Annotated in this window: 101 protein-coding genes, 2 tRNA genes and 2 pseudogenes; 45 read left to right on the top strand and 60 right to left on the bottom strand. The window is 41.1% G+C overall.

Annotated elements, in window-relative coordinates; genetic code table 11:
• Window positions 1–779, bottom strand: a pseudogene (locus AN395_RS19670) (signal recognition particle-docking protein FtsY); the annotation flags it as partial.
• 207 nt (window positions 780–986) lie between these two features.
• On the opposite strand from AN395_RS19670, the gene rsmD reads away from it, so the two are divergent.
• The 14 genes from rsmD (at window position 987) to AN395_RS13215 (ending at window position 17,133) form a co-directional block, all read left to right on the top strand.
• Window positions 987–1,592 (top strand): 16S rRNA (guanine(966)-N(2))-methyltransferase RsmD, encoded by a 606-nt coding sequence (rsmD, locus tag AN395_RS13280; protein WP_004588625.1) that lies wholly within the window; start codon window positions 987–989, stop codon window positions 1,590–1,592.
• A gap of 145 nt (window positions 1,593–1,737) precedes the next feature.
• Window positions 1,738–1,953 carry a 30S ribosomal protein S21 gene (gene rpsU, locus AN395_RS13275; protein ID WP_002957797.1) on the top strand — a complete coding sequence of 72 codons (216 nt, stop codon included), beginning with the start codon at window positions 1,738–1,740 and terminating at the stop codon, window positions 1,951–1,953.
• A gap of 20 nt (window positions 1,954–1,973) precedes the next feature.
• Window positions 1,974–2,420 (top strand): GatB/YqeY domain-containing protein, encoded by a 447-nt coding sequence (locus tag AN395_RS13270; RefSeq protein ID WP_004588626.1) that lies wholly within the window; start codon window positions 1,974–1,976, stop codon window positions 2,418–2,420.
• A 372-nt stretch (window positions 2,421–2,792) separates the two neighbouring features.
• Window positions 2,793–4,544 carry a DNA primase gene (dnaG, locus tag AN395_RS13265; RefSeq protein WP_054983282.1) on the top strand — a complete coding sequence of 584 codons (1,752 nt, stop codon included), beginning with the start codon at window positions 2,793–2,795 and terminating at the stop codon, window positions 4,542–4,544.
• Between the two features lie 124 nt (window positions 4,545–4,668).
• Window positions 4,669–6,516, top strand: a complete 1,848-nt coding sequence (gene rpoD / locus AN395_RS13260) for an RNA polymerase sigma factor RpoD (RefSeq protein WP_054983281.1) — start codon at window positions 4,669–4,671, stop codon at window positions 6,514–6,516.
• Window positions 6,517–6,582: 66 nt separating this feature from the next.
• Window positions 6,583–7,464, top strand: a complete 882-nt coding sequence (gene prmA / locus AN395_RS13255) for a 50S ribosomal protein L11 methyltransferase (RefSeq protein WP_004588629.1) — start codon at window positions 6,583–6,585, stop codon at window positions 7,462–7,464.
• A 282-nt stretch (window positions 7,465–7,746) separates the two neighbouring features.
• The gene (gene dusB, locus AN395_RS13250) at window positions 7,747–8,718 is read left to right on the top strand and encodes a tRNA dihydrouridine synthase DusB (RefSeq protein WP_004588630.1); all 972 of its coding nucleotides are present in this window, start codon (window positions 7,747–7,749) and stop codon (window positions 8,716–8,718) included.
• A 19-nt stretch (window positions 8,719–8,737) separates the two neighbouring features.
• Window positions 8,738–9,028 (top strand): DNA-binding transcriptional regulator Fis, encoded by a 291-nt coding sequence (fis, locus tag AN395_RS13245; protein WP_002957804.1) that lies wholly within the window; start codon window positions 8,738–8,740, stop codon window positions 9,026–9,028.
• 325 nt (window positions 9,029–9,353) lie between these two features.
• Entirely contained in the window at window positions 9,354–10,940 is a 1,587-nt protein-coding gene (purH, locus tag AN395_RS13240) for a bifunctional phosphoribosylaminoimidazolecarboxamide formyltransferase/IMP cyclohydrolase (RefSeq protein WP_004588631.1), read from the top strand.
• A 97-nt stretch (window positions 10,941–11,037) separates the two neighbouring features.
• Window positions 11,038–11,859 (top strand): class I SAM-dependent methyltransferase, encoded by an 822-nt coding sequence (locus AN395_RS13235; protein ID WP_024031417.1) that lies wholly within the window; start codon window positions 11,038–11,040, stop codon window positions 11,857–11,859.
• A 16-nt stretch (window positions 11,860–11,875) separates the two neighbouring features.
• Window positions 11,876–13,159: a phosphoribosylamine--glycine ligase gene (gene purD, locus AN395_RS13230; RefSeq protein ID WP_024031418.1), complete on the top strand. Its 1,284-nt coding sequence runs from the start codon at window positions 11,876–11,878 to the stop codon at window positions 13,157–13,159.
• A gap of 299 nt (window positions 13,160–13,458) precedes the next feature.
• Complete coding sequence (locus tag AN395_RS13225; protein ID WP_054983280.1) at window positions 13,459–15,999, top strand: EAL domain-containing protein; 2,541 nt, start codon at window positions 13,459–13,461, stop codon at window positions 15,997–15,999.
• Between the two features lie 28 nt (window positions 16,000–16,027).
• Window positions 16,028–16,837 (top strand): DUF2797 domain-containing protein, encoded by an 810-nt coding sequence (locus AN395_RS13220; protein WP_054983279.1) that lies wholly within the window; start codon window positions 16,028–16,030, stop codon window positions 16,835–16,837.
• A 2-nt stretch (window positions 16,838–16,839) separates the two neighbouring features.
• Window positions 16,840–17,133 carry a hypothetical protein gene (locus AN395_RS13215; RefSeq protein WP_004588636.1) on the top strand — a complete coding sequence of 98 codons (294 nt, stop codon included), beginning with the start codon at window positions 16,840–16,842 and terminating at the stop codon, window positions 17,131–17,133.
• A gap of 48 nt (window positions 17,134–17,181) precedes the next feature.
• Here the strand turns inward: AN395_RS13215 and AN395_RS13210 are convergent, their stop codons facing one another.
• The 6 genes from AN395_RS13210 to AN395_RS13185 form a co-directional block, all read right to left on the bottom strand.
• Window positions 17,182–18,099, bottom strand: coding sequence for a histone deacetylase family protein (locus AN395_RS13210; RefSeq protein ID WP_054983278.1), 918 nt, complete (start codon window positions 18,097–18,099; stop codon window positions 17,182–17,184).
• Window positions 18,100–18,176: 77 nt separating this feature from the next.
• Window positions 18,177–19,718, bottom strand: coding sequence for a serine hydrolase (locus tag AN395_RS13205; protein ID WP_054983277.1), 1,542 nt, complete (start codon window positions 19,716–19,718; stop codon window positions 18,177–18,179).
• A gap of 11 nt (window positions 19,719–19,729) precedes the next feature.
• A complete protein-coding gene (locus AN395_RS13200; protein WP_054983276.1) occupies window positions 19,730–20,224 on the bottom strand; it encodes a gamma-glutamylcyclotransferase family protein in 495 nt (164 codons plus the stop codon).
• Between the two features lie 15 nt (window positions 20,225–20,239).
• The gene (locus AN395_RS13195; protein ID WP_054983275.1) at window positions 20,240–20,866 is read right to left on the bottom strand and encodes a LysE family translocator; all 627 of its coding nucleotides are present in this window, start codon (window positions 20,864–20,866) and stop codon (window positions 20,240–20,242) included.
• 11 nt (window positions 20,867–20,877) lie between these two features.
• Complete coding sequence (locus tag AN395_RS13190) at window positions 20,878–21,651, bottom strand: hypothetical protein (RefSeq protein ID WP_054983274.1); 774 nt, start codon at window positions 21,649–21,651, stop codon at window positions 20,878–20,880.
• 9 nt (window positions 21,652–21,660) lie between these two features.
• Complete coding sequence (locus AN395_RS13185; RefSeq protein WP_004588642.1) at window positions 21,661–22,143, bottom strand: CreA family protein; 483 nt, start codon at window positions 22,141–22,143, stop codon at window positions 21,661–21,663.
• A 168-nt stretch (window positions 22,144–22,311) separates the two neighbouring features.
• Here AN395_RS13185 and AN395_RS13180 point away from each other — a divergent pair, with 168 nt between their 5' ends.
• Window positions 22,312–22,641, top strand: coding sequence for a 5-carboxymethyl-2-hydroxymuconate Delta-isomerase (locus AN395_RS13180; RefSeq protein WP_004588643.1), 330 nt, complete (start codon window positions 22,312–22,314; stop codon window positions 22,639–22,641).
• 109 nt (window positions 22,642–22,750) lie between these two features.
• On the opposite strand, the gene AN395_RS13175 is transcribed toward AN395_RS13180, so the two are convergent.
• Together AN395_RS13175 and AN395_RS13170 are read right to left on the bottom strand one after the other, a co-directional pair.
• Window positions 22,751–24,631, bottom strand: a complete 1,881-nt coding sequence (locus tag AN395_RS13175) for a methyl-accepting chemotaxis protein (RefSeq protein ID WP_054983273.1) — start codon at window positions 24,629–24,631, stop codon at window positions 22,751–22,753.
• A 195-nt stretch (window positions 24,632–24,826) separates the two neighbouring features.
• A complete protein-coding gene (locus tag AN395_RS13170; protein WP_054983272.1) occupies window positions 24,827–25,780 on the bottom strand; it encodes a LysR family transcriptional regulator in 954 nt (317 codons plus the stop codon).
• Window positions 25,781–25,924: 144 nt separating this feature from the next.
• On the opposite strand from AN395_RS13170, the gene AN395_RS13165 reads away from it, so the two are divergent.
• Entirely contained in the window at window positions 25,925–26,746 is an 822-nt protein-coding gene (locus tag AN395_RS13165) for a DUF4437 domain-containing protein (protein WP_054983271.1), read from the top strand.
• A gap of 286 nt (window positions 26,747–27,032) precedes the next feature.
• Here AN395_RS13165 and AN395_RS13160 read toward each other — a convergent pair whose 3' ends face one another.
• From AN395_RS13160 to AN395_RS13150, 4 genes are all read right to left on the bottom strand, one after another.
• The gene (locus AN395_RS13160; RefSeq protein ID WP_054983270.1) at window positions 27,033–27,998 is read right to left on the bottom strand and encodes an SAP domain-containing protein; all 966 of its coding nucleotides are present in this window, start codon (window positions 27,996–27,998) and stop codon (window positions 27,033–27,035) included.
• Window positions 27,999–28,263: 265 nt separating this feature from the next.
• Window positions 28,264–28,340 (bottom strand) — tRNA-Ile (locus AN395_RS13155).
• 269 nt (window positions 28,341–28,609) lie between these two features.
• A complete protein-coding gene (locus tag AN395_RS19395) occupies window positions 28,610–28,768 on the bottom strand; it encodes a YqaE/Pmp3 family membrane protein (RefSeq protein ID WP_004587604.1) in 159 nt (52 codons plus the stop codon).
• A gap of 65 nt (window positions 28,769–28,833) precedes the next feature.
• The gene (locus AN395_RS13150) at window positions 28,834–29,400 is read right to left on the bottom strand and encodes a BON domain-containing protein (protein WP_024031433.1); all 567 of its coding nucleotides are present in this window, start codon (window positions 29,398–29,400) and stop codon (window positions 28,834–28,836) included.
• 316 nt (window positions 29,401–29,716) lie between these two features.
• On the opposite strand from AN395_RS13150, the gene AN395_RS13145 reads away from it, so the two are divergent.
• Window positions 29,717–30,373: a LiaF domain-containing protein gene (locus AN395_RS13145; RefSeq protein WP_054983269.1), complete on the top strand. Its 657-nt coding sequence runs from the start codon at window positions 29,717–29,719 to the stop codon at window positions 30,371–30,373.
• Between the two features lie 70 nt (window positions 30,374–30,443).
• Here AN395_RS13145 and AN395_RS13140 read toward each other — a convergent pair whose 3' ends face one another.
• Window positions 30,444–30,860 carry a VOC family protein gene (locus AN395_RS13140; protein WP_054983268.1) on the bottom strand — a complete coding sequence of 139 codons (417 nt, stop codon included), beginning with the start codon at window positions 30,858–30,860 and terminating at the stop codon, window positions 30,444–30,446.
• A 448-nt stretch (window positions 30,861–31,308) separates the two neighbouring features.
• On the opposite strand from AN395_RS13140, the gene suhB reads away from it, so the two are divergent.
• Complete coding sequence (gene suhB / locus AN395_RS13135) at window positions 31,309–32,112, top strand: inositol-1-monophosphatase (protein ID WP_024031435.1); 804 nt, start codon at window positions 31,309–31,311, stop codon at window positions 32,110–32,112.
• 54 nt (window positions 32,113–32,166) lie between these two features.
• On the opposite strand, the gene AN395_RS13130 is transcribed toward suhB, so the two are convergent.
• The 7 genes from AN395_RS13130 to queA form a co-directional block, all read right to left on the bottom strand.
• Window positions 32,167–32,976: an ABC transporter substrate-binding protein gene (locus tag AN395_RS13130; RefSeq protein ID WP_054983267.1), complete on the bottom strand. Its 810-nt coding sequence runs from the start codon at window positions 32,974–32,976 to the stop codon at window positions 32,167–32,169.
• Window positions 32,977–32,992: 16 nt separating this feature from the next.
• Entirely contained in the window at window positions 32,993–34,783 is a 1,791-nt protein-coding gene (locus tag AN395_RS13125) for a bifunctional diguanylate cyclase/phosphodiesterase (protein ID WP_054983266.1), read from the bottom strand.
• A gap of 319 nt (window positions 34,784–35,102) precedes the next feature.
• Complete coding sequence (secF, locus tag AN395_RS13120; RefSeq protein ID WP_054983265.1) at window positions 35,103–36,050, bottom strand: protein translocase subunit SecF; 948 nt, start codon at window positions 36,048–36,050, stop codon at window positions 35,103–35,105.
• A 9-nt stretch (window positions 36,051–36,059) separates the two neighbouring features.
• Window positions 36,060–37,919 carry a protein translocase subunit SecD gene (gene secD, locus AN395_RS13115; RefSeq protein ID WP_004587612.1) on the bottom strand — a complete coding sequence of 620 codons (1,860 nt, stop codon included), beginning with the start codon at window positions 37,917–37,919 and terminating at the stop codon, window positions 36,060–36,062.
• A gap of 19 nt (window positions 37,920–37,938) precedes the next feature.
• Window positions 37,939–38,274 (bottom strand): preprotein translocase subunit YajC, encoded by a 336-nt coding sequence (gene yajC / locus AN395_RS13110; protein ID WP_004587613.1) that lies wholly within the window; start codon window positions 38,272–38,274, stop codon window positions 37,939–37,941.
• A 25-nt stretch (window positions 38,275–38,299) separates the two neighbouring features.
• Entirely contained in the window at window positions 38,300–39,424 is a 1,125-nt protein-coding gene (gene tgt, locus AN395_RS13105; RefSeq protein WP_004587614.1) for a tRNA guanosine(34) transglycosylase Tgt, read from the bottom strand.
• 175 nt (window positions 39,425–39,599) lie between these two features.
• A complete protein-coding gene (queA, locus tag AN395_RS13100) occupies window positions 39,600–40,631 on the bottom strand; it encodes a tRNA preQ1(34) S-adenosylmethionine ribosyltransferase-isomerase QueA (RefSeq protein WP_054983264.1) in 1,032 nt (343 codons plus the stop codon).
• 201 nt (window positions 40,632–40,832) lie between these two features.
• On the opposite strand from queA, the gene AN395_RS13095 reads away from it, so the two are divergent.
• Together AN395_RS13095 and AN395_RS19665 are read left to right on the top strand one after the other, a co-directional pair.
• Window positions 40,833–43,364 (top strand): EAL domain-containing protein, encoded by a 2,532-nt coding sequence (locus AN395_RS13095; RefSeq protein WP_054983263.1) that lies wholly within the window; start codon window positions 40,833–40,835, stop codon window positions 43,362–43,364.
• 187 nt (window positions 43,365–43,551) lie between these two features.
• Window positions 43,552–43,764, top strand: coding sequence for a hypothetical protein (locus tag AN395_RS19665; protein ID WP_024031438.1), 213 nt, complete (start codon window positions 43,552–43,554; stop codon window positions 43,762–43,764).
• Between the two features lie 119 nt (window positions 43,765–43,883).
• Here the strand turns inward: AN395_RS19665 and AN395_RS13085 are convergent, their stop codons facing one another.
• The 7 genes from AN395_RS13085 to AN395_RS13055 form a co-directional block, all read right to left on the bottom strand.
• Entirely contained in the window at window positions 43,884–44,804 is a 921-nt protein-coding gene (locus tag AN395_RS13085; protein WP_054983262.1) for a hydrogen peroxide-inducible genes activator, read from the bottom strand.
• 82 nt (window positions 44,805–44,886) lie between these two features.
• Entirely contained in the window at window positions 44,887–46,155 is a 1,269-nt protein-coding gene (locus tag AN395_RS13080; protein ID WP_054983261.1) for an inorganic phosphate transporter, read from the bottom strand.
• Window positions 46,156–46,195: 40 nt separating this feature from the next.
• Complete coding sequence (locus AN395_RS13075; protein ID WP_004587620.1) at window positions 46,196–46,873, bottom strand: TIGR00153 family protein; 678 nt, start codon at window positions 46,871–46,873, stop codon at window positions 46,196–46,198.
• 150 nt (window positions 46,874–47,023) lie between these two features.
• On the bottom strand, window positions 47,024–47,725 hold the full coding sequence (gene phoU / locus AN395_RS13070; protein ID WP_004587621.1) for a phosphate signaling complex protein PhoU: 702 nt from the start codon (window positions 47,723–47,725) through the stop codon (window positions 47,024–47,026).
• A 45-nt stretch (window positions 47,726–47,770) separates the two neighbouring features.
• Window positions 47,771–48,598: a phosphate ABC transporter ATP-binding protein PstB gene (gene pstB / locus AN395_RS13065; protein WP_004587622.1), complete on the bottom strand. Its 828-nt coding sequence runs from the start codon at window positions 48,596–48,598 to the stop codon at window positions 47,771–47,773.
• Window positions 48,599–48,624: 26 nt separating this feature from the next.
• Window positions 48,625–50,274, bottom strand: coding sequence for a phosphate ABC transporter permease PstA (pstA, locus tag AN395_RS13060; protein ID WP_004587623.1), 1,650 nt, complete (start codon window positions 50,272–50,274; stop codon window positions 48,625–48,627).
• A gap of 15 nt (window positions 50,275–50,289) precedes the next feature.
• Window positions 50,290–52,524: an ABC transporter permease subunit gene (locus AN395_RS13055; RefSeq protein WP_054983260.1), complete on the bottom strand. Its 2,235-nt coding sequence runs from the start codon at window positions 52,522–52,524 to the stop codon at window positions 50,290–50,292.
• A 658-nt stretch (window positions 52,525–53,182) separates the two neighbouring features.
• On the opposite strand from AN395_RS13055, the gene AN395_RS13050 reads away from it, so the two are divergent.
• From AN395_RS13050 to ppx, 3 genes are all read left to right on the top strand, one after another.
• Window positions 53,183–53,689 carry a glycine cleavage system protein R gene (locus AN395_RS13050; protein ID WP_024031441.1) on the top strand — a complete coding sequence of 169 codons (507 nt, stop codon included), beginning with the start codon at window positions 53,183–53,185 and terminating at the stop codon, window positions 53,687–53,689.
• A gap of 178 nt (window positions 53,690–53,867) precedes the next feature.
• Complete coding sequence (gene ppk1 / locus AN395_RS13045; protein WP_004587626.1) at window positions 53,868–55,955, top strand: polyphosphate kinase 1; 2,088 nt, start codon at window positions 53,868–53,870, stop codon at window positions 55,953–55,955.
• On the top strand, window positions 55,948–57,435 hold the full coding sequence (ppx, locus tag AN395_RS13040; RefSeq protein WP_054983259.1) for an exopolyphosphatase: 1,488 nt from the start codon (window positions 55,948–55,950) through the stop codon (window positions 57,433–57,435). The genes ppk1 and ppx overlap by 8 nt, the downstream gene beginning before the upstream one ends.
• A gap of 192 nt (window positions 57,436–57,627) precedes the next feature.
• Here ppx and AN395_RS13035 read toward each other — a convergent pair whose 3' ends face one another.
• The 7 genes and pseudogenes from AN395_RS13035 to AN395_RS13005 form a co-directional block, all read right to left on the bottom strand.
• The gene (locus AN395_RS13035; RefSeq protein ID WP_054983258.1) at window positions 57,628–58,083 is read right to left on the bottom strand and encodes a hypothetical protein; all 456 of its coding nucleotides are present in this window, start codon (window positions 58,081–58,083) and stop codon (window positions 57,628–57,630) included.
• Between the two features lie 293 nt (window positions 58,084–58,376).
• A complete protein-coding gene (locus AN395_RS13030; protein WP_054983257.1) occupies window positions 58,377–61,499 on the bottom strand; it encodes an efflux RND transporter permease subunit in 3,123 nt (1,040 codons plus the stop codon).
• Complete coding sequence (locus tag AN395_RS13025; RefSeq protein WP_054983256.1) at window positions 61,496–63,031, bottom strand: efflux RND transporter periplasmic adaptor subunit; 1,536 nt, start codon at window positions 63,029–63,031, stop codon at window positions 61,496–61,498. Before AN395_RS13025 ends, AN395_RS13030 begins: the two co-directional genes overlap by 4 nt.
• Window positions 63,032–63,035: 4 nt before the next feature.
• On the bottom strand, window positions 63,036–64,358 hold the full coding sequence (locus tag AN395_RS13020) for a TolC family protein (protein ID WP_054983255.1): 1,323 nt from the start codon (window positions 64,356–64,358) through the stop codon (window positions 63,036–63,038).
• Between the two features lie 261 nt (window positions 64,359–64,619).
• A complete protein-coding gene (locus AN395_RS13015) occupies window positions 64,620–64,985 on the bottom strand; it encodes a hypothetical protein (protein WP_235576578.1) in 366 nt (121 codons plus the stop codon).
• Window positions 64,986–65,048: 63 nt separating this feature from the next.
• Window positions 65,049–65,657 (bottom strand): paraquat-inducible protein A, encoded by a 609-nt coding sequence (locus AN395_RS13010; RefSeq protein ID WP_054983254.1) that lies wholly within the window; start codon window positions 65,655–65,657, stop codon window positions 65,049–65,051.
• A gap of 2 nt (window positions 65,658–65,659) precedes the next feature.
• Window positions 65,660–66,923: pseudogene (locus AN395_RS13005) on the bottom strand (EAL and HDOD domain-containing protein).
• Between the two features lie 145 nt (window positions 66,924–67,068).
• On the opposite strand from AN395_RS13005, the gene AN395_RS13000 reads away from it, so the two are divergent.
• From AN395_RS13000 to AN395_RS12990, 3 genes are all read left to right on the top strand, one after another.
• Window positions 67,069–67,827, top strand: a complete 759-nt coding sequence (locus AN395_RS13000; RefSeq protein ID WP_054983253.1) for an ABC transporter substrate-binding protein — start codon at window positions 67,069–67,071, stop codon at window positions 67,825–67,827.
• Window positions 67,828–67,896: 69 nt separating this feature from the next.
• Window positions 67,897–68,463 (top strand): alkylphosphonate utilization protein, encoded by a 567-nt coding sequence (locus AN395_RS12995; RefSeq protein ID WP_054983252.1) that lies wholly within the window; start codon window positions 67,897–67,899, stop codon window positions 68,461–68,463.
• Window positions 68,464–68,580: 117 nt separating this feature from the next.
• The gene (locus AN395_RS12990; protein ID WP_054983251.1) at window positions 68,581–69,396 is read left to right on the top strand and encodes an META domain-containing protein; all 816 of its coding nucleotides are present in this window, start codon (window positions 68,581–68,583) and stop codon (window positions 69,394–69,396) included.
• Window positions 69,397–69,439: 43 nt separating this feature from the next.
• Here AN395_RS12990 and AN395_RS12985 read toward each other — a convergent pair whose 3' ends face one another.
• Window positions 69,440–70,279, bottom strand: a complete 840-nt coding sequence (locus AN395_RS12985; RefSeq protein ID WP_029772041.1) for a 23S rRNA (adenine(2030)-N(6))-methyltransferase RlmJ — start codon at window positions 70,277–70,279, stop codon at window positions 69,440–69,442.
• 238 nt (window positions 70,280–70,517) lie between these two features.
• Between AN395_RS12985 and zapB the strand changes: the two genes are divergently transcribed.
• From zapB to AN395_RS12945, 8 genes are all read left to right on the top strand, one after another.
• Entirely contained in the window at window positions 70,518–70,748 is a 231-nt protein-coding gene (zapB, locus tag AN395_RS12980) for a cell division protein ZapB (protein ID WP_024031454.1), read from the top strand.
• Window positions 70,748–71,050, top strand: coding sequence for a cell division protein ZapA (locus AN395_RS12975; RefSeq protein ID WP_004587640.1), 303 nt, complete (start codon window positions 70,748–70,750; stop codon window positions 71,048–71,050). Before zapB ends, AN395_RS12975 begins: the two co-directional genes overlap by 1 nt.
• 62 nt (window positions 71,051–71,112) lie before the next feature.
• Window positions 71,113–72,135, top strand: a complete 1,023-nt coding sequence (locus AN395_RS12970) for an MBL fold metallo-hydrolase (protein WP_054983250.1) — start codon at window positions 71,113–71,115, stop codon at window positions 72,133–72,135.
• 36 nt (window positions 72,136–72,171) lie between these two features.
• Complete coding sequence (locus AN395_RS12965) at window positions 72,172–73,650, top strand: LysM peptidoglycan-binding domain-containing protein (protein WP_054983249.1); 1,479 nt, start codon at window positions 72,172–72,174, stop codon at window positions 73,648–73,650.
• Window positions 73,651–73,717: 67 nt separating this feature from the next.
• Window positions 73,718–74,206, top strand: a complete 489-nt coding sequence (locus AN395_RS12960) for a peptidylprolyl isomerase (RefSeq protein ID WP_024031457.1) — start codon at window positions 73,718–73,720, stop codon at window positions 74,204–74,206.
• Between the two features lie 26 nt (window positions 74,207–74,232).
• Window positions 74,233–74,961, top strand: coding sequence for an SDR family NAD(P)-dependent oxidoreductase (locus AN395_RS12955; RefSeq protein WP_054983248.1), 729 nt, complete (start codon window positions 74,233–74,235; stop codon window positions 74,959–74,961).
• 10 nt (window positions 74,962–74,971) lie between these two features.
• Window positions 74,972–75,814, top strand: a complete 843-nt coding sequence (locus tag AN395_RS12950; RefSeq protein ID WP_054983247.1) for an amidohydrolase — start codon at window positions 74,972–74,974, stop codon at window positions 75,812–75,814.
• A gap of 46 nt (window positions 75,815–75,860) precedes the next feature.
• A complete protein-coding gene (locus AN395_RS12945) occupies window positions 75,861–76,232 on the top strand; it encodes a hypothetical protein (RefSeq protein WP_029772597.1) in 372 nt (123 codons plus the stop codon).
• 139 nt (window positions 76,233–76,371) lie between these two features.
• Here AN395_RS12945 and AN395_RS12940 read toward each other — a convergent pair whose 3' ends face one another.
• The 4 genes from AN395_RS12940 to AN395_RS12925 form a co-directional block, all read right to left on the bottom strand.
• Window positions 76,372–77,547, bottom strand: coding sequence for a mandelate racemase/muconate lactonizing enzyme family protein (locus tag AN395_RS12940; RefSeq protein WP_054983246.1), 1,176 nt, complete (start codon window positions 77,545–77,547; stop codon window positions 76,372–76,374).
• A gap of 25 nt (window positions 77,548–77,572) precedes the next feature.
• Complete coding sequence (locus AN395_RS12935) at window positions 77,573–78,340, bottom strand: class II aldolase/adducin family protein (protein ID WP_024031462.1); 768 nt, start codon at window positions 78,338–78,340, stop codon at window positions 77,573–77,575.
• A 166-nt stretch (window positions 78,341–78,506) separates the two neighbouring features.
• A complete protein-coding gene (locus AN395_RS12930; RefSeq protein WP_004587649.1) occupies window positions 78,507–78,830 on the bottom strand; it encodes a c-type cytochrome in 324 nt (107 codons plus the stop codon).
• A gap of 160 nt (window positions 78,831–78,990) precedes the next feature.
• Window positions 78,991–79,530: a DUF2058 domain-containing protein gene (locus AN395_RS12925; protein ID WP_004587650.1), complete on the bottom strand. Its 540-nt coding sequence runs from the start codon at window positions 79,528–79,530 to the stop codon at window positions 78,991–78,993.
• A 199-nt stretch (window positions 79,531–79,729) separates the two neighbouring features.
• Here AN395_RS12925 and AN395_RS12920 point away from each other — a divergent pair, with 199 nt between their 5' ends.
• The gene (locus AN395_RS12920; protein ID WP_054983245.1) at window positions 79,730–80,875 is read left to right on the top strand and encodes an MFS transporter; all 1,146 of its coding nucleotides are present in this window, start codon (window positions 79,730–79,732) and stop codon (window positions 80,873–80,875) included.
• On the opposite strand, the gene AN395_RS12915 is transcribed toward AN395_RS12920, so the two are convergent.
• Together AN395_RS12915 and AN395_RS12910 are read right to left on the bottom strand one after the other, a co-directional pair.
• Entirely contained in the window at window positions 80,842–81,342 is a 501-nt protein-coding gene (locus AN395_RS12915; RefSeq protein ID WP_054983244.1) for a prolyl-tRNA synthetase associated domain-containing protein, read from the bottom strand. The two genes, AN395_RS12920 and AN395_RS12915, sit on opposite strands and share 34 nt — an antisense overlap.
• Before the next feature lies 1 nt (window position 81,343).
• A complete protein-coding gene (locus AN395_RS12910) occupies window positions 81,344–81,745 on the bottom strand; it encodes a hypothetical protein (protein WP_024031465.1) in 402 nt (133 codons plus the stop codon).
• Window positions 81,746–81,998: 253 nt separating this feature from the next.
• On the opposite strand from AN395_RS12910, the gene AN395_RS12905 reads away from it, so the two are divergent.
• The 4 genes from AN395_RS12905 (at window position 81,999) to AN395_RS12890 (ending at window position 88,992) form a co-directional block, all read left to right on the top strand.
• Window positions 81,999–82,074 (top strand) — tRNA-Ala (locus AN395_RS12905).
• A gap of 154 nt (window positions 82,075–82,228) precedes the next feature.
• Entirely contained in the window at window positions 82,229–83,491 is a 1,263-nt protein-coding gene (locus AN395_RS12900) for a PotD/PotF family extracellular solute-binding protein (RefSeq protein WP_054983243.1), read from the top strand.
• Window positions 83,491–86,709: an ATP-binding protein gene (locus tag AN395_RS12895; protein WP_054983242.1), complete on the top strand. Its 3,219-nt coding sequence runs from the start codon at window positions 83,491–83,493 to the stop codon at window positions 86,707–86,709. Before AN395_RS12900 ends, AN395_RS12895 begins: the two co-directional genes overlap by 1 nt.
• A gap of 57 nt (window positions 86,710–86,766) precedes the next feature.
• The gene (locus AN395_RS12890) at window positions 86,767–88,992 is read left to right on the top strand and encodes an EAL domain-containing protein (RefSeq protein ID WP_054983241.1); all 2,226 of its coding nucleotides are present in this window, start codon (window positions 86,767–86,769) and stop codon (window positions 88,990–88,992) included.
• A gap of 45 nt (window positions 88,993–89,037) precedes the next feature.
• On the opposite strand, the gene AN395_RS12885 is transcribed toward AN395_RS12890, so the two are convergent.
• Window positions 89,038–90,285, bottom strand: a complete 1,248-nt coding sequence (locus AN395_RS12885) for a glutamate-5-semialdehyde dehydrogenase (protein ID WP_004587657.1) — start codon at window positions 90,283–90,285, stop codon at window positions 89,038–89,040.
• Complete coding sequence (gene proB, locus AN395_RS12880) at window positions 90,282–91,388, bottom strand: glutamate 5-kinase (protein WP_054983240.1); 1,107 nt, start codon at window positions 91,386–91,388, stop codon at window positions 90,282–90,284. The genes AN395_RS12885 and proB overlap by 4 nt, the downstream gene beginning before the upstream one ends.
• Window positions 91,389–92,239: 851 nt before the next feature.
• Here proB and AN395_RS12875 point away from each other — a divergent pair.
• Complete coding sequence (locus AN395_RS12875; RefSeq protein WP_024031470.1) at window positions 92,240–94,090, top strand: sodium:proton antiporter; 1,851 nt, start codon at window positions 92,240–92,242, stop codon at window positions 94,088–94,090.
• A gap of 81 nt (window positions 94,091–94,171) precedes the next feature.
• On the opposite strand, the gene AN395_RS12870 is transcribed toward AN395_RS12875, so the two are convergent.
• The 15 genes from AN395_RS12870 to cutA form a co-directional block, all read right to left on the bottom strand.
• Window positions 94,172–94,810 (bottom strand): tetratricopeptide repeat protein, encoded by a 639-nt coding sequence (locus AN395_RS12870; protein ID WP_054983300.1) that lies wholly within the window; start codon window positions 94,808–94,810, stop codon window positions 94,172–94,174.
• A 113-nt stretch (window positions 94,811–94,923) separates the two neighbouring features.
• Window positions 94,924–96,237, bottom strand: a complete 1,314-nt coding sequence (locus tag AN395_RS12865) for an adenylosuccinate synthase (RefSeq protein ID WP_004587661.1) — start codon at window positions 96,235–96,237, stop codon at window positions 94,924–94,926.
• Window positions 96,238–96,453: 216 nt separating this feature from the next.
• Window positions 96,454–97,332 (bottom strand): protease modulator HflC, encoded by an 879-nt coding sequence (gene hflC / locus AN395_RS12860; protein ID WP_004587662.1) that lies wholly within the window; start codon window positions 97,330–97,332, stop codon window positions 96,454–96,456.
• Between the two features lie 5 nt (window positions 97,333–97,337).
• Window positions 97,338–98,510 (bottom strand): FtsH protease activity modulator HflK, encoded by a 1,173-nt coding sequence (gene hflK, locus AN395_RS12855; protein WP_004587663.1) that lies wholly within the window; start codon window positions 98,508–98,510, stop codon window positions 97,338–97,340.
• Window positions 98,511–98,610: 100 nt separating this feature from the next.
• On the bottom strand, window positions 98,611–99,900 hold the full coding sequence (gene hflX / locus AN395_RS12850) for a ribosome rescue GTPase HflX (protein WP_024031472.1): 1,290 nt from the start codon (window positions 99,898–99,900) through the stop codon (window positions 98,611–98,613).
• Window positions 99,901–99,915: 15 nt separating this feature from the next.
• Window positions 99,916–100,179: an RNA chaperone Hfq gene (gene hfq / locus AN395_RS12845; protein ID WP_004587665.1), complete on the bottom strand. Its 264-nt coding sequence runs from the start codon at window positions 100,177–100,179 to the stop codon at window positions 99,916–99,918.
• A 77-nt stretch (window positions 100,180–100,256) separates the two neighbouring features.
• Window positions 100,257–101,174, bottom strand: coding sequence for a tRNA (adenosine(37)-N6)-dimethylallyltransferase MiaA (miaA, locus tag AN395_RS12840; protein WP_095206660.1), 918 nt, complete (start codon window positions 101,172–101,174; stop codon window positions 100,257–100,259).
• A gap of 10 nt (window positions 101,175–101,184) precedes the next feature.
• On the bottom strand, window positions 101,185–103,047 hold the full coding sequence (gene mutL, locus AN395_RS12835; RefSeq protein ID WP_054983238.1) for a DNA mismatch repair endonuclease MutL: 1,863 nt from the start codon (window positions 103,045–103,047) through the stop codon (window positions 101,185–101,187).
• Window positions 103,048–103,081: 34 nt separating this feature from the next.
• Window positions 103,082–104,425, bottom strand: a complete 1,344-nt coding sequence (locus AN395_RS12830; RefSeq protein WP_031289362.1) for an N-acetylmuramoyl-L-alanine amidase — start codon at window positions 104,423–104,425, stop codon at window positions 103,082–103,084.
• A gap of 170 nt (window positions 104,426–104,595) precedes the next feature.
• Window positions 104,596–105,072: a tRNA (adenosine(37)-N6)-threonylcarbamoyltransferase complex ATPase subunit type 1 TsaE gene (gene tsaE, locus AN395_RS12825; protein ID WP_054983237.1), complete on the bottom strand. Its 477-nt coding sequence runs from the start codon at window positions 105,070–105,072 to the stop codon at window positions 104,596–104,598.
• Window positions 105,073–105,197: 125 nt separating this feature from the next.
• Window positions 105,198–106,538 (bottom strand): acetyl-CoA carboxylase biotin carboxylase subunit, encoded by a 1,341-nt coding sequence (gene accC / locus AN395_RS12820; protein WP_024031477.1) that lies wholly within the window; start codon window positions 106,536–106,538, stop codon window positions 105,198–105,200.
• A gap of 25 nt (window positions 106,539–106,563) precedes the next feature.
• Window positions 106,564–107,025, bottom strand: a complete 462-nt coding sequence (gene accB, locus AN395_RS12815) for an acetyl-CoA carboxylase biotin carboxyl carrier protein (protein WP_004587671.1) — start codon at window positions 107,023–107,025, stop codon at window positions 106,564–106,566.
• 32 nt (window positions 107,026–107,057) lie between these two features.
• A complete protein-coding gene (gene aroQ / locus AN395_RS12810) occupies window positions 107,058–107,510 on the bottom strand; it encodes a type II 3-dehydroquinate dehydratase (protein WP_024031479.1) in 453 nt (150 codons plus the stop codon).
• A 228-nt stretch (window positions 107,511–107,738) separates the two neighbouring features.
• Window positions 107,739–109,553, bottom strand: coding sequence for a protein-disulfide reductase DsbD (locus AN395_RS12805; RefSeq protein WP_054983236.1), 1,815 nt, complete (start codon window positions 109,551–109,553; stop codon window positions 107,739–107,741).
• Entirely contained in the window at window positions 109,553–109,873 is a 321-nt protein-coding gene (gene cutA / locus AN395_RS12800) for a divalent-cation tolerance protein CutA (protein ID WP_029772613.1), read from the bottom strand. The genes AN395_RS12805 and cutA overlap by 1 nt, the downstream gene beginning before the upstream one ends.
• 188 nt (window positions 109,874–110,061) lie before the next feature.
• Here cutA and AN395_RS12795 point away from each other — a divergent pair, with 188 nt between their 5' ends.
• From AN395_RS12795 to AN395_RS12775, 5 genes are all read left to right on the top strand, one after another.
• Complete coding sequence (locus AN395_RS12795) at window positions 110,062–110,538, top strand: FxsA family protein (protein WP_054983235.1); 477 nt, start codon at window positions 110,062–110,064, stop codon at window positions 110,536–110,538.
• Window positions 110,539–110,647: 109 nt separating this feature from the next.
• Complete coding sequence (locus AN395_RS12790) at window positions 110,648–110,935, top strand: co-chaperone GroES (protein ID WP_004587676.1); 288 nt, start codon at window positions 110,648–110,650, stop codon at window positions 110,933–110,935.
• Window positions 110,936–110,983: 48 nt separating this feature from the next.
• The gene (gene groL, locus AN395_RS12785; RefSeq protein WP_054983234.1) at window positions 110,984–112,633 is read left to right on the top strand and encodes a chaperonin GroEL; all 1,650 of its coding nucleotides are present in this window, start codon (window positions 110,984–110,986) and stop codon (window positions 112,631–112,633) included.
• A 137-nt stretch (window positions 112,634–112,770) separates the two neighbouring features.
• Window positions 112,771–113,037, top strand: a complete 267-nt coding sequence (locus AN395_RS12780) for a hypothetical protein (RefSeq protein WP_085065434.1) — start codon at window positions 112,771–112,773, stop codon at window positions 113,035–113,037.
• A gap of 224 nt (window positions 113,038–113,261) precedes the next feature.
• Window positions 113,262–113,654, top strand: a complete 393-nt coding sequence (locus tag AN395_RS12775) for a VOC family protein (RefSeq protein ID WP_054983233.1) — start codon at window positions 113,262–113,264, stop codon at window positions 113,652–113,654.
• A gap of 4 nt (window positions 113,655–113,658) precedes the next feature.
• On the opposite strand, the gene AN395_RS12770 is transcribed toward AN395_RS12775, so the two are convergent.
• On the bottom strand, window positions 113,659–115,131 hold the full coding sequence (locus AN395_RS12770) for a bifunctional ADP-dependent NAD(P)H-hydrate dehydratase/NAD(P)H-hydrate epimerase (RefSeq protein ID WP_054983232.1): 1,473 nt from the start codon (window positions 115,129–115,131) through the stop codon (window positions 113,659–113,661).
• Window positions 115,132–115,330 lie beyond the last annotated feature (199 nt).

Below are 115,330 nucleotides of genomic sequence, written 5' to 3'. Positions count from 1 at the left end.
ATTCGCTGTTGCTCTACACGTTCAGCTTCTGCTTGTTCTTGTGCGATTCGCTCTTGCTCTGCACGTTCAGCTTCTGCCTGTTCTTGTGCAATACGCTCTTGTTCTAAGCGCTCGGCTTCTGCTTGCTCTGCGGCAATACGCTCTTGTTCTAAACGCTCAGCTTCTGCCTGTTCTGCGGCAATTCGCTGTTGCTCTGCACGTTCAGCTTCTGCTTGTTCTGTGGCAATTCGCTGTTGCTCTACACGTTCAGCTTCTGCTTTTTCTGCTGCAACACGCTCTTGCTCTAAACGCATTTGCGCTTCTTGCTCTGCTAAACGAGCGGCTTGTGCTTGTTGTTGCGCCTGTGCTTCAGCTTGCTCTTTCGCAAGCAACTCAGCGTTGGCTTTTTCAATTGCTAATTTTTCATCTTGCTCAGCTTGCTCGCGCTCTGTGTCTAAACGTTGTTGCTCAGCTCGCTGTGCAGCCATACGCTCTTGCTCTAAACGCATTTGCGCTTCTTGCTCAGCTAGACGAGCAGCTTGTGCTTGTTGTTGCGCCTGTGCTTCGGCTTGCTCTTTTGCAAGCAACTCTGCATTAGCCTTTTCAATTGCTAAACGCTCTGCTTGTGCTTTTTCAGCAGCAATACGCGCTTGTTCTTCACGCTCTGCTTCGGCCTTTTCTGCCGCTAAGCGCTCAGCTTCTTGTTGCTGAGCTAATGCCTGTTGTTTATCAGCTTCTGCTTGTTTTTTATCTGACTTACCAAAACCGAGCCAAGACATGAATTTACTTTTTTTTGCCATACTTGCTAATAACCACTTATAAAAATCTGATAAACTAAAATTTGAAATAGCTTGGTGTGGCTCAGCAAAGCGTGCCGGCCAAACAACCGTTCAAAACGTAAGTGCTAAATAGTAACACTTTTAATGCGGTTGAAAAATGAAGCTAAACGTAAACTACGCACAATATTATCTGAGCTAGATCCCTTATACCATTTTTTAGTGACCTAAATGAGAAAAAAAACAACGAAAAATAAAGCAATTAGCAAATCTACTGACGGCTTTATTAGAGTAATCAGCGGGCAATTTCGTGGCCGTAAACTGCCGGTAAAAAATGTAGAAGGGCTACGCCCAACAACAGACCGCATTAAAGAAACCGTGTTTAATTGGTTAATGCAAGATACGCGCGATGCAACAGTACTCGATTGCTTTGCAGGCTCTGGCGGGCTTGGCTTTGAAGCGCTTTCTCGGTTTGCTAAAAGCACCACGTTTATCGAACTAGATGCCTCGGCTGCTAAGCAAATTGAGCAAAATATTAGTACCTTAAAGCTTGAAAATGCACAGGTAAAACACACTAATTCACTCTCATATTTAGAGCAAAAGAATACAAATTCACCATTTAATTTAGTTTTTGTTGACCCACCATTTCGTAAAAACTTAGCGCAAAGTAGCTGTGATTTATTAGAAAATAACCAATGGCTTAGCGAAGACGCGCTCATTTATGTTGAGGTGGAAACCGAACTAAGCAGCTTTTCACAACCAGATAACTGGCTGTTAATTAAAGAGAAAAAAGCAGGGCAAGTATTCTGCAGGCTATACCAACGCCAGCCAAATTAACACTATTTAAGCCGCTGCATTTCTGTTAATATTATCCTTTACATGTGGTGTTGCTTCGGATTACAATACCGCACCATTTTTGAACCACTTGATCAATGTTTGATCAACTTGAGCAACGCTCATAATTTAGGTAGGTGAATTTTTAATGCCAGTAATTAAAGTAAGAGAGAACGAACCGTTTGACGTAGCACTTCGTCGCTTCAAGCGTTCATGTGAAAAAGCAGGTATCCTTTCAGAAGTTCGTCGTCGCGAGCACTATGAAAAGCCAACAGCTGAGCGTAAGCGTAAAAAAGCTGCAGCGGTTAAGCGTCACATGAAGAAGCTTTCTCGCGATAACGCACGTCGCGTTAAATTATACTAATAGTATTAGGTCTTGTATAAATGAGCCTTTTAATAACGCTAAAAGATGCGCAAAAAGATGCGATGAGAGCGAAAGACAAACAACGTCTTAACCCTATTCGTATGGTGCTTGCCGCAATCAAGCAACGTGAGATTGACGAGCAAATAACACTAGACGACGCAGGTATTACCTCCGTTATAGTGAAGCTTGTTAAACAACGTCGTGATTCTTACACTCAGTACAAAGATGCTGGGCGTGAAGATTTAGCCGAAATTGAAGCCAATGAGATCGCAGCACTAGAAACTTTTTTACCTCAACAATTGAGTGAAGAAGAAATAGTTGCCCTTATTGATGCGGCTATTGCTGATACTAATGCAGCAGGTATGCAAGACATGGGTAAAGTAATGGGCATAATCAAAAGCAAAGCCGAAGGACGTGCCGATATGGGCAAGCTTTCTGGTTTAATTAAGCAACGATTAACAGCCTAATACTCCCACATACACAAAGTATGATTAAAGCAAACCGAGCCTAGTGCTCGGTTTCTTCGTTTAAGTAGACAAACAAAACGCTTCTAAGTAATGATCGTGCATGTAATTAAGTGATTTATTGTGTAGCTACAAAAGCACATCGAGGGCTAGGTAAAATGGGTTATTTAGGGCTATCACTTACTGCGCCTGCACTGCTCTACCTTCAATATCCTAGCTTTGCACGCTGTTAGCGTCAGGTTTAGCACCTGAAAATGATTAAGTATTATTGCCCATGGATATGATGTAGCTTTTTAGCTTACCAATACCCCTTTTATAAATGCGCGCATTATGTTGAAATTACACCTCACCAATTGTTAGGACTACTTACAAAACATGGCTGGAAAGATCCCACGAAATTTTATTGACGATTTACTCGCCAGAACAGATATTGTAGAGCTAATAGACTCTAAAGTTGGTCTTAAAAAAGCAGGTAAAGACTACCAAGCTTGCTGCCCTTTCCATAACGAAAAATCTCCCTCGTTTACTGTTTCTCAAGATAAACAGTTTTACCACTGCTTTGGCTGTGGTGCTAATGGCAACGCTATTTCGTTTGTTATGGAATACGACAAGCTTGAATTTGTTGATGCTATAGAAGAGCTCGCAAGCCTTTTAAATTTAGACGTACCTCGCAAGAAAGGCAGTAGCTCAGCACCTGAGCGCACGGCAGCGCAAAAGCGCTCAGATTACGATTTAATGTTACACACAGCACGCTTTTACCAGCATCAATTAAAGCACCACAGTAACTCTGCTGCGGTGATTGACTATGTAAAAGGGCGTGGTTTAAGTGGCGAAACCGTTAAAAAGTTTATGATTGGCTATGCGCCGAGCGAATGGGAAGCGCTGTGCCAACAACTTGGCCGAACAAAAGAGCAAAAAGAACAGCTGGTCGAGCTTAAGCTCGCCTCAGAAAAAACACCAGGTAGGCAGTTTGATTTTTTCCGCGATCGGTTAATGTTCCCTATTCGTGATAAACGTGGCCGTGTTATCGCCTTTGGCGGGCGTGTAATGCAAGCCGACCAAGGGCCAAAATACCTCAACTCACCAGAGACCCGCATTTTTCATAAAGGCTTTGAGCTATATGGTCTTTATGAGGCAAAACAAGCACATAAAAAGCTTGAACATGTACTTATTGTAGAAGGTTACATGGATGTAGTTGCACTTGCAGAGCAAGGTATTGAATATGCCGTAGCTGCGCTTGGCACCGCAACAACAAGCGAGCATATGCATACGCTATTTAGAACCACCGACAAAGTTATTTGTTGTTACGATGGCGACAGAGCTGGCCGCGACGCTGCATGGCGAGCACTAGAAAATGCCCTGCCCTACTTAAACGATGGCAAAGCATTACACTTTGTATTTTTACCTGACGGCGAAGACCCTGATTCACTGGTTCAGCAAGAAGGTAAAACACAGTTTGAGCAACGCTTAAGCCAAGCAGATGATTTTACCAAAGTGTTATTTAATAAGCTTAGCCAAGAAGTAGACCTAACACTCGACTCAGGCAAAGCTAAGCTGTTGAGTGCCGCTTTGCCGTTAATTGAAAAAATTCCGAGTGAATTTTACCAAGAAAATATTTTAGAGCAGTTAGGACGATTAATTGGCCGTACGCGTGAGCAACTAAATAGCCGCTTAAAAACACCAAAGCAACAACACGCTGTTGAACGAAAATTTAAAATTACCCCAATGCGCCAAGCTATTGGTATTTTAATTCAGCACCCACAGTTAGCTAAAAGTGTGCCCCATTTGCCAGAATTGGCGCAAATGAACATAGCAGGCATTGGTTTGCTACTGCGCTTACAAGAGCGCGCACTGCAAAAAGACAATGCTAACACAGCTGTTTTACTCGAATCATTTAGAGATTCCGAGGATTACGAACCGCTAGTAAAGCTTGCCACATGGCAGCACCAAATTAGTGATGAGCGTTTAGAGACTGTTTTTCAAAATACTTTTAAATTTATTGAAGATCAGTGTTTAAATTATCGACTAGAGACCCTATTAATAAAGGACAAGACACAGGGCTTATCAAGTGATGAAAAACTAGAATGTCATTTACTTATGACAGCGCTAAAAGCGAGTAACAGCTAGTCAGACTTGATTTAAACTGTTATACTGTGCTATTCACTGCGTCACATTATTAAAGTTAGTTAAAAGGCTAACTCTATGATGACGCCTGTTGTATCAACTTATCAGAGTGGAAGAAACAATCTCTATGGATCCAACTCCTCAGTCACAATTAAAACTTCTGATTCAAAAAGGTAAAGAGCAAGGCTACTTAACTTTTGCTGAAGTAAATGATCACCTTCCACAAGACATAATCGACTCAGATCAAGTAGAAGATATCATTAGCATGATTAATGACATGGGTATCAAGGTTAGCGAAAACGCGCCTGATGCTGATGAATTAATGATGCAAGAAACCACGACAGACGAAGACGCAGCAGAAGCTGCTGCTGCAGCCCTTGCAACTGTAGAAAAAGAAATTGGCCGTACAACTGACCCAGTGCGCATGTATATGCGTGAAATGGGTACTGTTGAACTTCTTACACGTGAAGGCGAAATTGTAATCGCTAAGCGCATTGAAGAAGGTATCAACCAGGTACAAATTTCTGTTGCCGAATACCCTGAAGCGATTACTTACCTACTTGAACAGTGGGATAAGTTTGAAGCAGAAGAAATGCGCTTAAGCGACATTATTTCAGGCTTTTTCGACCCTAACGAAGACGAAGCGCAAATCTCAGCAACTCACATTGGCTCTGAATTAAGTGAAGAACAACTTGATGAAGACGATGATGAAGATGACAAAGACAGCGATGACGATGAAGACGAAGAAGAAGTAGATACAGGCCCAGATCCAGAAGAAGCCCGTATTCACTTTGAAAACTTACGTGATTTATACGTTAAAGCTCGCGCTACCTTTGATGAAAAAGGGCGTTCGCACCCAGATTCTCAAGCCGCTATTTTTGAAATTGGCGAGCTTTTCAGAACTTTTAAATTAGTACCAAAACAGTTTGATCGCATGGTTAACAACATGCGTGAAATGATGGATAGAGTGCGTATTCAAGAACGCCTTATCATGAAACAAGCGGTACAAATTGCTAAGCTACCTAAGAAAACGTTTATTAAGCACTTTGCTAATAACGAAACTGACTCAGCGTGGCTAGACCTAGAAATAAATGCTAACGAAAAACACTCAGCTAAACTTGAAGAAGTGAAGCCTGAAATTATTCGTTGCATCCAAAAGCTATGTGTAATTGAAGAAAGCACAGGCTTAAGCATTGAGCGTATTAAAGACATTAACCGTCGTATGAGCATTGGTGAAGCAAAAGCGCGCCGTGCGAAAAAAGAAATGGTTGAAGCTAACTTACGTCTTGTAATCTCAATTGCTAAAAAATACACAAACCGTGGTTTACAGTTCTTAGATTTAATCCAAGAAGGTAACATTGGCTTGATGAAAGCGGTAGATAAGTTTGAATACCGCCGTGGTTATAAGTTCTCGACTTATGCTACGTGGTGGATTCGCCAAGCGATTACCCGCTCAATTGCTGACCAAGCAAGAACAATCCGTATTCCAGTACATATGATAGAAACGATTAATAAACTTAACCGTATCTCTCGTCAAATGTTACAAGAAATGGGTCGTGAGCCAAATCCTGAAGAATTAGCAGAACGCATGATGATGCCTGAGGATAAAATCCGTAAGGTACTTAAAATTGCCAAAGAGCCAATTTCGATGGAAACACCAATCGGTGATGATGAAGATTCGCACTTAGGTGACTTTATCGAAGATACCACTATTGATTCGCCAATCGACTCGGCAACAATGGAATCTCTTCGTGGCGCAACAAACGACGTGCTAGCAGGCCTTACAGCCCGTGAAGCTAAAGTACTTCGTATGCGCTTTGGTATTGATATGAATACCGACCACACCTTAGAAGAAGTAGGTAAACAGTTTGACGTAACACGTGAGCGTATTCGTCAAATAGAAGCGAAAGCACTGCGTAAATTACGCCACCCTTCTCGCTCTGATTTACTAAAAAGCTTTTTAGACGCTAAATAATTTAGCGCTTCATATAAACTAAAAAGGCCGCTGTAGCGGCCTTTTTTCTATTTAAAGGAAACAACCATGGCTTGGATCCAAATCCGTATCAATGCCAATGCTGCTACCGCAGATGCAGTGAGTGACTTATTAATGGAAGCAGGCAGCGCCTCTGTTACTTTTATTGACGCTAAAGACACGCCTATTTATGAGCCTAAAATTGGCACCGTTGAGTTTTGGGCCGATACCACTGTAATTGGTCTATTTGAAGCCAATCATGATATGAACGCGGTAATTGCATTACTTAAGCGTCATGATGAAATTAAAGACACACTGGTATACAAAATTGAGCAACTAGAAGATAAAGACTGGGAACGTGAGTGGATGGATAACTTTCACCCAATCCAGTTCGGCGAAAAACTGTGGATCTGCCCAAGCTGGCGCGACATTCCAGACCCAGATGCAGTTAATGTACTGCTCGACCCAGGCCTTGCGTTTGGTACGGGTACACATGCAACAACGGCATTGTGCCTTAAATGGTTAGAAAGCCAAGATTTAACCGGCAAAACGGTAGTTGATTTTGGTTGTGGATCGGGCATTTTAGGTATCGCAGCCATAAAACTTGGCGCAGAGCGCATGATAGGTATTGATATTGACCCGCAAGCACTAGAAGCAAGCTTAGACAACGCACAACGTAATGGCGTAGCCGATAAGCTTGAGGTATACCTACCAGAAAACCAACCTGAGTTTAGTGCTGATATTGTAGTAGCTAATATTTTAGCGCAGCCGCTGCGTGAGCTTCACAGTGTAATTTTGGGATTACTTAAACCGGGTGGCAAAATTGCTATGTCGGGTATATTAGAAGAGCAAGCCCAATCGGTTGCCGATATTTACGCACCCTTTATTGAGCTTGACGATATTGCACTAGAGGGTGATTGGACCCGTGTAAGCGGTACAAAAAATAGCTAACCGCATACATTTATAAATTTAGAGTTTTAACTCAAAACTTGCATGTAAAGCCTGCATTTAACAGGCTTTACTATTTTTTTACAGTTAGAAAATTAGCACGCATAATTTGACAAAATTATTTTTTGTTTAAATTTCAAACAAATCGACCCACTTGTCATGCGGTTATCAAAAGTCAATACGAAAAGGGCAAAAAAAAGTCACTTTTGTTCAATTTATAGCCTTTGATTTTTCCTAAAAAAACCGTAAACTTAGCGCCCCTTGAAAAGAGGCCTATTGAATACAGTGCGTATCGGTTCATACCAACTTGAGAATAATGTAATAGTCGCGCCAATGGCAGGTATTACAGACAGACCATTTAGACAGCTTTGCCGCCGCTTAGGCGCAGGCTTGGCCGTGTCTGAAATGTTATCGTCAAACCCGAAGGTTTGGAAAACTGAAAAATCGATGAACCGTATGGATCACAGCGGTGAGTCGGGTATACGCGCGGTGCAAATTGCAGGAGCTGATCCTGAGCTTATGGCGCAGGCCGCACAATTCAATGTTGCTAACGGTGCACAGATCATAGATATCAATATGGGGTGCCCAGCAAAAAAAGTGAACAAGAAACTCGCAGGCTCTGCATTATTACAGTTTCCTGAACTTGTGGAAGAGATAGTTGATGCAGTGGTTAACGCTGTTGATATCCCGGTCACACTTAAAATCCGTACAGGATGGGATCAGGACAACCGTAATGGTGTAGAGATTGCGAGAATAGCTGAGCGTTATGGCATTGCGTCACTTGCCGTACATGGGCGTACACGCGCATGTATGTACAAAGGTGAAGCAGAATATGCCACGATTAGGGATATAAAACGCTCAGTGTCGATACCTGTGGTTGCTAATGGTGATATTACATCTCCAGAAAAAGCAAAGCAGGTTTTGGACTATACGGGTGCAGATGCCATCATGATTGGCCGAGCCGCCCAAGGTCGCCCTTGGATATTTAGGGAGATAGACCACTATTTGCGAACTGGAGAACACTTACCACCACCTGCTATTTCAGAGGTGCGAAGTATTTTAATGGAGCATTTAGATAACCTCCATGCGTTTTACGGCGAGCCAATGGGAGCGCGAATCGCTCGCAAACATGTATCTTGGTATTTGCAAACCCATGACAGTGACGGTCAGTTTAGGCGAGTATTTAATGCGCTCGACAACCCACAAGCACAGGTTGACGCATTAACGCAATACTTTAAAACACTAGCAGCTAACTAAGAAAGAAAGAGATTAAATAATGTTCGAACAAAACGTGACTTCTCCATTTATCACAAACCCTCATGTTCAGTCACACGAGAAACCGCAGCCATTGCGTGATGCAGTAAAAAAAGCTGTTCACCACTATTTAAAGCAGCTTAACGGTCAAGATGTGCAAGACGTTTACGACCTTGTTCTTTCAGAGCTAGAAGCGCCATTACTTGAAGAAGTAATGACATACACACGTGGTAACCAAACTCGTGCGGCAATTTTACTAGGTATCAACCGTGGTACTTTACGTAAAAAGCTTAAAAAATACGGCATGAACTAATACTAATTATATTGAAAGCGTAAGCATGCTAACGAGCTAAACAAGCCCATAACGGCGTTAAAAATTTCTTATGTAGAATAACTACACTGTGAAATTTTTGCCATGTTATAGAGTTGTTTTTCTATCGCTATAACTGCTTACTAATCCAATACAATTGGTATCATGCAAAAAAAGCACCTTAGGGTGCTTTTTTTATGCACACAATTTAGTATAGATGTTGCAAAATGCTCACGCTTATTGGCGCTTTATAAGTCGTTTTTTGAGTAGTAATCAGTTAAAATGCCCGCTTCTAAGCTAGCTCATTAACTGAGGAAATTAAACTACAATGGATACTCATCGTCCTATTCGTCGCGCACTATTAAGTGTGTCTGATAAAACCGGTATTGTTGAATTTGCCCGCGCACTAGAAGCGCAAGGTGTAGATATTTTATCAACTGGCGGTACCTGCAAACTCCTTGCTGATAACGGCATAAAAGTGACTGAAGTATCAGATCACACAGGTCATCCTGAAATCATGGATGGTCGCGTAAAAACCCTTCATCCTAAAATTCACGGCGGTATTTTAGCGCGTCGCGGACAAGATGAAAGCGTAATGGCAGATAACAACATCTCTGCTATCGATATTGTTGTAGTTAACTTATACCCCTTTGCGAATACTGTCGCTCAAGAAAACTGCAGCCTTGAAGATGCTATTGAAAACATTGATATTGGCGGACCTACCATGGTTCGTGCAGCCGCTAAAAACCACAAAGACGTCACCATCGTGGTAAACGCAAACGATTACGAGCGCGTTATTAGCGAAATGCAAAGCAACAATGGCTCAACAACGTACAAAACACGTTTTGATTTAGCCATTGCCGCGTATGAGCACACAGCTCAGTACGATGGCATGATTGCTAACTACTTTGGCAAAATGGTACCTGATTACACTGAAGAGGCCGCTGAAGAAACTAAATTCCCACGCACTATCAATATGCAGTTCACTAAAAAGCAAGATATGCGTTACGGTGAAAACTCGCATCAAGATGCTGCTTTTTATGTTGAAAACAACGTAAGCGAAGCGTCTGTTGCAACAGCTACTCAGCTACAAGGTAAAGCCCTGTCGTTTAATAACATTGCAGATACCGACGCAGCACTTGAGTGTGTTAAAGAATTTGATGTACCTGCATGTGTTATTGTTAAACACGCAAACCCATGTGGCGTTTCAATTGGCGAAGATATTCTTAGTGCTTACGACCGCGCCTTTAAAACAGATCCAACCTCAGCGTTTGGTGGCATTATTGCCTTTAACCGCGAGCTTGACGCTGCAACAGCACAAGCCATTGTTGAGCGTCAATTTGTTGAAGTAATTATTGCCCCTAGCGTTTCAAGCGAAGCAGCAAAAATTGTTGAAGCTAAAAAGAACGTACGCTTATTAGCGTGTGGTCAATGGAGTGGCAAAGCAACTGGCCACGATATTAAACGCGTTAACGGCGGTGTTTTAGTACAAGACCGCGACCTAGGCATGGTTACCCAAGGCGATTTAAAAGTCGTATCTAAGCGCCAGCCTTCTGAGCAAGAACTTAAAGATTTACTATTTTGCTGGAAAGTGGCTAAGTTTGTTAAATCAAACGCGATTGTATATGCCCGCGACGGTATGACCATTGGCGTAGGCGCAGGCCAAATGAGCCGTGTTTACTCAGCTAAAATAGCGGGTATTAAAGCCGCTGATGAAAACCTAGAAGTACCAGGCTCTGTAATGGCATCAGATGCGTTTTTCCCATTCCGTGATGGTATAGATGCAGCCGCTGCCGCTGGTATTACCGCGGTTATTCAACCGGGCGGTTCAATGCGCGATGAAGAAGTTATCGCCGCCGCTGACGAAGCTGGCATGGCGATGGTATTTACCGGCATGCGCCACTTCCGCCACTAATCACACAAAGGGTTAAACACAACGTTTAGCCCTTTTTGTTTGCAATCAATTCACGTATTCTGGTTCAACACCTATATAAAATGTTAAGGAACAAACGATGAAATTTGCACTAAAGTCACTACTTGTTGCCTCGCTTACGCTGACCTCAACAATGGCACTTAGCCATAACCATGAGTCAAGCCTTAGCCATGCTATTCAATCAAGCGAGCGTAGCGCTAAAAATAGCGCCCGCGATGAATACCGTCACCCTGAGCAAACACTGGCATTTTTTGGTTTTAAACCAACAATGACCGTGGTTGAAATTGCCCCTGGTGGTGGTTGGTACAGCGAAATTTTAGCCCCAGCACTTAAAGAGCAAGGCTTATATTACGCAGCGCATTTTCCGAGTGATTCATCGGTAGGTTACTACCAGCGCTCTTTAGCTGGCTTTAAGAAAAAAGTGGCCGAAGATGAGCGTTTTAGCAAAGTAAAAATTTCTGAGTTTGCCCCATTAACGCACACTGATATTGCCCCAGCCGGCACTGCCGACATGGTATTAACCTTTCGCAATGTACATAACTGGTACATGGGCAAAGACACTAAAGGCGCACTCAGTGCATTTAAGTCTTTTTATAAGGCTTTAAAACCAGGTGGCGTATTAGGTGTAGTTGAACATCGCTTAGATGAAAGCCGACCTGATGAGGACCAAAAATCAACCGGCTACATGAAGCAAAGTTACGTGGTCGATTTAGCTAAAAAAGCTGGATTTGAATTAGTTGCAAGCAGTGAGATTAACGCCAATCCAAAAGATACAGCCGATCACCCTAAAGGGGTGTGGACGCTACCACCTAGCTTACGCCTTGGCGAACAAGACGCTGATAAATACAAAGCTATTGGTGAAAGCGACCGTATGACGCTGAAATTTAAAAAACCGCTTTAAATAGGAATATTTCGCCATGAATGTATTAGTCATTGGCAGCGGCGGCCGCGAACACGCACTTGCGTTTAAGGCCGCTCAAAACACGAAAGTAAACACTGTATTTGTAGCACCAGGTAATGCCGGTACTGCACTTGAGCCAAAACTAGAAAACGTTGCAATTAACGTTGAAGACCTAGATGGCCTATTAAGCTTTGCGCAACAAAACAATGTAGAACTTACTATTGTTGGCCCTGAAGTACCGCTTGTATTGGGCGTTGTAGATAAGTTCCGTGAACACGGTCTCGCTATTTTTGGTCCAACAGCCGGTGCAGCGCAGCTAGAAGGCTCTAAGTCGTTTACTAAAGACTTTTTAGCTCGCCATGCCATCCCAACTGCTGATTACCAAACGTTTGAACAAATTGACCCAGCCCTTGCTTATTTAAAAGAAAAAGGCGCGCCAATTGTAATAAAAGCTGACGGTCTAGCTGCTGGTAAAGGCGTTATTGTGGCAATGGATGAGCGCGAAGCTGAAGACGCTATTCGCGATATGCTTGCCGGTAATGCTTTTGGCGAGGCTGGCAGCCGCGTCGTGATCGAAGAGTTTTTAGAAGGCGAAGAAGCCTCTTTTATTGTTATGGTTGATGGTAAAAACATTTTGCCATTTGCAACAAGCCAAGATCATAAGCGTGCATACAATGGCGATGAAGGTCCAAATACTGGCGGCATGGGCGCATACTCACCGGCACCAGTAGTAACCGACGAAATCCACCAGCGCATTATGAACGAAGTAATCGTTCCTACCGTTGAGGGTATGGCAAGCGAAGGTCATCCTTACACTGGCTTTTTATACGCAGGCTTAATGATAGATGCCCAGGGCACGCCTAAAGTAATTGAGTACAACTGTCGTTTTGGTGACCCTGAAACGCAACCAATGATGCTTCGTCTTAAATCAGACTTGGTTGAACTAGTTGAAGCGGCAAACCGCGAAGAGCTTGATAAAACAACCATTGAGTTTGACCCGCGCGCAGCCGTAGGTGTTGTACTTGCCGCTAAAGGCTACCCAGGTGATTACCCTAAAGGTGATGCAATATCAGGCCTTAAAGTTAACTACCCTGCTGATGAAAAAGTATTTCATGCGGGTACTAAGCAAGATGGCGAAAACGTTGTCACCGCAGGTGGACGTGTATTATGTGCAACGGCACTCGGCAATACCGTTACCGAGGCACAGCAACGTGCATACGAGCTTGTAAAACAAATTAGCTGGGAAGGTATGGAGTACCGCACCGATATTGCTTACAGAGCGATTGCCCGAGAGCAGTAGCCTGTAACTAAATTATTGGTTTAACTTAGGGCCTGTTTATCTTTCGAGATTAAATTTGCAGCAGTCTGTTTGGTATTTAGGCAAGGCAGAGCCTATGTAGTGTGGTTNACTCTTTGTTGCTCGGTTTTTACTTAGCCCACTAGGTTACAAACCTCGCGCCACGATTAAATCGTCCCTAGTTAGAACAAATTTTAATCCTGAAGGATAAGCAGGCCCTAAAAATTTAACTAAAAAAGCGCAGTTTATATGCGCTTTTTTAGTGCTACACTAATTAAAAGATTTATTACAAGTATACAACGTTGGAAACGAAAACTTTACGTTATCATGCCGCGGCCATAGCCATACTGATTTTCATATTTTATATTATTAGCACACTCGCTTCTAACCTGGTTGTGCCGACTCGCTATACCATCGATAAAACTACGCCTGTATATTTAGACTTTGCCTACTACATAGATGAAAGTAAATCTCACACACTCAACGATATTATTTTAAATCCCGAGCTAATCACCCACCAGCCGTTAACCGATATTCAATGGAGCTTTAAGCAGCAAAACTATTGGCTATTTATAGACCTTGAAAATAAAAGCTTGGATGCTCAAGACATTGTTGCCCATTTTGATAACCCGATGGTTGATCACCTAAGCGTGTATCGGTTAAACAAAAGAAATGAGCTTATAGAAAGCTATAAATTAGGCGATAAAGTAAAGTCTCTCACGCTTTTCCAATATAGCGTACCGCATATACGTTTTGCACTTGAGAGTAAAACAACAGAGCGCTTAGCCATAAAAATAGATACAACGGGGATCAGCAAAACCCCAGTTAATTTGTATCGCCATAAAGAATTTGTTGATTTAGTTCGCTCGCAAACCGGCATTTGGGGCATATTTGCCGGCGTGTTATTAATGGCTGCTCTGTATAATTTAGTGCTTTATTTTGGGATTAAAGACCGCGTTTATTTAGTTTATATAGGCTATATAATTAGTGCGCTGTGTTTAATGGGCATTGTAATGGGCTTTGGCTTTTACTTGTGGCCCCTAGAGTGGCAATTGTACTTACACGAAAAAGTGATTTTTTCAAACTACGCAATGGCCTTTTTTACGCTCGCCTTTTGCACCATGTTTTTGCGCTACCACAAGGACAAATGCTGGCGCTATAAAATGAGTAAAGCGCTACTTATTTTAATATCTTTATTATCAATCACCACTTTATTCATACCCGAGTACATTGCAGCACCCATCTTTTTTTGTGTATTAAGCTTGTTATATATTACGTGTGTTATTTTAATTTATAACAAACTACGCACGGGCTTTAGGTGGGCGAAGTTTTACGTTTTTTCGTGGGTTCCCCTCATTGTTGGCGCGGCAATACAGCCATTAGAATTAACGGGCTATTTGGATTATAGCTTTGCGATTCGTCACGCGTTTTTAGTGGCTATATTGTGTGAAGTTATTTTAATGGCTATGGCACTTGCCGATAGAGTGCGCTACCAGCGCGAGCGTGCGCTTTATCATGCTACACATACCCAGCAAACTAAATTACTTAACAGTGCCAAATTAAAACAAGCGTTTATGAGCTTACAAGCACAGGGGCGTAATACTACCTTGTGTTTAATTAAAATTCGCCATTTTAACTCGCTCAATACCATTATTACCCCATCACAGGGCTACACTTTAATAAAGCATGTGGCTAAGCAAATAGAGTTAGAGCTTAGCCATGAGCGAGAATTTACCAACCTAGATACAGATTTTAATAACAGCCCTCGCTTAGCCGACTTAGGCAGCGGGGTATTTGCCTGCATATCTACTAAAAACCAAAACCAGGAGTCACTTGAAGGGGCCTTAATTAAAGTTATAAATAGCCTGCCCAAACAATACGAAATTCAAGGCTTAAACTTACAACTTACCTATAACATAGGGATTAGTAGCGCAGCCCACAGTGACGACTTTGAATACTGGACGAAACGGGGTTACTTGGCACTTAAAAAAGCTAAAAGTAATAACGATTTAGTAGTAAGCGCCTCTAACGGCAGTAATATATTAATGGATGTGGCACTGGCCGCTAAATTACAAAAAGCTATTAAAAACAATCAACTAGCGTTGTATTATCAGCCTCAAATAGGGTTAAACTTTAATCAAGTATGTGGCGCCGAAGCGCTGCTACGTTGGCCCGACCCGGCTTTTAAAGGCGTATCGATAGAAGAGCTGATCACCCTTGCTGAGCACACAGGTATTATTAACGAGCTTACCTTATGGGTTATTGAGCAAGCCTGTAAGGATATCGTCAAACTAACCGAGCAAGGCTATAACGATCACCCAATTAGCGTAAATTTAAGTGCTAAAAATCTGTCGATTAAAAACCTAGCCGAAAAAGTCGAAAACATTCTTATAAAATACCAAGTTCCGGCGCAGCTTCTTAAGTTTGAATTAACGGAGTCAGCATTAGTCGAAAGCCACGAAGCGCTTATTTCGTTGGTTAATGAGCTTTCTGATTTAGGGGTGCGCGTGGTGCTTGATGACTTTGGCACTGGCTATTCATCGCTAAGTTATTTGGTTAATTACCGCTTTACGGAGCTTAAAGTAGATAAATCGTTTGTATTTGATTTAACGAATAACACCGCCAATAAAGTGATTGTGCAAACCGCTATAGATATGGCACATAACCTAGGGCTATCTATAACTATGGAAGGCATAGAAACCCAAGATGTACATCACTTATTAAAAGAAATGGGCGCCGACAGAGCACAAGGTTACCTATACGCTAAGCCACTTCCCCTAGATGACTATTTGTATTTCTTAAAAAGCCAATACAGTTTAAAGATGTTAAACTCCACGTTTTAATATCAACATCTTTAGGGGCCAAGTAAAGATGCAAGGCACTTTGCGTAAATTAAAATCGAGCTTAACAGAGCCGGTTAAATATCATCTTCCTGTGGGCGACAACCTAGTCGACCTAAACGCACTCATTGGTAAAGAGTTAACGCTGACGTTTAGCGGTACCATTTTATGCTCAAACTGTGGCAAAAAAACCAAAAAGAGTTACTCGCAAGGCCACTGTTTTGTGTGTATGCGCAAGCTTGCTAGCTGCGATATGTGCATTATGAAACCAGAAACCTGCCATTACGATAAAGGCACCTGCCGCGAGCCGCAATGGGGCGAAGAAAACTGCATGATCCCGCATTATGTGTATTTAGCCAATACCTCAGGGCTTAAAGTAGGTATTACTCGTCATACGCAAATACCGACACGTTGGGTTGATCAAGGCGCCACTCAAGCACTGCCTATTTTTAAAGTACAAACACGTTTGCAATCAGGCTTAGTTGAGGTGGCATTGGCCGAGTTTATTGCCGATAAAACCAATTGGCGTAACATGCTAAAGGGCCAAAACGAAGCCATTGACCTTAAAGCCGCCGCGGCAGAGCTGATCCCGCAAATTAGCGATAAATTAAACGAGCTAAGCGAGTTATTTGGTGCCACAGCCATAGAGCAACTTGATGAAGACGTGGTTGATTTAAACTTTCCGGTAACAGAGTACCCCACTAAAATTAGCTCGTTTAATTTTGATAAAAACCCAGTAGTAAGCGGCGTGCTGCAAGGTATAAAAGGTCAGTACTTAATTTTTGATACTGGCGTTATTAATGTGCGTAAATTTACCTCATACGAGGTAACAGTAGGGTAACTATGCTAAACAGCTTTCCACAGTTATTAATTGTTTATAATGAGCTTGAAATAGCGCACGATAAACAAGAACAAGAAGCGTGTTTGCACAGCGTTACGCAAAGTGAGCTTAGTAATGTGCGTGTGTTGAACAAGCAAGGTGAGTACGTTGACCTGCAAGGCGCTGCATGCGCCCCTCTTTCACAGGAGCAGCTAGCGCAACTGGTCACCACTTATTTATTAAATGAAGGGCAATGCTGCCTTGGCAAAATTAAAACCCTTAATACCAAGCAGGCGTTTGATTTACTGGGTTTGTAACCCTTAGTTATACCAATTCGCTTAATTAAGTATTATTGCGGATTGGTCTTAGTACTCACTAAGCACTTTTATATGCGCTACAGCACTTCTTCCTAATGCTGATAGCGCATAGCCCCCTTCAAGGTAAGATATAACACCCTTGCAACCACTCTCTTTTGCAACGTCGCATAATTGCTCTGTAAGCCAGCTGTAGTCATCTTCTACAAACTTTAAACTTGCCATGTCATCTTCTAGGTGGGCATCAAACCCTGCACTAATAAATAGCAGCTCTGGCTTAAAGGCTTTTAATTTTGGCAACCATTGGGTATTAAACACTTCTTTTAAATCATCGCCACTACTGGCAATTGGCAAAGGGGAATTTACTATGTGGCTGTTATTTTTTACGGCTGTGTTTGGGTAAAATGGGTATTGAAATAGCGAACAAAGTAATACGTTTTCATCGTTTATAAATATGTCTTGGGTGCCATTACCATGGTGTACGTCAAAATCAGCTATTGCTATACGCTTAATGCCTTTGCTTTGAGCATACTTAACTGCTATTGCTAAATTATTAAATACACAAAACCCAGAAGAAGCGTGTGCATTGGCATGATGCCCTGGCGGGCGTACAGCGCAAAACGCCGCATCGAGTTTATCTGCGAGAATTTCATCTACAGCCAACAACCCTGCTCCTACGGCGCGCTCTACCGCTTTAAACGAATCAGGGCAAAGCCAGGTGTCGCCATCAAGGTTATGCAGCCCCTGCTGAGGAACTAAGCGCTCCACAAGGTTAACTAATGACTCATCATGGGCTAATAAGTAATGCTCACGCTGCGCTTTAGGCGCTTGTAGATGCGTTAAGCCAATATCTACACCACTTGCCAAAAGTCTATCGGCAATAGCGTCTAGGCGCTCTGGGCACTCAGGATGATCGTCAATCATTTTATGTTTACGGCAATGAGGATGTGAAATAACTGCAGTACGCATAAACGCTCCTTTAATGTGAGTGCTTAATATAACAAAGCCACCTTACGGTGGCTTTGCGACTTTGGTGTATAGCATCACTACTTAGCTTTTAAATTTAGGTTTCTAAAATCAAAACTAAAGTCTGTTACCGCTGTTGATACCGCGCGCATTTTTGCGCTATTAACACGGTTGTTTGCGCCCATATCAAAACGAATAAACGCATCGGCCTCGAGTAGCTTTTCATCCCACTTAACAATAAACGTATTACCTGTGTAATGCTCAAGCGTGCCTTTTAAGCGTTTGGTATGGGTAAAATCAATACGTAGTTTGCCATCGAGTTGCTCAATAATTACATCGCCGTACCAATCGTCATGTAACGTGCCGGTGTAATTTATATTAGGTAACTGTGACTGGTAATCTGCTGGGGTGTCGGGTTTTGCATTGGCGTAGGCTTTTTGTTTACTCGCAAAATGTTTTTTAGCCAACTCTTCAACCCAGTCTTTATCTTCAAGTTCAAGGGCATCTTCAAGCACTTCGTGGGTTACTGCCGAAAGTGCACTAAATGCTTGCTGATTAGATAAAATAACAATGCCGAGCTTTTTCTCAGGCAATAATGTAACTTGCGACACCATACCTAAAATACCCCCGCCATGGCCTAGCTTTTTAAAGCCGTGGTAATCTTCAATGCTCCAACCTAGCCCATAGCCTCTAAATTGCTGATGATAGGCCTCATACGCACTTTTAGAAGCCATAGAGGTAATATGCGGGTGCCACATTTGCGCTTGCTGTTTTTCACTAAATAGTTGCTCGCCACTTGGCATTTTTCCGCCAGCTAACTGCGTTAGTAACCATTGGCTCATATCGTTTACGCTTGATGCAATAGCCCCTGCGCCTCTAAAATCTTCTAGGTAGTTAACAAAAAAAGGATTGAGCTTACCACCCATTGGTATGTGGCCAATTGCCCAGTTTTTATTGCTTTTTGGAATACGCGAAAAGCCCGCGCGCGAGTTATCCATGTGCAAAGGCTGTAATATATTTTTTTCGATGTAATCGTTCCAGCTCATTCCTGATACACGTGCCACCACTTCACCTGCGGTTACAAACATTAAGTTGTTATAGGCATACTGGCTGCGAAAGCTGCTGGCTGGCTTTAAATACTGTAGGCCGGCTAAAATATCCTCTATAGATTTATCAGTACTTGGCCAAATCATTAAATCGCCCTGCCCAAGCCCTAAGCCACTGCGATGGCTTAATAAATCACGAACACGCATTTCGCGGGTGACGTAGGAGTCGTACAACCTAAACTCAGGTAAGTGGTCAATTACCCTGTCATCCCAGCTTAACTTACCTTCATCAACCAACTTAGCCAGCGCTGCACTGGTAAACGCTTTTGTGTTTGAGGCAATACCAAAAAGTGTGTCTTTGTTCACTTTTGCATTTGTATTGAGGTTGCTTGTCCCAAACCCTTTAGCAAATACAACTTTATCGTCTTGCACAACCGCTACCGCCATACCCGGTACGTCAAAGCGTGCCATTGAGGTGTTAATAACCTCTTCTAAGTCCGTGGTATTAATTTGTGCCCAACTATTAAAAGTGGCACTGGCAAGCAACGCTAAACTGGCTAATTTGGTGAGTTTCATGATTATCCTTATTATTTTTGGTGCACTGCAAATTCAATATCAGCACGCTCTTTATTTGTATCGGGCTTATGCGGCCGATTAAGTATTGCATCACTGTATTCTTTTGGTACGCCCGCCTCAAGCGCGCCGCGATGAACGTGCTGAATATACCAGTCGTATGGCAGTACATCGTTCTCGTGGGTGTTAGCAATATAGCAGTGGGCCTCTATTTGCTCACCATTTAACAAAGTGGGCTTAATAGCCACGCAATCGTAGCCTGGGCCCTCTATGGTGTCTAAAATTGCTTTTTCGGCTTCATCAAGTTCATACACCACGCCATATACCAAGGCGTTTTTGTCATCACTTTGTTGAATACTGCACTTGCCCGAGCCATCTTTAAATAGCATATTAAACGTAAGCTCGTAGCCTTTTAGTACAGCCGTGCCGACTCGCTTTGCTTTTGGTAAACGCGCAAGCAAGCGGTTAGAGGACATATTCGATCCAAACGAAAAAGTATAAATAGGCATGACTTCTCCCTAGGGTTAAATTACTACACGAATGGCTAAAGCAATTAAAATAACACCTATACCCCGGTCAAACCAATAGCCGCTTTTTTGAAAAAACGCCCGTACACTGGGTTTTGACAACACTAAAGAAAGCATAGAAAACCACACCCACGTTGCCAGAGCCATATAAACCCCATACACAATTTGCACGCTAGTTGGCGTAGTTACACTAATAACTAAGGTAAATAACGACATAAAAAAGAGAGTGGCTTTAGGATTAAGCGCGTTGGTTAAAAAGCCGCGCCTAAATGCATGCCATACGCTTTCCTGTGGGGTAGTTTTGTTTTCTATGTTGTCTGTTTTATTTACCGGTGGTTTGGCAGCCCTTAATGCTTGTACGCCTAAATAGGCTAAATACGCCCCCGCAACATACTTTAATGCCATAAATAAATTAGGCGATTGCGTTAAAATTAGGGCTACCCCTAATACGCAATATCCTACGTGTAATAAAATAGCAGCGCCCACGCCAGCGCTTGTCCATAGGGCGTTACGCCTGCCCTGCTGTATACTTTGTTTGAGCACCACGGCAAAGTCGGGGCCTGGGCTGGCTACTGCAAAAAAGTGGGCGATGGCAATCAGTAAAAATTCGTCTAAGTAGTTCACAAGTATCCGGTTTAAGTTGGTGCATAGGCAAGCAATAGCGGATTAGCAGAGTTATCAACTAATGCTTTGATCTCTTTTTGGGCTTTTTTAAATTGGCTGCGCAAATGTGGCTTTAAATGTTTTTTAGAGTCACGATCGTTTTTAAAATAACTAATCAGCGCGTGCATAAATACGGTATGGGTTTCGCTTAGTTTCGCTTCACGATTAGCATAAGGGTTATAGCACGAGCCACACCCGCCTTTAAATTGATACACAGTGTTGCTCATCATTACCCCAAACCCTAAAAAACAGGCCAGCGCATCTGCTGCTTGTGGCAAGTAGTCTTTACCGCCTGGCGGTAACACCCCAACATGATGAATTAATACAGTAGCAAGCGTGCCGGCAAAGCTGGCCACTAAATCTTGCGGCTGATTAATTTGATTAGGGTTAAATGAGATATTAATCGTATGGCTTGGCGGTACAATAAGCTGGCTTTGCTCTCCACGTAAGTGTTCATCAAATTCAAAATGCGGAAATACTTGCGGCTGTAACTGTTGTGGCGCAACTAATTGTATTGGCCACGCACTCATACCTGCGTAATCACGTACTCGTACAAATACATTAGTGGCCATTTCCTCAATACTCGATACCGAATCAGGAAAATGCGCCACCGTTGGCAATATTATTTGCGTGTGCTTGGTAAAAAATGCGGCATCAAAGTGCTCTACCGCCCAAATAAAGGTATCAATTAGCCACTGCTGCTCGGCTTGTTCAAGCAGCGGCTTTGATTTAAATAACGCTAACATAGTGTGCTCTTATTTTTGTTCAAGTGCCCAGTTCCAAGCTTGTGTATTGTATAAAGGCACAGTTGAAAGTGCGTGGTGGTGGCTGCCGCTCGACTCCTTAGTCGAGTACGATAAGTACAGTAATGTGCGGTTTTGTGCATCGTAAATACGGCGTACTTTTAGCGATTTAAATAAAATACTTTTTGATGACTTAAACACCACTTCGCCCGACTTACTGCGATCTATTGCTTGTAACATATCGGCTGTAATTGGCCCAGTTTGGCGACACGCAATAGACATATCAGAGGGATCTGAAAAATCTAAGTCGGCCTCAATATGGCTAATATGGCACGTAACCCCTTTTACTAACGGGTCTTGCTGGGAATTTACCACTACATCTTTAGTAGTAAACAGCCCTAAGCTCACCGATGCAACATCATCTGAGCAGGCACTTAAGGTAACCACTGCACTTAATAGCACAGCTAAACGTTTAAAGCGGTGTGGTAATTTCATATTAATCCTTAATTTTGCTTTATAAGCGAAGGTTCACGTGACTGTTTTTATACTACCATCAAAAATTAATACAACTAAATTTAGGCCATTGAGGGGTTAGCGCACAGTTCAGGCTTTGGTACAATTATACGTACGCCCACGTAGTAACTCATAATAGGAAACGCGTAAATGCCGCACATTATTATTGAACACTCTGAAGATCTTCCTGTATTACCGCAAGTACTTGTTGAAAAAGTGCACAACGCGACTTTTCAAAGTGGTTTGTTTGACTTAGAAACCATTAAAACCCGCGCCATTGCTTATCAGCAATACCAACTAGGTGAAGGAAAAGAAGGGTTTATTCATATTGCGGCGCATATCATGGCCGGGCGCTCTATTGAACAAAAGCAAATGTTAAGCGAGAGCTTGCTTGAGTGCTTAAAAACTTATTGCCGAGATTCTGACAGCTTAAGCGTTAATATTTACGACATTCAACACGAAATTTACCGTAAAAATTAACCCTTTTAAAAACGCGTTTTTTTAACCTAAGCTTTGGATAATAAACCTCTTAACCAAAGCTTAGATTAACTAAGTTACAACGCGTTTTTTAGCTTAATGTTGTCACTTTTTAGAGTGTAAACTTACCCAGTAAGTCTTTTAATATATTCGACTCTTCATTTAGCCCATTGCATAGCTGCTCTGAGGTTTTCATATTTTGTTTTGTTTGCTCAGCAGAATCAGAAATCATCACCACATTTTGACTAATTTCTGAGGTAGCCAACGTTTGCTCGCGGGTGGCTGTAGCCACTGAGCTATTTAGCTCACTTAGCGTAACAATTTCTTGAGATATACCCGTTAAGGTACTCCCTGTTACTTTTAAACGTTCGGCGTTTTCTAGGGTATTTTTACTGCCAAGCTCTATAGCCGACACCGTACTTGAAGCCTTAGAATTTAACGTGTCTATCATTTCGTTAATTTGCTCGGTCGACTCTGCAGTACGCATAGCAAGGGTTCTTACTTCATCGGCTACAACGGCAAAACCACGACCGTGTTCGCCTGCCCGCGCAGCTTCTATGGCAGCATTGAGTGCCAGTAAGTTAGTTTGCTCCGATATTGCTTTAATAACATCAAGCACCTGCGTAATTGACTTTATCTCACCTGAAAGCTCAGTTACCGAGGCAACCGAGGTAGCCATGGCGTTTTCTAGCTGCTCCATTTGCTTTATCGTGCTATTTACAAACTCTACTCCTTTATGAGTCGCTTCTTCTGTTGAAGTCGCAATGTCAGAGGCGTTACTGGCACTGTTTGAAATGTCTTGTACGGTTACTTCCATTTCGTTAACGGCTGCCGCCACCGTTTGCGTGCTAGATGATTGTACCTCGGCCAAGTTAGCCGCGCCCTGTACTTGTACTAACACATTTTCTGAAATGCTTTTAACATGGTTTGCTGAGTCCGACACTTGCTTAAACATGCCATGTAACTGCTCTAAAAATAAATTAAAGTTAGCGGCAAGTTCTGATATTTCGTTGTTATCGTTAGTAGGCAGCCTTACGGTTAAATCGCCATCTTTTTTAGTTAACGCGCTCACTGCAGCAGTTATGTTTTCAATAGGTTTAAATATTTGCGACACTAAAACTCTGGCCAGAGCAAAACCAATAATGGCAATGATTACACCAAATAATAAATTGCTATTAATGGCACTATTTATTGGCCCGTATAACTGCTGCTCGGGCACTTCTGCCACTAAATGCCAACCTAATGACTCAATAGGCGTACTCGACACAACATAATCTTCACCTGCCATTGTTTTACTAATAATGGCGCCATTTTTAATATCGTTAATATTAATTTTTTGACCCATTTTACTTCTGTCACTGTGAAGCATTACCTCACCTTCATCAGAGACCAAATACACCACACCGGCTTCGCCAATACGGTATTCGTTAATTAAGTTGATCATAGAATCGAGCGAGCGCCCCACGCCGGTAATGGCGGTACGCTCACCGTTAATTTGCAGTGCATAGTTAATAAAAACCACCATGCTATTTGTGGTTTTATCTATATCCAGTGCTATTTCAAAGGGTCTGTTAGAAGATAAAAACTGATCAAACCATACATCTTCGCTTCTATCTATCTGTCTAGATATGCCAATATCGGTGTAATAGTTGTTGGTATTTTTGGAAATTATATAAGCAATAACTGCGTTGTTATCTTTTTTAATACTGGCTAAATAATTAATATAATCGGTTCTTGCTTGCTCACTCTCACCGTTACTTAGCCACTGTTTAACAAAGCTGTTTTGCGCAATTTCTTTGGCAACAATTATAGGAGTGGCAAGTTCGAGTTCAATTTTGCTTTTTACTTCACTCAGTGCGGTGGGTAAATCAACCTTTGCGAGCTTTTCATCGGTATGATTTTGAATACTATTTGAAAATAAAAATGTAGAAACCGCTAACGGCACAACAATAGCCAAAATAAGACTAATATAAACTTTTTGTTTAAGTAACATACGATACCTGTAAATGGATAAAGGACTTAACTAACACTTGCTTAGAATAAATATAGGATCGGCTGAGCAATAAGCCCAATAATTAGAAAAATAGAACATAAAAGAAGAGCGTGTATTTTAATTTAATCAACCACAGGAAAGCGAATTAAATTTTAAAGGCGCAAGGCTAGCAGCACTAACCTCGCGTAAGGTGCACTAGAGTGAATCGGGCCACTCTTGCTCGTTAATTACCCCTTGCGCAATCAGGTTTTTTCTTAATTGGCTAATAGTGTGTTTTAACTCATCACGAATAAGCCTAATGGCAGGCGTTATAAGCTGGCGGCTAGGTAGTACTAACCACATTTCAGTGAGGGGGATTTTGTAATCGGGCATTAATCTTTTTAATCTGCCCGCTAATAAATCTTCAGCTACATCAATGGCCGATTTTTTGGCTATCCCGGTGCCATCAACACACCAACGCCTTACTATATCGCCATCGTTAACGGCGCGGTCGCTGCTCATTTTAACCTTGTATTTTTGATTATCGTTATACAGCTCCCACCCATCATGCACTACCTCGTAGAGCTTATATAAAAGGGCATTATGATTCAGTAGGTCATCTGGCGTTAACGGCTCACCGTGCTTTTTAATGTACTCAGGCGAGGCGCATAGCACGTGTGCAATGTTACAAATTTTAAAGCCGTATAAATTTAGCTCCTGTGCGGCCTCTTTAGTTAAGGCGCGCAGCGCAACATCAATTCCATCACGGTAAAAATCAGCGCGGCTGTCGCTTGCTTGTAAGCGCAGCGTCACTTCACTGTGTTTATCCATAATATTATTTAGCAATACCCGCATAAGGTTGCGCCCCATTTCCGATGACACTGCTATTCGCACTTCACCACTAATAGATTGCTGCTCCTCATGAATAAGCACTTGCCCTTGTTGCAATAAATCGAGAGCCTGCTGACACAGGGGTAAATAGCGTTCCCCTTCGGGCGTGAGGCGAATTTGCCTTGTTGTGCGTACAAATATTTGTGCCCCAAGCGCCTGCTCTATTCGCTTTAACGAGACACTTGCAGCCGATGAGCTCATATCTAATTGATTTGCAGCAGCTGTAATTGATTGCAGCTCAGCCACTTTGAGTAATACTTGTAAATCAGCTATTTTCATCAAACCCTCTTATTGCATAAACCAGCATGCGTAACTATAGCGTTATTATCCACGTTTTTGCGAAAGTGTATTTAACTTATGCCCATTTATTGACTGAATTTTAAGCCGTACTATAGCGCTATACCAACTTAACGGAGCTTTTAAATGAAATTTTTACTAAACGCATCAACTCTTGCACTGGTTGCAACACTTATATCAACGCCAGCCTCTGCAGAGCAAAGCACATCAAAAGTTGTTGCTGCAAGCAATGTTGACTGGGGTTACTTAAACCCGCTACGTGGTGATAAAAGCCCTGGCGCTGCAGATTTATGGGGAAACCGCACAACCGACACTGCAACAGGCATGTTAGTACGCTTTAAAAAAGGCTTTGAATCTCCGCCGCACATTCACAACATTACCTACCGCGGTATCGTTATTGAAGGGCAAATGCATAATGACGACCCAACAGCTGAAAAGATGTGGATGCCAGCGGGTTCGTTTTGGACACAACCTGCAGGTGAAAACCACACCACTGCAGCCAATGCTGAAACAAACTTAATTTACTTAGAAATCGACTCAGGGCCGTACTTAGTTAAACCGACTAATGCTCAGTTTGATAATGGTGAGCGCCCGTTAAACCTACATGCAGACAACATAGTATGGTTAAACAGCAGCGATTTAAACGACATTAACGCCCAAGGCGTGCAAACCGCCTACCTTTGGGGAAGTACAGCCGATATGAACGGCTCAATGATTAAACTTCCTGCCGGCTTTAAAGGTGAAATAAAAACAGATGCAAGCGAATTTCGTGCTGTTGTTATAGCCGGCGCCGTTGAGTACAACTCAAGCGAGCAAGATAAAGCGCAAAACCTAAGCGCAGGCAGCTATGTAGAATCAACCGGTAACTTTACCCACACGATTGAGAACACTAGCAACAAAACAGCCACTATTTACATTCGTACTAACAGTAAGTACCAAGTAAATTAGTTGGTTAAAGCCTCTAGCAAGCCATTGCTAGAGGCTACTTATTCACCTATTTAAATCTTTATATGCAAATCCAGCCATCGCCTTTCGATATTAAAATACAAGCATAAAAGAAACACTGAGTGTTAAAAATACGAAAAAGAGGTAATCGAAAAGTCTCGTGCCTACACTCCAGCCAAGCTCACGCAATCAGTGAACATCAAACTAGAAAAATAATTTACCTACACAAATAGCCCACGCAGCAGGGTTAAATAGAAGCTACTACACATTAATTCAGCTTCGAGATCTTTCATATTGTAGTGACTTTGTTTATATCAAGAGCCTCCGATAGCGATATGGTACAACCACCTTTGCACCGACAGTCTGCTAACGGAATTTCCGGCACTTCGCTGAGACTATAATCCCCAACTCTATGTTTTTTGCAAGCAGAGCAAAAATCTCCTTCGAATCGTAGAATTTTCATTATATACGGCATACCAAGCTCTTCAGATTTTGATTTAGCATCAAATATACGAAACTTGTTTTGTGCAAAGAATAACATCATGCGACATACGTCATCAGGGCCCAAGTGAGTACCATTGCTAGCTAATTTCTTTCTTAGTTCACCATCCAGCTTCAGTCCCCAAAGAAACATACAAATTGCTCCTTGACGCACTAGAGGCTTTAAATCAGGCTGTATCTCAGAAAGGATGAGTGGCCAATCATCAAGAATACTATTAATTATAAAAATTTCTCTTGGACCACCAAAGTTAGACCAATCAACTCCTAAGCCTGATGGAAATGGTAAACTCAGTTGATATTTTCTGACTGGCTCAAAAGCACATTCAAAGTTTCTATTTAGAGCTTCATTTACTGATAGCTCAACTGCAGTACTCATCTCATTTTTGATGATTTTTCCTTTAGCTTCAATTTGTTTCGCCCCCTCACAGGAACAAACAAAGAAATCATGCTCTAATGAATTGCCATTAAAATAATTTGGTTCTACTTCCAAAATTCTACAAACTAAAACAGGTTTTGTACCAGAAGTTGGTAGGTTGAGGTTTTGAGAAATCTTTTTTAACTCTGGAGCAGAGTGAGCCGCTGTGACAACTTCCTGTGTACTAGCTGACTTTAGAACCCCCTCTTTTTCAAATTTATTTAAAGCAAGCTTTGCATCACAGCCTAAGTAACTAGTCCAATCTCTCATGCTCAACACCTTCAAAGAGCTTTTGGGCTTTAAAAAGCTCTTTAGAAAATAGTATTCATTAGTGTCCATAATTCGCTTCCTATTGCTCAGAACGATGAATATTATAGCATTTACTTAATGTGGGAACGGTTTACCTGAATGTTGAATATTATCAAGCAAAACAATATCCGATCATATAGCAACAAGCTTTTCTGATTAGAAGTGGAACTCAGTTAAAAGTGAGGGATTAATCAGTTCAAAAATATAGAGGTGTTTTCCGCGAAACTAAAAGTAGCACAGAGGTAGCACAGGGTAATTTCTGTTAGTAGGTGTTTACTTGGAAAGCTTTTAAAAGTGGTGGCCCCTCCCAGACTCGAACTGGGGACCTAACGATTATGAGTCGTGTGCTCTAACCAACTGAGCTAAGGGGCCAACTTTGTATAACTACGAGGTAGTTAATTTTTGAAGCGTTTAGCCACTGAGCGACTAAAGCGGGTTGCAGTATAAAAAGTTTTTTAAGGCTTGTCACTAGCAAAAACCTTTATTTTAACAATCAGTAAGCTGACTGCTTAAATAGTAATCTTTTTGCATGCGAATAGGCAGGAAATAACAGAAAAATAAACGCAGAAGTATGTAAGCCGCTTTTTTACAATTTTAATAATTATAAAAAAGTGGCCGGCTCACATTGAACACACCACACATTATTTTTTAGCAATAATGTAGATAGCGTGAATTAAACCAGGGAAGTAACCTAGTAAAGTTAGTAAAATATTTAGCCAAAAATGCATACCTAAACCAACTTGTAAAAATACACCCAGTGGCGGTAATAAAATCGACAGTATTATACGAATGATATCCATGATGTAGCTCCTTTAAAAATGACAAGCAAAAAGCCCAGCTAAGCTGGGCTTTTTAGTATAGTGTATTATTCAGCAACAATAGTTAGTTCATCTACTACGTCACGAACATCTTCAGCATTTTTAGCAATTTTTACTGCTAACTGCTTTTCAGCTTCTGTTTCAACAGAACCTTTAAGTTTTACTATACCGTTGTCGGTATCAACGTCGATATCTGTACCGTCAACTTCGGAGTCAAATAAGAAACGTGTAGTAATTACTGTGGTGATTTTAGCGTCAGTTAAGTCGTTATCGTCATCATCCATAGTGTCACGATCTCTGTCGTCCATATCCATGTTTTTCACAACAGTTAGGTTGTTTTCTACATCAGATACGCCATCTAGGCTAATTACAAGTTCTTCAGCTAGCTCTTTATCAAGGTCGCTGTTTACTTTACCTGTAAGTACTACCTTGCCATTTTTTACATCAGTGTTAATGTCAAAGTTGTTTAGATTAGTGTTCATAAGAAGCACTGTTTCTGCCTTACCATCAATCCAAGCATCTTTACTCTCATTTTCCCACGTGCCCGCTTGAGCACCCATAGCTGTAGTACCTAGAACTAAAGCCGCAATCATAGATTTGTTGAATGTTTTCATAATCTTTCTCCTTTTGATTAAAGACACTTTTATATATGCGAGCTTTAGGCCAACTTTATTAACACTTTAAATTCATGGAGTTAGCTGTTTTATTAGGTATAAATAAAAATACCTCCGAGTAAACATTTACAGGCTATTAGGTAAAACTTTCTTAAGTGGTGAAAATAACGATTATATTGCTGTTTTGGTTAATCTATCGTTAATATAATAAATTAAGCGGATTTATTAAATAATAAGCCATTGATATATAAATAGTTAAGTTTTGGTACACCACTTGCTATGTACAGTGGTAACTCATATAAAAAGGATTATTCCCATGTCTGTAAAAATTGAAGACCGCCCAATAGAGCAAGTTCGCGAACAAGTGATAGACCAACTTATTTATAACTACAGCCATGGCGTTATTTCAGCTGAAGCCTTCGAAAGGCGCTTAGACAGTGCAATGGAAGCAACCGATAATGCCGCGTTACTTAATTTAGTTGAGGATTTAACCCTTACTACAGATACCCAGTACAGTGCTCAAAAGCAAACGCAATTTGCCCCTAACTACAGCGCCCAACAAGCGGATGAAGAAAACTTAACACTGCGAAGCATTTTAGGCTCAAGCGAGCGTAGCGGCCAATGGGTGGTAACTAAAGATATTTACATTCAAAACTATATGGGGTCGATTGTTTTAGATTTTACTGATGCTATTTTTGCCCACCAACATGTTACCGTGCATGTAAATTGTATTTTTGGCAGCGAAGAAATTTACGTACCAGAGCATGTTAATGTAGTTTCTAAAATGTTTTGTATATTAGGCAGTTTTGAAAACAAAACGGTGTCGCTTAATAAGCGCCAAGGCCCCACAATTAACCTAGAAGGTAAAACAGTTTTAGGTTCGGTGGAGGTAAAAGTTAAACGCACCATTAAAGAAAAGTTTGTGAGTTTTGCTAATGATTTAAAGGCCCAGCTTGGGGTGAGTAATAAATAATACGGGTAAAAACACAATGGGTAGAAAAGCCATATTATGCGCTTTTCTACACCGTTAGTTACTGCCTATTTTATAAGTCGTTATTACGCTCGCTTGGAATGTCACTCATATACTGCACAAACTCAACCTCGAACCCGGCTGGGTCTAAGTAATATACGTTTTTTCTAAATGGGTTTTCTGCACCCTCTTTATCAATGCTAAATCCGGCGTGTTTTAAGCGCTGTAAAACAGCGTCTAGGTTGTTTGTAACGTAGGCAAAGTGAGCCAGTCCGACTTGGTGCCCTGCCAAATCTCTGTTTTTATGCTCGCCATTATCGCTTATAGCAATGTAATGGTTATCGTCGCCAAAATGTACCCAGCGCTTAGGTTTACCATACCAAGTGTTATGCCCTTCACTTCTAATAGACCAATAAGGAAAGGCTGCTTGGTAAAATTTAAGCATGGCATTTATATCGTTTACTACTAAATGTACGTGTTCTAATTTCATTATTATTTACCCTAGTTGATTGCTTAAACACAAGATAAAACCTCAAGCTAACTTTAGGTAAAGCACTTTTTTTACTTTTTATTATTGGCGAGTACTACCCTTGTAAGATTAATTTTTACAACAGTATGTTTGCTAGCAGGACGCGGAAGCTTTGCCTACAAGGATGTAGGTAAGGAGCGTGAGCAGGACGCGCAAGCTTTGCTTCATGGAAGTTATTGAGCCCCCAAGGCTTCGCACTTCGCGCTGTGATTAAGTTGCCCTTCGGTTGAACAAATTTCAATCCATACACGCCAACATGTCTTAGATACGAATAAATTTACATGCATTTCAAGGCCGTACAAAAAACGCACAAAAGTATTTAGGGTTTATTGTTTACTTTATGGCAAAAGTCGCTAAAATACGCCGGCTTAAATATATAAACGTTCTTTTACAACCCAAAGGTAATACCATGCATCCAATGTTAAACATTGCGGTTCGCGCTGCGCGCAACGCAGGCAAAATTTTACTTCGCGCAAGTGAAGATTTATCAAAAGTTGAAATTCAACAAAAAGGCACTAACGACTTAGTGACTAACATTGATAAAGAAGCCGAAGCCGTAATTCGTGATACAATTTTAAAATCTTACCCTGATCACTGCATTGTTGGTGAAGAACTAGGTGAGCACAAAGGCAAAGATGCAGATTACCAATGGATTGTTGACCCGCTTGATGGCACAACTAACTTCATCAAGGGTATCCCTCATTTCGCGGTTTCTATCGCACTTAAAGTAAAAGGTCGTTTAGACCAAGCTGTAATTTACGATCCAGTTCGTGGCGAGCTTTTCACTGCATCTCGTGGTCAAGGCGCACAGCTAAACAGCAAGCGTTTACGCGTTACTAAAACCGTAGAATTAGCTGGTTCAATTTTAGCAACAGGCTTCCCTTTCAAACAAAAACACCACTTAGATGCATACACAGACGCGTTTAAAGCATTGTTTACACAAACTGCTGATATTCGTCGTGCAGGTTCTGCAGCGCTAGATATGGCATATGTAGCGGCGGGCCGTGTTGATGGCTTTTTTGAAATTGGTTTAAAACCGTGGGACACAGCAGCAGGCGAGTTACTTGTAAAAGAAGCTGGCGGCATGGTTGTTGATTTTGCAGGTGGCGTTAACTACAACAATAGCGGTAACATTATTTGTGGTGCACCTAAGCTTACTCAAGCAATTATCCGTGAAATTCGCCCAGTATTACCTGAAGCGTTACTTCGCTAATAAAGTGCATGTAACCCTATTATAAAAAGGAGCCTATGGCTCCTTTTTTTGTTTTTAAAAGTAAGGGTTATCGAGCTTTAGCTCCGTGGTATAACCCTTTGTAAAAGGGAGTGAGTTTATGTCTTTTGCAAAATACTCATCAAATAACGCATCAAACTCTCCGCTTTTTTGCATGTTTTGCAACCCAAGCTCTATGGCTTGCGCTAAAGCTGGCTTACTACTTACAACAAAATAATAAATACCGGTGGGATAACTAATAAATAAATTAGGCACAATAACTAAGTTACTCTGCGCATTGGCAACAAGCTCAGAATTAACTTCTATAAATGAGCGAGGAAAGTAATCGATTCTGCCCCGGCTAGTGAGCGTGAACATAGCTTGATAGTTACTCAGCGGCCTTACATGTAAGCCGTTATAGGCCATTATTTTTGTATCTGGCCAATCATGCCCTTGCACTGCCGAGAGCTCACTTAATTGCGCTAAAGTGGTAATGCCTTTAAATTTTTCGACATTTTTTTTACTGGTTAATAAAACGCGCTTGCCTATAAAGCCTTTAAACAGCGGGACTTTAACGGCTATTGCCCGTGCCTCTCGTTCTGGGCTGCTCATGCTCCAATAAACATCTAGCTCTGTTTTATCTAGCTCAATCAGGTCACGCTGTTGCTGTAAGCTCACTGGCTGCATTTTTATGTCTACAGGGTAATTAGCCCGCTCTAGGGCTCGTGTTAATAGCTCACTTAGGTATTCTTCACGGGCATTTTGCACACTTTGCTTTTGAGCAACATTAACAATTTCTACCCCTTGCACAAAAAAACTAACCGCAAATAAAGCAAACCCACCAACAACTACTTTTAATGGCAACATAATAATTACCTATTTTTTATACCACCTGTTTATTCTCTGGTGCTAAGCGCACTACGGCAGGCGCAGGCTTTCTGCGCTTACAAATAAACAAATAACTATGGCGATATCGCTTAGCCTCTTTTTTAGCATCTGTTGCAAGTGCTGCAACTTGATGGCTGTTTTTACATTCTTGTAAGTCGGGCTCCACAAGGCCAATTGATAACGTAAGTAAAGGTACAAATTGCTTTTCTCCCTCACGATTTGTAGCCCAGTAGCCTTTGCTCTTAATGTGCTCAGGCGTAAAAAAAGTGCGTGATTGCAGTTCAAACTGCTCAATTATGGTATTACAAATATACACAGCATCTGATTGGTCAAACACAACCATAAAGTCATCACCACCTATATGTCCTACAAAGTTAGCACTGTTTTCGCATGCTTGCACGGTTACATCTGCCAATAATTTAATCACACTATCGCCACTGGCATAGCCGTATAAATCATTGAACTGCTTAAAGTGATTAAGATCTATATAGGCAAGCGAAAACGCACTTTGTGAGCGTAACCTTTGCTCTATTGCCTCATTAATCGCTACATTACCAGGGAGCATGGTGAGTGGGTTAGCATGCTGGGCGTGACGAATTTTTTCTTCTGTTATGTGCTTTAAAATATCACGCAATGGGGCAAGCCCTAGGTAACGTTTATTTCGGGTGATCACAATATGGCGGCGAATATCAAAGTCTTGCTCTGTAATTTGCTGACTCACGGTATCAAGAAGTTGGTTTTCATCCACCACTAAAGGTTGTTTATCCATAAAGTCAGTTACGGGGCACTTGTCGTAAAGTGCATGGCCATAGGGCGCTGCAAACACCTCAGTGAGCTGATCTTTATGCAGTAACCCAACCGGTTGGCCGGCTTTATTTAAAACCGCTAGGCTCATCACGGCTTTGTCTTTTTCGAATAGCTTGTGGGCGTCTTTGCAACGGGTTTCGCTGTCTATTGCTTCTTGTGTAACAGCAAGCCAGCCAATCGCCATTGATTGATCAAACGTATTGCTTGGCTGTTTAAAGTTTAATGCTTGTAATTGCTCTGAGCTGTAATCAAGGCTTGGATTTGAGTTTGGTTTTTCCAGTAAAAAACCTTGTACGTTTGCTATTCCTAAGCTTTCAACATAGGCAAGCTCTTCTACTCTTTCTATGCCTTCGGCTATTACGGCGGTGTTTGTTGCTTTTGCTAGTACCGTAATCGATTTTAAAAACTCTTTTTTAACTTCGCTTTCATCGCAATGATCAATAAAGTAACGGTCGATTTTTACAAAATCGGGGCATAGTTCAGACCACTGTTTTAAACCCGAGTAGCCAGCACCTAAGTCGTCAATGGCAATGGTAAAACCCAGCTCGCGGTAGTGTGCAATTGTTTTTAATAATAAAAAACCATCGTCGACCTTTTCTTGCTCTGTTACCTCAATTACCACGCGGTTTGCTGCTAAACCAAACTGCTCTATTAAGTGCAGGGTTTCACCTTTTGGGTGGCAAGGGTCGAGCAAGGTTTTAGGGCTTACATTTAAAAATAACTTACCGTTTAGATTAAGCTTTACAAAGTTTTCAATTGCTTTTGAGCGGCATAATAGCTCAAGCTCTGAAATTAAAGCGTGCTCACTGGCCGCTTCAAACAGTCGGTTAGGCATTTCCAAAGGGCTGTTTTTAGGCCCTCGACTTAGCGCTTCGTAACCTATAATTGTTTGATTAGCTATATCAAAAATAGGCTGAAATAACGTGGTTATTTCACCGTTACTTAAAATGTACTCTAGTACTTTGCGCTGCATCGTCACTGCAAAACCTGATTGTCGTTTAATAGGGGCATTAAAGTAGCAAGCCTGTATGACAATTTTATGGCATTAGATGCTATTGACCTTTCAGGATTAAATTTGCTCAATTTAGGGCCGATACAATCTCAGCGCTAAGTTTATAGCCTAATATACTGTTAACTATTCATACGTTATTGTAATGACTTAATTATATAACCGGCTCAAGGCTTTAAGTTCAGCCTAAAAGGCTGTGTACGTTTAGTCTTAAAGGCAACCAAGCTCTATAAAGCCGCGCGCAATAAAAAACCGCTCAATTGAGCGGTTTTATTTAGCGTTAACTCTATTACGGCAATGCGTCTAGGTCTGCGCCTTCTTTTTCAATTACCTCTGGTATTAAATCTTCTTTACTTACGCCCATGGTAATAGCTACCGAGCTTGCAACGTAAACTGAAGAATAAGTACCAATGAACACACCAAATAACAGGGCTGTAGCAAAGCCATGAATGGTTTGTCCGCCCCACACAAATAGCGCAATCAATACCAAAATAGTGGTGATTGACGTTACAAGTGTACGGTTAAGTGTTTGCGTTAACGACATGTCGATAATTTCGATAGTGTCGTCGATGCGTACTTTACGGAAGTTTTCACGAATACGGTCAGATACAACAATAGTATCGTTAAGTGAGTAACCAATTACCGCCAATATTGCCGCTAAAATAGTTAAGTCAAACTCTAACCCTAATACAGAAAACAAACCCACTGTAATAATTACATCGTGTAATAGTGCACCTACCGCGCCCACAGCAAAACGCCACTCAAAGCGAAATGCCACGTAAATCAAAATACAAATAAGCGCAGTTAACATGGCAAGGCCACCCTGCTCTTTTAAGTCTTCCCCTACGCTTGGGCCTACAAACTCAATGCGGCGCATTACTACGCTCTGATCAGCTTGCTTTAAGGCAGTAATAACTTGGTTACCAATAACTTCGGCTTTTACTTCACTGCCACGCGGCGCTAAACGAACCAAAATATCTTGGCTAGAGCCAAACAGCTGCACTGAGGCATCGGCAAACCCGTTTTCAGCTAATACTGAGCGTACTTTTTTCAAATCTGCAGGTTGCGAAAAACCAACTTCTACAGCGGTACCGCCAGTAAAATCTAAACCAAAGTTTAAACCTTTGATAAAAATTGAGGCAAACGACGCTAAAATTAATAGCGTAGAAAAACCCATAGCCACTTTACGAAGTGACATGAAACGTAGGGTTTTACCACCCAAACTTAAAATTTGCATGTCCGCTCCTTAAATTGAAAGTTTATCAATGCGCTTACCACCAATAAATAAGTTAATTACCGCACGGGTACCAACTATGGCTGTAAACATTGAAGTTAAAATACCAATTGCCAGTGTTACGGCAAAACCTGCAATAGGGCCAGTGCCCACTGCAAATAAAATAACCGCAGCAATTAAAGTGGTAATATTGGCATCAAAAATAGTACTAAAGGCGCTATCGTAACCAAAATGAACGGCTTGTTGAGGGCTGCGGCCATCGGCCAGCTCTTCACGAATACGCTCAAAAATAAGTACGTTAGCATCAACCGCCATACCCACTGTTAATACAATACCGGCAATACCTGGCAGCGTTAATGTGGCTCCTGGAATTAACGACATTACACCTACAATAAGCACTAAGTTAGCTGCTAGTGCAATGTTGGCAACTAAACCAAACCCTTTGTAGTAAATAAGCATAAAGGCAAGTACAAACGCAAAGCCAAGGGCTACCGCTGTCATACCAGCTTCAATGTTTTCTTGACCTAGGCTTGGGCCTACTGTGCGCTCTTCAACAATTTGAATTGGCGCTACTAATGCACCGGCGCGTAATAGTAAGCTTAAGTTGTGGGCTTCGGCTGGGTTATCAATACCTGTAATACGGAATGAGCGGTCAAGACGAGCTTGAATCGTCGCAACGTTAATGACCTCTTCTACCTTAATAGGTGGAAGTGCTTTACCGTCCGCATCTTTTTTACCCGATGGCTTGTATTCAATAAATACCGTTGCCATGCGCTTACCAATAGCACGCTTGGTAAAGGCATTCATTTTTGCCCCGCCTTTGCTATCTAAGGTAATGCTTACTTGTGGGCGCTGGTATTCGTCGTTTCCTGATTGTGCACCAGTGATATGGCTACCTTCAAGAATGACACGTTTTTTAAGTACCACAGGGTAGCCATCACGGCTCATGATCATTTCTGTGCCCGCAGGAATACGCCCTTGAGCAGCAGCACTTGGGTCCGCGTTTTCGTCTACTTCACGAAATTCAAGCGTGGCCGTTGCACCTAAAATTTCTTTAGCGCGTGCTGTATCTTGTACACCTGGTAGTTGCACAATAATACGCTCAGCACCTTGGCGCTGTACGTTAGGCTCTGCAACACCAATTTGGTTAATACGATTACGAATAATGGTTTCGTTTTGCTTAATAGCGTAGTCACGTATTTCTTTAAGCTTTTGCTCACTCATAGTGGCAAAAAATGCGCGATCGTTACTGCTATCATCAATGTATACGTTTAGTGGGTAGCGCGATGCTAAAAAGCGTTCAGCCGCTTCTTTATCTTCCTCGGTACGCATTTCTACACGCATACGTTCAGAGCCCGCTACGCGGCGAACACTACGGTAACGAAGTTTTTCTTCGCGTAGGTCGCTACGAAAATCTTGTTCCATTTGCTCTAGCTGATTATCTACCGCGGTTGCCATGTCTATTTCCATGGTGAAGTGAACACCACCACTTAAATCAAGACCTAGCTTCATAGGGTTACCACCCAATGATTTTAACCATGCAGGTTGCGCAGGTGCCATATTAATAGCAGAGATATAATCGTCGCTAAGAGAATTACGCAGTAAGTCTTGCGCTTTTAGCTGTTCTTCAACATTTTTAAAACGTACTAATACTTGGCCGCCTTCAAGCACGGTAGACTTAGCTGTTACATTATGTTGTTTGAGGGTTGCGTTTACTTTGTCTACTACACTGAGATCGACATCTGCGCCTTTTGCCCCCGAAACCTGTATGGCCGGATCGCGGCCATACAGGTTTGGAGAAGCATATAAAAGGCCAATGGCTACCACAGCTAAAACAAGTAAATACTTCCAAATTGGAAACTTGTTTAACACAGGCATGTCCTTTTTATTTTTATAGTGACTTCATTGTGCCTTTAGGCAATACAGCAGATACTGCCGATTTTTGTACTGTTACTTCAGCTTGCTCATTTAAAGAAATCACGATGAAATCTTTATCTTCAGTAATTTTAACAATTTTACCTACTAAACCGCCTTGGGTAAGTACTTCATCACCTTTAGCCATCGCGCTCATAAGGCTTTTGTGCTCTTTCACACGCTTAGCTTGTGGGCGGTAAATTAAAAAGTAAAAAACTAAACCGAAAATAGCTAACATAATTAGCATTTCCCAGCCACCACTTGCAGCAGGTTGACCAGCAGCGGCGTGTGCGTTTGAAATAAATAAACTCATAATACTTCCTCTATATTTTTAAATTTTAATTTATATCTGCAAGCTCTGGCACGTCTTGGCCACGGCGAGCATAAAAATCACTAACAAATTCTTCTAGTTTACCTTCGCTAATTGCATTGCGTAGGCCTTCCATAACACGCTGATAGTAACGTAAGTTATGGATTGTGTTTAGTCGTGCGCCTAAAATTTCGTTACATTTATCAAGGTGATGCAAATAAGCACGCGAATAATTTTTACAGGTATGGCAATCACACTCAGGATCAAGTGGGCCAGTGTCTGTTTTATGTACTGCGTTACGAATTTTAATTGTACCTGTGGTAATAAATAAATGACCATTACGTGCATTACGGGTAGGCATTACACAGTCAAACATATCAATACCACGGCGTACAGACTCAACTAAGTCTTCAGGTTTACCTACACCCATTAAGTAGCGCGGTTTGTCTTCTGGCATTTTGTACGCACAATGATCAAGAATATTCATCATTTCGTTTTTAGGCTCACCAACCGATAGGCCGCCTAATGCGTAACCATCAAAGCCAATTTCTTCTAGGCCTTTTTGTGATTGTGCACGTAACTCTGGGTACATACCACCTTGAATAATACCAAATAAGGCTGATGGGTTATCGCCGTGGCCTTCTTTAGAGCGCTTAGCCCAACGAAGCGATAGCTCCATTGAGTCTTTTGCTTCTTTTTCGGTGGCAGGGTATGGCGTACATTCGTCAAAAATCATTACGATGTCTGAGCCTAAATCACGCTGTACTTCCATTGATTTTTCAGGTGACATCATAATTTGGTCACCATTTACCGGCGATTGGAACAACACGCCTTCTTCGGTAATTTTACGCATAGCACCAAGGCTAAATACTTGGAAACCACCTGAGTCGGTTAAAATTGGAAAGTCCCAATTCATAAAGTCGTGTAAATCACCGTGTTGTTTAATGATTTCAGTACCTGGGCGTAGCATTAAATGAAAGGTGTTACCCAAACAAATTTGCGCCCCTGTGGCTTTAACTTCATCTGGGGTCATGCCCTTAACAGTACCGTAAGTACCTACTGGCATAAATGCAGGCGTTTCTATTACACCACGGTCAAAAATCAAGCGGCCGCGGCGCGCTTTTCCGTCGGTGCGGTCTAATTCAAATTTCATATCATCCTCAATGTCGGAAAAACAGTCCAACAAGCTATAATTTAACCGCTCGATTCTACCCTTTTTGCCCCGTTATTACTATTAGCTGCGCTAAATTCACTGCGTATTAGCGCAGGCAAATAAAAACCCAGCGTGCGAGCTGGGCTTTTTAAAACGGTACCGGATAAAAACGTGCTTATTTACGTGTTAAAAACATCGCATCGCCGTAGCTAAAAAAGCGGTACTTTTGTTCTATAGCCGTGTTGTACGCGCCCATAATGTTATCTTGGCCGCTAAAGGCACTTACTAGCATTATGAGGGTTGATTCTGGCAAGTGAAAGTTAGTCACCATGGCATCAACTACATTAAACTGATAACCCGGAAAAATAAAAATATCGGTATCGCCAAAATAGCTCTCTAATTCACCGCCGTGTACTTTTGCTGCCGACTCCAGCGAGCGTACAGAAGTAGTTCCCACAGCTATAACACGCCCACCGTTAGCTTTTGTATTAGCAACAGCGTGAACCACCTCATCAGGTACTTCAATGTATTCAGAGTGCATGACATGCTCATCTACGCTTTCTACACGCACCGGCTGAAACGTACCTGCGCCAACATGTAGTGTAACAAACGCCATGTTTACGCCTTTTTGTTTTAGTGCCGCCATTAACTTATCGTCAAAATGCAGCCCTGCTGTAGGCGCTGCTACTGCACCGGGCTTTTCGCCATAAACGGTTTGATAACGCTCGCGGTCAGCTTCGGTGTCTGGGCGGTCAATGTAAGGAGGTAAAGGCATGTGGCCAATGTCGTTTAGAATATCGAGTACATTTTGGCTACGATCAAATTCAAGCTCAAATAACGTATCGTGACGCGCAATCATTGTCGCTTTTGCTTTGCCTTCTAAAATAACTTCGTTACCAGGCTTTAACGACTTACTTGCTCTTACATGGGCAAGTACGCGGTGTTCATCAACTACACGCTCTACAAGTACTTCGACCTTACCGCCAGAGGCTTTTTGGCCAAACATACGAGCAGGAATAACGCGGGTATTATTAAATACTAATAAGTCACCTTCGTTTACTAAATCAAGTAGGTCGCTAAACACTTTGTGTTCAACATTGCCAGTTGGGCCATCTAGGGTTAGTAAACGGCTGCTAGTTCTGTCTTGTTTAGGAAAACGAGCAATTAATTCATCAGGTAAGTCAAAGCTAAAGTCAGCCACGCGCATAGTCGGTATTCCACATCATTAAAATCGCGCCAAGTGTATATCTATCCTCGGCTAAGCTCAAGATATCTACCACAGTTGAGAGGATTCACCCTATTTTAGATACATTTGAGTAACTACTTTAAATAATCTTGTTCTTATTGGTAAATATCATTATTCTTACTGTCCTTAATAATGATGGTTTAGTTTTGGGGTTATAAAAAAGTGGCAGATAAGCTGAAGTTGCTCATTCTAAACGCAAGTAGCGAAGAACGCCGCACTATACGCGCCACTTTAGAGTACTTAAACGTATTTGAATTTATTGAAGCCGCAGATAGCCTAGATGCACTCACCCTGTTAAAAAAGCAGCCAGTAAACATGATTATTACGGGCTTAAGCGTGGGGAAAATAGATGGCTGGCGTTTTTCTCGCATGATCCGCTCAGGCTTACTTAAAACACCTAAAAACACCCCTATTTTACTTATCCCCCCTATTTATTGTGAGCGTATAGCAGAAACCACCGCTCGTAGTTATGGCATAGATGCCGTACTGCCTTTTGAGCACCAAGATATGCTGCCGCAGGTGCTGGCCAATGTTCTGTCTACGCATTTAGAAAAAAGCAGCCGCCTTAATTTACTCTTGCTTGAACCAATAGCGCAAAAAGCCGATGAAATAGCAGAGCAACTTAAGCTCAATTTTGCCATTACCCATGTCACCTCAAGCCAAAGTGCTTTAAATGCTTACAACCAACAACAATTTGCTATTGTACTGCTTGATGCAACCGCGTCGCGCGCAGATACTTCAAGTGTTTTAGTCGAAGAAATACTGCAACATAACCCTAAACAAGCCATTGTAACTATTATTGATAATAACGATGCCGACTATGCAGAGCAGCTGCTGCTATCCGGTGTTACCGACTTTATAAGAGCGCCATACGACCCGTCGTTTTTAAATAAAGTATGTGACCATGCTGCGCGCCGTGAAGACTTTATGGTTAGTTATGCTGAGTTTGCCCAAAAGGTTGAACAGTTAAGTATTAGCGAAGTACGCTACAAAGAGCTGTTTTCGGCGCACCAACGTATTTTGCTGCATTTAAATACGGTGGTTTTAGAGCTTGATCAACAAGGTAAAATTCGCTTTATCAATCCTGCTTGGGAAACACTAAGTGGCTTTGGGGTTAAATCGTCTTTGCAAAAATCATTAATCGATTATTGCTCTGATGAATGCCAAGTAAAACTAAATACGACCATTAACGATATTCTTAATGGCGGCATGCACCAGCAGCAGGTCGAGATTCAACTTAATCATAAAAATGGCAATCAGATTTGGGTGGAATGCCGCTTACAGCTAATAAAAAACAGCCGCAATAATGCCACCATTACTGCCACAATCGACAACATACACGAGCGTAAACAAGCTGAATTAAAGCTGCGCCACCTAGCCTTGCACGATACGCTAACAGGCTTACATAATCGTTATTATTTTGATCAACAACTCAATAAAATATGCCAAACCAAGCACACCTATGGTGATGTAGAGCACGCACTTATTTACATCGATTTAGATCATTTTAAAATAATTAACGACAGCAAAGGCCACCAACAAGGCGACATTGTACTAAAAGATGTAGCTCAATTATTTGAAGCAAACATTAGCGCTAAACATTTAGTGTGTAGAATAGGCGGTGACGAATTTGCTGTTATTTTAAAAAATACGCAGCTGCTTGACGCTCACCTAATTGCAGAGAGTATTTGTAGCGCGATTGAACAGCACGAGTTTAAATCTGAAGACCAAGTGTATTCAATCAGCTGCTCTATTGGCTTAACGCAAATAACGGCTAAAAATTGCGACCCGAGTGAGTGCCTCAAGCAAGCCGATATTGCCTTATATATTGCTAAAAGTTTAGGCCGTAACCTAGTGCACTGCTACTCAAAAGAAGATGCGCAAAATAACACCTTGCAAACCGGGCTTGAGTGGGGGCATGAGATTCGACAAGCACTTCAGCAAGATAACGTAGAGCTGCACTATCAGCCAATATGGGACTTTAAAGCCAATAAAGTGGCTTATTTTGAAGCGTTACTGCGTTTAAAAGTAGACGATAAACTTATTTTCCCTAATCAATTTATTCCCTCTCTTGAGCTGCTAAACGACACCTTTTTAATGGACCAATGTGTTATTCGCAATGCCATTGCTAGCGTGGCTGAACACCCAGATTTAAACCAAGTGGCTATTAACCTTTCTGCTCAATCGTTTTTAGATGAGCGCTTAGTGCCACATATAGAATCGAGCCTAGAAAAATACCACGTACCGCCTTCGCGTATTATTTTTGAAATTACCGAGTCAGCCTCAGTTAACAATTTAAAAGCCACCCGAAAAATGATAGAAAAACTAAACAGTTTAGGCTGTCATTTTTCTATTGATGATTTTGGTACAGGCTTTAGTACATTTAACTATTTAAAACAGTTACCTGCACAGCATGTAAAAATAGATGGCTCGTTTGTACGCGACATGATTAACGACCCCATTGACTTAGCACTGGTTAAGGCCATTAACGATATAAGCCGCTCCCTTGATAAGCGCTCTGTGGCAGAATACGTAGAAAGCGAAGAGATATTTTTTGCACTAAAAGAGATTGGTGTTGACTATGGACAAGGCTATTTTATTGCCCGTCCTGTGCCTGTAGAAAAAGTACAATCGACGCTTAAAATTATTTACCAGAAGAAACCTTTTATCCAACAACACACTAGCGCCAGCTAAACATTTTTAAACAGTTTTAAGCATTTTATTACTATCATTATTGCACTTATTGCCTATACTTTACGTACCACTTAGTAAATGTCTTGTTATTTTGATGATTTAACAATAAAAACATGACATTACCTATAAGCATACATGACTAGCAATTACATAGAGGTTAAAGCTTGTCAGGTTTAAGGAGGAAGGTATGGCGCAGTTGATTATTTTACTTCTCGTAATACATTGTGTAATTGCGTATCAGTGCTACCGGTACGCGCAGCTAAAGGGCTACCCAGTAGGCGTATTTGCTACTTTAGGCCTACTCCCGTATTTTAATGTAGTGGTTTGGATTTACTTGCTTTTTCTACCCGAACTCGAACCCTTTGAAAGCCAAACACATAGCAAACAGCAGCCCTTGTAGGCTGCTGTTTTGTTTATGCTACGCGAGTGCTTAATAGTGACCAATAACCACACTGCACAAACCCTGTTTACCTAAAACAGCATATTACTGCTGCACTTTAACCTTAAAGGTAAATAGGCTTAACTCTCAAAATCTAAGCTACATTGGCGAGCTAAAAACACTTCTAGCTGTTGGCTGAATAACTTAAAGTCGCGAATTCTTCCTGTGGTTTTACGCCACAATATGCCTATATCTCTGTAGGCATCGCCTTGCGATGGGGTTGCTATCATGTTTTTATCTTTAAGAATGCCCGCATTAATCGCCATTTGCGGTAAAAATGTAACCCCCAACTGATGCTCTACCATGCTTAATAAGGTATGTAAGCTTGCAGCTTCAAAAGGATTAATACAGCTTGAGCGGTTTAAGTGGCACGCACTCAATGCATGCCCCGTCATACAATGCTCTCGCTCTAATAAAAACACACTAGCATCGGGTAGCAAGTTAAAGTCTTCAACGCCTTTAGCAGGGCTGTAATCTTTATGGTGCACTAAACTAAAGTGATCTTTAGCCAATACTTGAGTATGAAACTTCTCCGTTTGGTACGGTAAGGCTAATAAGGCTAAATCAATATGGCCGTGTTCAAGCTTATCTAATAACTTGTCGCTGGTATCTTCAACAAGTACCAACTCTAAATCACAAAAGGTTTGCTTACAAAAGTGATACAAAGGCGCCGCTATGAAGCTGGCGATAGTGGGTATAACCCCTACCACTAACTTGCCATTGAGTGGCGTTAAAAAGCTTTTGGTTAGCTCTTTTAAACTAATTGTATCGTTAATAATTTTACGAGAGCGCTCCACGACCTCTTCACCAATACTGGTAAACATAAGGCTGCGATTTTCTCGCTCAATTAGCTGACAACCGAGTGTTTCTTCAAGGTTTTGAATTGCACTGCTTAAAGTAGATTGCCCAATAAAGCACGCACTTGCTGCACGGCCAAAATGCTGGTGCTGATGTACAGCTAATAAATACTGTAGCTGTTTAATACTTGGTAGGTTGGTCATTTTTTCTTTCCACAAATAAAAAGACCCCAACACCTAGGGCGTTGAGATCTTTTCAAGCTAAAAGTCTTTGAGTACTTTTTTGTTAAACCCCAAACGCGGTTCTTAGTACGTAGAAAATAACAATAGCAAGGGCAGCGCCAACTGGCAATGTAATTACCCAAGAAACTACAATGTTTCTGATAACACCCATGTTAAGTGCAGCAATACCACGTGCCATACCTACACCTAATACCGCACCAACTAAGGTTTGTGTAGTAGAAATTGGCATACCTGTACCTGATGCAATAACAACGGTAGACGCAGCAGCTAATTCGGCAGCAAAACCACGGCTAGGCGTTAAGTGAGTAATACCTTCACCTATCGTTTTAATTACCTTTTTACCTAAAATAGCAAGACCGGCAACAATACCAAAACCACCTAGTGGTAAAATCCACCAAGCAATAGCCGCTTTTTTAGCAATTTCACCGTTGCTTTCAACAATGTTCACAACCGCAGCAAGTGGACCAATTGCATTCGCTACATCGTTTGAGCCATGCGCAAACGCCATACAACACGCTGTTAATACCATTAATACCGCAAATACTTTTTCTACGTTATTAAATTGCATTTGTTTATCGGCTTTAGGGTCGATATTTAAACGTGAAATCGCAATTTTACCAATAATAGCTACAACCACAGCAATTGCGATCGCAATTAAATAACCTTCAGTAGCGCCTAGGTTAATACCTATATGCTTTAAGCCTTTTTTGATTGTTACTAGCGCCATAATAAAGCCCGCTAAACCCATGTACAAAGGTACAAAGCGTTTTGCGTTTTTAAGCGGTGCATCAGTATCAAAAATCAGCTTTTGCGCACTCATAAAGATTAAGTAAGCAATAAAGCCCGAAATAGCAGGTGTAATAATCCAGCTGCCTACAATACCACCTACTTTATTCCATTGAATAGCCTCTGTACCCACTGCAACTAATGCAAAACCAATGATTGCACCAATAATTGAGTGAGTTGTTGAAACAGGCCAACCTAAAAATGAGGCAATTAATAGCCAAGTACCTGCTGCAAAAAGTGCAGAGATCATACCTAAAACCATTAAATCAGGGAGAGCAGCAAAAGGCGCAGCATCAATAATACCTTTACGGATTGTTGATGTAACCTCACCACCTGCTAAGTAAGCACCAGCAAATTCAAAAATCATAGCAATAATAATTGCTTGTTTAATTGTTAACGCTTTTGAACCTACCGAAGTACCCATCGCATTAGCAACGTCGTTCGCGCCAATACCATAAGCCATAAAAAAGCCGACTGCTGCGGCAATTAAAACTAATACCGTGCCGTAAGATGCAATGATATCCATTGTGTAACCTTAATCTTTCGTTTGAACTGATTTTTATAAATTAACGAGCTAGCATCAGCTCAAGACGTGATCCTACGCGCTCTGCAATATCTGCAAGTTCGCCAACCCATTCAATTATTTTGTATAAAAACATAACATCAATTGGGTTTAGCTCGCTTTCTACATCGCGTAGTTGGCGGCGTACTTTAATTTGCATTTCATCCGTGTCTTGTTCTATGGCATCCAATTCTACGAGCATTTTTTCTACTAAAGTCACCTCGCGACCTTTAAAGCCCGTTTCTAACAATTCTTCTAACTCATTAATTGCTTTTGATGCTTGTTTAGTCGCATCAACACAACGTGTTAGATAAGCTAAAAAGTCTGCTTGCATAGCGCTAGGAATTGTCATTTCACGGCCAATTACGCGCCCTGCAATGTCTTTAGCCTTATTTGCTATTTTATCTTGTTGAGTTACGAGTTCGAGCAGATCTGTACGCTCTACCGGCATGAATAAACCACGCGGTAATTGTAAGCGTATATCTCTTTTCATATCATCAGCTTCACGCTCTAAATTACGAATAGTTAAGCGAAGCTCTTCTGCTTGCTGCCACTCTTCTTTAAATACGTGATTAAAAAAAGGTATCAAGGCTTTACTTGCTTGATGAACCTTCTTGATGTGTTCTTCCATTGGTTTGATAGGAGATTTTGCAAATACTCCTAAAAACGCGTTTGTAGGCATAACTGACCCTTTAATCAAATTGATATGCTTTGCAGCATGAATTTTACAGTATTAGCCGCGATTGTGAACGCTTTTTATTATTTCATCATGGCTAACAATGCATAAAGCGGCACTAAGCCGCTTTAATAAAAAAGAATGATAGATAAAAACCTACAACGATTTTTCTATATCTTCTTGAGATGTATGACGAATATCTTTGCCGTTTACAAAATAAATAATGTATTCCGCAATATTTTGGCAACGGTCGCCAATACGCTCTAATGAACGTACAGACCACACTAAATCCATAATTTTAGGAATTGAGCGTGGGTCTTCCATCATGTAAGTCATAATTTGACGCGTGATTGCTTCATATTCACGGTCAACTTTTGCATCTTCTTTATGTACTTCAAAGGCGCGTTGTACATCCATGCGCGCAAACGCATCAAGTACATCGTGTAGCATTTTTAAAACTTGGCGACCCATGTTTTCAATATTCACTAATAAATCTTGCTGATCTTTAGTAAATGAATCAAGTGCCACTTTAGCAATGCGCTCTGCTTCATCGCCAATGCGCTCTAAATCGGCAATCGTTTTTGCAATGGCTATTACTAAGCGTAAATCGCTCGCTGCAGGCTGACGACGCGCAATGATGCGCGTACATTCATCATCAATGCTAACTTCCATCGCATTTACTTTGTAATCGTTCTGGCGTACTTTTTGTGCCAGTTCAGCATCATTGCGACTTACTGCATCTAATGCACTGCTTAGCTGCTGCTCAACTAGGCCACCCATGTTAAGTACATGGTTACGAACATTTTCTAGCTCTTGGTTAAAGCGCCCAGAAATATGCTTATTTATATTATGTTCCATAATTACCTTCTCTTAAATTCGTTTACAACACTAAAACGTATACGACTAGCCGTAACGGCCTGTAATGTAGTCTTCCGTTTTCTTTTTGCTTGGCGTTGTAAATAAGGTATTTGTGTCTGAGTATTCAATCAACTCGCCCATGTACATAAAGGCCGTTTGATCAGATACACGCGCTGCTTGTTGCATGTTATGTGTCACAATAACAACGGTAAATTTGTTCTTTAAATCGTTAATTAGCTCTTCAATAACCAAAGTAGAAATTGGGTCAAGTGCCGATGTTGGTTCATCAAGTAATAGTACTTCAGGTTCAATCGCAATTGAACGGGCAATAACTAAACGCTGTTGCTGACCACCCGATAGACCAAATGCACTATCGTGTAATCTGTCTTTTACTTCATCCCATAAAGCCGCACCGCGAAGTGATTGTTCTACCACTTCATCTAGCTTACGCTTTTCTTTAATACCTTGTAAGCGTAGGCCATAAACCACATTTTCATAAATTGATTTAGGAAATGGGTTAGGACGCTGAAACACCATACCCACGTTACGACGAAGCGCGGCTACATCTACACTTTTATCGTAAATGTTTTGGCCGTGAAGTAATATTTCACCTTCAATACGACACACATCAACTAAATCGTTCATGCGGTTAATACAACGCAATAGCGTTGATTTACCACAACCCGACGGGCCGATAAACGCTGTAACTTGGCCTTTCGGGATATTCATATTTACTTTGCTAAGCGCTTGCTTTTCACCATAGTAAAGATCAAGGTCCTTAATCTCTAACGCTTTTTGGTCATCAGTTAAGTTTTCTAAGTCTAACTTCAAGCTTTTGTTAGCTTGGTTTACTTGTGGAGCGACTGTAATCATGTTTGTTACCTATAATTCTTTACTAATTAGTGTTCAAGCGATCTGAATTTTTCACGTAAATGGTTACGTATGCCTATCGCTGTTATGTTGAGGGTAATAATCACCGACACTAATAAGAAGGCCGTTGCGTATACCAGCGGGCGTGCCGCTTCAACATTCGGGCTTTGAAAGCCCACATCATAAATATGAAAGCCTAAGTGCATGAACTTTCTATCTAAGTGAAAATAAGGGAAGTTGCCATCAAGTGGTAACGTAGGGGCCATTTTTACAACACCTACGAGCATTAACGGCGCAACTTCACCGGCCGCTCGAGCAACAGCAAGTATTAAACCTGTCATAATTGCTGGGCTTGCCATAGGAATAATAATACGCCACAAGGTTTCAACTTTGGTTGCACCAAGCGCTAATGAACCATCACGCACTGTACTTGGAATACGCGATAAACCTTCCTCGGTTGATACAATAACAACCGGTAATGTAAGAATAGCTAATGTAAGCGCAGACCACATAACACCCGGCGTACCAAATACTGGCGTTGGCGCAGCTTCTGGGTAAAACAGTTGGTCAAGGCTACCACCTAACATGTAAACAAAAAAGCCTAAGCCAAATACACCGTAAACAATAGACGGTACACCGGCAAGGTTAATTACCGCAATACGAATCATCTTAGTTACTGCATTTTTAGCTGCGTATTCATGTAAGTAAATTGCAGCTACAACACCAAATGGGGTCACAATAACGGCCATTAGCATAACCATAAATACTGTACCAAATATAGCAGGGAATACGCCGCCTTCGGTGTTTGCTTCACGTGGGTCGTCTGATACAAACTTACCCAGTTGTACAAAGTAATGACCTAACTTTGAGAAAAAGCCCATGTCGTTAGGCAACCAAACATCAAGCACTTGATACAGTGGAATGGTGACTACTTCACCACGCATGTCCTTAACTAAAACTTGGTCACGCTTGGCTTTTTTACGCAGTGCAAATAACTCTTTTTCAAGTACTGCGTATTCGTTACGTAACTCGGCACGTGCTTGAGCAAGCTCAGCAACACGCTCATCGGTTAGTTCGTCATCAAGTAGGTACGCTTTTTCTTGTAAGCGAAGACGCTCTAATTCGTAGTTGATATGACCGATGTCGCCATTTTGTAAATCAAGCGCTTCGTCGTTTAAATCAACCGCACGCTCTACTAGCTCATGTAAGGTTTCGATTTTATCGCCAGTAACCGGCTTTCCATCTTTAATTACACCTTCTATGTAGCCATAAAAGTTACCGTTTTTACTGCGCTCAAATACAGCAAGCGTAGCCGGTGTACTTTGCTCAGTAATATCGGTTTCTAATATCCAACGAAAATCTAAATCTACATATTCGCGGTTACCTGTTTTTATAAGTAAACGCTCAACTTCATCTTTATTAAAATCTGATACATCAATACCTGTTGCAGCTAAACGCGCTGTAGGCACAAGTTCTCGGTCGTAAACTTCACCAATGATGGTTTGTTTTGAAATAGACCCTTCTAGCTCAAATTGAACTACCTCAGATGGCCAGAAAAAGCTTAATCCCTTCCAAGCTATCATTGCTAATAAACCGAGAACTGAAATTAAGCTGATACTTACCGCACCACCTGTCATCCAAATCCAAGGAGAACCAGACTTAAACCACTGCTTTACCATGTCGTGTCTCTCCACTTACATTGAGCTGTATTTTTCACGCAGTTGCTGACGAACAAACTCAGCCACTGTGTTGAAAATAAAGGTGAATATGAATAGTACAAATGCTGCTAAGAATAATATTCTATAGTGCGAGCTGCCTACTTCTGATTCAGGCATTTCTACCGCAATGTTTGCTGCAAGCGTACGCATACCTTGGAAAATACTCCAATCCATAATTGGCGTATTACCTGTTGCCATTAATACAATCATGGTTTCGCCTACTGCACGGCCAAGTCCCATCATCACGGCAGAGAAAATACCTGGGCTTGCTGTAAGTAGTACAACACGTACTAGCGTTTGCCACTGCGTAGCACCAAGTGCTAGTGAGCCATTTGATAAGTGTTTAGGAACACTAAATACGGCATCTTCTGCAATCGAGAATATAGTAGGAATAACGGCAAAGCCCATCGCAATACCAACAACTAATGAATTACGTTGGTCAAACGTCATACCAAGCTCATTTGTTAAGTATTGACGTACATTGCCATCAAACATCCAAAGCTCTACTGTTTCGCTCATCGCGAACGAGAACCAACCAATTAATAGAACAACCGGAATAAGTAAAATAGAGTGCGACCCTTCAGGGATTTTATGGCGAATACTCACTGGTAACTTAGTCCAACCTAGTGCTGTTGCTAGCACACCTAACGGTAATAAAATCAATAAGCCGACAATAGCAGGTAGGTGCTCTTCTATAAGTGGCGCTAACCACAGGCCTGCTAAAAAGCCTAATATTACAGTCGGGAGGGCTTCCATAATTTCTACCGTTGGCTTTACCACTTTACGCAGCTCGCTCGACATAAAGTAAGCGGTGTAAATAGCGGCAGAAAGCGCAATGGGTACTGCAAATAGCATGGCGTAAAGCGCTGCTTTTAACGTACCAAACGAAATTGGAACCAAAGAAAATTTAGACTCAAAGTCATCACTTGCTGATGTAGATTGCCAAATATAACCAGGCTCAGGGTAACCTTCGTACCACACTTCTTGCCAAAGCGCAGACCAGGTAACCTCTGGGTGCTCATTATGAATTTCTAATACGGTTAGTTGGTTATCGGCTAAAATAAGGGCAGCATTTGAGCGCGGAGCTATAGCAAAGTTTTTAATCTCGCCATCACTTACTTTACCTTGCCAAAGTTTTGCCTCACTTGTGGTGTAATACACACCTAGCTCACCATTACTGCTTGTAGTGAAGAAAGTTCGACGATAAAACTCGGTAAAAATGTTCAGCTTGCTTTGTTTAGTTGTTTCAAACGAGCGAATTTTTTGATACTCACGGCCGCTGTCTGTATTTACTTCAAACCACTGCGATACTTCACCGTTATCGTTTGCAAGCATGAGTGAGTTAGCACCAGCAAGTAGCTGCGCAGACACTAAGTTAGCACTTTCTTCGTTAGCCGAAAGCAGCTGAATTTGCTCTACTTCGCTTGGGTAGCGTGTATCGTAAACATAAATTTGATTCGCCGAACGTACAAATGTGCGGGTGGTATCTGGCGAAATTAAAAGCTCATCAACACGGCCTTCAATATTAAGCTCAGTGCGCTCAACTACCCATTCTACTTCACCGGTAAACATGTTTTCTTCAGCAACAAAGCTGCTAAATAAAACGCGTTTGTCTTCGGTTAAAGCAACCACGGCTGTTTTATCTTCGTAATGACTAAATGCAAAACGCTTAATGGCAGCACCTTGCTCGTCAACTTCTAATGCCATTTTACCAAGTGGGTAATCTAGACGTGGCGTTAGCTTTCTTTCGTTGTTAGGAAAAGTAACTAAAAACTTAGGTGCTACCAGCACCACTGAGCCATTTTCTAAACCAAACGCATAATGCCCCTGAAACGGCGCACTGTTTGCAAAGCTTGATGCATCACTAGGTAGCTCGGCGCTTAATGTTTTAAGCTTTTTACCAAAGCTGCCATCTTGCACACTATAAAAATCTACCTCTCCTTGCTGAGAGAGTAAAAAAGCAACCTCAGTTTGCTCCTCAACACCTAAGCCCACAATTTGTTCAGCATTAGCAACGTTAAAACTGTTACGTTTTTCTACTTTTGCTGATTCAAAAATTGGTTGTACTACATAAAGAAGGTAAAAGAATATTAATAACAATGCTATTAATACCATTACTCCGCCTGCGGAAATACCCCACTTTGCAAACCGGTCTTTAAATAGACGGCTTCGATCCGTATTTAAAGTCGGCTTATTCGGATTGGAAGTCATCAAAACACCCTTTAATTCTGTCGTTGCGCAAATTATATTTCATCAAGATGACAGTAATGTTACAGATGTAATAAATACCCGCCTAAATGCTTTAAAATCAGTCCTTTTTTCTAATGACAGCGCTTGCTTAATTGTTACTCACTGATATGCCACAACATAAATCGATACAAAAAAAGGGAAATATTTAATATAAATGCCCTAAATTAGTGCCTATTTAGCTATTTAATAACGCGTTTTACTGCCCTGCTGGAGATGACTAAATTTATGCTTTTATGGCGCATTAGTTGTTAACACTTTTATGGTTAAATAAAGTACATAGCGATCAAAGCATTAAAAAAATAAATGTTATGGTTCATAAATGACACTTATTATCAAAAGTGCTATAAAATTGTTAATAAATTCAGTGTGAGTTTATCTTCTTATGGGAACTAATTTGTGCTTTTATTGGACAAACAATTTAACGCAGACAATACTAAATCTATGTATAACGAAACCAGACCGCAGCGCTAAAGTTAAAAAAACTCAACGATAAAGACACAAATAAGTAATAATAAACAATTAGTTTTTTATGGGTTTATATTACCCACTACAATGATAGAAACGTTATAAACACTTAATGCCTACGCATTTACATTTTCAGGCTTAGAGAGAGCTATTTATGAAGCAGTTGGTGATCACCATTTTAGGGCAAGACCGGCCCGGATTAGTAGAAAGTATTTCATCGGTTATCTTGCAAAATAAGGGTAACTGGCTGAGCAGTAATTTAAGCCACTTACTAGGCCACTTTGCCGGTATTATTCAGGTAGAAGTAGCGCAAGAGCACTTTGAAGCATTGCAAAACGCATTAAATGCCTTACCTAAACTCGACGTACGGATTGAAACTGGCAACACAGAAGTAGAGCCAAGTAGCAAAGAGCAAATAAATTTTGTCATTACTGGCAATGACCGCCCGGGCATTGTGCAGGAGCTGGCAAGTGTAATACGCCACAAAGGCGCTAGCATTACTCACTTAAACTCAAGGCAACAAAGTGCGCCAAATTGGGGAGTGCCTATTTTTAGTGCCGTAGCTACAGTCACCTTACCCAGTGGTATGAATAAAGAAGAAGTTATTGATGCACTTGAATCGATTACCAGTGATTTAATTGTAGATATTGAAGAGGCATAGCCCAAACGCCGTTGACATAAAAATGACATGGTAGTCATTTTTATGTCATCTAACTGGCGTATGTTTGAGTAAAAAGGGCTGATTATTACTACTTTTATCGTTTTTTACATTGTAAACCTCATAAGCGCACGCACAGCCCCAAATTAAATTTGAAACATATCCTGATAACGGAATAGATATGAATGCCCATATAGAACCCCCTCAAACAACTGAATATTTTGCAAAAGAATTAAGCTGGCTGTCATTCAACGAGCGTGTACTACAAGAGGCTAAAGATAAAAATAACCCGATTATTGAGCGCATGCGTTTTTTGGGCATTTTCTCTAATAATTTAGATGAATTTTTTAGAGTACGCGTTGCTGATGTAAAGCGCCGAATTTTATTAAATAAACTCCCCGATGCTAATTTTGAAGAAGACGAAATACTGCTTAGTGAAATACAAAAAAAAGTACTGCAGTTAGGCAAAAAATTTAACCACATACACCAGCAGGTATTAACCGACTTAAACCATCATAACATTCATGTAAGTCGCCCCGATGAGCTCAGTGAGTTTCATTTAAACTGGTTAAAAAATTACTTTCATGATCACGTTCTGCAACATACCTCTCCTATTTTGCTAAACGAGAACAAAGACTTCTCTACCTATATAAACGACACCATGACCTACTTATTTGTAGAAATGAGTGATGAAAAAAGTTATTACGCAATGCTTGAGGTACCCACCGACAGGGTTGATCGCTTTATAAACCTGCCTCCAGAAAAAACCCGCCGCCATAAAACCATTGTAATGCTTGATGATGTCATCACTTACTTTTTAAACGATGTATTTAGTAGCTTTTTTTCTTATAAAAGCATTGCCGGTTATGCGATAAAATTAACTCGCGATGCAGAGTACAACCTAGACGACGAGCTAGAGGCTGGCTTACTTGATAAAATGTCTAAAGGGTTAAAACAACGTATTTATGCTGAGCCAGTAAGATTGGTTTACGATCAAGCCATGCCTGAAAACATGCTAAAAGTGATGAAAAAGCGCCTCGGTGTCACGCATCATGATGCGTTAATTCCTGGGGGGCGTTATCGTAATTTTAGAGACTTTATATCGTTTCCTAATGTAGGGCGCCAATATTTAGAAAACAAACCCCTCCCAGCATTGCAAAGTAGTGCGTTTAATAAACATGCCAGTGTATTTGACGCTATTAGCGAGCAAGATATTTTACTGTATTACCCCTATCATACTTTTAATCATGTGCTTGAATATGTGCGCCAAGCGGCCTTCGACCCTAAGGTTACGCAAATAAAGGTTAATATTTATCGTGTAGCGAGCAAATCTAGGCTGATTTCATCGTTAATTAATGCCGCACAAAACGGTAAATTAGTGACCGTTATGGTTGAGCTAAAAGCACGTTTTGACGAGCAAAATAATATTGAATGGGCAAAGGTGCTAAGCAGTGCAGGTATTAAAGTAATTTTTGGTATACCCGCACTAAAAGTGCACAGCAAATTATGTGTGGTGCACCGTAAAGAAAAAGGCCAAATAGTAAAATATGCTCATATTGGCACAGGCAATTTCCATGAAAAAACAGCCAAAATTTACACTGACTTTAGCCTATTTACTCGCCACACTGGTATTTGTGAAGAAAGCGACAGCGTATTTAGATTTATAGAAAGCAGTTATAAACCGTTCAAATTTGACTACTTAATGCTTTCGCCAATTAATGCCCGTGAAACGCTGCTTAATTTAATCAATAACGAAATTGACCATGTTAAAAACAACAAACCAGGCAAAATAACGGTAAAAATAAATAACCTCGTCGATAAAGAGCTGGTAGACAGGCTTTACCTAGCTGGTCAAATCGGCGTTAAAATTAGAATTATTGTACGTGGCATGTGCTCGCTCATCCCTGGCGTGCCTAAACTTAGCGATAATATTAAGGTAATTAGTATTGTTGATCGCTTTTTAGAGCATCCTCGCGTAATGGTATTTGGTAACAATGGCGATGAAAAAGTATTTATATCTTCAGCTGATTGGATGACACGTAACCTAGATCATCGTGTTGAAGTAGGCGTTCCTATTTTGGATGTTAAGTTAAAACGCCTTATAGTTGATATATTAGAGCTACAATTTAAAGACCGCACCAAAGCACGCATTATTGATAGCGAGCAAAAAAACGCTTATGTAAGAAGGGGTAACCGTAAAAAAATTCGCTCGCAGATAGCAATTTACGATTATCTAAAAAAATGGGAACACACTTATTATAATGAATGATCATCCTTCAATAGCCGCAGTTGATTTAGGCTCCAACAGCTTTCATTTAGTGGTTGCCCGAGAAGTAAACGGCACTTTGCAAATTTTGCACAAAGAAAAACAACGCGTTTATTTAGCCGATGGGCTAGATGATAAATTTCGCTTAAGCCAAGCTGCAATAGACCGCGCCCTCGTGGTACTAAAGCAATTTGCTAAAACCTTACATGAGTTCCCCGCAAGTAATGTAAAGGTAGCTGCCACTTACACTTTTAGGCGCGCTAAAAATATTAACGCCTTTTTAGCCCAAGCTAGCGCTGTGTTTCCTTTTCATATTGATGTAATTGCAGGTCAAGAAGAAGCGCGCCTTATTTATCAGGGCGTTGCGCATTATGTTCATAATGAAGAAAACCGTTTAGTGATCGATATTGGCGGTGGCAGTACCGAGCTTATAATAGGTAAACATTTTAAGCATAAGCTTTTATCTAGCCGTAATATGGGCTGTGTTAGCTTTACAAAGCAGTTTTTTAGCGATGGAAAAATAACGGCCAAACGCTTTAACAAAGCGCAAATAAGAGCCGAGCAAGAGCTTGAAGCCATTTTTTCTAATTATGTAAGCGAAAATTGGCAAACAGTAATTGGCACGTCGGGCACTATAAAGTCAATTTTAGCGATGATAAGCGCCACAAATCCGCAGCAACCTAACATTACTTACGACGATTTACTCTCGTTAAAACAACAGTTTATTAGTGCTAAACATATTGATAACTTAGCTATTGCAGGGCTTACACCCGAGCGCCAACAAAGTATATGTGGTGGTTTAGCAATTTTAATTGCGATATTTACAGAGTTTGCCATTAAAGAGCTGACCTACAGCGATTTTTCGTTGCGCGAAGGGTTGCTGCACGAAATGCAGCAAAAGCTGGCCGATAAAGATATTCGCTCAAACACCATTAATAATTTAAGTGAGCGCTACACCGCTGATAAAGCGCATGCAGCGCGTGTTGCTGATACGGCTATTTGGCTCTATAAACAGTTAAAAAATGTATGGCATTTAGATAATAACGACGATATTGCTTTGTTAACTTGGGCAGCAAAATTACACGAAATTGGTTTATCAATTAACTCATCAGGGATTAACAAACACAGCGCTTATATAGTGGCGAATAGTCAATTACCCGGTTTTACGCAGCAAGAGCAACTTATTTTAAGCTCACTTATACGCTTTTATCGTAAAAAAATTAAACTGACTGAGCTGCCTGAGTTTTTAACTATTTCTCAAAAGCACGTGCTTAAACTGATTGTTATTTTACGCTTGGCCATTTTATTTAATCAAAAGCGCCAAGTGAGCTTAAAGCCGGATATGGAAATAAGCGCAAGCAACTTAGGGTTATTTATTAAGTTTAGTAACAGCTATTTACAAGAGCATACATTGCTACAAGCAGACCTAGAGCAAGAGCAGCTCTATCTTAAAAAAGCAGGGATTCAGTTTGAGTGCGTTTAATTTTATAAGGCTATTAAAAGCCTGTGACATTGTTTATTCTAAAGTAAAGTAACTACGACCCGCGCTTTTTAAAGTGAGCTTGCTGCTTTACTTACGCCCCATGTAAAGCACACATAATAAAGCGCCCTCGGGTAAACCCAAGGGCGTTTGAAGCTTTACCTATAAAGATAAAACCAGGTTATTTTATCAGGTTTACATATCCATATGTCGGTTTGAGCTTTGCATCATTTGCTTAACGCCTTGCTTTTCAAGCTCTAAAATTTGCTCGAGCTTTTCTTTACCGTTTTCTGTCTCAGCGCGCTCTAATAAGTACTCGTAAAGTTCGATTACTTTTTTGTGCTGCTTAGAGAGGTAGTTTTGAATCACCTTTTCATCAAATTCTTGGTCTTTGCTAATATCGTTAAACGTAATTAACTCGGGGTTGTCTGCAAAGTATTCGTAGCTGTAAGTATCTAAGGTGTTGATCTCTGTAATTGCTTTAAAGCCAACTAAGTCTTCAGCTAACTTTTTTTCATAATCTAAATAATAGTCCACTAGCATCGCGTTACGTTCATCAAGTAACTCCTTAACGCTGTAAAAATTTGCCGCCATTTGTGTGTGAAATAGAACGGTCCAATCGTACACTTCTTTAATTGTTTTAACTTGCATGTGCATTCCTTACTAAGTTGACTGTATAAGGTATAGGTTGCGTAAACCGTGCCAACATAAACTCAATTAAAAACAATGCATTAAAAATAAAAAAACAGGAGCTAGGCGGGTTATTTGGTACAAGTTACAAAATACGGGTAATTTTTATAGGGCAATAAAATGGGTATTGCCCACCGTGTGTTACTAGAGCGTGCTGAATTAGGAGCAGCTATCATGCTCACGAGGGTACAAACCGTACACCGCAATTTAACCGCCCCTACATTCAGCAAGTTTTAACTCACAAAGAACAACAACTATTGACTAATATGCTGCTTTTTCCACAGTAAATACACCGCAGGTATAACCAATAACGTAAGTATAATTGCGCTTAGCATCCCACCTACCATCGGCGCAGCTATTCTGCTCATCACTTCGCTACCGGTGCCGGTGCCGTATAAAACGGGTAATAAGCCAGCAATAATGGTAGCTACCGTCATCATTACGGGACGCACTCTTAGCCCTGCACCTTGCATAATAGCGTGTTGTAACGCTTGTAAGTTAAATGCTGTTCCAGTTTGCTCGCACTGCTGGCGCTGCTCTGTATAAGCTTGGTTTAAATATACAAGCATTATGACGCCTATTTCTACGGCAACACCGGCCAATGCAATAAACCCTACACCCACTGCCACCGAAAAGTTAAACGCTTCAAAGTACATTAGCCAAATGCCGCCCACCATAGCCAAAGGAAGGGTGGCAATAATAATAAGTACTTCGCTTAGGCATTTAAAATTAAGGTATAGCAGTATTACAATAATCGCGAGTGTAAGCGGGATCACATAAGTAAGCTTTGCTTTTGCGCGTTGCATGTATTCGTACTGCCCTGCCCAAGTAATTGAATAACCTGCGGGTAATTGTAGGTTATCGCCAAGTACTTGCTGAGCTTGTGCTACATAGCTGCCAATATCACTGCCTTTAATATCAATTAAGCTCCACCCATTTAAACGCGCGTTTTCGCTTTTAATGCCGGTAGGGCCATCTTCAATAAATACATTAGCAACATCGCCAAGTGCAATATGTTGGCCTGATGGTGTAATAATAGGTAATAATTTTAAATCTTCAGGCGAAGCACGAAAGCTCTGCGGGTAGCGTAAATTTACCGGGTAACGCTGTTGCCCTTCAATTGTTTCAGTCACGTTTGAGCCGCCAATTGCAGTGGCCACAACCTGTTGTATGTCGGCTATATTTAGATTATACCGTGCTGCTTTTTCGCGGTTTATATCCACTTTAATATAACGCCCTGTGGCTACACGCTCTGAATACACTGAGGCTGTGCCGGGCACATCTTTTAACAATTGCTCAATTTGCTGCCCAATGTTTTGAATTTCTAACAGGCTTGGGCCCGCAATTTTAATACCCACAGGCGTTTTAATACCGGTGGCAAGCATATCAATTCGCGTTTTTATTGGCATAACCCACGCATTTGTAAGGCCCGGTAATGTAACTAAGCTTTCCAGCTCTGCTTTAATTTTTTGCTTCGTCATGCCCTCTCGCCACTGTGATTTGGGCTTAAACTGAATAAAGGTTTCAATCATTGTCAGCGGTGCCGGGTCGGTTGCGGTATCGGCGCGCCCTATTTTACCAAATACAGTTTTCACTTCAGGTACAGAGGCTATGAGCTTATCTGTTTGCTGTAAAATTTTTCGCGCTTCACCAATAGAAAGCCCAGGGTAAGTTGTAGGCATATACATTAAGTCGCCTTCATCTAGCAAAGGAATAAACTCACTGCCTATTTTATTTACCGGATAAAAGCCTATAACCGTCACTATAAATGCAATAAATAACGTACTTTTTGGAAATTTAAGTACGGTGGCTAACAACGGTTTATACCCTGCAACCAAGGCTCTATTAACTGGGTTTTTATGCTCAGAAATGACCTTACCCCGAATAAAGTAGCCCATTAGCACCGGTACTAACGTTATAGCTAAACCGGCAGAGGCTGCCATCGCATACGTTTTTGTATAAGCAAGCGGGGCAAACATGCGCCCTTCTTGCGCCTCTAAAATAAATACAGGCATAAAACTTACAGTAATAATGAGCAAACTAAAAAATAACGCAGGGCCTACCTCGGTGGCCGATTTAGTCACTATTTGCCAGCGGTTTTGCTTGGTCAGTGGCGTTTTTTCCATGTGTTTATGCATGTTTTCTATCATTACAATAGCACCATCTGTCATAGCGCCAATAGCAATAGCAATCCCGCCTAACGACATGATATTAGCGTTTACGCCTTGCCAATACATCACAATAAAAGCCATTAATATACCCATAGGCAAGGTAATAATAGCCACCAGCGATGAGCGCACATGAAATAAAAATACCACGCACACTAAGGCTACAATAATGAGCTCTTCAAACAATTTACTACTCAGGTTATCGACCGCGCTTTTTATTAACGTGGAGCGGTCGTAAACCGGAATTATTTCAACCCCTTCGGGTAACCCTTGTTTTAAAGACTCAAGTTTTGCTTTTACCCGAGAAATCGTTTCTTGGGCGTTTTCGCCATAACGCATCACCACAACGCCACCCGCAACCTCGCCTTCGCCATTTAGCTCTGCAATGCCTCTTCGCATTTGAGGACCTAAGCGTACATTTGCTACATCTCGTAATTGTAATGCACTTCCTTGGGCGTTAATTCCTAATGGAATGGCTTCTAAGTCGGCGACACTTTTAATATAACCTGTGCTGGTTACCATGTATTCGGCTTCAGCCATTTCGATTACTGAGGCGCCAGTTTCTTGATTACCTTGGCTAATTGCAGTTTGTATCAAACTAAGAGGAAGGCCATAAGCACGTAACTTAACGGGGTCTACAACCACTTGGTACTGCTTTATCATGCCACCTACAGCAGCGACCTCAGATACACCTTCAACACTTTGTAGTTCAAATTTTAAAAACCAATCTTGCAAACTACGAAGCTGGCTTATATTGAGCTGATTTGTTTTATCGACTAACGCATATAAATAAACCCAACCCACTCCTGTGGCATCGGGCCCAAGTTGTGCCTTTGCACTTGCAGGCAAGCGGCTTTCTACCTGACTTAAATACTCTTGTACGCGGCTTCGGGCCCAATAAATATCGGTATTTTCATCAAAAATAATATACACATACGAGTCGCCAAAAAACGAAAAACCACGCACCGTTTTAGCGCCAGGCACAGACAGCATTGCCGTGGTGAGCGGGAAGGTAACTTGGTCTTGCACTACTTGGGGCGCTTGGCCTGGGTAGCTGGTTTTAACAATTACCTGTACGTCCGATAAATCCGGAAGTGCATCAACGGGTGTCTGTTTTACACTGTAAATACCCGCGCCAAATACAATAATACTCAGTAACAAGACGAGAAAACGATTAACAACCGACCAGCGAATAACAGCAGCTATCATAATGACTCTCCATGCATTGAATGATGAGCTGCGCCTTCGTCAGAAGGATGCTCAGCAATTTTGCTTATTACAAATTCGCCCTCAATAATGCTAAACGTAAAATGAACCTGCTGATCAGGAGAAAGCGCACTAATATCAAGCTCTTTAGCAAGTATAAAGTCCATAGTAGCAGGGCCTCTGTTCCATTTAGCGATAGCCTCTCTACTAATATTAATAACTCGCTGCGCTGCGTTTATATTATTTATGGTTCCCATTACTGTAGCTGTTTGAACCGCTTCAGCCTTGTCCATTTCCATGTTAGGCATGTCGCTCATGGCGTTAGTGCTTGGCGCGCTCATACGCTTAAAGTCCGAGTCTTTACTCGATTCAGAGTCTATTAAAAACTGCGCAGCAGTCACAACATGGTCTTCTTTGGTAATGCCCGATAGAATAGCCACCTCATGTTGGCTAATTTGCCCTACTTTTACCGCCACCGATTTAAAACGCCCATCGCCTAGAGCAAGTACTACTCGGTTTTGTGCACCTGTACGAATGAGCGCTTGCTTAGGTATAACTAATTGCGGTGAGTCACTGTGTGTGTGAATACTTACTTGGGCAAACATATTAGGCTTAAGTAGTCCTGCGGTATTTTCAAAACGCAGCCTTACACGTAGAGTACGGTTTTGAGCATTCAGCGCTGGATAAATGTAATCTACTACGCCCTGCCACTGCTTACCTTGAATGTAATCAAGGGTCATTGTAACGGGTAGCCCTTTGCTCACTAAAGCTGCTTGGCGCTCAAATACTTCTGCCTCTACCCATACTTGATCTAATTTAGCGATACTCATCATTGAGGTGTTGGGCTTAACATAAAAACCTTCTCGGATATTAAGCTCATCAAGCACTCCACTTTGACGCGCGTAAAATGTAATGTTTTGCATCACTTTTTTATTTTTTTCTAAGCGCTTAATAAAGCCATCAGACACATTTAGCGACTCTAAACGCGCTTTAGCAGCCCTGATCAATACGCTGTTTTTTCTATTTACTGCGAGTAAAAATTCTTCTTGTGCGTTCACAAGCTGAGGAGAGTAAAGCGTGTAAAGTGGCTCACCAGCACTAACGAGCTCCCCTTGCGCTTTTACAAATAGGGTTTCTATCCACCCTTCTACGCGGGGGTGAATATGGGTTAACTGATCTTGATTGTATTGCACATAACCGATTGTTTGAATATCACTTTGCAGTGTTTTTACTTGCACTTTACTGGTTTTAACGCCTAAGTTGTTAACCACTTCAGGTGATATTTTTATAGTACCTGGGCTGTCTTTTTCAGCGTTTGCATATACAGGCACCAGCTCCATCCCCATTGGTGATAGCCCTGGTTCATCGCGCCTATAGTTACTGTCCATTGGCGCAACCCAATACAGCGGCTTCGCTTTTTTATTACTAGCGGTTGTGGCTAAGTGCTCGGTATTATCAATCAACCAGCGATTAGCAATAAACATTAACGCGGCACCAATAAGCAGCGCTACAAGGTATTTTAAGTTAGTTTTCATTGTTTTATCCTTGTAACTCAGCCATTACTAGCGAGTCTAAACTGGCTGCGTAATAATTTAAGCGAGCAATAATTATGTGTTTGTCTATTTGAATATTAAGGGCATCTATTTTGGCGTTTAGCTCACTAATACGCGCGCGCATAACATCAGAAAAGTCGCCATCGTCACGGGTATACGCGTTTAAAGTAGCCTGAGCTTGTTGCGACATTTGCGGTAATAATGTGTTTTGATAAAGCGTATTGCGCTGCTCAATTCGCTCAAGCTGACTAACCTCTTTAAAGTACTGTCCTTTTAGGCTTTGTAGCGCCACGCGTTTGTCGGTTTTAATGGCCTCTGCATTAGCAATAGCCGCATTAACTTGCTGATCTTGCCTGTTATCGGTAAATAAAGGTAAATCAATACTCACCCCCACCGAAAGCAAATCAGCACGCGATTCACCAGCTTGGTTATCAGCGCGGTAGCCATAACCCATATTTACGCCAAGTTGTGGCTTATAACTTTGTTTAGCAAGGCTCACTTGTGTGCGTTTAGCGGCTATACGTTGATCTATAGCCACTATAGAGGGATGCGCCATAAGTAACTTAATGAGCTCATCAAAGTCTAAGCTATTAAATTGGGTAAGCGGGGCTGGCGCTGTAAAAGTTAGGCTTAATGGTTGGCGTAATATGCTCTGTGGTAACCACTGGGCTAACCCTTGTTTAGCGGCATCTAGCTGCTGCGCTAATACAATCAGTTTATCTTCAAGGCGTGTGAGCTCCAATTGTGAGCGAATAATATCTTGCTGACGGGTTTTACCTAAACTACTGGAGTAACTGGCTTCAGTAACTTCAATTAACTGGCTAAACAATGCTTTATCTTGTTCAATTAACGCAATACTTTGCTGTGCTCTGTAGGCATTTAACCACAGCTCCATTACCCTCGCTTTTACTTGCGCCTTTCGCTGCGCCCTAAGCCACGGGTGCTCAAGTGCCTCTTCTTTTATTGCTTGTTGGCTAAGTGCCAGGCTATTACCACGGCTAAAGCTTTGGCTTATACCCAGTTTTAACTGCGTCATGTTTTCTTGATCAAACGCAAAACCATCTACGGGTACGCTTTGCAAACCTATGCTTAATACGGGGTCTGGTAGAGTACCTGCAGCAATACTTTGCGCTGTGGCGGCGGCTTGCTTTTGCTCACTGGCGCTTAGCCACGGCTCGTTATTGAGTGCTAGGTTTATGGCATCCGTTAAATTAAGGGTTGATGCTTTTGCTATGGCATCACTATTAAATACAGCACCAAATAAGGTGGCGCTCAGTAATACAGCTTTAAAAATTACAGTGCGGGTCATTGCCTGCTCCATCTAAAATTAAAAATAAAATCTTAAATTAACAAGCAGAACAGGCGTTTTAAGCGAATATAGCTAAATTTCACTCATACCAATGGTGTTAAATTAGTCGTTATGTATAGCGACAGTTAAATAGAGTGATAACAAAGCATAAATATCGGCATGTAGGTGTTCTACATGAGAGGTTTATAACGCTGTTAACGCTTTATTTGGCACGCTAAATACTAAATAATCAAGTCGATTGGTATCACACCTATCCTGCGTTTAAGCAAACATAGGAGGGCGATATAAAGTATTACTAGGGGGGGAGGAAATACCGCTATTAAGCTGGGTAACTTTTTCACTCGATAACGAAAAAGCAGTAAATAAGGCCGGGGACGTTAAAATAGAGCTGCTTCCACAGCCATTTATTGGGCAATGACAATCATTTTGAACATCTGCTTCATCACTGCAGCAATCCATTTCCATCATATCTGTATGCAATTTACTCTCGCTCATTACATGTGTGGCATGCTTTGCTGATAGGCTCATATGTGGCATTTCGCACTGCTGATTTACAGACGCAACGGCTTGCCCCACAAACGTGAGTAGCATCACAACAACGAGTAAATTTGAGTAAAAACGCTGCAAAACAAAGCCTATTAAGTAAATTACTTAGTAATAATATTTGAGTTATTGAGCTAACTCAAATAATTAATTTTCTTTTTTAGGTGGTGTAACTAAGCTACTCGCTAAAATAGCAAAAATACAATATGCGCTAAAATACCAAAATCCTTCACCAAAAGTACTATGCATAATTAGGAAATCGCTACTTTGGCCATGTGCATTGCCTGCCAAATAAGTCACTATTAACGCAATAACAAACACATCCACCATGCTCCACTTGCTCAGTGCGCAAATAACCACACCTAACTTATTTTTAAATCTGCTTGCCGACAAGCAGCAATACAGTAATTGCAGCAATAATTTTAAGCTTGGGATCACAATAGAGAACAACCCAACTAACGCCGCTACAAATAAATTATTATTATTAGCTAGCTCGTTTACGGTTCCCCAAATACTTTGTGTTTTGCTGTACGCGTTTATTTCACCCTCTAATTTATCAAGTCCTAACATGCTAGAGAACATCATTAACATACTACGGGTACGGCCATCGCCTTCCTCAGCCAGCATTTCTATGCCTGCTTTGGCGAGTTGCGATTTATCAATGTTGCCCTCAATCGATAATACAGGTTTGGTAACACCAGGAAATAGCAGCCCTAATGCAACCACAATACTTAAAATAGATAACCAATTACGCATATTTATTCTGCAATAGCCTCAATAATTTCGTCACTATACAACAGTGCATCAAGAACATAATTAAAAATATGACCTATATGCAAATCACTGTTTATTGCCGGCATTAACACCGCTATTTTATCCATTTCATCTAGTTCAAACGCCCTAATAAGCGCAAGGCTTTGCCCTAAAATGCCCTCATTGTTTAATAATGCCTGGGCAATACTTTCATCTAGCGAAAACTCTTTAACAATTGCTTCAAGGTTTGTATCTAAAATTGCATCCATCACAGAAAACAACCCAACCAAGTAGCCCTGACCAACCAGTTCTGCGTGGTTTTGCCCTAGCAATAGCGCAATAAACTGCGCTCTGGTTAAGGCAAGTTTTGTGAGTTCTGAGGGTTTATCGGCGCCTAATTCGCTCAGCGCCAGCACGCGTACCAGTTGCCTTATGCTGTCCTCTCCTAAATACACAACCGCTTGCGAAAGAGGTAATTGTTAATTTAGTACTGCCCGAGCGGGCATTCGCTAATTTCAATACTCGCGCTGTAATTGCCACGTCTCTGGCTACTTGTTTTTGTATTTCATCAAAGCATAAAGATTCTTTTGCCGTAAAGCGCAGTAAATCAAACACAATCACCTTACCCGGCTCCACATCTTTGTAAGTGATCATCTCTGGGCGGGCAAAAAAGTAACCCTGAAATAAATCGCAACCGGCTTGTTTTAACGAGTGAAATTGCGCATGAGTTTCTATGCGCTCAACAATAATTTTTGCATGCGGATTAGCGCGTTTAATTTTTTTTATGCGCATATTAGTTTTAATTATTACATCGTCCATTTCAATTTTGATGTAATCTACATGCGCAAGTAATGGCGCCCATTTATCGTCGCCATCGTAATCATCTAGGGCAAACTTGTATCCCTCTTGCTTGAGCGCTTTCACGCGCTGAGTTACCTCAGCTATTTTGTTCGTACGCTCAACGATTTCTAACACACAATTTTGTGGTACTAACAATTTAGGAAAGTTTTCTAAAATAGTGGCTGAAGAAAGGTTAATAAACGCTAAATGATGCGCTGTAAGTTTGTCTGGCCCTAGCATCATCAGTGTATTAAAAAACAAACGGCTAGTTGCTTGCTCATCAGATGTTCCCACAGGAAATGCATTATGGGCTGAATCACGATAAAGCAGCTCATAAGCAAACACATTCTGCTGCGCATCAAAAATAGGTTGCCTTGCAACAAACTGTGTTAGCTTTTGTCCGTTCTGAAAAATATTTGTGGGATTCACTTAATAAAAACCTATCTAATTTGGCGCTGTTTATTACAATGAGGTTATACACTGTAATTCAACTGCTATGAAGATTCTAGGATCATTGCAAGCGGAGTTAAATTACATAACGCTCAAGGTTAAAAGTTTAGCAAAGGTTACGTATTTGTATTTTTTAAAGTTGTTTTTATCCTTATTTATTTTGCATCTTGCTACGTTTGCTCATGCCCAGCAAAACCAGCCAGAACTAAATTACAATGTCAGTGCGTCAGGTAGTCACTACCCTTTTTACACCGGCAACCCAGAAAAACCCGGCATTTTGCCAGAAATAATCACCGCTTTAATGGCGCAAGCAAATATTACCGCCAATCACGTCGAGCTTCCCACTAAGCGAATTACCAAATATTTAGAAAACGGCTTTATTGATTTTGATGTAATTTCTTTAAAATGGTTAGCGCAAAGCGAGCGAGATAATCCTTACTATATTTTTTCAGAGCCGCTGATCCCCGCAACCGAAATGATTGTCGCGCTGCCTGATAACGTCGCGCAGTATCAAACTAAGCAAAGTTTATACTCTAAAGAGGTCGGTACAGTACTTGGCTACTACTACCATGATGATGCAAAATTTAACCGAGTCGATTTTCCCTCTGAAAAAGAGCTAATGATTGCATTATCTAAAGCGCGTATTAATGTTGCCGTTATGGGTACTCATACCGCAGCGTATTGGTCTAAACAACTAAATATTAATACTGAGTTTGGCGCCCAGCATTCGCATGGTTATTTAAGAGTGCGTTTACTTGCTAAGCACAAAGCGTTACTGCCTAAAATTAACCAAGCCCTTGCACACTTACATAGCAGTGGTTACATAAAACACATTGAAGATAAATACATTAACCCAATACCCGCACAAAATTTAAGGGATTAGTATCGCCGCCTACCTTTGCTAGGGTATAATACGGCCAAATGTAAACCTCTTCCTATATAAGAACGCCTTATGAGTATTGAAAAAGCCTTAATCGAGCGCAGTAATAACCAGTGTGAATTATGCAGCGCAACCGAACACTTATCTGTTTACGAAGTGCCTCCTGTTACCGAAACCCATTCAGACAAATGCATTTACACCTGCCAAACCTGTAAAGATCAAATAGAAAACAACAGCGAGCTTACCCCAACACATTGGCACTGTTTAAACGACAGCATGTGGAGCCAAACACCTGCCGTACAAGTAGTGGCTTACAGAATGCTAACGCGCTTAGCTGTTGATAATGGCTGGGCACAAGATGCGCTCGACATGATTTACCTAGAAGAAGACACCCTTACTTGGGCCAAAAAAGCCCTTGCTGAAGATGACGATATAAAACACATAGACAGTAACGGCGTAGTGCTACAAGCTGGCGATACGGTTACTTTAATTAAAGACTTAGACGTTAAAGGTAGTAGCTTGACCGCCAAACGCGGCACAGCAGTACGCAATATAGGCTTAACAAATAACCCTGAACATATTGAAGGGCGAGTAGACGGCCAACGTATTGTTATTTTAACAAAGTTTGTAAAAAAATAGCGTTAAAGCATTATATTAAGGCGCATTAGTGCCTTTTTTTGTGCCTAAAAAAATTAAGCCATGATTAAGCTCCTCCCCCCTACACTTACCAGCAATATAGGAATAAGGAGCGCAAGCATGGCAAAGCAGCAATTTAGGTTTCAAAAACGTACATTTACTGGCTTAGGTTTATTAGCCCTAAGTGCACTCACATTAGCGGGCTGTGAAAAACCTGCTAACGAATCACAACCCACAGTACAAGAAAAAAGCGTTATGGGTTTAACCACGCAAGTGAGCTATAAAGATCGCAGTATGCCACGCCCTGGCTCACAACTAATTGTAACGCTATCTGATGTGTCAAAAGCAGATGTAAAAGCCGAAATAATTACGCAACAAGTAATTGATATAAATAAAGCGCCGCCGTATACCGTGGAGCTAGCTTATGATGACAACAACATTGTTGATAAACACCGCTATAACCTCACCGCTAGAATCATTAATAAAGACAAGGTTCTTTATACCAGCACAATGCAGTACGACCCTTTTAAAAATGCAAACTCGGGGATTCTTCACGAAATTGAGCTTGAAAAAGTCGCCTCACCTAAAAGCGATGTTACCCTTACAAATACATACTGGAAAGCCGTTACAATTAACGCGCAAACAGTCAGTGTAAGAACAAAAGAGCCATTTATACAATTTGATAAAGATAACCGCGTTAACGGCTTTTTAGGGTGTAATAACGTCAGCGGCAGCTATAGCACAGATCAACATTCAATTTCGTTTAGCCAATTGGCAAGTACAAAAAAAATGTGCTCACAAAGCATGGAGCAAGAAGCGGCTATGTTAAACATGCTCAATAACACGCAAAAGTGGGCTATAGAAGGCGAATCTTTAGAACTAAAAGATAGCAGTGGCAATACGCTTGCCACCTTTAATGCGGTTTATTTTAATTAAATAAAAGCCCAGCTGGGCTTTTACTTTTAATAATGGCAGGCAGTTATTCGTCGACTAACTGCTCGCTTCTATAAAACCCGCTAGGCTCACTTAAAAGCTCAACTAATTCAGGTAATATGCTGTCCATAGTTTGTTTTAATTTCCACGGTGGGTTAATAACAATCATGCCTGATGCCGTCATACCGTGTACGTCAGTATCCGCTTGCGTGCCTAACTCAAATAATTGAATATTACGCATTCCCGACTCAATCAACCCTTGCTCCATCGTATTGATTCGCTCTCTATCAACAACGGGATACCAAATCATATATGTGCCGGTAGCAAAGCGCTGGTGCGCCTTAACTAGTGTGCTTACTACAGTATCGTAATCGTCTTTTATCTCATAAGGTGGGTCAATAAGCACACATGCACGGCGCGAAGCTGGCGGAAGTAGCCCTATTAATCCGGCAAAACCGTTTTCGCCACGTACGCGAATAGAGCGCTTACCTTGCATGTTTTGCTCAAGTAACTGCAAATCGCGCGGGTGTAATTCAAAAAACCAGCCTTTGTCTTGACGACGTAAGTAATGCTCAGCAATTTTTGGCGAACCGGGGTAAAACGCCAGTTCGTCCCCATCATTAAACGATTTAATTAATGCAATATAATCGTTTAGCGCCTCGTGCTCACTGCTATGTTGCCAAAGCTTAGCAATGCCCTCTTTGTATTCTTGTGTTTTTTGGGCGTCAGATGAACTTAACTCAAAAAATCCCGCACCAGAGTGGGTATCAATATAATCGAGAGGTTTATCTTTAATGGTTTGATATTGAAGTACCTGTGCAAGTACTAAATGTTTAAGCACATCGGCAGGGTTACCTGCATGAAAAGAGTGTCTGTAACTAAGCATTGTTAATTTTCGCTATACGCAATTTAATATCGGCAGTGAACCATAAGCTCTGTATTTTGGCAACCTATACACCGCTTAGCGAGCAGTTAAGTGAACCATTTATGAACAAAAAAGCCGCCACCCTGAATTATCACTTAATAAACAATAAAATTGTGCTAAAACCACCGTAAATGCTGGCAAAACAACACACTTTGCTTTACATTTGCATGACATTAATTACAGTTATATGAGCGCCTTTATGAACAACACAACTCTTCAACAACTCGAACAACTGATTGACTCGCTTATCGAGCGCAACAACCAATTACAAACAGATGTTGCTAGCTTAAAAGAGCAAAACGCAAAACTAAGTGACGAAAACGAAATTTTACAACTAGAAGCCCTTGAAAACGAAGAAAAGCAAAAAGATGCCAGCTCTACGTTAACAGGCTTACTTGATAAACTACAAAGCGCACAACAGGCAAGCTAATGTCTGAGCTGCAAAACCAGCGGGTCACAGTTGAGTTGCTAGGTAAAGAGCAGCAGTTTGCATGCCCGGTTGGGCAAGAAGATGCATTAATAGCAGCAGCACAAAATTTAAATGACTTGGTTGAGCAAACAAAGCAACGCTCATCAGTTCGCAACGAACAACAGGCGATACTTTTAGCAGCACTTACACTTAGCCATGAGTTGCTAGAAGCTAAAACGCATGCCAGTGTAGAGCAACAGCAGCAAGATCAACTCATTGATAAACTCAGCCAATGCTTGGCGAGTGACCCAATAAAAAAATAAAAAGCGCCCCGTGCGCTTTTTGTTTATTATGAGGGTAAATAAATGCTGCGCAGAGACACACTATGACATTAAAACCCCTTTTAGTAACTGTAATCCCCGCCCTTTTTATTACCCTTAGCCTATTTTCTCACTCTAGTAAGGCAGCGGTTACTTGGCAGCAAATAAACGAAAATGTACAATTTTTAAAACAACAAGATAAGCTACGTTTTTACGATTCCAACCAAGTGCTCATAGAGGGCGAGCAATGCGCACTCATGGTAGATGCAAGCGGAAACTTTGCAGCCGTTGAAGCACTGGCAAAACAGTTAAAAAAACACCTTAAAACCCCGCTCTGTTATTTAGTTGCGACCCACTTTCATGACGACCATTTACTCGGCATGGCCGTATTACAAAATGCCTTCCCAAAAGCGCAGCTAATAGTGCATAAACAGGTAGCCGATAATTTTGCCACATACCAACAGGCTTATGATGATAAGTTAGCAGGCTATGAAAAAAGTATAGAGCTGAGCTATCAGCGCTTAGCCACATTGCCCGAGCAACAGCAAGCACAGTGGCGCGAAAAGCTCTCTTTAGCTAAACAACGTTTTTTACGTTGGAAAACCTATCACTTAAAATCACCTAGCACCGTAATCAGCGAGCAACAAAGTATTGATTTAGGTAGCTTTGCGGTACAAATAACACCCGAAAAAGCCCACACAAACGGCGATTTAACACTTAGTACCAATAATGGCACGCTGCTAATAGGCGGCGATATTGTTGACTGGCTACCCTACCCCGGCCACGGCCAGTTACAAAATTGGCAAGCCTTGCTCAAACGCTATATTAATCAGCCTAATTTGCGTACAATACTTCCCGGCCACGGCGGGGCGCTTGTAAAAGCGCAACTTAAGCAGCCTTTAATGTTTTTAACAAATTTAATAACCCATGTGAAAAAAAATAAAAAACAAACGCTTGATCAACTTACTGAGAGTTTCCCTGCGGATGTTTTAGCACCATATAAACAAGAAGCGTTAAATACAAAGTCGAGCCAGTTATTTTTACAGGCTGGGCTTAAGCGCGCCCAGTTAATTGAGCACGCGCAGTAGTGTTATAAAATAAAGGATTGTAGATAAGAGATGAAGATGCGTGGATTGCTTGTAAGTTGTGTAATTATTTTTTTGTATGGCTGTAACAGCACACAAACACAACCCGAAACAGACGCACCACAAATTTTTACTCACTTTGAGCCAAGCTACGAAAACCAAATAGAGCTTGAGCCTGTACAGCCAAAACAATTACAGCAAGCCAATACTGCACCGCCGGTAAAGGCAAAAAAAACAATTGTAAAAAAGCGCCCCACCAAAGCTAAAAACCTATGGGTGCATATCGCCAACAACCTACATTTTACGGTGTATCAAAATCGCGCCTTAAAAAAGCGTATTAACTGGTATTTAAAACAACCGAACTATTTACCCACGGTAAATAAACGCGCCGCGCCTTATTTGTATCATATCGTAAAAAAAATTGAGCAAAAGCGCCTACCTATGGAGCTGGCTTTACTGCCCTTTGTAGAAAGTGATTTTAGACCCACCATTGCCTCATCGCAGCAAGCGGTAGGCGTTTGGCAATTAGTGGCCGCCACAGCGCATCATTTTGGGATTAAATCCGATCAGTGGTATGACGGCCGACAAGATGTACTTGCCTCCACCGATGCCGCACTTGAATACCTCAGCTATTTACACAAACGCTTTGATGGCGACTGGCTACACGCCCTAGCGGCTTATAATAGTGGTGAGGGGCGTGTTAAACGAGCCATTGAGCGAAATAAAAAACGCGGTAAAAGTACCGATTACTTTTCTCTAAAGCTGCCAAAAGAAACGGCCGACTACGTACCTAAACTGTTAGCGCTAAGCTACTTAGTTAAGCACCCGCAAAAAGGCTTTAAGCGTCCTAAACTGGCTAATAAACCAATAACAACGCAAATGAATGTGGGCCAACAGTTTGATTTTTCGGTCATCGCTAAGCTCTCTGGGGTTGGCTCAAAACAGTTGCACGCGCTTAACCAAGGCTATTTAAAAAATCAAAGCTCACCGAATGGCCCCCACTCATTGCTTTTACCTATCGGCCAAGAGGCACTGTTAAAAAGTCAGTTTTTTAAGTCTAATTTTGCAGGCGAATACATCGTTAAAAAAAATGATACGCTATACAGCATTGCAAGGCGCTTCAACATGTCGCTAAACGCGTTAAAGCAGCTCAATGGCAAACAAAATAATATGATAGGCATAGGTGAAAAACTGCTGGTTGGACAGCCTAAAACGCTCCCAAAATCGCTCACTATAGATTATCAAATTAGTCCTTATTTAGAGCCACAAGAAGTCGTGATCCCCACTCTTGAAATAGGCTATGAAGTAAAACAAGGCGATAGCTTGTGGAGCATTAGTCAGCTTTACGAAGTGCCGCACAGTGATTTAGCTAAATGGAACAACTTAAGTGCCTCAAGCATTTTAAAGCCTGGCACGCAATTAACGCTATTTATTCCCCAGGCAGAAAAACCCAAACAGCCGCAGCAAAAACAAGATTTACTGCAAGATCTACAAAAATCACTTATTCAACCACGCTGAGTTTATAAAGCTCGGTATTTCGCGTAAAATCGGCTTTTAACTTAGTCAAAAACTTAAAGAGACAAGCATGCAAATTAGCAAAAATTCAGCAGTTGAATTTCATTACACATTAAGCGAAGCGGGCGAGCAACTAGAAAGCAGTGTAAACCACGCGCCTCTTAGCTATATTCATGGCAGCGAAGGCATGCTTCCTGGCTTAGAAAAAGCCCTTGAAGGCAAAGCAGCTGGCGATAAGTTTAGCGTAACACTTGAGCCTAGCGAGTCATACGGTGAGCGCGTTGACGATTTAATTCAGCGTATTCCGCTTAAGCACCTACAAGGTGACGTAAAAGTGTGGAAACCAGGTATGACTGCGATGGTGCACTCAAACCAAGGCCAACATCAGGTAACATTAGTTAAAGTAGGCCGCTTTAATGCAGATTGTGATTTAAACCACCCGTTTGCAGGCAAAACGCTAACGTTTGATTTAGAAGTGGTATCGGTTCGTGAAGCAACCAGTGAAGAGATTTCGCATGGCCATGTTCACGCTGAAGGCGGCTGTGGTCACTCTCACTAATCACACACCTTAAATTAGGAGCAAGTATGTCTAAGGTTGCTATTGTTACAGGCGGTACAAAAGGCATTGGATTAGCGGTTGTAAAACGCTTTATTGAAAATGGCTACACGGTGCACAATCTGGATATTGAGTACAGCGAGCTCGGGGTTTTTCACCAATGCGATGTGAGTAATGTTAGTGCTGTAAAAGCCTGTATTACGGCCATTTGTAAACAAAGCCCACGCATAGATGTACTTGTTTCTAACGCCGGTAAACACCTCAGTGCTAGCATAGAGGATACCGATGAGCACACTTTCGATGCGTTATTTGCATTGAACGTTAAAGGGGCTTATGCGGCTGTACAAAGTGTACTACCCAGCATGAAAGCGCAAAACAATGGCGCCATTATTTTAATAGCCTCAGATCAGGCAATAATTGGTAAGCCTAACTCGTTTGCCTACAACCTGACAAAACATGCTCTTGCTTCTATGGCAAAAACTACAGCACTTGATTACGCCCAATTTAATATTCGCGCGAATGCGGTATGCCCAGGGACAATAGAAACCCCTCTATTTCACAACGCGATAGATGCTTATTGTAAAAAAAGTGGGGCTAACAAGGCCGATATAGTGGCAGAAGAGGCAAGCCTTCAACCGCTAAACCGCTTAGGACAAGCTGATGAAGTTGCCGCGTTAGTTAGCTTTTTAGCAAGTGATGATGCAAGCTTTATAACCGGTAGCCTACAAAATATTGATGGCGGCTATACCACACAATGAGCACATGCCGATGAGCCTGAAAATTATTGACCCCCACGTGCATTTTTTTAACCTTGCCGAGGGGCAATATACTTGGCTGCAAGGCGAAAACCCACCAGCATGGCCAAATTTAGAGTTAATAAAACAACCTATTAGCGAAAAAGAGCTACTAGAGAGCAGTGACTTTACCCTCGCCGGTATAGTACATATAGAGGCAGGTTTTGATAACAACGCCCCCATTAACGAACTTAATTGGCTAACGGCGCATTTAAAAAAGCTTCCCTTTAAAGCCATTAGTTACGCTCAGTTAGATTGCGCACCTGTGCAATTTGCAAAAGCAATAAACGCCCTTGCCCACCCGCATTTAATAGGCATACGGGATATCACCGAAGGCTCAGATGCACAGCGATTATTAAACCCAGAGTGCTTTAGTAATTTGCAAACCCTTTGCCAGCAAGGGCTGCATTATGAAGCCCAGTTTGAGCTTGAAAATACTGCAATAGCTGCTCAGCTTGCTCGTTACGCTAAGGCGCTGCCTCAGCTAAAAATAATAATAAACCATGGCGGCCTACCTAATAATATTAATAACTGGCAGCAAAGCATTCGCATGCTAAGTGCGCACAATAATATAGCGATTAAGTTTTCGGGTTTTGAGCTTTTAGCGTTGAATTTACAACAGCAACAAGATTGTTTTGAAACTATGCTCTCGTACTTTGGCGAGCAGCGCATTATGTTTGCGAGTAACTTTCCGGTTTGCCAAATTAACGCAAGCTATAATGATGTTTGGCATAGCCATCAAGCTTTGTGTAAAACAAATAAAATATGGCACAACCTTAGCTACGCAAATGCTAAGCATTTTTATAACATACCCTAGATAAGCTATATTAAATTTAACCACTTACGTAAATGCGGCAATGACTATGACATTACATTCGCAATTATCAGCCCTTGGCATCTTAACTATTTTAAGTGGTTGCGCATCTAACACGCAGCCTACTCCTAAGCTGCACCACGCCTTACTTACCGAGCCAAATAGCCAAGCGGTAGAGCGTGTTATAGAGCGCTTAATGCATATAAAAAACGTAACGCTTGCTGACGATATCTTTATTCACACCAGTACCTTTACTCTTAAAAACACAAACCGTAGCGATATAACAGCCAATCAACAGCTTAACTTTCCTGATCAATTTGAATTAATGATAAACAATAATCGCTGCTATATACGCCACCTTGATAGTAAAGCCACCGCTGAGATAAAAGGCGTTACGTGTACAATCAATCTTGCCAATTAAACCCACTAACTATTCAAATGGTATTGCTCATAGGTATTAGAGAAACACAGCTATAAAAAAGCCGGTAAGTGAGCTATCACTTACCGGCTTTTACTTTAAACAATAGTATTTAAATAACGCTCTTTAAATAAAGCTTAAATTATTTAATTTCTACACGTTGCGAGCGCATAACAATCTCATCATTTAATTCAATGCCTAAGCCTGGCTCTTCTGATACTTCAAAAAAGCCATTTTTTGGTTGTGGATCTTGTAAGCACAGCTCTCGGTTCCACTTTTTAATGGCATATGTATGATGCTCATGAATCAAAAAGTTAGGAATAGCGGTTTCTAAATGTAACGACGCGGCAGTAGCAACAGGCCCACCACATACATGCGCCTGAATACGCACATCAAAAATATCGGCGTAGTCACATACTTTTTTAGTTTCAGTAAAGCCACCACATAAACCGATATCAGGTTGAAGTACATCAATGCTTTGATCTTCTAAATAAGGGCGCACACCCCAGCGGTTGTATAAACGCTCACCGCCTGCAATTGGCACTGCCACTTTATCTGCTACTTTTGCATGTAAAGAATGGTTTAAGTAGTTAACTGGCTCCTCGTAGTACATGCAATCAAACTCTTCGGCTATTTCACCAATTTGTATAGCAGAGGTCGCGCCAGGTAAGCTGTGGCATTCAAAAATAATATCCACTTCGTCACCAACTGCTTCACGTATAGCTTGCATACGAGCACGGTATAGCTTCATTTCAGCGCGAGAAATTATTTTAGTACGGTCGTAATACGTATTGCCGTCTTTATCGTATTGGATAGGGTCAACTTTTACTGCATCATAACCTTCGCCAATCGCTTTTAACGCAGCTTCTGCGTATTCTTGCGGTTGTACTAACGCTTTAAATTCGCTGTCCCAATCAAACTGTAACTGCGATGCGTAAGTACGCAGCTTATCGTTTACTTTGCCGCCCAGTAATTGGTATACCGGTAAACCAAGTGCTTTACCTTTTATATCCCAAAGTGCTGTATCTATGGCGCTCATTGCTGCATAAACAACAGGGCCGCCACCTAAACCCCAAAAGCTTTCGCGTAACATACGCGACCATAACTTTTCGGTTTGAAACGGGTCGTGCCCAATTAAAAAAGCATCAGCCATTTCTTTTATCATTGCTGCTGCTGCGCTGTGGCCTAAATCGTAAGCTAAACCAGCCTCACCTACACCACTAATACCTTCATCGGTATGAATACGTACAAAAACCGGCGTCCAGGCTGGACGCTCTGGGCAATGAATATCAAATACTTCTACGCGATTTACTTTCATTAAAATTCCTTATTAGCCACGCTGGCTATTGTGCAAAACTGGGATCAAGTCGGTACGCTTTTCGTAACATGGCAGGCCACGCTAATTGCCCACCTGTGCTGCCGCTATGTACCACATTAGCTTGGTTATAAATATTGTCGATAATTGGCTGCGGCACCGGAATAACCTCTTGTGAGCTGGCTTGTAATGCAAGCTGAATTTCGCAGGCACGTTGCAAGTCATAAAAACGCATAAAGGCATCGCCTACGGTTGGACCTACGGTTAAGCCACCATGATTTACCAATAGCATATGATTGGTATTGCCTAAATCATCTTGTAATACTTTGCGCTCGTCATCATTTACAGCCAGCCCTTCATAGCCATGGTACGACAGCGAAGGGAGCGAAAACATAGAGTATTGGCTTAGTGGCAATAGGCCATTTTTTTGTGTAGCAACGGCAATGGTTTCTTTAGTATGTAAGTGAATAACGCAATGAGCATCTTCACGCACTTCGTGAATTGCGCTATGGATAGTAAAACCAGCTGGGTTAATGCTAAAGGGGGTGTCGTCAATAATATTGCCGTGCAAATCAACCTTTACTAAGTTTGATGCAGTTACTTCGTCAAACGTTAAGCCAAACGCATTTACAAGGTAGTGATCAGTGCCAGGTAAACGTGCCGATAAATGCGTGTATATTAAATCCCCCCAACGAAAATGCTCTACTAATCGGTAGCAAGCTGCTAAATCTACGCGCAATTGCCACTCTTGCTCCGACACTTTATTTTTTAAATCTAGTTGGGGTAAATCAATCATAATCAGCCTTTTAAAATACGTACAACAACACAAGTACGAATAGATGTTTAGAAGTCTAAAGCAGTATTAATTTTATAGCAAACACAAACAAAACAGCCACACAATTGTGTGGCTGTTTACGCTGCACTTTAATTTAAAACGATAATACGTTTTTAAACGCGGTGCTTTATTTTACCTTTGAAAGGTAGTCAGCAATTGCTTCAAACTCTTCGTCCGTTACCGTTGCAACCATTGCTTTCATTGCGGCAGTCATACCATTGCTACGCGCGCCCGATTTAATATCTTTCATTTGGGCCACTAAATAGTCTTTGTTTTGACCATTAATTTTAGGGTATGCGCCCATAATAGGTGCTTTACCTTCTGCACCGTGACATGTTTGACACATTTTTTGGGTGTAAAGGGCTTCGCCATCAGCAGCGGCGGCGTTAAACGAAAAACTTGCGGCTAAACTAATACCCGCGCCTACTATTAGTGCTTTCATCTTGCTCATTATATTCACTCTTCTTTTTGACGGTTAGAAAATAGTCTATTGATTGTAGTAAACAATCTAGTAAAAAGCATACGTATCAATTTACGTTAGGCGATCAAACAAACATGACTACGTTTTCAGCCATTGTTGTTAACTTTAGCAAACAATACTGAACAGACACTTACCATACTAAATCATCTGGTACTTCAAAGTCTGCATATGGGTCGTCTTCATCTTTTGGTTTGTTTTCAGGTTCAACATGAAAAACAATGTACTTTTCATCAACTTCTGCGACTTTACGCGCCGGCTCATCATCGAGTACGTAAAACTGCCCTTCCAGTACACAAATAGCTAAACGACCACCCGATAACGCTTTTTGGGTTTTCTCGTTTACGTCTATCCCTTTTACTTTGTTATCGTAAGTAAAATTAAAGGTACGCTCACCACGAATAGAGTCTTGGTTATGGTGCTCAAGTATTTGCTTAACACGAGCAACTTGCTCACGTTGCTTAAGCTCTTCTTGGCGCGACTGGTTAAGTTCTTCAGCCTTTTTTTGCTGCTCTAATTTAGTTTGCTGTATGTGCTTTTGCAGATCGCTTGGGTTACTGGTAGCCCCTTTTTTTTGCTTTTTTTGTTGCTTACGTTTTTCTGACTTAGCAACTTTAGCTTTGTGCGATGTTGTTAACCCTGCTTGCAGCAATTGGTCTTGTAATGAACCCATGGCTTTGTTCCACTAAAAACTTATATTAGGTTTATTTTAATCACCAACGAGTACAAATAACAGTGCTATTAGCATTAATCTAGCAAAGGGCTGAATATACACTTTGATTTAGCGCAATTGTTAATGATTTAACCTATGAAATATAAGCCATTTTTCATATACTTTGGCTAACTTATCAGCTTATGTTTTAAGCCTTACAATGCGTTTTGCTCATTTACTTATTTGCTCGGTGTTTATATTTTTTGTGCTGTACGCACCTCAGCCTTTATTGAGCTTATTTGCTAGCGAATTTAACGTTCCCCCTGCGCTTGCCGGCAGCTTAATGAGCGTAACCATGCTGCCTTTAGCAATTGCACCTTTGGTTTATGGGCTATTTTTAGCCAAGCAAAACCCGCTTATTATTTTACGTATTGCTATGTTTATTTTAGGAGTGAGCTGCATACTGTTTACAGTAGCGCCAAGTTTTGAGCTATTACTTTTGGTGCGTTTTATACAAGGCTTAACCTTACCTGCCGCGCTTACCGCGATGACAAGCTTTATTGGTATACGTTACAGCGCAGATGCCTTACAAAAAAATATGACCTTATACATAGGCAGTACCATAGCTGGGGGCTACTTTGGCCGAGTATTGGCCGCTTTATTTAGTGATGTATGGCATTGGCAAAGTTTTTATTATGTTATTTCGATTGTGCTTATTGGCCTGGCTATAAGTATAAAGCCCACGGGCTTTGTGGTATCTAATCAGTCAGCACTTACGCCGTTAACGTATATTAAGCAGCTAAAAGATGCGGCAGTACTAAAATTGTATGGCGCCGTTTTTTGTATGTTTTTTTGCTTTGCAGCCTTATTAAATTACCTACCGTTTATTTTGCAAAACACCTTTTTAATTACAAACACACGCGATATTGGCTTAGTGTACAGCGGCTACTTAATCGGTGCTTTAGCATCTATTGCAACACCTTGGCTTGCTAAAAAAGTGCCTTCAGCTTGGCATTTACTTGCTGCGGTTTTTATCGTGTATAACTTAAGCATTGTATTACTTATAAGCCAGCAACTGAGTGTGTTTTTAATCGCGTTTACGTTATTTTGTGCTGCTATGTTTGTTATACACTCAAGCGCAGTTCCACTTGTTAACAAGATTAGCAAAGCGCCTGCAAGTGTAACGAATGGCGGGTATGTATCGTTTTATTATAGTGGCGGGGCGTTGGGCTCGTTATTGCCAGGTATTGTTTATCAACACTCAGGGCAAACTGCATTTATGCTTTGCTTACTGAGTGTGTGTTTTATTGGTTTAGTCTTAGTCACTTTAGGCTATCGAGAAGGTAAAAACATTACCCGAGGGTGATGCCCTGTATGCTCAAAAAAGGTATTTAAATCATTTTTTGTAAGCAGCCAAGTTTGGGTGTTTTCAAACGGGTGACAATGAAACAGCTCGTTAAACCAAATATCTTGATCAAGCCACAAAGTAACATTGCTTTGTTTATCGTTTGCTAAAGCAAGCATAGACACACACCCGGGCGCCACTTTTAAATAACGTGCTAACCGCTCGCTAGAGGCAAACCCCAACCGAGAAAGCCCCTGTTGCTTAGATAGGGTTTTTAAATCGAGCTGTTTGTCGTGTGCGGTAATTACTAAAAAGTGTTTTTTGCCCTCGTTATCACGCAAAAACAAGTTTTTAAGTCGCGTACCTGGGCGCTCCACCATAAATGCATCAGCATCTAAACTGGTATGTAACGCAGGGTGTTCTATTACATCGTAATTTATACCTAATTGCGCTAACAACTGCGCAAGCTTTGCTTTATCGGCCAACATACTACAAACAACGCCCTCTTAACTGCACACTTAAGTCACGCCATAGCACTTGTGTAATTTCGTGTTTATTTTCACAATAGTTATTTTCACTGAGGGTTTCGTTTAAAAACCTGACGGCTTCATCCTCAAGCTTAAGTTTTAACACACTAGAGTCTTCGAAGTGTTCTTGTTCTATGTAACGTTTTACATCAGAGCGGCTCGGTCTTTTTTCGCCTCGCCCGCCGTTATTTAAGTTTATGTTACTACGATGCTCAGCCTTTACCGATACAACGTAAGCAAATATTTTGTTACCTTGCTCATCCACGTTCTCATAAAACTGCTTGTTATTTATTTCATAAGGAGGCGCTTCATTACTGGCACACCCTGCAAGTAGCAAAGCAAGTATACAGATACTTTTTTTCATTGTTTTTGTCGTTTCGCGAGGTATTTTTCTCGAGTCTATCAAAAATAAACGATAACAGTTAAATATTGCTAAAAAATACTTGACCAAATTTATAAAAATATTTAAAGTTCACCCCGCTTGGGACTCAGTAGCCAAGTAATTACAACTATGTAATTTAGGAATGTGGGGCTATAGCTCAGCTGGGAGAGCGCCTGCCTTGCACGCAGGAGNATTAAAACGAAGTCGGATAACAAACAATAAGACCAGCATATGTGGGGCTATAGCTCAGCTGGGAGAGCGCCTGCCTTGCACGCAGGAGGTCAGCAGTTCGATCCTGCTTAGCTCCACCACTTTCCTACTCTTCTATTACTTCCTATTTTTCATCGTCTTATTATTCTTTTATCTTCTACACAATAACTTTTATATTTGCTCATTCCTTGTTTGTTTAGTCTTTGTTGGCTATAAATTATCTCATCTGTAGCAGTGATACTTTTGGCTTAAACAATGGATACCCCTAAACGCACCACATTAAAAAAGCTCGCTGTCATCGGTTTAACCGCAGGCGTAGTTACGCATGTACCTTATGTTTTTGCCCGAAAAAAAGTAACCCTAAGAGTCTTAGGAACACATGTAACGCTACAAGAAGCCATTCGTAAACAAGCAATGCTTGATTTAGGCATAAATATAGAATTTTCCCCTGCAGGTAGTGCTGCCGTATTACAAAAAGCCTCCATGGACCCTGGCTCATTTGATTTATACGAGCAATGGTCAAACAGTATTAATGTGCTTTGGCGGGCGGGGTCTATTCAGCCCATAGAAAAAAAACGACTAACCTACTTTAATGAAATAAATTCTCTTACCAAAACAGGGAAGCTCACCCCCGATGCAAAATTAGGTGCAGGCGACGCCCCTTATAAATTACTCAACGTACAAGAGGACGGCACTCTAAGCGCTAACGAAAGCGATTACATTAGCTTTTTACCTTATGTACATAATGTTGACTCTTTTGGCTATAACACCGCCAAGGTTAAGCCTGGTATTGCCTACGAAACTGAAAGTTGGGGCTGGTTACTTGATGATGCCCATCGAGGTAAAGTAGGCATTGTAAATGCACCCACAATTGGCTTATTTGACCTTGCCTTGGCAGCACAAAGCAAAGGGTTAATAACATTTAAAGATATTGGTGCGATTACTCGCTCCGAGCTTGACCGTTTATTTAGTATTTTAATTGACTATAAACGCCAAGGGCATTTTGCAGGTTATTGGAACTCGGTGCCAGAGTCTGTTGAATTTATGAAAAGCCAACGCGTGCACATAGAAAGTATGTTTTCCCCCGCTGTGGCCGCGCTCAATAGTCAAAATGTTAACGTGCGATTTGCCGCTCCAAAAGAGGGCTACCGTGGCTGGCATGGGGTAATGTGCTTATCGTCACAGGTTAATAATAACCAAAAAGATGCCGCATACGATTACATGAACTGGTGGCTTTCGGGGTGGGCCGGCGCATTTATTGCTCGCCAAGGGTATTACATTAGTAACCCACAACGCTCAAAAGCAATGCTTTCACCAAGTGAATGGAATTACTGGTACTTAGGCAAGCCCACTACGGTTGACTTACTAAACACCCAAAAACAAGTCGCAGTAAAAGCCGGCGAGCAGCGAAATGGTGGTAGCTATTTAAAACGCTTAAGCAATGTAGCTGTTTGGAATAGCGTTATGCCGACTTACGATTACAGCTTGCAAAAATGGTATGAGTTAATAAGCAGATAATGATAACCCGTTCAATAAAATCAAAAATAATAATTGCCCTATGCGTATTAATTACTTTATTAATTTTGCAAAGTTACCTATTCAATTATTCGCAAAAATCACTTTTTGAGCTGCAAAATGCGCAGCACAAAGCTTTATTACAAAGCGAGTCTGTTACCCGTTTAGAAAACGATGTGATTTCTTTACAAAGCCAAGCCATTGCTTATCTAGATCATGCTAATAGCAATACCATTGAAAAGTTTAATATGCACTTAAATGCTGCAAAAAGGGATTTAGATACGCTAAGTACATATTTAAATGAGTATGATGAAAACTATCAAAACAATATAAAGCGCCTTAACGAGTACTTAAATAATTATCAAGATACATTTAATCGCGTAGTCGTTAACAGAACCAAACGAGAGCAGCTGTACATTACACAGTTCAAACAACCTATTGAAGCGCTAAAAGCACAACTTAATGAGCTTAAAAAAAACACGCTAACCAACAAGCAAAATAAAATAGTGAATACCCTTTTAACTATTAGCAATATAGAACAAGCAACAACCAATTATTTACACAAGCCAAATTATGATGAAGCACAAAATGTGCAAGATAACCTAGCACACTTAAATACCCTACTGGCGAGTATTGAAACCGCTAATGTTAACCTACTTAATAATACTGACGAGCTTGAGCAAGCGTATAGCCAATTAGTTATTTTAACCCGTAGCTATACGTTTTCGATAAATGTAGTTTTAACAGGAATAGAAAACGAGCTGCTTTACCTAGCCGAAAAAATTAGGGATGTAGAGAAGCAAAAGCTCACCCAGACCGAGCAGCAGCTAAGAGACCACGTATTAAAAAGTACCGAAATGGCCAACCTTTTTGCCGCGCTGATCACTGTTATCATAATAGTAATTACCTTTTTTATATTTAACTCTGTCATTAAGCCCATTGCGAAATTAACTAAGCTGTTAAATGATATGAGTAATGAAAAGCAAGTAACACTAAATAGTGATGAGCATCATCAAAATGAAATTAACTCGGTTATTACCGCGGCTAATGCGCTGTATTTAAAAAACAAACAAACAAAAGAGCTACTAGCAGAAACCCAAGCGCTTAATTCTAAAATGGAATTAATGAATAAAGAGCTTACACTTGCCATCACCCAAGCAAAAAATGCCAACCAAGCGAAAGGTGACTTTGTAGCTAATATGAGCCATGAGCTTCGCACTCCAATGAACGGTATTTTAGGCATGCTGCAGCTATTACAAAGCAGCGCTCTTCCAGCAAAACAAAAACACTATGCAGATAAAGCGTTTTCAAGCGCTCAAAACTTACTGCAAATACTTAATAACGTACTCGACTTTTCAAAGCTTGAGTCTGACAAAGTAAAGCTTGAATCAATCCCTTTTACTTTGCATACCGTGGTTTCTAATGTAAAAAATTTATTTTCGGTAAATGCGAAACAAAAAGGGTTGCGCCTTAATTTTGTATTGCATGTTGATGCAGGGCTTGAGCTGATGGGCGATCCACTGCACTTGAGTCAAATTATTAATAACTGTGTAGGTAATGCCATTAAATTTACAGAGCGCGGTGAAGTAACAGTAACAATTGAGGCCACAACACAAGATGAGCAGCAAATACAGTTACGCTTTGGTATTAAAGACACAGGCATAGGCATGACGCCAGAGCAAACCGCCTCAATTTTTGACTCGTTCTACCAAGGCGATTCCAGTACAACACGTAAATATGGCGGCACCGGATTAGGTTTAACTATTTGTAAGCAACTAACCAAGTTACTAGGCGGCGAAATACAAGTACGCAGCACACCCCACGTCGGGAGTGAGTTTTATTTTACACTACCGTTTAAAATGACGAGCAAAGAAGCGCTTAAAAAGCATGCCTTACTAATTAGTCCCGATACTGAGCAAATAAAATCACTCACTAAGTTATTAAGTAACGCTGATATTACTGCAGAAATTACCCAAGAGCCGCTACGTGCAATTGCAAAAATATCTCAACCGAGTAACCCTTTTAATATTGTGATCATGACGTTGTCACACAAAGAACTAAAAGATAATTTTATTTTGCAGCAACTGTACTTACAAAAACAAAAAAATAAACACAAACTGCTGCTTATTTTACTCATTAACGATCAAGAGCACCCGCAGGCAGTCCCCGATAGCGATCATATTGATATTATAACAATAGGTAATACTCACACTGATTCTCAGTTAATGCGTTTATTATTACCCGACTCAACACAGCTTAAAGAAGGAGAGTCTTACCCACAGTTTACCGGTTACACCGCACTTGCAGTAGATGATAACCCTGTAAACCAAGAGATTCTTGAAGCACTATTAACTAAAATGAATATGACTGTTATCTCTGCAAGTAATGGCGAGGAAGCACTCATTAAAGTAGAAGAAAACGCAATTGATATTATTTTTATGGATATTCAAATGCCAGTGATGGATGGCCTAGAAGCGACGCGAATACTGCGTCAAAGGGGATATATAACGCCTATTGTTGCTGTAACTGCAGCTGTATTTTCTAATGATAAGAAAGCCGCCATTCGAGCAGGCATGGATGACTATTTAGTCAAGCCGTTATTATTTGGTCTGCTTTGTGACAGCATAGAAAAGCATCTAACAAAAACCCATACGTTTAGTACATTAAACCTCAATGTAGCACGCTCTAATCTTGAAGATAATAATGAACTCATTAATTCAATATTCACTAAGTTTAATACCGATTACAGCCACTTTATGGAGGTAGCTGTAAAGCACTTGAAAAATAATGAGCATAAAACATTAGCTAGAGCGATGCATAACTTAAAAGGCTTAGCCGGCACCCTAGGGTTAGAGCTACTAGAGCAAAGCGCTAAAAAAGCAGAGTTAGAACTGAGCAGTAACGCATGCACCGATCTTAGTGTTTTTAATGAACAATTGACCTTAGCACTTTATGCAGTAAGACAGCTACTGGTAACAAACTCTTATAATCATCAGCCAGAAGCTATGAGCTCTGGGCAAAATCCAGATACATTAATTGATGAAATCTATTCTTTAGCGTTATCTGCCCGTCCTATTCCTAGTAAATTAGTTAGAGAAATTGCGCTTCAAAAATTCGATCATTCCCATCCATTATTCAAGCTAAAAGAGGCAATAGATAACTTTAACTACGCTTTAGTGATTAAACTTATTGATAAATACAGAAATAACTATAAAAACTAGACAATTATGGCAACTATAAACTAACTTTAAGGGGTTATTAAAGAATAAGGATTTAGTGTGCATTCAACCTTTCTCGCTAACAATAATGAAACTGCAGTAACCCAACCGCGAAAGCCTTTGATACTCATTGTTGATGACGAACCTAGCAACCTACATGTATTAGTTGAAGGCTTACTTGCAGACTACGATGTACGCATTTCAACAAGTGGTGAACAAGCGCTTGTGTTTGTTGAATCCACGCGCCCAGATTTAATTTTACTCGATATTATGATGCCAGGCATGGATGGCTATGAAGTATGTCAAAGATTAAAAGCTAAACAAAATACCAAAGGCATTCCCATTATTTTTGTCACCGCACTTACTGAAGAAGAGTCTGAAGAGAAAGGCTTTGCAATGGGTGCCATTGATTATATTCATAAACCCTACAAATTAGCTTTGGTAAGAGCGCGTATACGTACACATATTACTTCGCAAGGCATGCTAGACAGGCTCATTGAAAAAAACTTTGACTTACACGACAAATTACTCGAAATAGAAGCCCTTGCAAAAGAGTTAAGCCAACGCGAGGAAGAGCTAAAGCAGCTGTCATCTAAGCAAAAGTTATTTTACCAGGCACTTACCAGTACCGCCGATGGTGTTGTAATTACTAATAGCGATGGCAAGATTATCGCGGTTAATCCATCATTTTGTAGAATTACCGGCTATTGCGAAGCCGAATCGCTGGAAATGGATTTAAAAGAGATCAAACAAAATAATCACCCAAGTATTAGCTTTGATGAAGTGTGGAAACACGCATATGAAGCTGGCTACTGGAGCGGTGAACTTGTAACACGAAGAAAAAATGGCGAGCTATACCCCGAGCTATTAACGCTTAGTAAGGTAAAGAGCGAGCAAGATACCAATATTCACTACATTGGCGTTTTTAGTGATATTTCAAGCGTAAAAGTAACGCAAGAGCGCATAGATTACCTAACTTGGCATGATGAGCTTACTAAACTGCCTAACCGTAATGGCTTTTTAAAACAGTTAGAGCAACAACTGCAAGAGTGCAGTAGCGATAAAACATGTGCCTATATTTATATTATCGACATTGACAGCTTTCACTCTATTAATGATGGCTTAGGGCTTTTAGCAGGGGATAATATTTTAAAGGAGCTTGCTCAGCGTATTCATGCTAATGTAGATAAAAAAGATATTATTGCACGCTTAGGCAGTGATGAATTTGCCGCCTTATGTAGCGTAGATAAAGGAATTGGGCGTACACGTGCGCAATCAATCGCCGAAAACAAAGCGCAAGAGCTTTTAAACGCAGTCAACCACCCTTTTGACGTTGATGGGCAAGAGGTTAGCTTAACAATTAGTATAGGCACTTATATTTTCCCGCGAGACGATGTATGGGAAAGTGCTATTGAGACAATCAGAAATTGTGAAGCAGCCTGCTATAAAGCCAAAGAAAAAGGCGGAAACAGAGTTACATTTTTTGATACCACATTTGGCGAGCAGGCTAAACGACGTTTTGAAATTGAACAAGACTTAAGAAAAGCCATTCCTCAAAATGAGCTATCCATATTTTTGCAGTCGCAATTTGATAGTAAGCAAACGTTAAAAGGCGCAGAAATACTGCTGCGCTGGGATCACCCTCAAAAAGGCTTCATAAGCCCATGTGAATTTATATCAATAGCTGAAGAATCTGATGTTATTTTTGAATTAGACTGTTGGGTTACGACTAATGCACTTAATTTACTTACCAAGCTTAAATACAGCCACCCAAGTTTGAATATTTCGGTAAATATAAGCGGTCGACATTTTCATGAACCGCGATTTTTAAACTTTATAAGCCAACAAATTAAAAGTGTTGATATTAATCCTCAGCAACTCACAATAGAGATAATAGAGGGGACGCTACTTAATCACATGGAAGCGGCCATTGAAGCCGTACACTGCCTTAAAAAGCTGGGCGTACGTGTATCGATAGATGACTTTGGCACGGGCTACTCAAGTTTAACCTACTTAAAACAGTTACCTATTCATGAGCTAAAAATAGATCGCTCATTTGTGCTTGAAGCCCCCACTGATAACAACGATAAATTAATTATTGATATGATTGTCAGCCTTGGCAGGTTGTTTCAATTAGAAGTGGTAGCGGAAGGAGTCGAGAATCAATCGCACTTTGACTTATTACAAGAGTACCCTGAGGTTATCCTACAAGGGTACCATCTGCACCGGCCAGAGCCATTAGAAAGCTGGTTAGAAAAACTAAACCATACTTTGCAAAATGCATAAAAAAACGCCGATTAAACAATCGGCGTTTTTTATAAGTGGAGTATATTACTTACGTACTTGGCCTTCGCCATTAACTAAATACTTTTCAGTTGTAAGTGACTCAAGCCCCATAGGACCATAGGCATGTAGTTTAGTTGTAGCTATACCAATTTCAGCACCTAACCCTAATTGCGAGCCATCTGAGAAACGTGATGATGCATTTACCATCACTACCGATGCATCAACACTGCGTTGGAAAAGCTCAGCCGCAGTATCGTTTTTAGTACAAATAACCTCAGTGTGGTTTGAACCAAATTGAGCAATATGCTCCACAGCAGCACTAAAGCTTGGTACTACACGAATAGCAATTTCTAAATCTAAGTATTCTTCACCAAATTCATTATCAGCAAGTACTGTAGCATTATCGAAGTATTTTGCAGCTTGCTCATCTGCATTAATTTTCACACCTTCTTGGCGCAATACAACGGCACATAAATTTAAAAATTCATCAGCAACGTCTTGGTGAACCACTAGCCCTTCAAGCGCATTACATACGCCTGTGCGCTGTGTTTTACCATTTAATAGTAAATTAAGTGCAACCTCTAAGTCGGCATCTTTATCTACATATAAATGACACACCCCTTTAAAGTGCTGAATAACAGGAATAGTACTGTTTTCTGTAACAAAGTTAATTAAGCCTTCGCCACCACGAGGGATGATTAAATCAATACTTTCGCGTTGCTGCATTAGTTCCATAAGCAATGCACGGTCTGGATCAGGAATAACTGAGATCAGCGCTTTAGGTAAGTTATGTTTTTCAAGTACACCGTGCATTACACTCGCAATGGCTTGCGAGCTTTTAAGGGCTTCTTTACCGCCGCGTAAAATAACACCATTACCCGATTTAAAACACAATGCGCCTGCATCCGCAGTTACATTAGGACGCGCTTCGTAAATCATACATACAACACCTAATGGCACACGCATTTTACGTATTTTAATGCCATTTGGGCGCTCTGTAATGTCGCGTAGCTGACCGACTGGATCATCTAAACTTACAATAACTTCAATACCCTCTGCCATTGCTTCAATGCGCTCTTCGTTAAGCGTTAGGCGGTCGATCATCGAAGCGGCTAAGTTATTATCGCGTGCTGCGCTTAAATCACTTTCGTTTTCTTTAATTATAAATGCTTTTTCTGCGCGTAATGCTGCCGCCATTTCGGTTAACACTTGGTTTTTGGTCTCGGTGTCGAGTAAAGCAAGTGTGTTTGCAGCTTTTGCTGCCTGGCGTGAAATATCCGTAATCAAACTCATGACTTCTCCAATAATGCGATATCTTTTTCTGAAATAACAGGACCAATAGAATCCTGCATTTTTTCGCTAAATTCACTTTGCTCGTTATCTGCAATAAAGCTTAACAAACAACTACTATAATTTGCGGTGGCTTTTGCTAAACGTGTGCCATCCTCGCTTCTAACTAAAATGGTATCGCCAATGGCAAACTCACCATGAACTTCCATTATTTCGTCGCCACGTATGCAACCGTTTTCACCTTCAAGAGACTCATCAAACGAGCCATCTACAACTACTTCACCTTGCTCATTCGCTGTATGCGTCATCCAGTGCACAGCTTCTTGCATTGGTTTTTCATAAGGAAGGAAAACACTACCAGGGTTGTCACCTGCCAATAATCTATTAAAGGTTTCTTCTTTAAAGCCATTAATAATATAAGTAGCAATACCGTGAGACGTTGCTTTTTCGGCAGCTTCAATTTTGGTTTTCATGCCACCGGTTCCTACAGAGCTTGTAGCACATCCTGCCATAGCATAAATAGACTCATCAATTGATTTTATTTCAGGCAGTAAAACTGCATCGTCGTGCAAATTTGGGTTTTTATCATACAGCCCATCTACATCAGAAAAAATCATTAATGCATCGGCATCAGCGGCCGCCGCTACCATGGCTGATAAGTTATCGTTGTCACCTACTTTTAAGTCATCCGTTGTTACAGCATCATTTTCGTTAATGATAGGCAGTACACCATGCTCTAACAAAGTAAAAATAGTTTCGCGAATACTTTCATAGCGCTCACGGTCACGTAAATCACCATGGGTTAATAATAATTGCGCTGATGGAAAATCGAAAAAGCGATCCCACATGGCCATCATTTCAGTTTGACCTGCTGCTGCCATCGCTTTTTTCATCACAACTGAACGTGGAATGTCAGATGGGAATAAGTGTGAGCCTGCAGCTACTGAGCCTGAAGATACTAAAATAACTTCAATACCACGAGCACGACAGCGAACAATAAATTGCGCAATGGTTAATAAGTAGCGTGAACGGCACCCATCTTGTTCTGGAGCAATTAGAGCACTACCTACTTTTAAAACAATACGACGCCAATTTAACTTTTGCATAAAATCTCAACTTTCCATTTTATCTGCATTCACATAGTGTGAACTAAAACTAGGTAATTGCGTAAAAAACACGCAATTTCGAATAGGTTGTTTGTTTATACACTTTTTAAACGCACGCAAATACACGACCTAAAATTGCTTTTAGATTTGTAAAGACATGAAACAGCACCAACCAAAATAAATGGAGGTCTATTAAATATAAAAATAAAAAGTGTTGTTTATGTATCGCTGTAAAAAGCTGTGTGCGGCCTTTTTGTTAACAACATACATAGAGCCTCTAAAGTCAGATACACCAACAGATAGGGTGATGACTTAAGGACCGAGATTTAGCCGCCACGATGGGAGCTAAACATTGAAAGTAATAGTTCAACTCAAACATTTATTTACTTAATTGCTTAAATAAACTTGTTTGAAAAAACCATACCAAGATATTCAATAATACAATAGCTACTAATTAATGGTAAAAATAGCGTACAAATCTATTATTACAGGGCAAATATGACGCTAGTATTAATACATACCGTTATTTTGCAAAATTATATTTAGATGACTAATTGTTTGAACTCTAAATATAATACGACATTTCAAGGGGTAAGATCAAGGCTAAAAATCACTCTAAAGTAGAGCTACGCCTCACCTATAAGCGGTTAATCATTTAAAATCAAAGAGTTATATTTATTTTTAAGTTTTAATTCAATTTTTATAAATAAATCAATAAGTTTAACCTACAATTTTTGTATTAAGCGCTAAAATTTTATTAGCAAATTAAACATTTCACGTGTATACCCCTGTATTAATATTTAACAAAAGTTATACTTTTCACATTGTGATAAATAAGGAATTCTTAATTTATGTCAGCAATTTATATAGCCGGTATCGCACTTTGTTCGGTGCTTGCCCAATGGGTAGCGTGGGCGTTTAAAGTACCCGCTATTTTGTTCTTATTGCTTACCGGTTTATTGCTAGGGCCGTTTAGTGGTGTATTAGACCCTGATGCTTTACTGGGTGATTTATTATTTCCTGTTGTGTCACTGAGTGTGGCTGTCATTTTATTTGAAGGCTCCCTTACTTTGCACTTTAGAGAGTTAAAAGGCATAAGTAAGGTCGTACGTAACCTGTGCTCTATCGGCATGATCACCACCTGTGTGGTAATAAGCTTAAGTGCCTATTGGTTACTGGAGCTTAACTGGCGGGTGGCGGCAGTATTAGGCGCTGTACTAGTAGTAACGGGGCCTACGGTAATCGCCCCTTTACTTAATTCGATGCGCCCAACACAAGATATTGACCGTATATTACGATGGGAAGGCATTGTAATTGACCCAATCGGCGCTCTTTTTGCTGTGCTTGTATTTGAAGCAGTCATGCTGGTAGGCCAAGGAGAAGTGCTTAGCCACACTATTGTTGCACTTGTTAAAACAGTCGGCGTAGGGCTTTCTATAGGTGTTGTTGCGGGCTGGATCACCACACAGCTTATGCGCCGTGAATGGCTACCGTTTGAATTACATAAATTTGGCATACTTGCCTTAGTGCTTATTAGCTTTTCGGTATCTAATCACTTAAGTCACGAATCGGGATTATTGGCTGTTACCGTATTTGGTATTTGGCTTGCTAATCAAAATGATTTAGAAATCGATTCTGTACTTGAGTTTAAAGAAGACTTATCGATGATTTTAATATCATCGCTGTTTATTTTACTTGCTGCGCGGCTACAGCTTTCTGACTTGATGATGTTAGACAGCGACGTATTTATATTCCTCGCAGTGGTGTTATTTATAGCGCGCCCATTGTGTATTGCTATATCTACTTTTGGTACTGACTTGCCAATGAAATCGCGCTTGGTGCTATCGTGGATAGCTCCAAGAGGTATTGTTGCAGCTGCTGTTGGGTCGGTGTTTGCGCTAAGCATGATGGAAGCTGGCGTAGCTGATGCAGAAAAAATGGTGCCGTTAATATTTACCGTTATTATCATCACTGTGGTATTGCAAAGCTTAACCGCTATTCCTGTTGCTAAACTATTGGGCGTGCGCCAACCTTCTCCAAATACCATACTGATTATTGGTGCAAACCATGTATCTCGCGCTATAGGTAAAGGCTTACAAGAGCAAAGCATTCCTGTTCATCTATCAGACCCCGCATGGGAGAACTGTAAAATGGCTCGTATGGACGGCCTTGCCTGTTATTATGGTAACCCACAATCAGAGCATGCTGAGCGTTACTTGCCGCTCACAACAATAAGAACGGTATTAGCACTTTCACCAAACCGCCACCATAATGCGCTTGGTGTACAATATTTTTCTCACTTGTTGAATGAAAAAAATGTATTTTCACTGCGCTCATCTACCTCGCATGCTAAAGCGAACAAAGACAGTGCAACATTCCTATCTAGACAAATTTTGTTTGGTGAAGATGGCTCTTACGCTCGCCTAAGCAGTATTATTGCTAAAGGCGGTAAAGTAAGTGCGACGCGTATTTCAGAAGAATTTGATTGGGAAAAATACCAAGAGATGAACCCTGAAGCGATCCCGTTGTTTATTTTAAAAGGTGATAAAGACAACGACGACGATACGCCAGTAAAGCTTCGCCCATTTACCAGTAATATGGAAAAGCCACCGCAAGAGGGAGAGCGTATATTTGCACTTCAGCCGCCAAAAATGTCGGTATTAAAAGACCCCGCTAAAACAAAAAATAAAGAAGAGAGCTAACCTCTTCCTGTTATTGCAAAAAAGCCCTAATTAAATATTAGGGCTTTTTTATTTTATTTAAATAGCGTGCGTTATCGGCACTTACATGGGCAATCGGGCGCGGGCAACAACGCTGTCGGGCATTTTTTGAGCGAGTAAACTAAGCGCACGCTCAATTTTTTTATGGGTTGCTTTATCTGCCACCATGGCATTGAATAACCAGCGATACGCATCTTCAAAGTCACGTGGGCTTCCATAGCCTGCATTAAAAAGCTTAACCAGCCTTAGCTGTGCTTTTAAGTTCCCTTGCGCTGAGGCCTCTCGTAAGTAGCTAATGGCCATAGCTTTATCTTGCTGCACTAAGCGACCCGTGTCGTAATAACGTCCAAGCTGCTCTAATGCAGCCGCTAAGCCTTGTTCAGCCGCTTTACGCATGTAGTACACACCTAATTCCACATTGCGTTCAGCACACACGTTATATGCCAGCATATCGCCATATAAAAATTGGTAAGATGGCAGCGCCATTTTATTGGCCCTTGCCTCTATATCTTGTACTAATTGGCAATCGTCTGCCTTTACACGCTGCAAATGTGTATTTTTATTTATTAGTGCAATCAGCTCCGGTTCGGTATAAAGCGGCACCGCAGCGGGCGTTTCTTCAGCTAACACATTGCTACTTATAGATAAAAGTAACGGAGTGAGCAAAGACGCTAGAAAAGTGTTACAGGTAGATAGGCGCATGTTTACCACGTATAAAATAAAACTTATCAAATAATATACAAAGATCGTTCCAAGGTGAATTTTAGGCATAAAAAAAGCTGCAAAAAGCAGCTTTTTTTTTAAACTAATGGTGATTAAGCAAACGGGTTGCGAAGTACCATTGTTTCTACACGATCTGGGCCGGTAGAAATAATATCAACAGGTACACCTGTGATTTCTTCTATACGCTTGATGTAGTCAATCGCAGCTTTTGGTAAGCCTTCAAGGCTAGTTACACCAACTGTGTTTTCAGACCAACCTGGCATCTCTTCATATACTGGTGTTACTTTCTCGTAACCCTCAGCAGCTAATGGCGTTACATTAGTCACTGTGCCATCTTCAAGCTGGTAACCAGTACAGATTTTAAGCGTTTCTAAACCATCTAAAACATCTAACTTAGTTAAACAAAAACCAGAGATGCTGTTGATTTGAACTGCGCGGCGCATTGCCACAGCATCTAACCAACCAGTACGACGTAAACGACCTGTTGTCGCGCCAAACTCATGACCTTTATCACCTAAGTGCTTACCCACTGGGTCTTGTTTTTCAAGCCCATCGTAAAGCTCTGTAGGGAAAGGACCAGAACCAACACGTGTAGTGTACGCTTTAATAATACCTAACACGTAGTCAAGGTTTAATGGACCAAAACCAGCACCAGTCGCAACGCCACCAGCAGTGGTGTTTGAAGAGGTTACATAAGGGTAAGTACCGTGATCGATATCAAGTAATGTACCTTGCGCACCTTCAAATAAAATGTGTTCGCCCGCTAAACGTGTTTGATCTAAAAGCTCAGTTACATCAACAACCATTGCTTTTAAGATGTCTGCAACAGCCATTGCATCATCAAACGTTTTTTGGAAATCAACAGCATCTACTTTGTAGTAGTTAACTAAAGTGAAGTTATGGTATTCAAGTACTTCTTTTAGTTTAGCTGCGAATAATTCTGGATTGAATAAGTCACCTACGCGTAAACCGCGACGGGCTACTTTATCTTCGTACGCAGGACCGATACCACGGCCAGTAGTACCAATTGGCTTGTCGCCGCGAGCAGTTTCGCGAGCTACATCTAATGCAACATGGAAAGGCAGAATTAACGGACATGCTTCACTAATTAAAAGACGCTCACGTACAGGTACGCCACGCTCTTCTAACATGCCAATTTCTTTCATTAGCGCTTCTGGTGATAAAACCACACCATTACCAATCACACATTTAACATTGTCACGTAATACACCCGATGGAATAAGGTGTAGAACTGTCTTTTCACCGTCAATAACTAAAGTATGGCCCGCATTGTGACCACCTTGGTATCGAACTACTAAAGATGCTTTGTCTGTAAGGAGATCAACAACCTTACCCTTACCTTCGTCACCCCATTGGGTGCCTAATACAACAACGTTTTTACCCATTGTAAATTCACTTCGAGAAAATTAGGACGAGATTTTACCAGAAAACGGAAGTAAAGATCACCCCTGTTCAGCTTATTTTTTCTGCGCGTATTTTTTAGGCCATCACACTTTTTAAATAACCACATATATAACAGTAATTTAAAGTTTTAAATTATGCTTAACAAAAAGCCCCGCATAGGCGGGGCTTTATAACTTTTTAAATGATTAAGGCATCGCTTATTGCGCTGCAGCGCCTTTCATATATTTAAAGAAGTCACTATCTGGTGAAAGTACCATAACATCTTGTTTATCTTTAAAGGTCTTTTTATACGCCTCTAAAGAACGAACAAAACCAAAGAACTCTGGATCTTTGTTGTATGCTTTAGCATAAATAGCGGCAGCTTCTGCATCACCTTGACCACGTACTGAGCGCGCATTACGCTCTGCATCAGCAAGCATTACCGTTACACGGCGGTCAACATTTGCACGAATAGTTTCTGCTTTTTCTTGACCTTCCGAGCGGTGCTCTTTTGCAACAGCAGTACGCTCAGCGCGCATACGTTGGTAAATAGAGCTACTCACTTCTTGTGGTAAGTTAATTTGCTTAACACGCACGTCAAGTACTTCAATACCTAACTCGCGCGCACTTTCAGAAGCTTGTACTAACGCCTCTTCCATTAGCTCACTACGCTCACCCGATACAATCTCGCGAATAGTACGCGTACCAAAGTTAGTACGCAGACCATTATTAACTTTTTGCTTTAGTAGTGTTTCAGCATATTGCTTATCACCACGAGCACGAAGGTAAAATGCGCTAAAGTCGTTTACGCGCCATTTAACAAACGAATCAACAATTAAGTCTTTTTTCTCGCTTGTTACAAAGCGGTCTGGCGTGCCATCTAGCGTTTGTATACGTGCATCAATACGACGTACTTGGCTAAAAAATGGTACTTTTAAGTGAAGGCCTGGGCTGTATACAACGGCCTTGTCTTCACTGTCTTTTTCAACTTTGCTAAATAGCAGCACAATCGCTTTTTGCCCTTCAGGTACTACAAATACCGCAGAGAAAGACATAACAATGGCAGCTAATAGTATGACTAAACTAAAGTTTTTCATTACGCTTATCTCCCGTTATTGTTAAAGCGATCACTGTTAAAACGGTCATTACCGCTATTCACAGTGCTATTTCGTGATGTATTTACTTTATTGCGTAAATCTTGAATATCACTTGAGCTTGGTAAAGCTACACGTGTTGCAGTACCTTGCTTTTCCATAATTTTATCAAGTGGTAAGTACATCATGTTGTTACCGCCTTTAACATCAACAATGACTTTAGAACTGCTGCTAAGCACCTCTTCCATAGCATCAATGTATAAACGTTCGCGCGTTACTTCTTTAGCTGCTTGATACTCAGGTAATAGCTTTTCAAAACGAGCCACTTCACCTTGTGCTTCAAGTGTAATGCGTTCTTGATAACCTTCTGCTTCTTGCGTCATACGTGTTACTTGACCACGCGCGCGCGGTTCAATTTCACGTGCATACGCTTCTGCTTCACGGATGAAACGCTCTTCATCTTCTTGTGCGGCAATAGCGTCATCAAATGCATCTTTTACTTCAGTTGGTGGACGTGAATCTTTAAAGTTCACATCGGTCACAATTAAACCTAAGTTATACGGTTCGATGATTTTATTAAGCTCATCCCACGTATTTTGACGAACAACTTCACGGCCATTAGTCAGTACTTGGTCCATTTTTGCATGGCCAACAACGTAACGTAACGCGCTATCAAGCGCTTCTTCTAAGCTGTTATCAGCATTAGTTACGCTAAACTTGTAAAGGTACGGGTCAATAACACGGTATTGCACTTCAAACTCAACGCTTACTACGTTTTCATCTTCCGTTAGCATAAACCCTGATGCAGATAATGAACGCACAGCTTCAATATCTACCGGGATAACCGTTTCAATAAAGGTCATTTTCCAGCGTAAGCCTGGCTCTGCAATACGGTCATACTTACCAAATTGCAGTACCACACCACGTTCGGCTTCTTTAACCGTATAAATACCACTTAACGCCCACACAATTGCGGCGATAATGAGGATAAATGAAATACCGGCTCCGCCAAGTCCACCGCCACTATTATTGCCGGATTTTTTACCGCCAAATATGCCGCCTAACTTGTTGCTAAACTTACGGAACACCTCGTCTAAATCAGGTGGGCCTTGATCACGTCCGCCTTTATTGTTCCACGGATCTTTGTCATTGCCATTATTACCCGGTTCATTCCAGGCCATAGCTATACTCCATTGTTATCTAAATAAATTAGGAAATTGTGTTAAATCTATCAAATCTACCGCGTTTCTCATACAAAAACCGACATTTATATGCCAATTTTTAATCGCGATTGATAAAACCTTCAATTTCAGGACCAAACTCTTTAATTAATCGGTTCCATTCAACCATAGGTAAACGTACATCCAACAACCAGTTACCATGTTCATCAAAGCGCTCTTCATGGACTGCACTTAAGCTAAATAAAGACGCTCTTAAGCGGCCATATTGAGGGGCAAGTAATAACGTACCACTAAGCATTTTCTTAGCAAGCAGGTCACTTATTGCTTCGCTAAGTAGCTCACACCCTTCGCCGGTTTGTGCAGATAACCATACTCTTATAGGCTGCCCTTGGTCATCCCGATCAATTCGTGGGCTTACATCGTCAAGCGCATCAATTTTGTTATAAACTAATAATTGCGGTACTTCATCAGCTTCAATCTCTTTTAAAACCGACTGTACTTCCTCTATGTTTTCGCGTCTGCGCGGGTCTGCCACATCAATTACATGTAATTGTAGGTCGGCTTCACGCGTTTCTGTTAATGTTGCTTTAAAGGCTGCCACTAAGTCATGTGGTAAGTGGCGAATAAATCCCACTGTATCGGCCAAAATAACCGAACCAACATCACCTATATCAAGTTTACGTAGTGTTGGGTCAAGCGTGGCAAAAAGCTGATCCGCTGCGTATACATCTGAGTCTGTTATACGGTTAAACAGGGTTGATTTACCCGCATTGGTATACCCTACAAGCGACACGGTAGGAATTTCGTTACGCGTACGCGCACGTCTACCCTGCTCTCGTTGTACAGCCACTTTGGCTAATCGGGCACGAATATTTTTAATGCGCGCGCGCAATAAACGTCTATCGGTTTCAAGCTGTGTTTCGCCTGGGCCTCGTAAACCTATTCCCCCTTTTTGGCGCTCAAGGTGAGTCCACCCTCGGATTAATCGAGTAGACATATGCCTAAGCTGAGCAAGCTCTACTTGTAGCTTACCTTCGTGGGTACGGGCTCTTTGGGCAAAAATATCAAGAATAAGTGTTGTTCTATCAAGTACACGACATTGGCAAACGCGCTCTAAATTACGTTCTTGAGACGGACTTAATTGATGATTAAAGATGACAACATCTGCATTGTGGATTTTGACAATCTCAGCTATTTCTTCTGCTTTACCGGTACCGACGAATAGTTTCGGATGTGGTGCTTGGCGGCTGCCTTGCACAACCGCCAAACTACTAACACCAGCAGAAGATACCAACAACTCTAATTCATGAAGATCTTCACGATCGCCATCTTTAGGTAAGTCGATATGAACTAAGACTGCCTGTTCGCCGGATTCATAGCGGTCAAACAAGCATTACGCTCCTAATTAAATATTTCCTGGTTCTTGCTCTTCAGTGTCATCGCTCCCTTGAACACCTTGGAAGTTGACTGCACGAGCAGGTACAACTGTTGAAATTGCGTGTTTATACACCATTTGGTTTACAGTGTTTTCAAGTAAAATAACAAATTGGTCAAATGACTGAATTTTACCTTGTAATTTTATGCCATTTACCAAAAAGATTGATACTGGAATGCGCTCACGACGTAGTGCATTCAAAAATGGGTCTTGTAACGATTGGCCTTTTGCCATGTTATTGTTCCTTCGTTCTAGGTGTTATTATAATTTAAGTAGCTGAACTTATTTAATTAAATAATTCGCAACTACTACTAGCTTAGCGAACTTACTACGCGATGCAAGTTTTCTTCATCGTCTGTTGTTAACCAAGTAACATCAGGCCAACTCCGTAACCACGTTAGCTGACGTTTTGCCAGTTGACGCGTTGCAGCAATGCCGCGAAAAACCATCTCATCATGGTCTACTTCACCCGCAAGATAATCCCACATTTGTCTATAACCTACACAACGAATAGAAGGCATATTGGGGTGTAAATCCTTACGTAGATATAGGGTCGAAACTTCTTTTTCAAACCCCTGTTCTATCATTATTTTAAACCTTTTTTCAATTCGCTGATGTAATTCACTGCGATCATCAGGCGCAATCGCAAATTGATGAAAAGTATAAGGTAACGTTGGCTGCTTTTGCTTTTGCAATTCAGTCATTGTTTTACCACTAATACGGTAAACTTCCAAAGCTCGATTTATTCTTTGTGAATCATTTTCACTTATTTTGTCGGCCGCTTGCGGATCTACTTTAGCCAGCTCTTGATGTAAATGTGGCCAGCCAAATTGTTTTGCTTGCGATTCAAGCTCTGCTCTAACTACTGAGCAGGCTTCTGGCAGTGGCGATAATCCATCAATTAAAGATTTAAAGTACATCATGGTGCCACCCACTAATATTGGTACTTTACCTTGTTGATGGAATTCATCAATTTTTTTTATCGCATCACGTCTAAAATCGGCGACCGAATAGGTTTCGCTCGGATCGAGTAAATCAATTAAATGATGCGGAGCACGAGCAAGCTCTTCTGCATCGGGCTTTGCCGTACCTATGTCCATACCTTTATACACTAACGCTGAATCAACGCTGATTATTTCTGTATTTAAGTGCTCACACAGTGAAATTGCCAACGCCGTTTTACCAGCTGCGGTTGGGCCCATTAAAAATATGACCGGTAAATTGCTCAACACGGGTACCTTAATTTAATTGCGTTAAATAGTGTTCTAGGTCTATTTTAACTGCTTTTTCTTTTAAACGTTCAATTGTTTGCGGATTATTTTGTAAGCTAATTTGTAATTCAATAAATGCATTACTTTCATAAAAGCGTTCTGGTACACAACCAAGCTGCCATGTAAGCCACGCTTGTAACTCGTTGAGCTGTGTTTTACATGCGCCAAGCAAGTTTTCAACCGCAGCTGATACTTCAAGTAAATATAAACACGTGGGTAGCTTTTTAACCATCACAAACTGTTTTTCAATAACTAGCTCAAAGCCTAATAAAGTAAACCACGATTGCTGCTGAGCTATTAGTTCGCAGTCAGCTTTTTCAAGGTTAACCCTTACGGGTAGTAACAAGGCTTTACCCTCTAAATTACCCAACTCTTTTATTTGTGCATGCCAGTAATCAACAAGTGCATGCTTATAGTGTGAACAAAATAACTGCTGCTGCTGAGTAAATACACACACGCCTTTATTTACATTTAATACCTGCACACTTTTTAATGCGTGTGCAGCGCTTTCATCAGTAACGGGCTGCGTTGATACACTATGCTCAAAATGAGCGGCTTGTTGCTCACTCACCCCTTGATAAAATGCATTTACATCGTGATGATTTGCACCATGTTTTTGAGACGGTGAAGCATACCCCGTAGCGCCACCACCTGACCCTGCGCGATTAGAGGAGGCACGACTAGTAAAACCACCGTTTTGTGAATCTATTGGCTGCAACTGTGACTTAGGGTAATCATACCCCTGCTGAACTGTCTGGTTATTAGCCGCATGATTTGGCTGCTCAATAAACGCGGAGGATTGGTAATCGTCTGTGGGCGCTTGATTAGTTGCAAATTCGCCTTGTAGAGGCACAACTACTTGCTTAATCGCCTGTAATATAAAGTCGTGCACTAACCGGCCTTGATGAAAACGCACCTCGTGCTTAGCAGGATGAACATTTACATCCACTTGCCTTGGGTCAATATCAATATAAATAACAAACCCTGGGAGTTCTTGCGCTCCACTTACCTCTTCAAACGCCTGACGAATAGCATGTAAAATTAGCTTATCGCGCATCATGCGATTATTTACATATGTATATTGCGTGGTATTAGCTGATCCCACTGGCAATACCCAACCATGTAGCTGTAAACCGCTTTCACCAGATTGAATATGCAATCCTTGCTCAGCAAAGGCTTTACCTGCAACTTGCGCAACCCGAGTAATCGCTTGATTTGGATCGGTTTTAGCACGGTACTGCCTAACCACCTTTTGGTTATGCGTCAGTGTAATCGACACATCAAAACGACTCAGTGCAATACGCTTTATAAGCTCATCAATGTGGCTAAATTCGGTTTTTTCGGTGCGTAAAAACTTGCGCCTTGCTGGGGTGTTAAAAAATAAATCTTTAACTTCTATCGTTGTGCCATCTGGGTGGGCTACCGGCTTTACTTGCACGTCCATATCGCGCCCCTGTGCAAACGCTTGCCACGCGGCATCTTGTGCTTTGGGCTTTGAGCTAAGCGTTAAACGCGATACCGAACTAATAGATGCAAGCGCTTCCCCTCTAAAGCCTAAGGAGCAAATGTTTTCTAAATCATCGAGTGATTTAAGTTTACTTGTTGCATGGCGAGAAAGCGCTAAAGTGAGCTCATTTTTGCCAATACCTGAGCCATTATCACGAATACGAATAAGCTTGTGACCGCCCCGCTCTATGTCTATTTGCACACGCGTAGCGCCCGCATCTAAGCTATTTTCTACCAGTTCTTTAACCACTGAAGCCGGGCGTTCAACCACTTCACCTGCCGCTATTTGGTTAGCTAATCGTGCAGGTAATATTTCAATACTCATGAGGCCCCTAATACGTGTACAGGTTTAATAAACATCAACTCTGCGGTATGTCCAGCTCTTGACCTATAAACAAGGTGTTTGAGCGTAGTTGATTAACTTGCTTTAATTTGGCTACCGATACACCATACCGACTCGCTAATAGGCTTAGCGATTCACCTGGGCGAACTTTATGTTTAGTTGGGTACTGCGATTTAAGCTTTGCAAATAACGAATCATCAGGTGGGTTTTTTAAGTAATAATTTTTTATAGACGTAAACATCGCTTTAGCTAAGCGTTCCTGATGATTAGCGCTTTTTAACATGCGCTCTTCACGGGGATTTGAAATAAAACCTGTCTCAACCAAAATGGAAGGAATATCTGGCGACTTTAATACGGCAAGACTTGCATGTTGTGGATCTTTTTTATGTAATTTAGCGACCTTTTTTAGCTCTTTTACTACTTCTTCGGCCACACTAAGCCCTGTTTTCATTGAGTGGTCCATCGACATATCAAGTAGCGCTTGCGCGAGGTATTTTTCGTTAGCAGCATCTTTAATTACATCGGCTGCACCACCTAAAAGCTCTGAGTGTTTTTCTTTATCTTCTATCCATTTACCAATTTCAGAATTAGCGCGGCCAAGCGATAACACCCACACCGAAGCACCATTTGGCCCAGGGCTGGTAAATGCATCAGCATGAATTGACACTAAAAAGTCGGCTTTTTTCTGGCGTGCTCGGTTGGTACGGGTATTAAGCTTAACAAAGTAGTCGCCACTTCTTACCATGCGCGAAATCATGCCACGTTCGCCGTCAATCATACGCTCTAAACGTTTAGCTATTTGTAGAGTAATGGTTTTTTCATACGTACCAGAGGGGCCAATAGAACCTGGGTCTTCTCCGCCATGGCCCGCATCAATTGCAATAACAATGTCTCGCTCTTGGCTTAATTGGCGCTTTTTAGCTGCTTTTTGGGCAGGTGTAGTACTTACTGCGGGTTCACTTTTATTATATAAATCCACAACCAGCCTGTTTTTGTACGGGCCAGTAGGTGCCAGCGCAAAAATAACCGGCTTAATAGGCGCTGTTAGCTCAAATACAAAACGTACACTTTGTTTATTTTTAGGCTTTGAATAGCGCAGCTTGCTTACAATTTTGTGCTTAGAAGGAATACTCGGTAATACTTTTAACCCTTTGGTGTTTTCAAGGTCGACCACTAAGCGACTCGGGTTTTTAAGCATAAAATAGCTGAAATCGGGCTTATCATCTAAATCAAATACCACCCGCGTGCTATCTGGCGAGGGCCATACTCGTACACTATTTATGGTATTTTTTGCCCACAACGGTAAGCTCACAGCGAAAACTATGAAACAAATAAAAAGTTTAACTACACCTCGATTCATTATAACTACCATTGCCTTAACTATTTATTATTATGAGAGCGGGCGCCTTAACCCGCTATTAGCTTATTAACCTAAACGTTGGATAGTAAATCTACCTTAAGCCGCTATTTTGTACGCCAACTAAAAAGGTAACTTTGATGCTTTTATATTTCAATGTGTTAGTAAGTATATTAACTCGGGTTTAGGTTAGTAAGTTTTTCGACAATTGCTATTCCGCGCTCGCTTGCACTATTCATAACAATTTTGCGCTCATCGCCAACGTAACTTAAGGTAATGTCTAAATCGGGAACTGGTATAAATTCTCCCCCTTTTTCTGGCCACTCAACAATACAAATAGCCTGCTCAGAAAAGTAATCTCTTATACCCATGTACTCAAGCTCTTCAGGATCGCCTAACCGGTATAGGTCAAAATGATATACATTAGCACGTGTCAGTTCGTATGGCTCTACCAGCGTATAGGTTGGGCTTTTTACCTTACCAGTGTGGCCAAAGCCTTGCACTACACCACGCGTAAATGTTGTTTTACCTGCACCTAAATCGCCGTGTAAATAAATTACTGCACCTTGCTCTATAATAGCAGCCACTTTGTTACCCATTGCTACTGTGGCTATTTCATCATTTAGGTGAGCTTCAAAACTACGCGTCATTGTTACCTCAAAAATTTACTAAAAGCGCATCTTTGCTAATCATACCAGAATATTTCTTGAAGGCGATAAATTGGCGTTTTAGGCATAAAAAAACCGGCTTAGGCCGGTTTTAATTAACTGGGGCTCTATAGCCCTAGTTTTTTCTCAAGGTAGTGGATATTTGTACCACCACTTTGGAAGTTTTCGTCTGCAAGAATTTTCTTATGTAATGGCGTGTTTGTTTTGATGCCATCAATAACTAATTCGTTCAACGCATTACGAGCACGGGCAATAGCCACATCACGGTTTTCACCGTAAGTAATAAGCTTACCAATCATCGAATCGTAATGTGGAGGTACTGTATAGTCAGCATAAATATGGCTATCCCAACGAATACCTAAACCACCTGCAGGGTGGAAACGTGTAATTTTACCCGGCGACGGGATAAACGTTTCTGGGTCTTCTGCGTTAATACGACATTCAATTGCATGGCCGCGGATAACCACGTCATCTTGCGTGAAAGATAGCGGTTGCCCAGCAGCAATTTTTAGCTGCTCTTTAATTAAATCAACACCGCTTACCATTTCAGTCACTGGGTGCTCAACTTGAATACGGGTGTTCATTTCGATGAAGTAAAATTCGCCGTTTTCGTATAAAAACTCAAACGTACCCGCACCACGGTAACCAATTTCGATACATGCACGTGTACAGCGTTCACCAATAAATTTACGCACTTCTGCCGTTATACCTGGAGCAGGTGCTTCTTCAACTACTTTTTGGTGACGACGTTGCATAGAACAGTCACGCTCACCTAAATGAACAGCATTACCTTGTCCATCAGCAAGTACCTGAATTTCAATATGGCGAGGGTTTTCAAGGAATTTTTCCATGTAAACCATGCTATTACCAAAAAACTGTTTCGCTTCTTGTTGAGTAAGTGCGATTGAATCAATTAATTCAGCTTCGCTACGTACTACACGCATACCACGGCCACCACCGCCACCAGCGGCTTTAATAATTACCGGGTAACCAATGCGCTTTGCAATTTGCATGTTGCGTTCTTTGTCATCCGATACTGGACCGTCAGAACCTGGTACACATGGTACACCGGCTTTACGCATTGCATTGATTGCCGATACTTTATCGCCCATAAGACGAATAGTGTCGCCTTTTGGACCAATAAATACAAAGCCACTTTGCTCAACTTGGTCAGCAAAATCTGCATTTTCTGAAAGAAAACCATATCCTGGGTGAATCGCTACAGCGTCTGTTACTTCAGCAGCCGCAATAATGCGCGGAATATCTAAGTAACTTTCAGTGGCTGGAGGTCTACCGATACAAATGGTTTCATCTGCAAGTAATACGTGCTTAAGATCGCGATCCGCCGTTGAATGCACAGCAACCGTTTTGATCCCAAGCTCTTTGCAGGCGCGCAATACGCGAAGTGCTATTTCACCTCGGTTTGCAATGACTACTTTATCTAACATAAGAGTTGGCCTTTAGGTTACTAAATTATTCAATGATGAATAGAGGTTGATCAAATTCTACTGGTTCGCCATTTTCAACTAAAATAGCTGTAACTGTACCCGCTTTATCTGACTCAATTTGGTTCATCATTTTCATTGCTTCAACGATACATAAAGTATCACCTACTTTTACTTGAGAACCTACTTCTACGTATGCTGGCGCTTCTGGAGAAGCTGCTGAGTAAAATGAACCAACCATAGGTGATTTAACTTGATGGCCTGCAGGCGCTGCTGGTGTAGCATCAGCTTCAACGGCTGGCGCAGCTTGTGCTGGTGCCGCAGGTGCTGGAGCAGCAAATTGCTGTGGTGCGTACTGAGCGTAAGCAGGACCTGCGCTCATGTTGTTACGGTTAATACGTACTGATTCTTCACCTTCAGTGATTTCTAGTTCAGCAATACCTGATTCTTCTACTAATTCGATTAGCTTTTTGATCTTGCGAATATCCATGAACGACCCGCCTATAAGTTTGTTAGTTTAAATTAATTCGAGTTTTGCAACCGGCTCACGGCAGCGTTCAATGCTGCGTGGTAACCCATTGCACCTAATCCACATACCACACCTTGCGCCACATCAGAAAAATACGAATGATGACGAAATGCTTCACGTGCATGCACATTACTTAAGTGCACCTCAAAAAAAGGAATATCAACGCTTAACAATGCATCACGTAAAGCGACGCTAGTATGCGTAAATGCAGCAGGATTAATAATTATGTAATCAACTGCCTGCCAAGCATCGTGTATTCTTTCTATAAGGGCTTGCTCACTATTACTTTGAAAATGCGTAAGCTGAACATCTAGACCCTCTGCGGCAGTCGTTAGTTCGCTCATAATTTCACCAAGAGTGTGCAAACCGTACTTTTCTGGCTCACGCTTTCCTAGCATGTTTAAATTTGGACCATTTATAACTAAAAGTTTAAATTTTGCAGCCATAATACGCGATATATCCTCTAAGTAATGAGTTAAGCCGTTGCGAGCTAATTTTGTACACTAAAGTAAGTATAAAAAACAAAAATTGCAACAAATTCTCACGTTAGCCAACTATTATAGTCAGTTCGATGTAAATAGCAGCAAAATACTGGTCTAATCTCTGGAGGTGTAATAAATATGACGTAATTGAAGGCAAGCCACTTGGTAAGCCCAAGCGGCTAAATTGCACTATTATTGTGCGCTGGCGCGCACTGCAGCTAGGTGGGTGGCAAAATCATCAGCGTTTAAAAATCCTGTAACGCGCTCTGAACTTAGCTCTTGCCCTTGTGTGTTAAAAAACAAAATACTGGGTAAACCAAATACAGTGAACTCTTCCATTAGCTCAATGGTGGTGTCATCACTTTGTGTTAAATCGATTTGAATTAACTGATAGTGACTAAACTCGCTCTGTACTTTGGCATCTGGAAATGTGTAATGCTCAAACTCTTTACATGCCACACACCAATCGGCGTATAAATCAACCATCACCAGTTTGCCTTGCTGATTAGCTTCAGCAACAGCGTTTTTTAGCTCAGTTAAATTAGCCACTTGTTTAAACTCATTACTTTGCTGACTAACCTGCTCAACCTGTTGCTGCGGCCAAATAACGTTTTTAGCTAATGTTAAACCAGTAACTACTAAAAATGTAGCACTAAACCAAAGCGCTGTTTTAAGCTTGCATTGTGGCTGAGCACTCTGCCAATAGTGTAAATAAATAGCCGTTGCCAGTGCTAAAATACCCGCCATAAGTAAAATAATGTCGGCGCTTATTATTCGCTCCAATAAAATAAGTGGCACAACAAGCATAATAAAACCAAATAAAGTTTTAACTTGCTCCATCCAACCGCCTGCTTTAGGAAGCAATTTGCCACCAGATGTACCGAGTAATAAAAGTGGTAGGCCCATTCCTAAACTTAATACATACAGGGTTAAACCACCGACAAGGTAGTCACCACTTTGCGCTACAAATAATAGCGCAGCAGACAACGGAGCTGTGGTACAAGGTGATGCAATTAAGCCCGACAATACCCCCATTAAAAACACACCTATGTAATTGCCGCCTTTTTGGTTATTACTGACTTGCGTTAGCTTGCTCATCATGGCGCTGGGTAACTTAATTTCGTACCAGCCAAACATCGACATTGCGAGCAGTACAAACAGTAAACTAAAACTAATAAGTACATAAGGGTGTTGTAAATACCCCTGCACTTGCCCGCCTAAGGCCGCCACTACCAACCCTAATGCAGCATAAGTAAGCGCCATACCTTGTATATATACAAACGACAACGCAAACGCTTTTTTAGTAGACAGGTTTTGCTGCCCTGCAATTAAACTCGATAAAATAGGAAACATAGGGAACACACAGGGTGTAAACGCAAGCCCCACCCCAACAGCAAAAAATATGAGTAAATTGGTTACTAAACTTTGACTTGCTAATCGCTCTGTAAAACTTAAATCTTGAGTGGTTGTATTGCTTTGGCCACGCGTTGAGTCTACAGGAGGAGTTAATGCGTTTAATGTATCAGCGGCATCAGCAGATGAGTTATTACCTTGCGCTTGCTCTGAGGCAATAACGCTTAAAGGAATACTAATAACCTCAGGCGGATAACACAGCCCAGCTTTGGCACAGCCCTGATAGCGCACCTTAACAACAGCCCCCTCTGTAACATTACTGAGCTTACTTATAACACTCACACTATTGAAAAAAACTTCGGTTTTGCCAAAAAACTCGTCTTCAATTATTTCGCCAGTACCGGCATCGCCTACCTTTATGTTGGCGCCTTTAGCGATAATTTCTATTTTCTTTTTATAAAGGTAATAGTCAGGGGCTATATCCCACCCCACAAATAAAGTGCTACCTTGTTGATCAAAATCAAATACAAACGCTTGGTCTACGGGTAAAAAGGTTTGCTGTGGCGGGGCAAGTAAATCACCTAGCACATTATTGGTGTTTGCCTTTGCCGGAAGCGCCAGCAAGCTAACCAATAATAAAAAGAAAAACCGCATTAATTTAATACCTCATCCATCCAATGAAAATAAGCCAAATTACCAGTGGCCACATCAACCACTTGAATTTCGGGTACTTCGTAACTGTGTAAACTTTTAATGGTTTCAAACACATCATTCATTTTTTCTGATTTTGTTTTAATCAGTAGCTTTGCTTCTATCTCTTGGGCAACATCGCCTTCCCACATATAAACTGAGGTCATATTTGGTAAAATATTTACACACGCCGCTAATTTTTGCGCTACAAGTGCTTTTGCTAAAGTGCGTGCTTCAGCCTCATCTTTGCACGTGGTAAATATCAATTTAAATTGCGTAGTCATAATTAACCTTTACTAATTTATAGGGAACTAATGCAATAGTATCTGATAGCTAGTGTAATGTGTAGGCGATGAATAATTGTAGATATTAAGCAATTATTAATCACTTTAAGCTCAACCTTGAAAATAGACCCTTTCACCCTCACTTATATTTCATCCACTCTTTTGAGTGCCATTATTTAGAGAGCCCTATGTTTAGATTTTTATTTGTGTTGTTTATTATCATTCCTATCATCGAAATTGCGCTACTAATACAGGTTAGCGATGTAATTGGTGGATTTGCGACTATAGCCCTAGTGATTGTTACGGCTATTTTGGGCGCCAGAATGGTTAAACAACAAGGTATGGGTGCATTACAAAATGCACAAAGCCAAATGGCCCAAGGACAAATGCCAGCTAAAGAATTATTTACCGGTATTTGCGTGATCATTGCGGGTGTTTTATTGCTAACCCCAGGCATTATGACCGATGTATTCGGCCTACTATTATTAACCCCCTCAATACGCAATAAACTTGCTGCAGGCCTTGCAAGTCAAGCAACGGTACGCATGAGCACAGGTGCACAGCAAGGCTCTTCGGCCTTTACACAACACCCACATTCGCAGCATGAACAACAGCATGTAAATAAACCAACTACCATTGATGGCGAGTATGAGAGAAAAGATTAAAAATTTATCGATTTTTCTCTTGGAATTTTACACTCTACCCCCATTAATGAATGCAAATTAGAAAAGCTTTTTTCTGTACTGTTCAGAAACTGTTAGGAGAACTAAAAAAATGAACATTCGTCCTTTACAAGATCGCGTAATCGTTAAGCGTCTAGAAGAAGAAACCAAGTCTGCTGGCGGTATTGTATTAACTGGCTCTGCAGCTGAAAAATCAACTCGCGGAGAAGTTATTGCTGTTGGCAATGGTCGCGTTCTAGATAACGGTGACGTTAGAGCTTTAGAAGTAAAAGCCGGTGACACTGTGTTATTTGGCTCATATGTTGAAAAAACTGAAAAGATCGAAGGTCAAGAGTACCTGATCATGCGTGAAGACAACATTTTAGGCATTGTAGGCTAACCCTACTTTTCGTTTAACAAACATTTAAGAATTTAGAGGAAATTAAAGATGGCAGCAAAAGAAGTACTTTTTGCAGGTGACGCACGCGCTAAAATGCTAACAGGCGTAAATATCCTAGCAAACGCAGTAAAAGTGACTTTAGGTCCTAAAGGCCGTAACGTAGTACTAGATAAATCATTTGGCTCTCCAGTGATCACTAAAGATGGTGTATCTGTAGCAAAAGAAATCGAACTTGAAGACAAGTTTGAAAACATGGGTGCACAAATGGTAAAAGAAGTTGCATCTAAAGCAAATGATGCAGCGGGTGACGGTACTACTACCGCAACTGTACTTGCGCAATCTATTGTAAACGAAGGTCTTAAAGCGGTTGCTGCGGGTATGAACCCAATGGATCTTAAGCGCGGTATTGATAAAGCAATTATCGCTGCAGTAGAAGAGCTTAAAGCGCTATCTGTACCATGTGCTGATACTAAAGCTATTGCACAAGTAGGTACTATTTCAGCTAACTCTGATAAAGAAATTGGCGACATCATTGCACAAGCAATGGAAAAAGTAGGCCGTAACACAGGTGTTATTACTGTAGAAGAAGGTCAATCACTAGAGAACGAACTAGATGTTGTAGAAGGCATGCAGTTTGACCGTGGTTACCTATCTCCGTACTTTATCAATAACGCTGAAAAAGGCGCTGTTGAGCTAGACAACCCGTTCATTCTACTTGTAGATAAAAAAGTGTCTAACATTCGTGAGCTACTACCTACATTAGAAGCCGTTGCTAAAGCAAGCAAGCCACTATTAATCATTGCTGAAGACCTAGAAGGCGAAGCACTTGCAACGCTTGTAGTTAACAACATGCGCGGTATTGTTAAAGTATCAGCAGTTAAAGCCCCTGGTTTTGGCGACCGTCGTAAAGCAATGCTACAAGATATCGCAGTATTAACTGGCGGTACTGTTATCTCTGAAGAAATTGGTTTAGAGCTTGAAAAAGCAACTATCGAAGACCTAGGTACTGCTAAGCGTGTAGTAATCACTAAAGATGATACAACTATCATTGATGGTGCGGGTGCAGAAGATGGCATTAACGGCCGTGTTGCTCAAATTAAAGCACAGATTGAAGAAGCAACGTCTGACTACGATAAAGAAAAACTACAAGAGCGCATGGCTAAACTTGCCGGCGGTGTTGCAGTAATTAAAGTAGGCGCAGCGACTGAAATTGAAATGAAAGAGAAAAAAGACCGTGTTGAAGATGCATTACATGCAACTCGTGCAGCGGTTGAAGAAGGCGTAGTACCTGGTGGTGGTGTTGCTCTAGTACGTGCTGCTAGCAAGCTAGTTGAGCTACTTGGCGACAACGAAGACCAAAACCACGGTATTAAAGTTGCACTTCGTGCGATGGAAGCACCACTTCGTCAAATCGTAACAAATGCAGGCGACGAAGCGTCAGTAGTAATAAACGCTGTTAAAGGTGGCGAAGGTAACTACGGTTACAACGCAGCCTCTGGCGAATACAACGACATGCTTGAAATGGGTATCCTAGATCCAACTAAAGTAACGCGCTCTGCACTACAATTTGCAGGTTCGATTGCGGGTCTAATGATCACTACCGAAGCAATGGTTGCTGAAATCCCTAAAGAAGAAGCTGCTGGTGCCCCTGATATGGGTGGCATGGGCGGAATGGGTGGTATGGGCGGCATGATGTGATCATCCTCCTTTAAGCACCTTGCTTATATAAAAACCCAGCTTCGGCTGGGTTTTTGCTTTTTAATACAAGCCTATTGTTATTGCTTAATTTATCTCCACATCTATACCATGAGTTATTGGATTAAAGGTAAAAGGATTTGCTTAATAATAATGAAATAATCATCTTCTTTATTTTGGTATCACTTATAACAGGGTTAGTGGTATTTATTGCTTGGATTATGCTTAAGCTCGTTATATGGGGTAAGAGCATGTCTAAAGGAGCGTATTTATTTTTAGCATTTTTTCCACTAATTTCACTTATGCCTATTCCACCCCCTACTTATGAAAATGTTCAAAAGGCCAAGCAAGAGCAGCGTAAACGCAAAGAAGACTCAGGTGACGACCCTACGAATGAAGATGAGTAAGCCAGTTTAGCTACGTAAATTAAAACACTTTTTAAGGACGCTTTAAGCATGCTATAGGGTTTAAAATAGAGTGAATCCTTTTACTGCTAGCGATAGATGCGAAGCCAATGTATAACGTATATCTCCCCTTAAAATAAGCTTTAATAAACATTTACCTATACTATTCAACCCTGTATTGATATGTGAAAATACACAAACATAAAACAACTTTAGGTTTTTAAGTTATGCCAAAGCAGCATATAGGTAGTATTGCTCTTGTTGTAAAAGACTATGACGAAGCAATCGCATTTTATACAAAAAAATTAAGCTTTGAATTAGTGGAAGATACGGATTTAGGTGATGGAAAACGCTGGGTGATAATAACTCCACCCAACTCAAATGGCACACACATATTACTTGCACAAGCAACAGAGCCAGAGCAGTTTAACGCTGTTGGCAATCAAGCAGGTGGCCGTGTGTGGCTATTTTTAAACACTGACAACTTTTGGCGCGACTACGAAAGCATGCTAGAAAATGGCGTAGTATTTCATGAGCAGCCTCGTAATGAGCCTTACGGTACGGTGGCCGTATTTGAAGATCTCTATGGTAACAAATGGGATCTTATTCAACAGAGCTAAATACTTAGTTGATTAACGACCTGACTATTTGAAATAAATCCGAGGGTAGCATGCCGCGCTGCCCTTGCTCTTCAGCCGCAACTTCACCAGCTCGAGCATGAAGAGTTACCCCGTATCGCGCTGCTTCGTCGATACTAAGCCCTTGAGCAAGCAATGCACCAATAATACCTGTAAGTACGTCGCCACTCCCTCCAACGGCAAGTGCTGCGTTGCCATTTTCACACACCCAAGTGTTTTTACCGTTATCAATTAAAGAGCCAGCGCCTTTTAATATGCAAGTAGCATTATACCGTTTTGCGCATAGTCGCACGCTTCCAAACCTATTTGACTCTATTTCAGAGGTGTTTTTGCTAATAAGCCGAGCCGCCTCACCAGGATGCGGAGTAAGGACACATTGAGCCAATGTATAAGCACTTGCATTTTCAGCTAATAAATTAAGTGCATCAGCATCAAGTACAAGCGGCGTATTGTGCTCTTGGCAATAGTGCATTACAGTGCAAAACGTTTTTTTAGCCCATTCATCCTGCCCAAGTCCAGGGCCAAGTACAACACAACTTGCCCACTCTAAAGCCTGTTCAAGGTTTTCACTCATGACCATTAACTCTGCCCTACCTATGCTTATTGGCATAATAGAACTTTGGTGCGTATAAGCCTTCACCATCCCTGCACCTGCTCGTAGCGCAGCTTCACTACTGAGCCTGATTGCACCCGCAGTACCTTGGTTGCCCCCTACGCATAATAACTTGCCATGATTGCCCTTATGGCTATTTAAAGCCCGAGAGCCCAAGCGATTAAAGCTATCTATATTTATCAAGTGAGCACAAGGTGAAGCGAGTTCACTAAAAGTATCTTCAATTGCTAATTCATCGAGAATCAACTTACCGGCATGCTGTTTACCTGTCCCTGTAGAAAGGCCTTGTTTAATCGCAATAAAAGTAAGTGTTTTTGTTGCCTGAATAGCTGCGCCTAATACTTCACCTGTATTTGCATCAATCCCTGAGGGAACATCGATACTTAAAACAGGCTTTTCGCTTTGGTTGATGGCAGTAATAATCTCACAATAATTTTCGCGAACAGGTGAATTAAGCCCAGTACCTAGTAACCCATCAATCACACAGTCGCAGCAATCTAAATCACTCTTTGCAAACTCGTTAACTATGCCACCAGTATCAAGCCATAGCTGCTTTGCTTTAGCAGCATCACCACTGAGTGTTTTTGCAGGATCTATAGCGCAAACTTTAACCTCTGCGCCAGAGTCCTTAATTAAACACGCGGCTATGTAAGCATCACCCGCATTATTGCCATTACCTACAATAATTAAAGTAAGCTTAGCGTTAAAAGACTGCCACTGCTTATATACGGACTCTCCCGCTCGCTGCATTAAAGTAAATAAATCTATTCCACATTGCTTAGCCGCCTCTCCCTCATAAGAGCGAATCTGCTCTTTTGTGTAAATATGCTTTTGTTTATTTAACATAGAAACTCGCCATAAATAAGTGTGTAGATGCTCTATAATTATAGCTTGGGATAAAAAAGCACTTTTCAATAGCAGATTTAGCATGCTAAACAGCTATTAAAGCTGAAATTGAAGGCTTTAATACAAAGAGTGTGAGTTCTGTGGTGTGTTTTATCCGCGGGTTTCGTGATACTCAACCCACGCTACGGAGGTGGTGGAG

Origin of the sequence: Pseudoalteromonas sp. P1-30 (assembly GCF_001400005.1) — a bacterium.
Classification (GTDB): Bacteria; Pseudomonadota; Gammaproteobacteria; order Enterobacterales; family Alteromonadaceae; genus Pseudoalteromonas; species Pseudoalteromonas atlantica.
The sequence above is the reverse complement of the archived record's forward strand: the minus strand, read 5'-3'. Positions and strand labels throughout refer to the sequence as shown.

Excerpts from the sequence above, each read along its gene's own strand:
- AN395_RS13055 (WP_054983260.1), bottom strand. The coding sequence starts at position 52,524 with ATGACTTCCAATCCGAATAAGCCGACTTTAAATACGGATCGAAGCCGT.
- phoU (WP_004587621.1), bottom strand. The coding sequence starts at position 47,725 with ATGGAACATAATATAAATAAGCATATTTCTGGGCGCTTTAACCAAGAG.
- cutA (WP_029772613.1), bottom strand. The coding sequence starts at position 109,873 with ATGACTACGCAATTTAAATTGATATTTACCACGTGCAAAGATGAGGCT.
- AN395_RS13200 (WP_054983276.1), bottom strand. The coding sequence starts at position 20,224 with ATGCCTATTTATACTTTTTCGTTTGGATCGAATATGTCCTCTAACCGC.
- AN395_RS12775 (WP_054983233.1), top strand. The coding sequence starts at position 113,262 with ATGCCAAAGCAGCATATAGGTAGTATTGCTCTTGTTGTAAAAGACTAT.
- AN395_RS12925 (WP_004587650.1), bottom strand. The coding sequence starts at position 79,530 with ATGGGTTCATTACAAGACCAATTGCTGCAAGCAGGGTTAACAACATCG.
- AN395_RS12930 (WP_004587649.1), bottom strand. The coding sequence starts at position 78,830 with ATGAGCAAGATGAAAGCACTAATAGTAGGCGCGGGTATTAGTTTAGCC.
- AN395_RS13145 (WP_054983269.1), top strand. The coding sequence starts at position 29,717 with ATGTCTGTAAAAATTGAAGACCGCCCAATAGAGCAAGTTCGCGAACAA.
- suhB (WP_024031435.1), top strand. The coding sequence starts at position 31,309 with ATGCATCCAATGTTAAACATTGCGGTTCGCGCTGCGCGCAACGCAGGC.
- AN395_RS13160 (WP_054983270.1), bottom strand. The coding sequence starts at position 27,998 with ATGGACACTAATGAATACTATTTTCTAAAGAGCTTTTTAAAGCCCAAA.
- prmA (WP_004588629.1), top strand. The coding sequence starts at position 6,583 with ATGGCTTGGATCCAAATCCGTATCAATGCCAATGCTGCTACCGCAGAT.
- fis (WP_002957804.1), top strand. The coding sequence starts at position 8,738 with ATGTTCGAACAAAACGTGACTTCTCCATTTATCACAAACCCTCATGTT.
- AN395_RS13080 (WP_054983261.1), bottom strand. The coding sequence starts at position 46,155 with ATGGATATCATTGCATCTTACGGCACGGTATTAGTTTTAATTGCCGCA.
- AN395_RS12865 (WP_004587661.1), bottom strand. The coding sequence starts at position 96,237 with ATGGGTAAAAACGTTGTTGTATTAGGCACCCAATGGGGTGACGAAGGT.
- queA (WP_054983264.1), bottom strand. The coding sequence starts at position 40,631 with ATGCGCGTGGCTGACTTTAGCTTTGACTTACCTGATGAATTAATTGCT.
- AN395_RS12960 (WP_024031457.1), top strand. The coding sequence starts at position 73,718 with ATGCAAATTAGCAAAAATTCAGCAGTTGAATTTCATTACACATTAAGC.
- AN395_RS12920 (WP_054983245.1), top strand. The coding sequence starts at position 79,730 with ATGCGTTTTGCTCATTTACTTATTTGCTCGGTGTTTATATTTTTTGTG.
- tgt (WP_004587614.1), bottom strand. The coding sequence starts at position 39,424 with ATGAAATTTGAATTAGACCGCACCGACGGAAAAGCGCGCCGCGGCCGC.
- hflC (WP_004587662.1), bottom strand. The coding sequence starts at position 97,332 with ATGAAAAACTTTAGTTTAGTCATACTATTAGCTGCCATTGTTATGTCT.
- AN395_RS13175 (WP_054983273.1), bottom strand. The coding sequence starts at position 24,631 with ATGTTACTTAAACAAAAAGTTTATATTAGTCTTATTTTGGCTATTGTT.
- AN395_RS12965 (WP_054983249.1), top strand. The coding sequence starts at position 72,172 with ATGCGTGGATTGCTTGTAAGTTGTGTAATTATTTTTTTGTATGGCTGT.
- AN395_RS13270 (WP_004588626.1), top strand. The coding sequence starts at position 1,974 with ATGAGCCTTTTAATAACGCTAAAAGATGCGCAAAAAGATGCGATGAGA.
- mutL (WP_054983238.1), bottom strand. The coding sequence starts at position 103,047 with ATGAGTATTGAAATATTACCTGCACGATTAGCTAACCAAATAGCGGCA.
- AN395_RS13130 (WP_054983267.1), bottom strand. The coding sequence starts at position 32,976 with ATGTTGCCATTAAAAGTAGTTGTTGGTGGGTTTGCTTTATTTGCGGTT.
- AN395_RS19665 (WP_024031438.1), top strand. The coding sequence starts at position 43,552 with ATGGCGCAGTTGATTATTTTACTTCTCGTAATACATTGTGTAATTGCG.
- AN395_RS12895 (WP_054983242.1), top strand. The coding sequence starts at position 83,491 with ATGATAACCCGTTCAATAAAATCAAAAATAATAATTGCCCTATGCGTA.
- AN395_RS12770 (WP_054983232.1), bottom strand. The coding sequence starts at position 115,131 with ATGTTAAATAAACAAAAGCATATTTACACAAAAGAGCAGATTCGCTCT.
- AN395_RS12910 (WP_024031465.1), bottom strand. The coding sequence starts at position 81,745 with ATGAAAAAAAGTATCTGTATACTTGCTTTGCTACTTGCAGGGTGTGCC.
- AN395_RS13215 (WP_004588636.1), top strand. The coding sequence starts at position 16,840 with ATGCTAAACAGCTTTCCACAGTTATTAATTGTTTATAATGAGCTTGAA.
- AN395_RS12790 (WP_004587676.1), top strand. The coding sequence starts at position 110,648 with ATGAACATTCGTCCTTTACAAGATCGCGTAATCGTTAAGCGTCTAGAA.
- AN395_RS12990 (WP_054983251.1), top strand. The coding sequence starts at position 68,581 with ATGGCAAAGCAGCAATTTAGGTTTCAAAAACGTACATTTACTGGCTTA.
- AN395_RS13030 (WP_054983257.1), bottom strand. The coding sequence starts at position 61,499 with ATGATAGCTGCTGTTATTCGCTGGTCGGTTGTTAATCGTTTTCTCGTC.
- groL (WP_054983234.1), top strand. The coding sequence starts at position 110,984 with ATGGCAGCAAAAGAAGTACTTTTTGCAGGTGACGCACGCGCTAAAATG.
- rsmD (WP_004588625.1), top strand. The coding sequence starts at position 987 with ATGAGAAAAAAAACAACGAAAAATAAAGCAATTAGCAAATCTACTGAC.
- AN395_RS12875 (WP_024031470.1), top strand. The coding sequence starts at position 92,240 with ATGTCAGCAATTTATATAGCCGGTATCGCACTTTGTTCGGTGCTTGCC.
- tsaE (WP_054983237.1), bottom strand. The coding sequence starts at position 105,072 with ATGACGCGTAGTTTTGAAGCTCACCTAAATGATGAAATAGCCACAGTA.
- AN395_RS13185 (WP_004588642.1), bottom strand. The coding sequence starts at position 22,143 with ATGAAATTACCACACCGCTTTAAACGTTTAGCTGTGCTATTAAGTGCA.
- AN395_RS19395 (WP_004587604.1), bottom strand. The coding sequence starts at position 28,768 with ATGGATATCATTCGTATAATACTGTCGATTTTATTACCGCCACTGGGT.
- purH (WP_004588631.1), top strand. The coding sequence starts at position 9,354 with ATGGATACTCATCGTCCTATTCGTCGCGCACTATTAAGTGTGTCTGAT.
- AN395_RS12940 (WP_054983246.1), bottom strand. The coding sequence starts at position 77,547 with ATGAAAGTAAATCGCGTAGAAGTATTTGATATTCATTGCCCAGAGCGT.
- ppk1 (WP_004587626.1), top strand. The coding sequence starts at position 53,868 with ATGAATGCCCATATAGAACCCCCTCAAACAACTGAATATTTTGCAAAA.
- AN395_RS12950 (WP_054983247.1), top strand. The coding sequence starts at position 74,972 with ATGAGCCTGAAAATTATTGACCCCCACGTGCATTTTTTTAACCTTGCC.
- AN395_RS12795 (WP_054983235.1), top strand. The coding sequence starts at position 110,062 with ATGTTTAGATTTTTATTTGTGTTGTTTATTATCATTCCTATCATCGAA.
- AN395_RS13180 (WP_004588643.1), top strand. The coding sequence starts at position 22,312 with ATGCCGCACATTATTATTGAACACTCTGAAGATCTTCCTGTATTACCG.
- AN395_RS12945 (WP_029772597.1), top strand. The coding sequence starts at position 75,861 with ATGACATTACATTCGCAATTATCAGCCCTTGGCATCTTAACTATTTTA.
- AN395_RS13150 (WP_024031433.1), bottom strand. The coding sequence starts at position 29,400 with ATGAAAACATTCAACAAATCTATGATTGCGGCTTTAGTTCTAGGTACT.
- AN395_RS13170 (WP_054983272.1), bottom strand. The coding sequence starts at position 25,780 with ATGAAAATAGCTGATTTACAAGTATTACTCAAAGTGGCTGAGCTGCAA.
- AN395_RS13220 (WP_054983279.1), top strand. The coding sequence starts at position 16,028 with ATGCAAGGCACTTTGCGTAAATTAAAATCGAGCTTAACAGAGCCGGTT.
- pstB (WP_004587622.1), bottom strand. The coding sequence starts at position 48,598 with ATGATTACAGTCGCTCCACAAGTAAACCAAGCTAACAAAAGCTTGAAG.
- accB (WP_004587671.1), bottom strand. The coding sequence starts at position 107,025 with ATGGATATTCGCAAGATCAAAAAGCTAATCGAATTAGTAGAAGAATCA.
- AN395_RS13085 (WP_054983262.1), bottom strand. The coding sequence starts at position 44,804 with ATGACCAACCTACCAAGTATTAAACAGCTACAGTATTTATTAGCTGTA.
- AN395_RS13050 (WP_024031441.1), top strand. The coding sequence starts at position 53,183 with ATGAAGCAGTTGGTGATCACCATTTTAGGGCAAGACCGGCCCGGATTA.
- AN395_RS13035 (WP_054983258.1), bottom strand. The coding sequence starts at position 58,083 with ATGCAAGTTAAAACAATTAAAGAAGTGTACGATTGGACCGTTCTATTT.
- AN395_RS12970 (WP_054983250.1), top strand. The coding sequence starts at position 71,113 with ATGACATTAAAACCCCTTTTAGTAACTGTAATCCCCGCCCTTTTTATT.
- AN395_RS13235 (WP_024031417.1), top strand. The coding sequence starts at position 11,038 with ATGAAATTTGCACTAAAGTCACTACTTGTTGCCTCGCTTACGCTGACC.
- yajC (WP_004587613.1), bottom strand. The coding sequence starts at position 38,274 with ATGAGTTTATTTATTTCAAACGCACACGCCGCTGCTGGTCAACCTGCT.
- AN395_RS13010 (WP_054983254.1), bottom strand. The coding sequence starts at position 65,657 with ATGCGTAATTGGTTATCTATTTTAAGTATTGTGGTTGCATTAGGGCTG.
- rpsU (WP_002957797.1), top strand. The coding sequence starts at position 1,738 with ATGCCAGTAATTAAAGTAAGAGAGAACGAACCGTTTGACGTAGCACTT.
- AN395_RS13210 (WP_054983278.1), bottom strand. The coding sequence starts at position 18,099 with ATGCGTACTGCAGTTATTTCACATCCTCATTGCCGTAAACATAAAATG.
- proB (WP_054983240.1), bottom strand. The coding sequence starts at position 91,388 with ATGCAAAAGTTAAATTGGCGTCGTATTGTTTTAAAAGTAGGTAGTGCT.
- accC (WP_024031477.1), bottom strand. The coding sequence starts at position 106,538 with ATGTTAGATAAAGTAGTCATTGCAAACCGAGGTGAAATAGCACTTCGC.
- dnaG (WP_054983282.1), top strand. The coding sequence starts at position 2,793 with ATGGCTGGAAAGATCCCACGAAATTTTATTGACGATTTACTCGCCAGA.
- secF (WP_054983265.1), bottom strand. The coding sequence starts at position 36,050 with ATGCAAATTTTAAGTTTGGGTGGTAAAACCCTACGTTTCATGTCACTT.
- AN395_RS12885 (WP_004587657.1), bottom strand. The coding sequence starts at position 90,285 with ATGAGTTTGATTACGGATATTTCACGCCAGGCAGCAAAAGCTGCAAAC.
- AN395_RS13190 (WP_054983274.1), bottom strand. The coding sequence starts at position 21,651 with ATGTTAGCGTTATTTAAATCAAAGCCGCTGCTTGAACAAGCCGAGCAG.
- AN395_RS13020 (WP_054983255.1), bottom strand. The coding sequence starts at position 64,358 with ATGACCCGCACTGTAATTTTTAAAGCTGTATTACTGAGCGCCACCTTA.
- AN395_RS12985 (WP_029772041.1), bottom strand. The coding sequence starts at position 70,279 with ATGCTTAGTTACAGACACTCTTTTCATGCAGGTAACCCTGCCGATGTG.
- AN395_RS13140 (WP_054983268.1), bottom strand. The coding sequence starts at position 30,860 with ATGAAATTAGAACACGTACATTTAGTAGTAAACGATATAAATGCCATG.
- purD (WP_024031418.1), top strand. The coding sequence starts at position 11,876 with ATGAATGTATTAGTCATTGGCAGCGGCGGCCGCGAACACGCACTTGCG.
- AN395_RS12955 (WP_054983248.1), top strand. The coding sequence starts at position 74,233 with ATGTCTAAGGTTGCTATTGTTACAGGCGGTACAAAAGGCATTGGATTA.
- hflK (WP_004587663.1), bottom strand. The coding sequence starts at position 98,510 with ATGGCCTGGAATGAACCGGGTAATAATGGCAATGACAAAGATCCGTGG.
- hfq (WP_004587665.1), bottom strand. The coding sequence starts at position 100,179 with ATGGCAAAAGGCCAATCGTTACAAGACCCATTTTTGAATGCACTACGT.
- AN395_RS12900 (WP_054983243.1), top strand. The coding sequence starts at position 82,229 with ATGGATACCCCTAAACGCACCACATTAAAAAAGCTCGCTGTCATCGGT.
- AN395_RS13075 (WP_004587620.1), bottom strand. The coding sequence starts at position 46,873 with ATGCCTACAAACGCGTTTTTAGGAGTATTTGCAAAATCTCCTATCAAA.
- AN395_RS12805 (WP_054983236.1), bottom strand. The coding sequence starts at position 109,553 with ATGCGGTTTTTCTTTTTATTATTGGTTAGCTTGCTGGCGCTTCCGGCA.
- AN395_RS12975 (WP_004587640.1), top strand. The coding sequence starts at position 70,748 with ATGTCTGAGCTGCAAAACCAGCGGGTCACAGTTGAGTTGCTAGGTAAA.
- aroQ (WP_024031479.1), bottom strand. The coding sequence starts at position 107,510 with ATGGCTGCAAAATTTAAACTTTTAGTTATAAATGGTCCAAATTTAAAC.
- ppx (WP_054983259.1), top strand. The coding sequence starts at position 55,948 with ATGAATGATCATCCTTCAATAGCCGCAGTTGATTTAGGCTCCAACAGC.
- AN395_RS13205 (WP_054983277.1), bottom strand. The coding sequence starts at position 19,718 with ATGAAACTCACCAAATTAGCCAGTTTAGCGTTGCTTGCCAGTGCCACT.
- zapB (WP_024031454.1), top strand. The coding sequence starts at position 70,518 with ATGAACAACACAACTCTTCAACAACTCGAACAACTGATTGACTCGCTT.
- AN395_RS12830 (WP_031289362.1), bottom strand. The coding sequence starts at position 104,425 with ATGAATCGAGGTGTAGTTAAACTTTTTATTTGTTTCATAGTTTTCGCT.
- AN395_RS12870 (WP_054983300.1), bottom strand. The coding sequence starts at position 94,810 with ATGCGCCTATCTACCTGTAACACTTTTCTAGCGTCTTTGCTCACTCCG.
- rpoD (WP_054983281.1), top strand. The coding sequence starts at position 4,669 with ATGGATCCAACTCCTCAGTCACAATTAAAACTTCTGATTCAAAAAGGT.
- pstA (WP_004587623.1), bottom strand. The coding sequence starts at position 50,274 with ATGGTAAAGCAGTGGTTTAAGTCTGGTTCTCCTTGGATTTGGATGACA.
- AN395_RS12995 (WP_054983252.1), top strand. The coding sequence starts at position 67,897 with ATGAGTATTGAAAAAGCCTTAATCGAGCGCAGTAATAACCAGTGTGAA.
- AN395_RS13025 (WP_054983256.1), bottom strand. The coding sequence starts at position 63,031 with ATGAAAACTAACTTAAAATACCTTGTAGCGCTGCTTATTGGTGCCGCG.
- AN395_RS13165 (WP_054983271.1), top strand. The coding sequence starts at position 25,925 with ATGAAATTTTTACTAAACGCATCAACTCTTGCACTGGTTGCAACACTT.
- AN395_RS12915 (WP_054983244.1), bottom strand. The coding sequence starts at position 81,342 with ATGTTGGCCGATAAAGCAAAGCTTGCGCAGTTGTTAGCGCAATTAGGT.
- AN395_RS12935 (WP_024031462.1), bottom strand. The coding sequence starts at position 78,340 with ATGATTGATTTACCCCAACTAGATTTAAAAAATAAAGTGTCGGAGCAA.